111 protein-coding genes, 1 tRNA gene and 1 pseudogene (2 of these 113 cut by a window edge) are annotated in these 112,609 nt (G+C 68.6%); 71 read left to right on the top strand and 42 right to left on the bottom strand.

Features of this window, described 5'->3' with window-relative positions; translation table 11 throughout:
• A protein-coding gene (locus SBI80_RS17295) for an amino acid permease (RefSeq protein WP_318976033.1) crosses the window boundary here: on the bottom strand, window positions 1-945 show its 5' portion. The gene continues 558 nt to the left of window position 1, outside the view; the window shows 945 of its 1,503 coding nt (coding positions 1-945); it begins with the start codon at window positions 943-945; its stop codon lies beyond the left edge, outside the window.
• 28 nt (window positions 946-973) lie between these two features.
• Complete coding sequence (locus SBI80_RS17290; RefSeq protein WP_318976032.1) at window positions 974-2,218, bottom strand: aminotransferase class III-fold pyridoxal phosphate-dependent enzyme; 1,245 nt, start codon at window positions 2,216-2,218, stop codon at window positions 974-976.
• A 154-nt stretch (window positions 2,219-2,372) separates the two neighbouring features.
• Between SBI80_RS17290 and SBI80_RS17285 the strand changes: the two genes are divergently transcribed.
• Together SBI80_RS17285 and SBI80_RS17280 are read left to right on the top strand one after the other, a co-directional pair.
• The gene (locus SBI80_RS17285; RefSeq protein ID WP_318976031.1) at window positions 2,373-4,415 is read left to right on the top strand and encodes an NAD(+) synthase; all 2,043 of its coding nucleotides are present in this window, start codon (window positions 2,373-2,375) and stop codon (window positions 4,413-4,415) included.
• A gap of 37 nt (window positions 4,416-4,452) precedes the next feature.
• Complete coding sequence (locus SBI80_RS17280) at window positions 4,453-5,259, top strand: GntR family transcriptional regulator (protein WP_318976030.1); 807 nt, start codon at window positions 4,453-4,455, stop codon at window positions 5,257-5,259.
• A gap of 7 nt (window positions 5,260-5,266) precedes the next feature.
• Here SBI80_RS17280 and SBI80_RS17275 read toward each other — a convergent pair whose 3' ends face one another.
• Complete coding sequence (locus tag SBI80_RS17275; protein WP_413232749.1) at window positions 5,267-6,127, bottom strand: PfkB family carbohydrate kinase; 861 nt, start codon at window positions 6,125-6,127, stop codon at window positions 5,267-5,269.
• A gap of 51 nt (window positions 6,128-6,178) precedes the next feature.
• Between SBI80_RS17275 and SBI80_RS17270 the strand changes: the two genes are divergently transcribed.
• The 10 genes from SBI80_RS17270 to bla all read left to right on the top strand — a co-directional run bounded on the left by SBI80_RS17270 (window position 6,179) and on the right by bla (window position 14,421).
• The gene (locus SBI80_RS17270; RefSeq protein WP_318976028.1) at window positions 6,179-7,423 is read left to right on the top strand and encodes a glutamate-5-semialdehyde dehydrogenase; all 1,245 of its coding nucleotides are present in this window, start codon (window positions 6,179-6,181) and stop codon (window positions 7,421-7,423) included.
• Window positions 7,424-7,439: 16 nt separating this feature from the next.
• The gene (locus tag SBI80_RS17265; protein ID WP_318976027.1) at window positions 7,440-8,327 is read left to right on the top strand and encodes an AAA family ATPase; all 888 of its coding nucleotides are present in this window, start codon (window positions 7,440-7,442) and stop codon (window positions 8,325-8,327) included.
• Window positions 8,327-9,775: a vWA domain-containing protein gene (locus SBI80_RS17260; protein ID WP_318976026.1), complete on the top strand. Its 1,449-nt coding sequence runs from the start codon at window positions 8,327-8,329 to the stop codon at window positions 9,773-9,775. The genes SBI80_RS17265 and SBI80_RS17260 overlap by 1 nt, the downstream gene beginning before the upstream one ends.
• An 8-nt stretch (window positions 9,776-9,783) precedes the next feature.
• The gene (gene nadD, locus SBI80_RS17255) at window positions 9,784-10,425 is read left to right on the top strand and encodes a nicotinate-nucleotide adenylyltransferase (protein ID WP_318976241.1); all 642 of its coding nucleotides are present in this window, start codon (window positions 9,784-9,786) and stop codon (window positions 10,423-10,425) included.
• Window positions 10,422-10,790, top strand: a complete 369-nt coding sequence (gene rsfS, locus SBI80_RS17250) for a ribosome silencing factor (protein WP_318976025.1) — start codon at window positions 10,422-10,424, stop codon at window positions 10,788-10,790. The genes nadD and rsfS overlap by 4 nt, the downstream gene beginning before the upstream one ends.
• Window positions 10,787-11,467, top strand: coding sequence for a glucosyl-3-phosphoglycerate phosphatase (gpgP, locus tag SBI80_RS17245; RefSeq protein WP_318976024.1), 681 nt, complete (start codon window positions 10,787-10,789; stop codon window positions 11,465-11,467). Before rsfS ends, gpgP begins: the two co-directional genes overlap by 4 nt.
• On the top strand, window positions 11,457-12,200 hold the full coding sequence (gene octT, locus SBI80_RS17240) for a diglucosylglycerate octanoyltransferase (RefSeq protein WP_318976023.1): 744 nt from the start codon (window positions 11,457-11,459) through the stop codon (window positions 12,198-12,200). The genes gpgP and octT overlap by 11 nt, the downstream gene beginning before the upstream one ends.
• A gap of 2 nt (window positions 12,201-12,202) precedes the next feature.
• Window positions 12,203-13,039, top strand: coding sequence for a DegV family protein (locus tag SBI80_RS17235; protein WP_318976022.1), 837 nt, complete (start codon window positions 12,203-12,205; stop codon window positions 13,037-13,039).
• 53 nt (window positions 13,040-13,092) lie between these two features.
• On the top strand, window positions 13,093-13,515 hold the full coding sequence (locus SBI80_RS17230; RefSeq protein WP_318976021.1) for a nitroreductase family deazaflavin-dependent oxidoreductase: 423 nt from the start codon (window positions 13,093-13,095) through the stop codon (window positions 13,513-13,515).
• Between the two features lie 72 nt (window positions 13,516-13,587).
• Window positions 13,588-14,421 carry a class A beta-lactamase gene (gene bla / locus SBI80_RS17225; RefSeq protein WP_413232748.1) on the top strand — a complete coding sequence of 278 codons (834 nt, stop codon included), beginning with the start codon at window positions 13,588-13,590 and terminating at the stop codon, window positions 14,419-14,421.
• A gap of 10 nt (window positions 14,422-14,431) precedes the next feature.
• Here bla and SBI80_RS17220 read toward each other — a convergent pair whose 3' ends face one another.
• Window positions 14,432-15,481: an NAD(P)H-dependent amine dehydrogenase family protein gene (locus SBI80_RS17220; protein WP_318976019.1), complete on the bottom strand. Its 1,050-nt coding sequence runs from the start codon at window positions 15,479-15,481 to the stop codon at window positions 14,432-14,434.
• Window positions 15,482-15,573: 92 nt separating this feature from the next.
• On the opposite strand from SBI80_RS17220, the gene SBI80_RS17215 reads away from it, so the two are divergent.
• The 5 genes from SBI80_RS17215 (at window position 15,574) to holA (ending at window position 20,411) form a co-directional block, all read left to right on the top strand.
• Entirely contained in the window at window positions 15,574-16,614 is a 1,041-nt protein-coding gene (locus SBI80_RS17215) for an acetamidase/formamidase family protein (protein ID WP_318976018.1), read from the top strand.
• A complete protein-coding gene (locus tag SBI80_RS17210) occupies window positions 16,611-17,015 on the top strand; it encodes a RidA family protein (RefSeq protein WP_318976017.1) in 405 nt (134 codons plus the stop codon). The genes SBI80_RS17215 and SBI80_RS17210 overlap by 4 nt, the downstream gene beginning before the upstream one ends.
• Before the next feature lie 101 nt (window positions 17,016-17,116).
• The gene (locus SBI80_RS17205) at window positions 17,117-17,938 is read left to right on the top strand and encodes a ComEA family DNA-binding protein (protein ID WP_318976016.1); all 822 of its coding nucleotides are present in this window, start codon (window positions 17,117-17,119) and stop codon (window positions 17,936-17,938) included.
• Window positions 17,935-19,464 (top strand): ComEC/Rec2 family competence protein, encoded by a 1,530-nt coding sequence (locus SBI80_RS17200; protein WP_318976015.1) that lies wholly within the window; start codon window positions 17,935-17,937, stop codon window positions 19,462-19,464. Before SBI80_RS17205 ends, SBI80_RS17200 begins: the two co-directional genes overlap by 4 nt.
• On the top strand, window positions 19,461-20,411 hold the full coding sequence (gene holA, locus SBI80_RS17195; protein WP_318976014.1) for a DNA polymerase III subunit delta: 951 nt from the start codon (window positions 19,461-19,463) through the stop codon (window positions 20,409-20,411). The genes SBI80_RS17200 and holA overlap by 4 nt, the downstream gene beginning before the upstream one ends.
• A gap of 4 nt (window positions 20,412-20,415) precedes the next feature.
• Here the strand turns inward: holA and rpsT are convergent, their stop codons facing one another.
• On the bottom strand, window positions 20,416-20,676 hold the full coding sequence (rpsT, locus tag SBI80_RS17190) for a 30S ribosomal protein S20 (RefSeq protein ID WP_318976013.1): 261 nt from the start codon (window positions 20,674-20,676) through the stop codon (window positions 20,416-20,418).
• Between the two features lie 149 nt (window positions 20,677-20,825).
• Between rpsT and SBI80_RS17185 the strand changes: the two genes are divergently transcribed.
• The 3 genes from SBI80_RS17185 to SBI80_RS17175 are packed head-to-tail and all read left to right on the top strand — an operon-like array spanning window position 20,826 to window position 24,327.
• On the top strand, window positions 20,826-22,511 hold the full coding sequence (locus SBI80_RS17185; protein ID WP_318976012.1) for a circularly permuted type 2 ATP-grasp protein: 1,686 nt from the start codon (window positions 20,826-20,828) through the stop codon (window positions 22,509-22,511).
• Entirely contained in the window at window positions 22,511-23,488 is a 978-nt protein-coding gene (locus tag SBI80_RS17180; protein WP_318976011.1) for an alpha-E domain-containing protein, read from the top strand. The genes SBI80_RS17185 and SBI80_RS17180 overlap by 1 nt, the downstream gene beginning before the upstream one ends.
• On the top strand, window positions 23,488-24,327 hold the full coding sequence (locus SBI80_RS17175) for a transglutaminase family protein (protein ID WP_318976010.1): 840 nt from the start codon (window positions 23,488-23,490) through the stop codon (window positions 24,325-24,327). Before SBI80_RS17180 ends, SBI80_RS17175 begins: the two co-directional genes overlap by 1 nt.
• On the opposite strand, the gene SBI80_RS17170 is transcribed toward SBI80_RS17175, so the two are convergent.
• Both SBI80_RS17170 and SBI80_RS17165 read right to left on the bottom strand, forming a co-directional pair.
• Window positions 24,311-25,153: a ribonuclease Z gene (locus tag SBI80_RS17170; protein ID WP_318976009.1), complete on the bottom strand. Its 843-nt coding sequence runs from the start codon at window positions 25,151-25,153 to the stop codon at window positions 24,311-24,313. The two genes, SBI80_RS17175 and SBI80_RS17170, sit on opposite strands and share 17 nt — an antisense overlap.
• A gap of 52 nt (window positions 25,154-25,205) precedes the next feature.
• Window positions 25,206-26,213: an aldo/keto reductase gene (locus SBI80_RS17165; protein WP_318976008.1), complete on the bottom strand. Its 1,008-nt coding sequence runs from the start codon at window positions 26,211-26,213 to the stop codon at window positions 25,206-25,208.
• A gap of 134 nt (window positions 26,214-26,347) precedes the next feature.
• On the opposite strand from SBI80_RS17165, the gene SBI80_RS17160 reads away from it, so the two are divergent.
• Together SBI80_RS17160 and SBI80_RS17155 are read left to right on the top strand one after the other, a co-directional pair.
• Complete coding sequence (locus SBI80_RS17160; protein ID WP_318976007.1) at window positions 26,348-26,776, top strand: CBS domain-containing protein; 429 nt, start codon at window positions 26,348-26,350, stop codon at window positions 26,774-26,776.
• Window positions 26,777-26,817: 41 nt separating this feature from the next.
• On the top strand, window positions 26,818-27,417 hold the full coding sequence (locus SBI80_RS17155) for a GNAT family N-acetyltransferase (protein WP_413232740.1): 600 nt from the start codon (window positions 26,818-26,820) through the stop codon (window positions 27,415-27,417).
• Here the strand turns inward: SBI80_RS17155 and SBI80_RS17150 are convergent.
• Window positions 27,414-28,040 carry a type II toxin-antitoxin system PemK/MazF family toxin gene (locus tag SBI80_RS17150; protein ID WP_318976005.1) on the bottom strand — a complete coding sequence of 209 codons (627 nt, stop codon included), beginning with the start codon at window positions 28,038-28,040 and terminating at the stop codon, window positions 27,414-27,416. The two genes, SBI80_RS17155 and SBI80_RS17150, sit on opposite strands and share 4 nt — an antisense overlap.
• Window positions 28,041-28,075: 35 nt before the next feature.
• Here SBI80_RS17150 and lepA point away from each other — a divergent pair, with 35 nt between their 5' ends.
• From lepA to SBI80_RS17135, 3 genes are read left to right on the top strand one after another with little or no spacing between them, the layout of a single operon-like run.
• Window positions 28,076-30,004: a translation elongation factor 4 gene (lepA, locus tag SBI80_RS17145; protein WP_413232739.1), complete on the top strand. Its 1,929-nt coding sequence runs from the start codon at window positions 28,076-28,078 to the stop codon at window positions 30,002-30,004.
• A gap of 5 nt (window positions 30,005-30,009) precedes the next feature.
• Window positions 30,010-30,705: a sensor domain-containing protein gene (locus SBI80_RS17140; RefSeq protein WP_318976003.1), complete on the top strand. Its 696-nt coding sequence runs from the start codon at window positions 30,010-30,012 to the stop codon at window positions 30,703-30,705.
• A gap of 4 nt (window positions 30,706-30,709) precedes the next feature.
• Entirely contained in the window at window positions 30,710-31,411 is a 702-nt protein-coding gene (locus SBI80_RS17135; protein WP_318976002.1) for a sensor domain-containing protein, read from the top strand.
• Window positions 31,412-31,438: 27 nt separating this feature from the next.
• Here the strand turns inward: SBI80_RS17135 and SBI80_RS17130 are convergent, their stop codons facing one another.
• Window positions 31,439-32,710 (bottom strand): NtaA/DmoA family FMN-dependent monooxygenase, encoded by a 1,272-nt coding sequence (locus tag SBI80_RS17130; protein WP_318976240.1) that lies wholly within the window; start codon window positions 32,708-32,710, stop codon window positions 31,439-31,441.
• A gap of 80 nt (window positions 32,711-32,790) precedes the next feature.
• On the opposite strand from SBI80_RS17130, the gene SBI80_RS17125 reads away from it, so the two are divergent.
• From SBI80_RS17125 to SBI80_RS17085, 9 genes are all read left to right on the top strand, one after another.
• Window positions 32,791-34,143 carry a sugar ABC transporter substrate-binding protein gene (locus SBI80_RS17125; RefSeq protein ID WP_318976001.1) on the top strand — a complete coding sequence of 451 codons (1,353 nt, stop codon included), beginning with the start codon at window positions 32,791-32,793 and terminating at the stop codon, window positions 34,141-34,143.
• Between the two features lie 3 nt (window positions 34,144-34,146).
• Window positions 34,147-35,733, top strand: coding sequence for a sugar ABC transporter ATP-binding protein (locus SBI80_RS17120; RefSeq protein ID WP_318976000.1), 1,587 nt, complete (start codon window positions 34,147-34,149; stop codon window positions 35,731-35,733).
• Window positions 35,734-35,737: 4 nt separating this feature from the next.
• Window positions 35,738-36,763: an ABC transporter permease gene (locus SBI80_RS17115; protein WP_318975999.1), complete on the top strand. Its 1,026-nt coding sequence runs from the start codon at window positions 35,738-35,740 to the stop codon at window positions 36,761-36,763.
• Window positions 36,764-36,976: 213 nt separating this feature from the next.
• Entirely contained in the window at window positions 36,977-38,641 is a 1,665-nt protein-coding gene (locus SBI80_RS17110) for an ABC transporter substrate-binding protein (RefSeq protein ID WP_318975998.1), read from the top strand.
• A complete protein-coding gene (locus SBI80_RS17105) occupies window positions 38,638-39,573 on the top strand; it encodes an ABC transporter permease (RefSeq protein WP_318975997.1) in 936 nt (311 codons plus the stop codon). Before SBI80_RS17110 ends, SBI80_RS17105 begins: the two co-directional genes overlap by 4 nt.
• Complete coding sequence (locus tag SBI80_RS17100) at window positions 39,570-40,454, top strand: ABC transporter permease (RefSeq protein ID WP_318975996.1); 885 nt, start codon at window positions 39,570-39,572, stop codon at window positions 40,452-40,454. Before SBI80_RS17105 ends, SBI80_RS17100 begins: the two co-directional genes overlap by 4 nt.
• Complete coding sequence (locus SBI80_RS17095; protein ID WP_318975995.1) at window positions 40,451-42,103, top strand: dipeptide ABC transporter ATP-binding protein; 1,653 nt, start codon at window positions 40,451-40,453, stop codon at window positions 42,101-42,103. Before SBI80_RS17100 ends, SBI80_RS17095 begins: the two co-directional genes overlap by 4 nt.
• Window positions 42,100-43,470 (top strand): LLM class flavin-dependent oxidoreductase, encoded by a 1,371-nt coding sequence (locus tag SBI80_RS17090; RefSeq protein ID WP_318975994.1) that lies wholly within the window; start codon window positions 42,100-42,102, stop codon window positions 43,468-43,470. Before SBI80_RS17095 ends, SBI80_RS17090 begins: the two co-directional genes overlap by 4 nt.
• Window positions 43,467-44,690, top strand: coding sequence for an acyl-CoA dehydrogenase family protein (locus SBI80_RS17085; protein WP_318975993.1), 1,224 nt, complete (start codon window positions 43,467-43,469; stop codon window positions 44,688-44,690). The genes SBI80_RS17090 and SBI80_RS17085 overlap by 4 nt, the downstream gene beginning before the upstream one ends.
• Here SBI80_RS17085 and SBI80_RS17080 read toward each other — a convergent pair.
• The 14 genes from SBI80_RS17080 to SBI80_RS17015 form a co-directional block, all read right to left on the bottom strand.
• Window positions 44,681-45,184 (bottom strand): CAP domain-containing protein, encoded by a 504-nt coding sequence (locus SBI80_RS17080; RefSeq protein WP_413232747.1) that lies wholly within the window; start codon window positions 45,182-45,184, stop codon window positions 44,681-44,683. The genes SBI80_RS17085 and SBI80_RS17080 overlap by 10 nt on opposite strands.
• Window positions 45,181-45,693, bottom strand: coding sequence for an Rv1363c family protein (locus tag SBI80_RS17075; protein ID WP_318975992.1), 513 nt, complete (start codon window positions 45,691-45,693; stop codon window positions 45,181-45,183). The genes SBI80_RS17080 and SBI80_RS17075 overlap by 4 nt, the downstream gene beginning before the upstream one ends.
• The gene (locus tag SBI80_RS17070) at window positions 45,690-46,274 is read right to left on the bottom strand and encodes an Rv1363c family protein (protein WP_318975991.1); all 585 of its coding nucleotides are present in this window, start codon (window positions 46,272-46,274) and stop codon (window positions 45,690-45,692) included. Before SBI80_RS17070 ends, SBI80_RS17075 begins: the two co-directional genes overlap by 4 nt.
• Window positions 46,275-46,297: 23 nt before the next feature.
• Window positions 46,298-47,800, bottom strand: a complete 1,503-nt coding sequence (locus tag SBI80_RS17065; protein WP_318975990.1) for an MCE family protein — start codon at window positions 47,798-47,800, stop codon at window positions 46,298-46,300.
• Between the two features lies 1 nt (window position 47,801).
• Window positions 47,802-48,923 carry an MCE family protein gene (locus SBI80_RS17060; protein WP_318975989.1) on the bottom strand — a complete coding sequence of 374 codons (1,122 nt, stop codon included), beginning with the start codon at window positions 48,921-48,923 and terminating at the stop codon, window positions 47,802-47,804.
• Window positions 48,920-50,269 (bottom strand): MCE family protein, encoded by a 1,350-nt coding sequence (locus SBI80_RS17055; RefSeq protein WP_318975988.1) that lies wholly within the window; start codon window positions 50,267-50,269, stop codon window positions 48,920-48,922. The genes SBI80_RS17060 and SBI80_RS17055 overlap by 4 nt, the downstream gene beginning before the upstream one ends.
• Window positions 50,266-51,618, bottom strand: coding sequence for an MCE family protein (locus SBI80_RS17050; protein ID WP_318975987.1), 1,353 nt, complete (start codon window positions 51,616-51,618; stop codon window positions 50,266-50,268). Before SBI80_RS17050 ends, SBI80_RS17055 begins: the two co-directional genes overlap by 4 nt.
• The gene (locus SBI80_RS17045; protein ID WP_318975986.1) at window positions 51,615-52,646 is read right to left on the bottom strand and encodes an MCE family protein; all 1,032 of its coding nucleotides are present in this window, start codon (window positions 52,644-52,646) and stop codon (window positions 51,615-51,617) included. Before SBI80_RS17045 ends, SBI80_RS17050 begins: the two co-directional genes overlap by 4 nt.
• A 34-nt stretch (window positions 52,647-52,680) precedes the next feature.
• Window positions 52,681-54,024 (bottom strand): MCE family protein, encoded by a 1,344-nt coding sequence (locus SBI80_RS17040; protein WP_318975985.1) that lies wholly within the window; start codon window positions 54,022-54,024, stop codon window positions 52,681-52,683.
• A gap of 4 nt (window positions 54,025-54,028) precedes the next feature.
• Complete coding sequence (locus tag SBI80_RS17035) at window positions 54,029-54,850, bottom strand: ABC transporter permease (protein ID WP_318975984.1); 822 nt, start codon at window positions 54,848-54,850, stop codon at window positions 54,029-54,031.
• Window positions 54,847-55,620, bottom strand: coding sequence for an MlaE family ABC transporter permease (locus tag SBI80_RS17030; RefSeq protein ID WP_413232738.1), 774 nt, complete (start codon window positions 55,618-55,620; stop codon window positions 54,847-54,849). Before SBI80_RS17030 ends, SBI80_RS17035 begins: the two co-directional genes overlap by 4 nt.
• Window positions 55,621-55,784: 164 nt before the next feature.
• Window positions 55,785-55,982: a hypothetical protein gene (locus SBI80_RS17025; RefSeq protein WP_318975983.1), complete on the bottom strand. Its 198-nt coding sequence runs from the start codon at window positions 55,980-55,982 to the stop codon at window positions 55,785-55,787.
• Between the two features lie 9 nt (window positions 55,983-55,991).
• A complete protein-coding gene (locus SBI80_RS17020) occupies window positions 55,992-56,588 on the bottom strand; it encodes a winged helix-turn-helix domain-containing protein (RefSeq protein WP_318975982.1) in 597 nt (198 codons plus the stop codon).
• A 16-nt stretch (window positions 56,589-56,604) separates the two neighbouring features.
• On the bottom strand, window positions 56,605-57,363 hold the full coding sequence (locus SBI80_RS17015) for a MetQ/NlpA family ABC transporter substrate-binding protein (RefSeq protein WP_318975981.1): 759 nt from the start codon (window positions 57,361-57,363) through the stop codon (window positions 56,605-56,607).
• A gap of 168 nt (window positions 57,364-57,531) precedes the next feature.
• Here SBI80_RS17015 and SBI80_RS17010 point away from each other — a divergent pair, with 168 nt between their 5' ends.
• From SBI80_RS17010 to SBI80_RS16985, 6 genes are all read left to right on the top strand, one after another.
• A complete protein-coding gene (locus tag SBI80_RS17010) occupies window positions 57,532-58,962 on the top strand; it encodes an APC family permease (protein ID WP_318975980.1) in 1,431 nt (476 codons plus the stop codon).
• The gene (locus SBI80_RS17005; RefSeq protein WP_318975979.1) at window positions 58,959-60,302 is read left to right on the top strand and encodes a glutamine synthetase family protein; all 1,344 of its coding nucleotides are present in this window, start codon (window positions 58,959-58,961) and stop codon (window positions 60,300-60,302) included. Before SBI80_RS17010 ends, SBI80_RS17005 begins: the two co-directional genes overlap by 4 nt.
• An 84-nt stretch (window positions 60,303-60,386) precedes the next feature.
• Window positions 60,387-60,524: a hypothetical protein gene (locus SBI80_RS17000; RefSeq protein ID WP_318975978.1), complete on the top strand. Its 138-nt coding sequence runs from the start codon at window positions 60,387-60,389 to the stop codon at window positions 60,522-60,524.
• A 4-nt stretch (window positions 60,525-60,528) separates the two neighbouring features.
• The gene (locus SBI80_RS16995) at window positions 60,529-61,650 is read left to right on the top strand and encodes a YeiH family protein (protein ID WP_318975977.1); all 1,122 of its coding nucleotides are present in this window, start codon (window positions 60,529-60,531) and stop codon (window positions 61,648-61,650) included.
• A 5-nt stretch (window positions 61,651-61,655) separates the two neighbouring features.
• Window positions 61,656-61,868 (top strand): hypothetical protein, encoded by a 213-nt coding sequence (locus SBI80_RS16990; RefSeq protein WP_318975976.1) that lies wholly within the window; start codon window positions 61,656-61,658, stop codon window positions 61,866-61,868.
• A gap of 72 nt (window positions 61,869-61,940) precedes the next feature.
• On the top strand, window positions 61,941-63,323 hold the full coding sequence (locus tag SBI80_RS16985) for an NtaA/DmoA family FMN-dependent monooxygenase (RefSeq protein ID WP_318976237.1): 1,383 nt from the start codon (window positions 61,941-61,943) through the stop codon (window positions 63,321-63,323).
• A gap of 4 nt (window positions 63,324-63,327) precedes the next feature.
• Here the strand turns inward: SBI80_RS16985 and SBI80_RS16980 are convergent.
• A pseudogene (locus SBI80_RS16980) lies at window positions 63,328-63,603 on the bottom strand (GAF domain-containing protein); the annotation flags it as partial.
• Window positions 63,604-63,771: 168 nt separating this feature from the next.
• Here SBI80_RS16980 and SBI80_RS16975 point away from each other — a divergent pair.
• Together SBI80_RS16975 and SBI80_RS16970 are read left to right on the top strand one after the other, a co-directional pair.
• Complete coding sequence (locus tag SBI80_RS16975) at window positions 63,772-65,193, top strand: HNH endonuclease signature motif containing protein (RefSeq protein WP_318975975.1); 1,422 nt, start codon at window positions 63,772-63,774, stop codon at window positions 65,191-65,193.
• A gap of 131 nt (window positions 65,194-65,324) precedes the next feature.
• Window positions 65,325-65,960 (top strand): GPR1/FUN34/YaaH family transporter, encoded by a 636-nt coding sequence (locus tag SBI80_RS16970; RefSeq protein WP_318975974.1) that lies wholly within the window; start codon window positions 65,325-65,327, stop codon window positions 65,958-65,960.
• Between the two features lie 4 nt (window positions 65,961-65,964).
• Here SBI80_RS16970 and SBI80_RS16965 read toward each other — a convergent pair whose 3' ends face one another.
• Together SBI80_RS16965 and SBI80_RS16960 are read right to left on the bottom strand one after the other, a co-directional pair.
• The gene (locus tag SBI80_RS16965) at window positions 65,965-67,977 is read right to left on the bottom strand and encodes a glycoside hydrolase family 15 protein (protein ID WP_318975973.1); all 2,013 of its coding nucleotides are present in this window, start codon (window positions 67,975-67,977) and stop codon (window positions 65,965-65,967) included.
• Window positions 67,978-68,010: 33 nt separating this feature from the next.
• Window positions 68,011-69,267, bottom strand: a complete 1,257-nt coding sequence (locus tag SBI80_RS16960) for an FAD-dependent oxidoreductase (RefSeq protein WP_318975972.1) — start codon at window positions 69,265-69,267, stop codon at window positions 68,011-68,013.
• A gap of 23 nt (window positions 69,268-69,290) precedes the next feature.
• On the opposite strand from SBI80_RS16960, the gene SBI80_RS16955 reads away from it, so the two are divergent.
• The 6 genes from SBI80_RS16955 to SBI80_RS16935 all read left to right on the top strand — a co-directional run bounded on the left by SBI80_RS16955 (window position 69,291) and on the right by SBI80_RS16935 (window position 73,590).
• Window positions 69,291-69,485, top strand: coding sequence for a hypothetical protein (locus tag SBI80_RS16955; protein ID WP_318975971.1), 195 nt, complete (start codon window positions 69,291-69,293; stop codon window positions 69,483-69,485).
• Between the two features lie 117 nt (window positions 69,486-69,602).
• Complete coding sequence (locus SBI80_RS28250) at window positions 69,603-69,695, top strand: Ms4533A family Cys-rich leader peptide (RefSeq protein ID WP_413232737.1); 93 nt, start codon at window positions 69,603-69,605, stop codon at window positions 69,693-69,695.
• A 127-nt stretch (window positions 69,696-69,822) separates the two neighbouring features.
• Window positions 69,823-70,851: a sulfate ABC transporter substrate-binding protein gene (locus SBI80_RS16950; protein ID WP_318976235.1), complete on the top strand. Its 1,029-nt coding sequence runs from the start codon at window positions 69,823-69,825 to the stop codon at window positions 70,849-70,851.
• The gene (gene cysT / locus SBI80_RS16945; RefSeq protein WP_318975970.1) at window positions 70,848-71,702 is read left to right on the top strand and encodes a sulfate ABC transporter permease subunit CysT; all 855 of its coding nucleotides are present in this window, start codon (window positions 70,848-70,850) and stop codon (window positions 71,700-71,702) included. The genes SBI80_RS16950 and cysT overlap by 4 nt, the downstream gene beginning before the upstream one ends.
• Window positions 71,699-72,511, top strand: coding sequence for a sulfate ABC transporter permease subunit CysW (gene cysW, locus SBI80_RS16940; RefSeq protein WP_318975969.1), 813 nt, complete (start codon window positions 71,699-71,701; stop codon window positions 72,509-72,511). The genes cysT and cysW overlap by 4 nt, the downstream gene beginning before the upstream one ends.
• Before the next feature lie 26 nt (window positions 72,512-72,537).
• Window positions 72,538-73,590 carry a sulfate/molybdate ABC transporter ATP-binding protein gene (locus tag SBI80_RS16935; protein WP_318975968.1) on the top strand — a complete coding sequence of 351 codons (1,053 nt, stop codon included), beginning with the start codon at window positions 72,538-72,540 and terminating at the stop codon, window positions 73,588-73,590.
• On the opposite strand, the gene SBI80_RS16930 is transcribed toward SBI80_RS16935, so the two are convergent.
• From SBI80_RS16930 to SBI80_RS16905, 6 genes are all read right to left on the bottom strand, one after another.
• A complete protein-coding gene (locus tag SBI80_RS16930) occupies window positions 73,562-75,397 on the bottom strand; it encodes a zinc ribbon domain-containing protein (protein WP_318975967.1) in 1,836 nt (611 codons plus the stop codon). The two genes, SBI80_RS16935 and SBI80_RS16930, sit on opposite strands and share 29 nt — an antisense overlap.
• Window positions 75,394-77,031, bottom strand: a complete 1,638-nt coding sequence (locus SBI80_RS16925; RefSeq protein ID WP_318975966.1) for a S53 family peptidase — start codon at window positions 77,029-77,031, stop codon at window positions 75,394-75,396. Before SBI80_RS16925 ends, SBI80_RS16930 begins: the two co-directional genes overlap by 4 nt.
• Before the next feature lie 109 nt (window positions 77,032-77,140).
• On the bottom strand, window positions 77,141-77,401 hold the full coding sequence (locus tag SBI80_RS16920) for a hypothetical protein (RefSeq protein ID WP_318975965.1): 261 nt from the start codon (window positions 77,399-77,401) through the stop codon (window positions 77,141-77,143).
• Between the two features lie 167 nt (window positions 77,402-77,568).
• Entirely contained in the window at window positions 77,569-78,309 is a 741-nt protein-coding gene (locus SBI80_RS16915; RefSeq protein ID WP_318975964.1) for a sirohydrochlorin chelatase, read from the bottom strand.
• Window positions 78,288-78,971 (bottom strand): phosphoadenylyl-sulfate reductase, encoded by a 684-nt coding sequence (locus SBI80_RS16910; RefSeq protein ID WP_413232746.1) that lies wholly within the window; start codon window positions 78,969-78,971, stop codon window positions 78,288-78,290. The genes SBI80_RS16915 and SBI80_RS16910 overlap by 22 nt, the downstream gene beginning before the upstream one ends.
• A 52-nt stretch (window positions 78,972-79,023) precedes the next feature.
• Window positions 79,024-80,712, bottom strand: coding sequence for a nitrite/sulfite reductase (locus tag SBI80_RS16905; RefSeq protein WP_318975962.1), 1,689 nt, complete (start codon window positions 80,710-80,712; stop codon window positions 79,024-79,026).
• 303 nt (window positions 80,713-81,015) lie between these two features.
• On the opposite strand from SBI80_RS16905, the gene hemW reads away from it, so the two are divergent.
• Window positions 81,016-82,167: a radical SAM family heme chaperone HemW gene (gene hemW, locus SBI80_RS16900; RefSeq protein WP_318975961.1), complete on the top strand. Its 1,152-nt coding sequence runs from the start codon at window positions 81,016-81,018 to the stop codon at window positions 82,165-82,167.
• A 9-nt stretch (window positions 82,168-82,176) separates the two neighbouring features.
• Here the strand turns inward: hemW and SBI80_RS16895 are convergent, their stop codons facing one another.
• Window positions 82,177-82,491 carry a type II toxin-antitoxin system VapB family antitoxin gene (locus tag SBI80_RS16895; protein ID WP_318975960.1) on the bottom strand — a complete coding sequence of 105 codons (315 nt, stop codon included), beginning with the start codon at window positions 82,489-82,491 and terminating at the stop codon, window positions 82,177-82,179.
• 108 nt (window positions 82,492-82,599) lie between these two features.
• Here SBI80_RS16895 and hrcA point away from each other — a divergent pair, with 108 nt between their 5' ends.
• The 9 genes from hrcA to era all read left to right on the top strand — a co-directional run bounded on the left by hrcA (window position 82,600) and on the right by era (window position 90,161).
• Window positions 82,600-83,631 carry a heat-inducible transcriptional repressor HrcA gene (gene hrcA, locus SBI80_RS16890; protein ID WP_318975959.1) on the top strand — a complete coding sequence of 344 codons (1,032 nt, stop codon included), beginning with the start codon at window positions 82,600-82,602 and terminating at the stop codon, window positions 83,629-83,631.
• 29 nt (window positions 83,632-83,660) lie between these two features.
• Entirely contained in the window at window positions 83,661-84,818 is a 1,158-nt protein-coding gene (dnaJ, locus tag SBI80_RS16885) for a molecular chaperone DnaJ (RefSeq protein WP_318975958.1), read from the top strand.
• Window positions 84,819-84,834: 16 nt separating this feature from the next.
• Complete coding sequence (locus SBI80_RS16880; RefSeq protein WP_318975957.1) at window positions 84,835-85,584, top strand: 16S rRNA (uracil(1498)-N(3))-methyltransferase; 750 nt, start codon at window positions 84,835-84,837, stop codon at window positions 85,582-85,584.
• Between the two features lie 142 nt (window positions 85,585-85,726).
• Window positions 85,727-85,945 carry a hypothetical protein gene (locus SBI80_RS16875; RefSeq protein WP_318975956.1) on the top strand — a complete coding sequence of 73 codons (219 nt, stop codon included), beginning with the start codon at window positions 85,727-85,729 and terminating at the stop codon, window positions 85,943-85,945.
• 131 nt (window positions 85,946-86,076) lie between these two features.
• On the top strand, window positions 86,077-87,105 hold the full coding sequence (locus SBI80_RS16870; RefSeq protein ID WP_318975955.1) for a PhoH family protein: 1,029 nt from the start codon (window positions 86,077-86,079) through the stop codon (window positions 87,103-87,105).
• Window positions 87,102-87,638, top strand: a complete 537-nt coding sequence (gene ybeY / locus SBI80_RS16865; protein ID WP_318975954.1) for an rRNA maturation RNase YbeY — start codon at window positions 87,102-87,104, stop codon at window positions 87,636-87,638. Before SBI80_RS16870 ends, ybeY begins: the two co-directional genes overlap by 4 nt.
• Entirely contained in the window at window positions 87,635-88,939 is a 1,305-nt protein-coding gene (locus SBI80_RS16860) for a hemolysin family protein (protein WP_318975953.1), read from the top strand. The genes ybeY and SBI80_RS16860 overlap by 4 nt, the downstream gene beginning before the upstream one ends.
• Window positions 88,936-89,253: a cytidine deaminase-like protein gene (locus SBI80_RS16855; protein ID WP_318975952.1), complete on the top strand. Its 318-nt coding sequence runs from the start codon at window positions 88,936-88,938 to the stop codon at window positions 89,251-89,253. Before SBI80_RS16860 ends, SBI80_RS16855 begins: the two co-directional genes overlap by 4 nt.
• Entirely contained in the window at window positions 89,250-90,161 is a 912-nt protein-coding gene (gene era, locus SBI80_RS16850) for a GTPase Era (RefSeq protein WP_318975951.1), read from the top strand. Before SBI80_RS16855 ends, era begins: the two co-directional genes overlap by 4 nt.
• A gap of 3 nt (window positions 90,162-90,164) precedes the next feature.
• Here the strand turns inward: era and SBI80_RS16845 are convergent, their stop codons facing one another.
• Entirely contained in the window at window positions 90,165-91,613 is a 1,449-nt protein-coding gene (locus SBI80_RS16845; protein WP_318975950.1) for an amidase, read from the bottom strand.
• Between the two features lie 64 nt (window positions 91,614-91,677).
• On the opposite strand from SBI80_RS16845, the gene recO reads away from it, so the two are divergent.
• Genes recO through SBI80_RS16820 form a run of 5 tightly spaced genes read left to right on the top strand, consistent with a single transcriptional unit; the run spans window position 91,678 to window position 95,632 of the window.
• The gene (recO, locus tag SBI80_RS16840) at window positions 91,678-92,529 is read left to right on the top strand and encodes a DNA repair protein RecO (RefSeq protein WP_318975949.1); all 852 of its coding nucleotides are present in this window, start codon (window positions 91,678-91,680) and stop codon (window positions 92,527-92,529) included.
• On the top strand, window positions 92,468-93,361 hold the full coding sequence (locus tag SBI80_RS16835; RefSeq protein WP_318975948.1) for a decaprenyl diphosphate synthase: 894 nt from the start codon (window positions 92,468-92,470) through the stop codon (window positions 93,359-93,361). Before recO ends, SBI80_RS16835 begins: the two co-directional genes overlap by 62 nt.
• On the top strand, window positions 93,358-93,810 hold the full coding sequence (locus SBI80_RS16830) for a hypothetical protein (RefSeq protein WP_318975947.1): 453 nt from the start codon (window positions 93,358-93,360) through the stop codon (window positions 93,808-93,810). The genes SBI80_RS16835 and SBI80_RS16830 overlap by 4 nt, the downstream gene beginning before the upstream one ends.
• A gap of 5 nt (window positions 93,811-93,815) precedes the next feature.
• Window positions 93,816-94,223, top strand: coding sequence for an NUDIX hydrolase (locus tag SBI80_RS16825; protein WP_318975946.1), 408 nt, complete (start codon window positions 93,816-93,818; stop codon window positions 94,221-94,223).
• A 23-nt stretch (window positions 94,224-94,246) separates the two neighbouring features.
• Window positions 94,247-95,632, top strand: a complete 1,386-nt coding sequence (locus tag SBI80_RS16820; RefSeq protein ID WP_318975945.1) for a glycine--tRNA ligase — start codon at window positions 94,247-94,249, stop codon at window positions 95,630-95,632.
• 17 nt (window positions 95,633-95,649) lie between these two features.
• Here SBI80_RS16820 and SBI80_RS16815 read toward each other — a convergent pair whose 3' ends face one another.
• Entirely contained in the window at window positions 95,650-97,665 is a 2,016-nt protein-coding gene (locus tag SBI80_RS16815) for a TPM domain-containing protein (RefSeq protein ID WP_318975944.1), read from the bottom strand.
• Window positions 97,666-97,737: 72 nt separating this feature from the next.
• On the opposite strand from SBI80_RS16815, the gene SBI80_RS16810 reads away from it, so the two are divergent.
• From SBI80_RS16810 to SBI80_RS16800, 3 genes are read left to right on the top strand one after another with little or no spacing between them, the layout of a single operon-like run.
• Window positions 97,738-99,006 carry a deoxyguanosinetriphosphate triphosphohydrolase gene (locus SBI80_RS16810; protein ID WP_318975943.1) on the top strand — a complete coding sequence of 423 codons (1,269 nt, stop codon included), beginning with the start codon at window positions 97,738-97,740 and terminating at the stop codon, window positions 99,004-99,006.
• A 34-nt stretch (window positions 99,007-99,040) separates the two neighbouring features.
• Window positions 99,041-100,945: a DNA primase gene (gene dnaG / locus SBI80_RS16805; RefSeq protein WP_318976234.1), complete on the top strand. Its 1,905-nt coding sequence runs from the start codon at window positions 99,041-99,043 to the stop codon at window positions 100,943-100,945.
• A 53-nt stretch (window positions 100,946-100,998) separates the two neighbouring features.
• Window positions 100,999-101,283: a DUF7155 family protein gene (locus SBI80_RS16800; RefSeq protein WP_318975942.1), complete on the top strand. Its 285-nt coding sequence runs from the start codon at window positions 100,999-101,001 to the stop codon at window positions 101,281-101,283.
• Here the strand turns inward: SBI80_RS16800 and SBI80_RS16795 are convergent.
• Window positions 101,280-101,528, bottom strand: coding sequence for a hypothetical protein (locus tag SBI80_RS16795; protein ID WP_318975941.1), 249 nt, complete (start codon window positions 101,526-101,528; stop codon window positions 101,280-101,282). The two genes, SBI80_RS16800 and SBI80_RS16795, sit on opposite strands and share 4 nt — an antisense overlap.
• A 165-nt stretch (window positions 101,529-101,693) precedes the next feature.
• Between SBI80_RS16795 and SBI80_RS16790 the strand changes: the two genes are divergently transcribed.
• Window positions 101,694-101,769 (top strand) — tRNA-Asn (locus SBI80_RS16790).
• Between the two features lie 15 nt (window positions 101,770-101,784).
• Here SBI80_RS16790 and SBI80_RS16785 read toward each other — a convergent pair.
• Window positions 101,785-103,755, bottom strand: coding sequence for an acyl-CoA dehydrogenase family protein (locus SBI80_RS16785; RefSeq protein ID WP_318975940.1), 1,971 nt, complete (start codon window positions 103,753-103,755; stop codon window positions 101,785-101,787).
• A 102-nt stretch (window positions 103,756-103,857) separates the two neighbouring features.
• On the opposite strand from SBI80_RS16785, the gene SBI80_RS16780 reads away from it, so the two are divergent.
• Window positions 103,858-104,589, top strand: a complete 732-nt coding sequence (locus SBI80_RS16780; RefSeq protein ID WP_318975939.1) for a VIT1/CCC1 transporter family protein — start codon at window positions 103,858-103,860, stop codon at window positions 104,587-104,589.
• On the opposite strand, the gene SBI80_RS16775 is transcribed toward SBI80_RS16780, so the two are convergent.
• Window positions 104,586-105,821 carry an MFS transporter gene (locus SBI80_RS16775; protein ID WP_318975938.1) on the bottom strand — a complete coding sequence of 412 codons (1,236 nt, stop codon included), beginning with the start codon at window positions 105,819-105,821 and terminating at the stop codon, window positions 104,586-104,588. The two genes, SBI80_RS16780 and SBI80_RS16775, sit on opposite strands and share 4 nt — an antisense overlap.
• Before the next feature lie 7 nt (window positions 105,822-105,828).
• Window positions 105,829-106,299, bottom strand: coding sequence for a MarR family winged helix-turn-helix transcriptional regulator (locus SBI80_RS16770; RefSeq protein ID WP_318975937.1), 471 nt, complete (start codon window positions 106,297-106,299; stop codon window positions 105,829-105,831).
• A gap of 108 nt (window positions 106,300-106,407) precedes the next feature.
• Between SBI80_RS16770 and SBI80_RS16765 the strand changes: the two genes are divergently transcribed.
• Window positions 106,408-108,450: an ABC transporter ATP-binding protein gene (locus SBI80_RS16765; protein WP_318975936.1), complete on the top strand. Its 2,043-nt coding sequence runs from the start codon at window positions 106,408-106,410 to the stop codon at window positions 108,448-108,450.
• Window positions 108,447-109,280: a CbiQ family ECF transporter T component gene (locus SBI80_RS16760; RefSeq protein ID WP_318975935.1), complete on the top strand. Its 834-nt coding sequence runs from the start codon at window positions 108,447-108,449 to the stop codon at window positions 109,278-109,280. The genes SBI80_RS16765 and SBI80_RS16760 overlap by 4 nt, the downstream gene beginning before the upstream one ends.
• Here SBI80_RS16760 and SBI80_RS16755 read toward each other — a convergent pair.
• The 3 genes from SBI80_RS16755 to SBI80_RS16745 form a co-directional block, all read right to left on the bottom strand.
• Window positions 109,277-110,611, bottom strand: coding sequence for an ABC transporter substrate-binding protein (locus SBI80_RS16755; protein ID WP_318975934.1), 1,335 nt, complete (start codon window positions 110,609-110,611; stop codon window positions 109,277-109,279). The genes SBI80_RS16760 and SBI80_RS16755 overlap by 4 nt on opposite strands.
• Before the next feature lie 79 nt (window positions 110,612-110,690).
• Window positions 110,691-111,506 carry a carbohydrate ABC transporter permease gene (locus tag SBI80_RS16750; RefSeq protein WP_318975933.1) on the bottom strand — a complete coding sequence of 272 codons (816 nt, stop codon included), beginning with the start codon at window positions 111,504-111,506 and terminating at the stop codon, window positions 110,691-110,693.
• Entirely contained in the window at window positions 111,493-112,356 is an 864-nt protein-coding gene (locus SBI80_RS16745) for a carbohydrate ABC transporter permease (protein ID WP_318976233.1), read from the bottom strand. Before SBI80_RS16745 ends, SBI80_RS16750 begins: the two co-directional genes overlap by 14 nt.
• Window positions 112,357-112,432: 76 nt before the next feature.
• On the opposite strand from SBI80_RS16745, the gene SBI80_RS16740 reads away from it, so the two are divergent.
• Window positions 112,433-112,609, top strand: partial view of a TldD/PmbA family protein gene (locus SBI80_RS16740; protein ID WP_318975932.1) — the 5' portion only. It continues 1,344 nt past the right edge of the window; only the first 177 of its 1,521 coding nucleotides appear in the window; its start codon is at window positions 112,433-112,435; the stop codon falls past the right edge of the window.

Raw genomic sequence — 112,609 nt, 5'->3', positions numbered from 1 at the left:
TACCACCGGGGTCGGTAGGTAGAACTCGGCGATCGTCACGATCGGCGCCGAAGATGCCTGTGCCGCACTGAGATCGGGCATGGCCACGGTAAAGCAGATCAGGGCCAGCATGCCGAGCACCGCCGACCCGATCACGCCAACGAGGACTCCACGCGGAACGGCCCTCTGCGAGTCGACGGCCTCCTCGGTCAGATCGGCCGACAGCTCGAACCCAACCATCGTGTAGATGCCGAGCAGTCCGGCCAGGACGAAGTGACCGATGCCAGAACCCGCGGTTCCGGCACCATTGGTCAGGTTGGACACCGATCCACCCCCGGCCCCGGTGTACATGCCGAAGGCGACGATCACCGTCACCGCCAGCAGCACGGTCCCGATGATCTCGGCGATCACCGCGGTGTTGTTCACCCGCGCGGCCAACTGGACGCCCACGATGTTGATCAGGACCGTGAACAGCAGGATCGCGACCGCGACGGTGAGTACCACGCCGTTGGGCGGAGTGAGTCCCATCGCCTGGAACAGCAGTGGAGTGGCGCCCAGCAGGATGATCGCCCCACCGGTGATGCTCATGTACAGCAACCCGAAGAACCCGGTGTACCAGCCGTAGCCGGACCCGACCAGTCGGGCACCCCACTGGTACGCGTAGCCCGCAAGCGGGATCTTGGTGCTTAGCTCGGCAATCAGCAGCGCCATGACGATCTGGCCGGCTGCTGCGATGGGCCAGGTCCAAATCGAAGCGCCGCCAAATTGGTTGATGGCGAATCCATAGTTGAGGAAGATGCCCGTCGAGATGGAGACGATGGAGAAGGAGATGGCGAACAACGAGAAGAAGCGCAGAGTGCGTTTGAGTTCCTGCGTGTAGCCAAAGGACGCCAACGCGGCGTCGTTGGGATTGGCCGCTGTCTCGGGTGCTGCGGCGCGCTCGCGTGCAGGGCGGTCGATCGTCATGGAAGCTCTCCTCGGTTCGGTGACGAAATCAGTTGGGACCGAAATGTCTTCGCACCGTGGCGAAGGCGGCCTCGGTGCCGCGGAGGGCCCGGTCGATGACATCGTCGTCCATCGCACAGGACATGAACCAGTTGTGTTTGGGATGCAGATAGACGCCGAAGGCCAGTGCGGCCTCGGCGAAGCACGTCATGCGTCGACGGTCCAGGTCTCCCGTAAAGGTCACGTATGGCATGACGTCGGGGCCGGTGTAGGTGATGCCGAGCCCGCTGGCGGCGGCCTGTGCGGTGATGCCCTCCCGCAACCGCGCTCCGGCCCGCTGCATGAGGGCAACGCCGTCGATCTCGCGGAGCCGGCGGATCGTCGCGAGCGCAGCCGCCATGGGAGTCGAGTTCATCCAGAAGGAACCCGTGAGGAAGACCGTCTCCACCGCATCGCGCACGGCGTCGCAACCACTCACGGCCGCAAGCGGATAGCCGTTCGCGATCGCCTTGCTCCATGCGCTGAGGTCGGTTCGTACCCCGATCGGCTCCCAGCTGCCACCGTGTGCGAGGCGAAACCCGCATCGGACGTCGTCGACGATCAACAGCGCGCCGAGTGCGTCGCAACGACTGCGCACGTGCCTGGCGAAATCGACGTCGACCAGTTCCTGGTCTTCTCCCTCGACATGGCGAAAGGGAGTCAGCATGACGCCGGCGAGGTCGTCACCGGCCGCGTCGACGGCCCGGTCGAAGTCGTCGCGATCGTTGTAGTCGAAGTAGTCCATCGCGGACCGATCGCTCGCGAGCGTTCCGGTCGGCACGGGCGTGCACCATGGCGCCGCACCGTGATACACCCCGCGGGCCACCAGCACCACCGACCTGGACGTGTGTGCCCGCGCGATCGTCAGGCACGCGGTAGTGGCGTCGGTTCCGTTCTTGCCGAACAGGATCCAGTCCGCGTCTCGGATGGCATCCACCAGGGTCTCGGCAAGGTCGACCAGCACCGGCCCCGGCCCGTCGAGGCAGTCGCCCCTGTCCATCTGAGCGCGCACCGCCTCGTTGACGAAGGGATCGCGATGGCCGAGGACGATGGGCCCCCAGCTGCACATCAGGTCGACGTATTCCTTGCCGTCGACGTCGGTGATGAGCGCCCCCTCGCCGGCCCTGAAGAATTGCGGATAAGCGCTCGACATGTTCCTGACTGCCTGGTGCCCGTACATCCCGCCGGGCACGACCCTGGCTGCGCGTCGGGACAGTTCTACGTCGGAGCTCGTGACCGCGGCGGCTGCGTTCACGTGTCGCTCCTGGGGTGGGGTGGGGCCGAATTCACCATGTCGGCCAATGATCGAGCACTGCCGCGCGCAGGAGAAACACCTGTTCTGCTCGCATTCACAACACCGGTGGTGTTAGTGCAGCTCGACGCGACGACCTCGATGCGACAATGTCGGCGTGGACTTCTTCTCCGCCTACCGCCACGACTACGTGCGGGTGGCCGCATGCACCCATCACACGACGCTGGCCGATCCCGGGGCGAATGCCGAATCGGTGCTGCGGCTGGCTCGCGAATGCCATGACGAGGGCGTCGCGCTGGCGGTCTTCCCGGAGTTGACGCTGTCCGGGTACTCGATCGAGGACATCCTGCTGCAGGGCACGCTGCTCGACGCCGTCGAGACGGCGATCGACGACCTGGTCGCCGCCTCCGCGGACCTGCTTCCGGTGCTGGTGGTGGGTGCTCCGCTGCGCCACCGCAACCGCATCTACAACACCGCGGTCGTCATCCACCGCGGCGTGGTGCTCGGCGTCGTCCCCAAGTCCTATCTGCCGACCTACCGGGAGTTCTACGAGCGCCGGCAGGTCGCGCCGGGTGACGACCAGGGTGGCGTCGTGCGCCTCGGCGGGACCGAGGTGCCGTTCGGGCCGGACCTGTTGTTCACCGCCACCGATCTGCCCGGCTTCGTCCTGCACGTCGAGATCTGCGAGGACATGTGGGTTCCCGTGCCCCCCAGCGCCGAGGCCGCGCTGGCGGGTGCGACCGTGCTGGCGAACCTCTCCGGCAGCCCGATCACCATCGGCCGCGCCGACGACCGCAAGCTGCTGGCTCGTTCGGCGTCGTCGCGGTGTCTGGCGGCCTACGTGTACGCCGCCGCAGGCGAGGGCGAGTCGACCACCGACCTGGCCTGGGACGGCCAGACGATGATCTACGAGAACGGCGTGCTGCTCGCCGAGTCCGAGCGCTTCCCCAGGGGGGAGCGCAAATCGGTCGCCGACGTCGACACCGAGCTGCTCAGAGCCGAGCGGCTGCGTATGGGCACGTTCGACGACAACCGGCGCCATCATGGTGCTCTCACCTCGGGGTTCCGGCACGTGGAGTTCGTCGTCGATCCGCCCGCCGGTGACATCGGGTTGCGGCGCACCGTCGAGCGCTTCCCGTTCGTGCCGTCGGATCCTCAACGGCTGGAACAGGATTGCTACGAGGCGTACAACATCCAGGTGTCCGGGCTCGAGCAGCGACTGCGGGCGCTGAAGTATCCGAAGGTCGTGATCGGCGTCTCGGGTGGGCTCGACTCCACGCATGCGCTCATCGTCGCGGCTCGCGCCATGGACCGCGAGGACCGGCCGCGCAGTGACATCCTGGCGTTCACGCTGCCCGGCTTCGCGACAGGCGAGCACACCAAGGGCAACGCGATCGCCCTCGGCAAGGCGCTCGGAGTCACGTTCGCAGAGATCGACATTCGCGACACGGCGTCGCTGATGCTCGCCGAGATGGACCACCCGTTCGGCCGCGGCGAGAAGGTATACGACGTCACGTTCGAGAACGTTCAAGCCGGGCTGCGCACGGACTATCTGTTCCGGCTGGCCAACCAGCGCGGTGGCATCGTGTTGGGCACCGGTGACCTGTCCGAACTGGCCCTGGGATGGTCGACCTATGGCGTTGGTGACCAAATGTCGCACTACAACGTCAACGGCGGCGTCCCGAAGACGCTGATCCAGCATCTGATCCGATGGGTGATCGCCTCCGGGCAGTTCGGTGACGACGTCAACGTGGTCCTGCAGTCGGTGCTCGACACCGAGATCACCCCGGAGTTGGTACCCACCGGGGAGGACGAGGAGATCCAGAGCAGCGAGGCCACGGTGGGTCCGTACGTCCTGCAGGACTTCTCGCTCTACCAGGTGCTGCGCTACGGCTTCCGGCCGTCGAAGGTGGCGTTCCTCGCGTGGCACGCCTGGGGCGACGCCGAACGAGGGGTGTGGCCGCCCGGTCATCCGCCGGACGAACGACCGGCCTACCTGCTGAAGGACATTCGGCACTGGCTGCAGGTGTTCGTCCAGCGGTTCTACTCGTTTAGCCAGTTCAAGCGGTCGGCGCTGCCGAACGGGCCCAAGGTGTCCGCCGGTGGTGCCCTGTCACCGCGAGGTGACTGGCGCGCCCCGTCGGACATGTCGGCGCGGATCTGGCTCGACGAGATCGAGCGCGAGGTTCCCGAGTCTTGACGTGTCGGGGGCCTTTCGATGTGAAAGGCTCCTAGCCGTGGAGACTCACCGCGACGGCACCGCGCTGGTCAGTACGGACGCCGGGGTCCCGCTGCACCGGCAGCTCTATCTGGTGCTCCACGACGAGATCGCGCGCGGGGTGCTCGGCCCCGGGGACGCCCTGCCGACCGAGCAGTCGCTGTGCGAACAATTCGGCGTCTCGCGCATCACGGTGCGACGGGCGCTGGCCGACCTCGCCGAGGCCGGCCTGATCGACCGCCGCCACGGTGTCGGCTCGTTCGTCACCGAGCGCTCGGCGACCGGCCGTGGTGCCGCGGAGGGTTCCTACGTCGACACGATGCGACAGGTCGACTTCGAGACCGAGGTCGACGTGATCGAGCACGGCATCCGTTCGGTGCCGCCCGCGGTCGGGTCGCTGTGGGATGCCCGCCGGACGGCGCTGTACGTCCTGAGGGTGCGTCGCGAGCGCCGGACGAACGAGCCGCTGATGCTCACCGAGGCGTGGCTGCCCACCGACCTCGCCGACGTGATCACCGCTGCGGCCATGGCTCGGGCGCCGCTCTACCGCCTGCTCGCCGACGCGGGCGTGACCCTGGAGCACCTCGAGCACGAGATGACGGCCGAGATCGCCAGTCCCCGCACGGCGGCGCTGCTGGCCACGTCGATCGGTGCGCCGTTGATGCGCGTCAACCGCGTGGCCTTCGCCGCCGCGGTGCCGCACCACGTGCTGTCGATCACCATGTCGCCGAGCCGAAGCCGGATCGTGCTGACGCAGCGATCGATGGACATGGAGGCAGGAGCACGCCTGTCGATCGCCCACGACGTGCTGCGGCCCAACATCTGACCTTCGGTCAGCCGTTCAGCACGTCGTCGATGGCCTCGGCATACGGCGCGCAGTCGCCCGCGCCTCGGGTGAGCGTGGCCAGCGCACCCGCAGCGCACGCCCGTCGCAGTGCCCGTTCCGCCCCGGCCGGCCACTCCGCGGCAAGCACCCCGGCGAACACGTCACCCGCGCCGGTGGTGTCGATCGCCTCGACCGCGGGCGCCGGCACGTCGACGCTGCCGTCGGCGCTGCGGTGGGTGGCCCCGGCGGACCCGCGCGTAATGACGAGATGAGCCACCGGCCAACGCCATTCGTCGGCCTCGACGTCGTTGACGACGATGACGTCGGCCACCTCGGCGATGGCCGCGAGGTGGCGGGGCTGGGTCCCCGCCGGTGACGCGTTGACGATCACCACCGCACCAGCCTCGCGGCCGACGCGGGCGGCTGCCAGCACCGTCTCCACCGGGATCTCCAACTGCACGAGCACGACGTCGGCGTCGGCCACCACCCGCCGAGCCTGAGAGGAGGCCATCGACAGATGCGCGTTGGCCCCTGGTGCCACCACGATCGTGTTCTCGGCCGCCTCGTCCACCACGATGGCCGCGGCGCCACTCGGGCCGGGCACCACCACCATTCCGTCGAGGCCGACGCCGTTGCTGCGCAGGTGGTCGCGCAGCTGACCAGCCGCGGCGTCGTCACCGACCGCGGCGACGAGATGGGACGACGCGCCCGCCCGCGCGGCGGCGACGGCCTGATTGCCGCCCTTGCCGCCGGGACTCGTCGACGACGCCGACGCCAGTACCGTCTCGCCGGGCCGGGGCAACGCGCGTACCGCGAACGATTGATCGAGGTTCACGCTGCCGACCACGCACACCGTCGTCATGCGCATCACGGTAGCCCCAACCGGGCTGAATACGGGATACCTCGATAAGCTGGCCTAATGAGCGTCGAGGCTCCCCCCACGGATCTGTGCGAGCAGGTGCACGAAGCGGCGCGGCGGGCACGGGTCGCGGCCCGTGCCCTGGCGACCGCCAACACCGAGACCAAGAACCGGGCGTTGCACGCCGCCGCGGACGCCGTCCTCGCGCGCGTTCACGAGGTGCTCGCCGCCAACGCCGCCGACCTCGATGCCGCGCGCGCCGCTGGCACCCCTGAGGCCATGCTCGACAGGTTGGCGCTGAACCCGCAGCGGGTGGACGGCATCGCCGCGGGCCTGCGGCAGGTGGCCGGACTGCCCGACCCGGTCGGTGAGGTCTTGCGCGGCAGCACGCTGGCCAATGGTCTGCGGATCCGGCAGCAACGCGTCCCGCTTGGGGTCGTCGGCATGGTCTACGAGGGCCGGCCGAACGTCACCGTCGACGCCTTCGGGCTGACGCTGAAGTCCGGCAACGCGGCGTTGCTGCGGGGCAGCTCGTCGGCGGTGCGGTCCAACGAGGCACTGGTGGCGGCGCTGCGTTCCGCGCTGCGGGCCGAGCGGTTGCCCGAGGATGCGGTGCAACTGCTGCCGAGTGCGGACCGCGCCAGCGTCACCCATCTGATCCAGGCCCGCGGGCTGGTGGACGTCGTGATCCCCCGCGGGGGAGCGGGTCTCATCGAGGCCGTCGTGCGCGACGCCACGGTGCCCACCATCGAGACCGGCGTCGGCAACTGTCACGTTTTCGTGCACGCGGCCGCCGACCTCGACAGTGCCGAGCGAATCCTGTTGAACGCCAAGACTCGTCGCCCCAGCGTCTGCAATGCGGCCGAGACGCTGCTGGTCGACGCCGCGATCGCCGACCACGCGCTGCCCAGGCTGCTCGACGCCCTGAGTAGCGCGGGAGTGACGGTGCATCTCGACCCCTCCGAGGACGAGCTGCGCGCCGAGTTCCTCGCGATGGACATCGCGGTGGCCGTCGTCGACGGCGTCGACGGTGCCATCGACCACGTCAACGAATACGGCACCGGCCACACCGAAGCCATCGTCACCACCGATCTGGCTGCGGCGCAACGCTTCACCGAACGCGTCGATGCGGCGGCGGTGATGGTCAACGCGTCGACCTCATTCACCGACGGTGAGCAGTTCGGCTTCGGCGCAGAGATCGGCATCTCGACCCAGAAGCTGCACGCCCGGGGGCCCATGGGCCTGCCGGAATTGACCTCCACCAAGTGGATCGTGTGGGGCGACGGCCACACCCGGCCGTCCTGACCTAGGAGAACACCCCTTGAGCCTGCCCGCCCGTTCCGCCCCGCTGTTCACCGACATCGACGACGTCGCCAATCGACTGGCCGAAACCGGATACCTGCCCGACACGGCCACCGCCACGGCGGTGTTCCTGGCCGACCGCCTCGGCAAACCCCTGCTCGTCGAAGGCCCCGCCGGTGTCGGCAAGACCGAATTGGCAAGGGCCATTGCACAAACCACCGGTTCGGAGCTGGTGCGGCTGCAGTGCTACGAGGGCGTCGACGAGGCACGCGCGCTCTACGAGTGGAACCACGCCAAGCAGATCCTGCGCATCCAGACGGGTAGCCAGGGCGGCCAGGGTGACTGGGACCAGACCAAGACCGACGTCTTCAGCGAGGAATTCCTGCTGCAACGTCCGCTGCTGACCGCGATCCGGCGCACCGACCCCACGGTCCTGCTGATCGACGAGACCGACAAGGCCGACATCGAGATCGAGGGCCTGCTGCTCGAGGTGCTGTCCGACTTCGCGGTGACCGTGCCGGAGCTGGGCACCATCACCGCGACGCGGACCCCGTTCGTGCTGTTGACCTCGAATGCGACCCGCGAGCTGTCCGAGGCGCTCAAGCGGCGCTGCCTGTTCCTGCACATCGACTTTCCCGACCCCGAGCTGGAACGCCGCATCCTGCTCTCGCGCGTCCCCGAGCTGCCCGAGAAGCTGGCCGAGGAGTTGGTGCGGATCATCGGCGTGCTGCGCGGCATGCAGTTGAAGAAGGTGCCGTCGGTGGCCGAGACCATCGACTGGGGCCGCACGGTGCTGGCCCTCGGCATGGACACGATCGACGACGAGTTGATCGCCGCGACGCTCGGCGTGGTCCTCAAACACCAGTCTGATCAGGTGAAGGCCAGCGGAGAGCTGAGACTGAACTGATGGCCGTCCGCCGCACGCGCCCGCCGCAACCCCTTGCCCCGCATGGTATTCCAGGCCATCTGGTGGAGTTCGTCGAGGCGCTGCGCGGAGTCGGGATCGCGGTCGGACCCTCCGAGACGGTGGATGCGGGCCGGGTGATGACGGTGCTCGGGCTCGGCGACCGCGAGGTGCTGCGTGAAGGGCTGGCCTGCGCCGTGCTGCGGCGCCCCGATCACCGCGACACCTACGACGCCATGTTCGACCTGTGGTTCCCCGCCGCGCTCGGGTCGCGCACGGTGGTTTCCGACGACGAGAACGCCGCCGACGGTGATCCGGACCGGCCGCAGGCCGCGGATGCCGAGGCCATGCGCGCGGCGCTGATCGAGATGCTGTCGGGCAACGAGGACGCGGCCACCCTCGACGACCGGCTCGCCGCGATGATCGCCCAGATCGTCGAGGCGTTCGGCAAGTACAGCTCCAGCCGCGGGCCGTCGTACTCGTCGTATCAGGCGCTCAAGGCGATGGCCCTCGACGAGCTCGAAGGCAAGCTGCTCGCCGGCCTTCTGGCGCCCTACGGCGAGGAGCCCACGCCGACGCAGGAGCAGATCGCCAAGGCGATCGCCACCAAGCGCGTCGCACAGTTGCGCAAGATGGTCGAGGCCGAGACCAAGCGTCGCACCGCCGAGCAACTCGGCCGGGGCCACGTCCAGACCTACGGCATCCCGCAGCTCGCCGAGAACGTGGAGTTCCTGCGCGCCTCGGGGGAGCAGCTGCGTCAGATGCGCCGCGTCGTCGCTCCGCTGGCCCGCACGCTGGCGTCGCGCCTGGCGGCCCGGCGGCGGCGCTCCCGCGCGGGGGAGATCGATCTGCGCAAGACGCTGCGCAAGTCGATGTCCACCGGCGGCGTGCCGATCGACGTGGTGCTCAAGAAGCCGCACCCGGCTCGCCCGGAGCTCGTCGTGCTGTGCGACGTGTCGGGTTCGGTGGCCGGGTTCAGCCACTTCACGCTGCTGCTGGTGCACGCCCTGCGCCAGCAGTTCAGCCGCGTTCGCGTCTTCGCGTTCATCGACACCACCGACGAGGTCACCGACATGTTCGGACCCGACGCCGACCTGGCCGTCGCCGTGCAGCGCATCACCAGGGAAGCGGGCGTCTACACCCGCGACGGGCACTCCGACTACGGGCACGCGTTCGTATCGTTCCTTGACGCGTTCCCCAACGTGCTGTCGCCCCGCAGCTCGCTGCTTGTCCTCGGCGACGGACGCAACAACTACCGCAATCCCGAGGTCGAGCTGCTGACGCACATGGTCTCGGCCAGCCGGCACGCGCACTGGCTCAATCCCGAGCCCAAGCACCTATGGGGCAGCGGTGACTCGGCGGTACCGCGTTACGCCGACGTCATCGCCATGCACGAATGCCGGTCGGCCAAGCAACTCGCCGCGGTCATCGATCAGCTGCTCCCCGTCTAAGCTGCGTAATCGTGACTCGACGCAGGCTGGGGGTGATGGGCGGCACCTTCGATCCCATCCACCATGGCCACCTGGTTGCCGCCAGTGAGGTTGCCGACCTGTTCGACCTCGACGAGGTCGTGTTCGTGCCCACCGGTCAGCCCTGGCAGAAGCGTGACCGCGCGGTGACCGCGGCCGAGGATCGCTATCTGATGACCGTGATCGCGACCGCTGCCAACCCGCGCTTCTCGGTGAGCCGCGTGGACATCGACCGTGGCGGCCCCACCTACACCAAGGACACGTTGCGCGATCTCGGCGCCCTCAATCCCGACGCGGAGCTCTACTTCATCACCGGTGCGGACGCCCTCGGCTCGATCCTGTCTTGGCAGAACTGGGAGGACCTGTTCTCCATGGCGCGCTTCGTCGGGGTCAGTCGGCCGGGTTACGAACTCGACGGCGAGCACGTCGCAGCGGCGATGAAGGAGCTGCCGGACGACGCCCTGCACCTGGTCGAGGTGCCCGCGCTGGCGATCTCGTCGAGCGACTGCCGGCGGCGCGCCGTACAGGGCAGGCCGATCTGGTACCTGGTCCCCGACGGCGTCGTCCAGTACGTCTCCAAACGCGGGCTGTATCCCGCGTCCGTCCTTCAGACAGGGGAGCGCACACCATGAGCGCATCAACCGAGGCCATCGAGATGGCCACGATCGCCGCGCGGGCCGCGGCCGACAAGCTCGCCGACGACGTCGTGGTGATCGACGTGTCTGGGGAGCTGGTCATCACCGACTGCTTCGTCATCGCTTCGGCGTCCAACGACCGTCAGGTCAACGCCATCGTCGACGAGGTCGAGGAGAAGATGCGCCTGGGCGGCCACAAGCCCGCCCGCCGGGAGGGCACCCGGGAGGGCCGCTGGGTGCTGCTCGACTTCGTCGACATCGTCGTGCACGTCCAGCACCAGGACGAACGCAACTTCTACGCGCTTGACCGCCTGTGGCGCGACTGCCCGCTGGTGCCCGTCGACCTGGAGGGCCCACAGTGAGGATTCGCCGGCTGGTGCTGCTGCGGCACGGGCAGACGGAGTACAACGCGGGCAACCGCATGCAGGGCCAGCTCGACACCGACCTGAGCGAGCTGGGCCGCGAGCAGGCCGCCGCCGCGGCCGAGGTGCTCGCCAAGCGACAGCCACTGCTCATCGTGTCCTCGGACCTGCGGCGTGCCCTCGACACCGCGACGACGCTGGCCGAACGCAGCGGGGTTCCCATCGACGTCGATCCTCGGTTGCGGGAGACGCATCTCGGCGACTGGCAGGGCCTCACGCACCTCGAGGTCGACGCCGTCGCGCCCGGTGCCCGACTGGCCTGGCGCGACGATGCCCGCTGGGCGCCGCACGGTGGCGAGAGTCGCGTCGACGTCGCACAGCGGAGCGCGCCCCTGGTCTCGGAGTTGCTCACCCAGCTCGACGAGTGGGGTTCCGACGGTGCCGGGGACGCCTCCGACCGCCCCGTCGTGCTGGTCGCCCACGGCGGCCTGATTGCCGCCCTGACGGCCGCGCTGCTGGACCTGCCGGTGGACAACTGGCCCGTGCTCGGCGGCATGGGCAATGCGAGCTGGGTGCAGCTGTCCGGACACTCCGCCGACGATGCGGCGCCCGGGGACGTCCGATGGCGTCTCGACGTGTGGAACGCTTCGGCCCAGGTCGCCAACGATGTCCTCTAGCGACTCCCGCCGCCCGGTGCTCCTGGTCTTCTGCGACTCGCTGTCCTATTACGGCCCGACGGGCGGACTGCCCGCCGACGATTCCAGGATTTGGCCCAACATCGTTGCCTCGCAATTGAACTGGGACCTGGAACTGATTGGGCGAATCGGCTGGACCTGCCGAGACGTCTGGTGGGCGGCAATCGGCGATCCGCGGTCGTGGGCGGCGTTGCCCCGCGCCGGTGCCGTCGTCTTCGCGACCTCGGGGATGGACTCGCTGCCCTCACCGCTGCCAACGGCCCTGCGCGAACTCATCCGCTACCTGCGCCCGCCGACCGTGCGCCGATGGGCGCGCGACGGATACGGCTGGCTGCAGCCGCGGCTGTCGCCGATCGCCCGGCCCGCGCTGCCGCCGCACCTCAGCGTCGAATACCTCGAACAGACCCGGGCCGCAATCGACTTCAACCGGCCGGGCATTCCATTCGTCGCGTCGATCCCGTCGGTGCACATCGCCGAGACCTACGGACGCTCACACCGCTGGCGCGAGGCGACGGCGGCAGCGATCACCGAGTGGGGCCGGCGTCAGCACGTGCCGATCGTCGACCTGAAGGCGGCGGTGGGCGAGTACGTGATGAGCGGGCAGGGCAATCCCGACGGCATCCACTGGAACTTCGAGGCGCACGCCGCCGTGGCCGAGCTGATGATGAAGGGCCTCGCCGAGGCGGGCGTGATTCCCGTCGGGTCGGACGGCTGACGGTGACCGTCACCGTGGTGACCGACTCGTCGGCCTGGTTGGCTCCAAATGACATGCAGCGGTGGAACATACGCGCGGTCCCGCTGCACGTGCTCGTCGACGGCACCAATCTGCGCGATGGTGTCGACCCGGTACCCCACGACGTGCACGACCGCGCGCACGTCACCACCGCCGGTGCCACCCCCGCCGATCTCGTGGAGCTCTACCGCCGCGCGCTGGCCGACAGCGGGGGCGATGGCGTGGTGGCAGTGCACCTGTCGGCCGCCTTGTCGAGCACGTTCGGCTCGGCGGTGGCTGCGTCGCGTGAATTCGGGTCCGCCGTGCGCGTGGTGAATTCGCGCTCGGCTGCGGCCGGCGTCGGATTCGTGGCGATGGCTGCTGCTCGGGCCGCCGCCGACGGTGCCGACCTGGATACGGTCGAGGCTGCGGCGCGGGCTGCGGTGCCGCGCAGTCATGCGTTCATCGTCGTGCACCGGCTGGACAATCTGCGACGCAGCGGGCGCATCGGGACCGCCGCCTCCTGGCTCGGTACGGCGCTGTCACTCAAACCGCTGCTGTGTCTCGACGTCGACGGTCGCCTGGTGCTCTCGCAGCGCATCCGCACCGCGTCCAAGGCGCACGCGGCGCTGGTCGAGTCGGTGGCCCAGGTGGTGGGTGACGCCGGGGCGACTGCCATCGTGCATCACGTCGACAACCCCGACGGGGCGGCGGAGGTGGGCGCGGCCCTGGTCGCGCGGCTGCCGCAGCTCGATCCACCGGCGATCACCGACATGGGGCCCGTGCTGTCGATCCACGTCGGCGGCGGCGCGGTCGGAGTGTGCGTGACGGTGTCCGACTGACCGGCCTCGGCCCTCGCGGAATGGCCGGGGCGTTCGTGGTGTTCGATGGAGACATGAGTGACGAAGCGGAACTGAGTCCAACCGACTGGGTACGAGACCAGACCAAGCGCATCCTGGAACAGGGCACCACCGAAGGCGTCGAGGTCTACGACCGGCCGATCGTGCTGTTCACGACGACGGGCGCGCAGTCGGGCAAGAAGCGGTACGTGCCGCTGATGCGCGTGGAGGAGAACGGGCGCTACGCCATGGTGGCCTCCAAGGGCGGTGACCCCAAGCACCCCAGCTGGTACTTCAACGTGGTGGCCAACCCGGCGGTGTCGGTGCAGGACGGCGAGAAGGTCCTGGACGGGACTGCGCGTGAGATCTCCGGCGAGGAGCGCGAGCACTGGTGGAAGCTGGCCGTGGAGGCCTTTCCGCCCTACGCCGAGTACCAGACCAAGACCGACCGCCAGATCCCGGTCTTCGTCGTCGAATAGGTGACCGACGCGACGGGGCCCAACCGCCGCGCGGTGCTTCGTCTCGGCCTCGGACTCGCCGGTGCCGGGGCGATGGCGACGGCAGCGGCGGCGCCGGTCCTGGCAGAGGGTCCCCAGCTACGACGGACGTTGGCCCTGCTGGAGACTCGGGCCGCGGTGCGGTTGGGCGTGTCCGCACTCGACACCGGCAGCGGGGCGTCCGTCGGCTACCGCGCCGACGAGCGATTCCTGCTCTGCTCCACTGCAAAGGCGTTGGTCGTCGCCGCCGTTCTCCGGCGTAGTGAGACCGAGCCCGGCCTGCTCGATCACGTCATCGACTACGGCCCGTCGGACGTGCTGGCATATGCACCGGTGACCTCCCAGCACGTCGCCGACGGCATGACCGTCGCCGCGCTCTGCGACGCCGCGATCACCGTCAGCGACAACACCGCCGCCAACCTGCTCGTCGGGCTTCTCGGCGGCCCCGCCGCGGTGACCGCCTTCGCGCGCAGCCTCGGCGACGACCTCACGCGCATCGACCGGCTCGAGCCCGACCTCAACGTCACCTCCCCGGGTGACCAGCGCGACACCTCGACGCCGGCGCAGATGGCTGCCGACCTTCGGGCGCTGGTCCTCGGCGACGCACTGAACGAGGCATCGCGCCAACGCCTCACCGACCTGCTGGTCGCGAATACCACCGGCGGTCAGACCATCCGTGCGGGCGTGCCTGCCGATTGGACCGTCGGTGACAAGACCGGCAGCGGCGCGCAGGGCGAGAGCAACGATCTTGCCGTGGTGTGGCCACCACGTCGGGCCCCGCTGGTCATCGCGGTCTACGTGTCGCCTCGTGACCCGGCGATCGCGGTCGAGCAGGCGCACCGCGTCATCGCCGAGGCGACGCGGATCGTCACCGGCGCGCTGCCCTAGCTGAGTCGTCCTAGCGCCGGACCCGGCCCGTCACCGGCGGCAGATCCTTGAGCGTGACGATTCCCGGCGGTGCGGCGACGACGGCGGGCACCGCGTTCGTCACCGGCATCGCGGTGTAGATCATGCCGAGTCCCATGAAGCCGGGTTCGGCCCAGTCCCTCGGCGGCAGGCAGTGCAGCACCGTGCGCATGTTGGGCGTGCCGAACACCTGGATGACGTGGCCGTGTTCGAGGGGCTTGGGCGGGACGACGTGCTGGCCCATGGTCCAGTTGAAGCCGACGCTGACGACGTTGCGCTCACCGACCCAGCCGCGGTGGTAGCCGTACACGCCGCCGACGGTGCCGGCGGGGATCCGCATGAAGCCCAGATCGCTGTCGCCGGTGGCGGTGGTGAACTCGACGTCGAAGGTCAGCCGATCCAGCGTGGCGCCGATCGCGTCGGCCATCATCGCGGCCGACTCCGCGAACACCTCGCTCTCGCGCCGCACGCTCTCTGCCAGACCGGGAGTGGCCGGGTCCCGGCCGAAACCCATCGCGGCCTGCGTACCCGCCGACTCGTAGGTCGAGCAGTCCACCGACTCGGTGATGCGGATCTCGTCGACGTCCTCGCACGCCCCGGACAGCACCATGCCGACCATGTTGGTCATGCCGGGATGGGCTCCACTGCCGAAGATGGTGGAGTTCCCGGTGGCGCAAGCCTTCTCGATGCGTGCCCGGTCCTCGGGGGTCTGCTTGCCGCCGGTGATCCAGGCGGCGCTCGAGCAGACGTTGATGCCGGCCTCGAGCAGCCTGACCAGTTCCTCGACGTCCGGCCACAGCGGGTTGTAGCAGCAGGCGTCGGGTCGCAGGGAGAGCAGCGCGTCTACGTCGTTGGTCGCGAGCACGCCGGTGGGTTCGGCGACGCCGGCCAGCTGGGCGGCATCCACGCCCACCTTGTCCGCGCCGTGGGCGTAGACGCCGACGAGCTCCATGTCGGCGCGTCCGATGATGGCGTGCAGCGAACGTCTGCCGATGTTGCCGGTGGTCCACTGGATCACCCGGAGTGGAGTCGACGAGGTCATGGGTAGACACTATTCGCCAGTTGTGCACTAGCAGGCCGATATCGGCATGATCCGTCTCTGCGGTCGCCGCGCCGAGTGGACCGTCCGCTGGCATGATCGGCCGGATGCACCACTTCCTGCCCGCCACGCCGTCCACGGTGCACTGGGGGTTCTTCGATCCGCGACTGGCGCCGGCGGTGACCGTCGCCTCGGGCGACGTGGTTCAGATCGAGACGCTCACCCACCACGCGGGTGATGCCCCGGATCTGCTGATGGATCCTGGTGTCGCCGAGGTCTTCGCCTCGGTGACCGACCGCGGACCCGGGCCGCACGTGCTGACCGGACCCATCGCGGTCGAGGGCGCCAAGCCGGGGGACGTGCTGCAGGTAGACATCCTGTCGGCCGAACCGCGGTTGCCGTACGGATCCAATCTCGCCGCACACTGGGGGCACCTGTACGAGGAAGTGCCCGGCGAACGGGTGACCGTCTACGAACTCGACGTCGACGCCCTGCTCGGGCGTGCGCTCTTCGGCTACGACTGGACCGCGACCCCGCTGGCCGATCAACCAGGCACCATCGTCACGCCCGACGCCGCCGCGCGGGAGCCCGCACTGGCCGGCGTGGTGGTTCCGCTGCGACCGCACTTCGGCACCATGGGGGTCGCGCCGGCCGAACCGAAGCGGGTGTCCTCGGTGCCGCCGGGCGACCACGGTGGCAACGTCGACAACTGGCGCATCGGCAGCGGCGCCCGCATGTACTACCCCGTCCAGGTACCGGGAGCGTTGCTATCCGTCGGCGACCCACACGTCTCGCAGGGCGACGGCGAGATCAGTGGCACCGCGCTGGAGTCCTCGCTGAACGGCATGCTGCGCTTGACGATTCGGCGCGACCTGCCCTATGCGGTGCCCGTGCTCGAGACCGCGACGGAACTGCTGGTGCACGGGTTCGGCGACAACCTGGACGCCGCGATGAAGGCCGCTGCCCGCCGCGCGCTCGACGTACTGCAGCGCGGTTTCGGCCTGTCCGCCAAGGACGCCTACTCGTTCATGTCGGTGGCCGTCGACTTCACGATCACCCAGGTGGTCGACCAGCGCCAGGGTGTGCACGCTCGCATCGACAAGCGCTGCTTCCCGCGTTGGCCGGTTGTGGCGTGACCGGCATCCGGGCGTTCACCTTCACCCCGCGCGACGGCGTGCCACCCGGTGTGGCCCCGTTCGCGCACGCCACCGCGGCAGGACCGACGCTGTACGTGACCGGGCAGATGCCCACCGGGGTGGACGGCGCGGTCGTGGGATCGGACGTGGCCACCCAGACCGACCAGGTGCTGCGCAACCTGTCGCGCGTCACCGAACTCTGCGGCGGTGGACTCGCCGACGTGGTCTCGGTGCGGGCCTACCTGATCGACTGGGCCGACTACGACGCGTTCAACGTCGCGTACGCCCAATGGTTTCCGGACCGGCTGCCGTCGCGTACCTGCGTCGGGGTCACCGGGCTCGCCGTCGGTGCGCTCGTCGAGATCGACTGGGTGTGCTGGCGGGAGAGCGGCTGGGGCTAGGGGTCACCGCGGCCATCCACAGATCGGACTTCATCCACGAGCGGGGTGCGTGGGCGGCCTCTTGACCGGTCCGTGTCCGGCGGCGGGCCTACCGTCACGGCATGCGCACCGAGAGACCGGTCGACAGGTTGGAGCGCCGGCTGGCCGGGCCGTCGGCCGACGACGATGACGCCGAGGTGGGGACCGACGGCGAGGAGTCCGACACGTCGTTGTCGCGCTGGCTGCCCGAGGCCACCGCGGGTGGGGCGGGCGGGTGGCTCGCGACCGTCCGCGCCGATCCCGGCCGGGCGGGTGTCGTCGGCCTCGGCGTCGTCGGTGCCATCGCGGTGCTGGTGACGGTCTTCACGCTGATGCGTGACGACACCCCTCCGGTGACCTCGGCGAAATTGCCTCCGGTGCAGATGGTTTCATCGGCCGCGCCGTCGCCGGGGCCCGGGCCGCCGGAAGGCCCGGTGGTGGTCAGCGTGGTCGGGCTGGTGCACCGGCCGGGCCTGGTGACCCTCACGGCCGGGGCACGAATCGCCGACGCACTGAGCGCGGCGGGCGGGCCGCTGGACGGCGCGGACCTGGTCGGGCTCAACATGGCGCGACGGGTCGACGACGGGGAGCAGATCGTCGTGGGCATCTCCTCGCCGGCCGCCGGGGCGCCGGGGATGCGGAGCTCGGTCACGAGCCCAACCACCGCGTCGCCACCGGCCGCAGCGGCCGGTGGGAAGCCCTCGGCTCCAGCGGGTTTGGTCAACCTGAACACCGCGACAGTCGAGCAGCTCGACGCCCTGCCCGGCGTCGGACCCGTCACCGCGGCGGCGATCGTGGCATGGCGTGACGCCAATGGGCGGTTCGCGGGCGTGGATCAGCTAGGCGAGGTCGACGGCATCGGACCGGCCCGGTTGGAGAAGCTCCGTGCGCTGGTCGAGGTGTGACCACGCAGGACGTGCGCCTGGTGCCGGCGGCGCTGACCTGTTGGGCCGTCACGGCCGCAGGCATCGTGTGGGGCTCGTTGGTGGCGTCGTGTCTCGCGGCGGTGGCAACGCTGCTGACCGCGGTCGTCGGCTGGCGGATGCGGCGGCGGTCCGACTCGGCGACCTGGCCCGCGGTGCTGGCCGTGGCGGCCGTCGGCGTCGCCTTCGCGATCGCGGTCGGCCTGAGGGTGCACGACGTTCGCGGTCATCCCGTGGTGTCCCACTACGGTGCGACGGCGGCGGTCGTGGTGATGCCCAGCGAGTCGCCGCGATTCCTGCGCGGAGCGCGAATGATGTTCCGCGGCACGCTCGAAGCGCTCGACGACCAACCGTCGGGTGGCCGGGTGGTCGTCTTCGCCTCGGCCGCCGACTACCGCGACGTGACCGCGGGCCGTCCCGCCGCGTTCCGCGCCAGGATCTCCGAGCCCACCCGGCGGGATCTGTCCGTGGCGGTGTTGATGGCGACGGGCCCACCGAGGCTCGGCACGGCGAGCACGGTGCAGCGGGCCGCGGCTGCCGCCCGTGCCCAATTCGCCAGGGCGGCAACGGCGGTGCTGCCGCCCGATCAGGCAGCGATGCTGCCGGCGCTGGTGCTCGGCGACACTGCCGCCGTCGACGATCGCACCGTGGCGCAGTTCCGGGCGGCGGGGTTGACGCACCTGACGGCGGTGTCCGGCGCCAACGTCACCATCGTGTGTGGCGCGGTGCTGCTGACGGCGGGCTTGGTGGGCCCCCGAATCGCGGTGATGCTGGCGACGGTGGCCCTCGTCGCGTTCGTGGTGGTCGTGCAGCCCTCGGCCAGCGTGTTGCGTGCGGCCGTCATGGGTGCGATCGCGCTCTTCGCGGTGATCGCGCGGCGGCGACGCCAGGCCATCCCGGCCCTCTCGGCGTGCGTGCTGGTGCTCCTGGTGGTCGCGCCCGAGCTGGCCGTCGACGTCGGCTTCGCGTTGTCGGTGACGGCCACGGCCGCACTCGTCGTGATCGCGCCGGTGTGGGCGCGCCGGCTGGTCGGCCGCGGCTGGCCCGAGCCGCTGGCGGGTGCCGTCAGTGTCGCGGCGGCGGCTCAGCTGGTCACCGCTCCGCTCGTCGCGGGTCTCTCCGGCACCGTCAGCCTGGTCTCCGTCGTTGCGAATCTGGCCGTGGCGGCAGTGATTCCACCCATCACGGTGATCGGCACCGCTGCGGCGACGGTCGCGGTGTGGTGGCCCGGCGCCGCCGAGCTGATGATTCGCTTCACCGGCCCGGAGCTCTGGTGGGCGCTGCACGTCGCGCGGTGGGCGGCCGCGGTGCCGGGGGCGGTCGTGACGGTCCCGTCAGGCTGGCCAGGGGTGGCGAGCGTGGCGCTCGCGGGCCTCGCCGTCGTCCTGTCGTGGCCGTTCAGGTGGGCGCGGTTGGTGATGGCTGCCGCGGTGGTGTGTCTGGTGGCGTGGTCCCTGTCGGGGCATGGTGCGAACCAGTCGGTGGGGCGTGACACCATCGGAGCGTGAGCCAACTGCACCTCGTGCTGGGTGATGAGGAACTGCTCGTCGAACGGGCCATCGCCGACGTGCTCGGCGTGGCACGCCAGCAGGCCGGTACCCGCGACGTACCGGTAGACCGCATGCGCGCCGGAGAGGTCAGCACCAGCGAGCTGGCCGAACTGCTGAGCCCGTCGCTGTTCGCCGATGAGCGCGTGGTGGTGCTCGAAGCTGCCGCCGAAGCGGGCAAGGACGCCGTGGCGCTGATCGCCGAGACCGCCGCCGATCTGCAGCCGGGCACGGTGCTGGTGATCGTGCACTCCGGGGGTGGACGCGCCAAGGCGCTGGTCGACCAGTTGAAGGGTTTCGGTGCCGAAGTACACCCGTGCGCCAAGATCACCAAGGCCGGTGAGCGGGCGGACTTCGTGCGCCGGGAGTTCCGCGCGTTGAAGGTCAAGGTCGGCGACGACGTGGTGACGGCGGTGCTCGACGCGGTCGGATCCGACATCCGCGAACTGGCCGCTGCGTGTTCGCAGCTCGTCGCCGACACCGGCGGGGCCGTCGACGCCGTCGCGGTACGCCGCTACCACAGCGGCAAGGCGGAGGTGAAGGGCTTCGACATCGCGGACAAGGCGGTCGCGGGCGACGTCTCAGGAGCGGCCGAGGCGCTGCGCTGGGCGATGATCGGGGGCGAGCCGCACGTGGTGCTGGCCGACGCCCTGGCCGAGGCCGTGCACGCCATCGCGCGGGTAGGGCCACTGTCGGGTGATCCCTACCGACTGGCGGGGGAGCTGGGCATGCCGCCGTGGCGAGTGCAGAAGGCGCAGAAGCAGGCCCGGCGCTGGACACGTGACTCGGTGGCCGAGGCGATGCGCTTGGTCGCGGCGCTGAACGCCGACGTCAAGGGAGCCGCAGCAGATCCCGAATACGCTCTGGAATCGGCGGTGCGCAGGGTGGCCGAACTGGCCGGGGGTTAGCTGATCAGAGCTTGTTCAGCGCGCTGGCCAGTGCCGACTTCTTGTTGGCGGCCTGGTTCTTGTGGATGACACCCTTGCTGGCGGCCTTGTCCAGCTTGCGACTGGTCGCGGCCAGCAGCTCGGTGGCCTTGTCCTTTTCACCAGCGTCGATTGCCTCACGGAAGCCGCGGACGGCGGTGCGCAGTGCGGACTTCACCGACTGGTTGCGCAGGCGGGCGCGCTCGTTGGTGAGGATGCGCTTTTGCTGCGACTTGATGTTGGCCACGCGTCAGTTCCTTCTAGAAGTCAGCTTGGGTTTACCAAAGGCGTTCATGGGCGCCCGAGTCCGGGCAGCGAGAGTTCAGGTTACCAGCGAGCCGGGTAAATGCCCAAAGCGTGCCCGGTGGCCTGCCGAAATGGGGCGCGTGGTGCAGCATGTCATGGGTGAGCCTTCGAACCCTGCCCGCGGATGGTGCCCGATCTGGGCGAAAGACCGCTTCTTCGTCCAAACGTCACGACGGCATCTTCGGTGGGTACAACAACGTCGGAGACTATTCCAAGGCGTTCGACGAGATGTTCGACGCGCAAGGCAACGTCCGCGGTCCGTACAAGGGCATCTACGCCGAGCTCGCCCCCTCCGATGCCTCCGAGCTCGCGGCGCGGTCCGAGGCGCTGGGCCGCGCCTTCGTCGATCAGGGCATCACGTTCTCATTGTCGGGCCAGGAGCGGCCGTTCCCGTTGGACCTGGTGCCGCGGGTGATCTCCGCCGCCGAGTGGTCGCGGCTCGAGCGGGGGATCAAGCAGCGCGTCAAGGCACTGGAGATGTTCCTCGAAGACATCTATGGCGAACAGGAGATCCTGCGCGACGGGGTCATCCCGCGCCGGCTCGTCACGTCGTGTGAGCACTTCCACCGCGAGGCCGCCGGCATCGTCCCGCCCAACGGCGTGCGGATCCACGTCGCGGGCATCGACCTGGTCCGCGACGGACAGGGCACCTTCCGCGTGCTGGAGGACAACCTGCGCTCACCGTCGGGGGTGTCCTACGTGATGGAGAACCGCCGCTCGATGGCCCGGGTGTTCCCGAACCTCTTCGCGACCCATCGCGTTCGTGCGGTCGGCGACTACGCCTCGCATCTGCTGCGCGCGCTTCGCAACGCCGCCGCGTCCAATGAGGCCGATCCGACGGTGGTGGTGCTCACCCCCGGTGTCTACAACTCGGCGTACTTCGAGCACTCGCTGCTGGCCCGCCAGATGGGCGTCGAGCTCGTCGAGGGACGCGATCTGTTCTGCCGCGACAACACCGTCTACATGCGGACCACCGAGGGCGAGCGTCAGGTCGACGTCATCTACCGTCGCATCGACGACGAATTCCTCGATCCGATGCACTTCAAGCCCGACTCCGTGCTGGGCGTGGCCGGTCTCCTGAACGCCGCCCGCGCCGGGAACGTGGTGATCTCCAGCGCGGTCGGCAACGGTGTCGGCGACGACAAGCTCGTCTACTGCTACGTGCCGACGATCGTCGAGTACTACCTCGGCGAGAAGCTGTCGCTGGCCAACGTCGACACCTTCAGGTGCTGGCTCGACGACGAGCGCGAGGAGGTGCTCGACCGGATCGACGAGCTCGTCATCAAGCCCGTGGAGGGGTCAGGTGGCTACGGAATCGTGTTCGGTCCCAGTGCTTCCGAGAAGGAGCTCGCCGCGATCAGCAAGAAGGTCCGCAACGATCCGCGCGGGTGGATCGCCCAGCCCGTCGTGCAGCTCTCGACGGTGCCGACGCAGATCGGCGACAGTCTCGCCCCGCGCCACGTCGACCTGCGCCCGTTCGCCGTCAACGACGGCAACGACGTGTGGGTGCTGCCGGGCGGCCTGACCCGGGTGGCGCTGCCGGAGGGGTCTCTGGTGGTCAACTCCAGCCAGGGCGGCGGTTCGAAGGACACCTGGGTGCTTGCCTCCCGCGCCTCGGTCGCCGACCGCGAGCTCGCCGCTGCCGAGGTGGTGCGCGCGCTGCCCAAGGCGGCCAAGAACGGCAAGGGCGACAAGAACGGTGAAGCCACCCAGCAGCAATCCCAATCCATGCAGGAACAACAACAACAGCAGCAGCAGCAACAGGCGGTGATCTGATGCTGGCACGCAACGCCGAATCCCTGTACTGGATCGGACGTTACGTCGAGCGCGCCGACGACACGGCCCGCATCCTCGACGTCACCGTGCACCAGCTGCTGGAGGACTCCAGCGTGGATCCCGACCAGGCCTCGCGCACGCTGTTGCGGGTGCTCGGCATCGAACCACCCGACACCGAGCTGGATCTGTGGTCGCTCACCGACCTCGTCGCGTTCAGCCGCGACACCCAGGGCGGTTGCTCGATCGTGGACTCGATCTCGGCGGCTCGCGAGAATGCCCGTGGCGCACGGGAAGCTACCTCGACCGAGATCTGGGAGTGTCTCAACACCACCTACAACGCCCTGCCCGAACGCGAGCGTGCGGCCAGGCGCCTCGGGCCGCACGAGTTCCTGTCCTACATCGAGGGCCGGGCGGCGCAGTTCGCCGGGCTCGCCGACTCGACGTTGTCGCGTGACGACGGTTACCGGTTCATGGTGCTGGGACGCGCCATCGAACGCGTCGACATGATCGTGCGGCTGCTGCTGTCGCGCGTCGGGGACAGCGCGTCCTCGCCCGCCTGGGTGACGGTGCTGCGGTCGGCCGGCGCCCACGACACCTACCTGCGCACCTACCGCGGCGTGCTCGATGCCGGGCGGGTCGTCGAATTCATGATGCTGGACCGACTCTTTCCGCGATCGGTGATGTACTCGCTTCGGCTGGCCGAGCACAGCCTCGACGAACTGCACCACCGGCGGCTCAACCGCGTCGGTGCGACCGCCGAGGCGCAGCGGCTCCTGGGCCGGGCCCGCAGCGAGCTCGAATTCCTGCGGCCGGGCGTGCTGCTGGAGTCCCTCGAGGAAACCCTAGGCGCGTTGCAGACGACCTGTGCCGACGTCGGGGAGGCGCTAGCGGTGGAGTACTTCTACTCCGCGCCGTGGGTGGCCTGGACCGACGCTGGTCGCAATGGCTCGCTGGTCATCGAGGAAGGAGAGGTCTGATGTGGCGCATGCGGGTGATCCACGCAACCGGTTACGCGTACAAGTCGCCGGTGACGGCGTCGTTCAACGAGGCTCGGCTGACGCCACGATCGGACTCCCGGCAGAACGTGGTGCTCAACCGCGTCGAGACGGTGCCGGCGACGCGGTCCTACCGCTACGTCGACTACTGGGGTACGGCCGTCACGGCCTTCGATCTGCACGCTCCACACACCGAACTCGAGGTGACGGCGTCCTCGGTCGTCGAAACGGACGGTGACGAGGTACCTGCGGAGCAACTGACCTGGGACGAGCTGGCGTCCGAGGCGGTCAAGGACCAGTACGACGAGTATTTGGACGAGACCCGCTACACGCCGGCCAGCAAGCGCATGTCCCGCGTCGGCGAACGCATCGCGAAGTACTACGACCCGCAGCAGGCGATCGTTGAAGCCGCCCAATGGGTGCACACCGAACTGTCCTACGTGCCGGGGACCACCGGCGTGCACTCCTCGGGTCTGGACGCGCTGCGCGAGGGCAAGGGCGTCTGCCAGGACTTCGCGCACCTCACCCTGATCCTGCTGCGCAGCATGGGAATTCCCGCGCGGTACGTCTCGGGATACCTGCATCCCAACGCCAAGGCCAAGGTGGGTGACACCATCGACGGCCAAAGCCACGCGTGGATTCAGGCGTGGACCGGCGGGTGGTGGAACTACGACCCCACCAACGACAAGGAGATCAACGAGCAGTACGTCAGCGTTGGGGTGGGCCGCGACTATCACGACGTGACCCCGCTCAAGGGCATCTACTCGGGGGAGGGGTCCACCGACCTCGACGTCGTCGTGGAGATCACCCGCTTGGCGTAGCCCCCACCGCGACCCGCAGCAGGTCGTCGCCGAGTTCGATCCGGCCGCCGAAGTCCTTGGCGGCCAAGGCGCGCCACTCGTCCTCCTGACCGGGGACCAGTGGGGGTACGTAGTGTGTGAGCACCAGCATGTCGACGCCGGCTCGCGCCGCGGTGGCGGCGGCCTGCCCGACCGACGAGTGGTAGTCGAGGATGTCCCTGATCCGCTGCAGCGGAAGTGCGCTCACCAGATCGTCGCGAATCACGGTGTGCACCAAGGCGTCCGCACCCGCGGTGAGGGCATCGAGGCTCTCGCACGGCACGGAGTCGCCGGCCACCACGACTGCGGTCCCGTCGAATTCGATGCGGAAGCCGATCGTGGGTTCGACCGGACGGTGATCGGTCGGCGCGACCCGGATGACGACGCCGTCCGAGTCCCAGACGGGACCGTCGAGGTACTCGTGCACCTCGATCACTGGGGGCTCGGTGATGTCGGCGTGGTGGCCGATGCGGTAGGAGATGTCAGGGGCCAGCGCCGCCAGCGTCGCCTCGACGACGGCGGCCGTCCCCGGCGGGCCGAACACCGGCAGCGGAGTCCTGGTGAACGTCGTGATCCACCGCGACGTGATGATGTCGGTCAGGTCGGTGATGTGATCGCTGTGCAGATGCGTCAGCAGCAGCGCCGTCACGTCGGCCGCGCCGACACCGATGGCAGCAGCGCGCATCAGCACGCCGCGGCCGCAGTCGACCAGGAAGGTCTGCCCACCCGCTCGGAGCAGCGTCGACGGCCCCGCCCGGTTCGCGTCGACCATCGGACTACCGGTGCCCAGCAGGGTGACTTCGATCATGATCATGACGCTAGACCATGATCTTCGCGAAAATGACCTTCGCGTCAATCCGTCATTCGCGCCCGGCGGAGACCCAGGTCAGATCGGCGAAGCGGTTGCCCGAGACGGCGGCGGCCGCGGCGTCGAGCCTGGCGAGCTGATCATCGCTCAGCGCCACGTCCAACGATCCGAGGTTCTCCTGCACCCGAGCCGCCCGGCGGGTGCCCGGGATGGGGGCGGATGCCACGCCGAACTCGTCGGCCCGGTACCGCAGCCAGGCCAGCGCGACCTGCGCGGCGGTGGCCTCCCGTTCGTCGGCGACGGTGCGGATGACCTCGACTACTGCGAGGTTGTTCGCCAGCGCCTCGTCGGAGAACCGCGGCAGGTTCCGCCGGAAGTCCGACGACTCGGTCAGATCGGCCGCCGAGCTCACCGTGCCGGTGAGGAAGCCGCGCCCCAGCGGGGAGTACGGGACGAACCCGACGCCGAGCTCCGCGGCCGTCGGCACCACCTGGCGCTCGACGTCCCGGCTCCAGATCGACCACTCGCTCTGCACGGCGGCGATCGGGTGAACCGCGACCGCGGCGCGCAGCTCGTCGGCCGTCACCTCGGACAGCCCCAGGTGGCGGACCTTGCCCGCGGTGACGAGCTCGGCCATTGCGCCGACGGTCTCCTCGATCGGCACGCTCAGGTCGCGGCGGTGCATGTAGTAGAGGTCGACGACGTCGGTCTGCAACCGCTCGAGGCTCTCGTCGATGGACTGCCGGACGTACGCCGCGTCACCGCGCGCCGCCGGCTTGCCCGCCGCGCGATCGGCCGGATTGCCGACGATGCCGAACTTGGTCGCCAGCGTCACCTCGTCGCGCCGGTGCGCCAGCAGCTGGGAGATGAGTCGCTCGTTGGCCCCGCCACCGTAGACGTTGGCGGTGTCGATGAACGTGACGCCCAGGTCGACGGCCCGGTTCAGGGTCGCCAGCGACTCGGTGTCGTCCACGTCGCCGTACACCGGTGTCAACGCCATCGCCCCAAAGCCGACCGCGCTCACCGTCAGCTCGTCACCAAGCGTCACCGTCTCGATCATCTTCGTCCCCTCGCGTTCCGTCGGGCAGTTCACCGCCAACAACCGGCTCCCTCGGCGAAGTGTTCCTGGCGGGGGCTTTCGATCGGCGTCGATCCGACCTAGCCTGGTGTGATCCACGTCACCAAGGAGGCGTCGTGCGGATCGCGGACGTGTTGCGGAACAAGGGTGCCGGCGTACTGACCGTCGCCCCGGGCACCCTGGTCAGGGACCTGCTCAGCGGGTTGGTCACCCGCAATGTCGGCGCCATGGTGGTGATCGGTCCGGACGGGCTGGTCGGCATCGTCTCCGAGCGCGACGTCGTGCGCATGCTGCACGAACATGGCGTTCACGTGTTGAACCGTGCCGTTGCCGACATCATGACCAGCGAGGTGATCACCTGCTCGCCGGAGGACACCGTCGACAGCCTCAGCGAGCTGATGACCACCCATCGGGTGCGGCACGTCCCAGTCGTCGAGGACGGCCGGCTGGCGGGCATCGTGAGCATCGGCGACGTCGTGAAGACCCGGATGGAGGAGTTGCAGGCCGAGCGCGAACGGTTGCAGGCCTACATCACCCAGGGGTGACACCCAGGCCTACATCACCCAGGGGTGAGACGATGGGCCGCATGCAGGCCCGACCCGCCACCCGTGCCGACGTGACGGCCCTGTCCAGGACGCTTGGGCGGGCCTTCTTCGACGACCCCGTGATGGCCTGGATGCTGCCCGACGCGCAGGCGCGACGACGCAAGCTGCATCGGCTGTTCGAGGTGCTCGTGCGCTACCACCACCTGTCGCGCGGCGGTGTCGAGGTCGCGACCGACGGCGGTGGCGTTGGCGGTGCAGCGCTGTGGGACCCGCCCGGCCAGTGGCGGCATACCCGCGGCGAGGAGTTGCGGGCGATGCCCGGGCTGATCCGCGCCTTCGGCCGGTCGTTGCGGCGCGGTTTCGTGGCCGACGAGATGATGAAGGCCGCCCACCCCGAGGAGCCGCACTGGTATCTGGCGGTCATCGGCAGCGATCCCGACGTACGCGGCAAGGGGTTCGGTCAGGTGCTGATGCGCTCCCGGCTGGACCGCTGCGACGCCGAGCACGCCCCGGCCTACCTCGAGTCGAGCAATCCCGACAACGTCCCGTACTACCAGCGGTTCGGCTTCGAGATCACCGGCGAGCTACACCTGCCGGAGGATGGGCCCAGCCTGACGCAGATGTGGCGGCCCGCCCGCTAGCTCCAGGAGTACTCGGCACGCAGCCGGATCGCCACGCGCTCGAAGGTCTCGCGGTCGAGGATGGCGCCCTCCCGGCGGATGCCCTCCTCGGGAACGTCGAGCACGCGGTCGAGCCGTACCCAGCTGGCCCGGCCCTCGTAGTCCCAGCTGCCGGCACCGATTCCCACCCACGTGCGGTCGGCGCCGTGCCGCTCCTGACTCGACAGCATCAGCCCCAGCAAGGTGCGGTCGTCGCGGCCGACGACCAGCACCGGCCGGTCCTTGCCCCGGGACGCGTCCTCCTCGTAGGCCACCCACGTCCAGACGATCTCGCCCGGGTCGGCCCGGCCGTCGAGATCGGGTGCGTAGGACACCCGGCGGGCCCGGTGCGCGGTGGGGACGCTGCCCCTGGTGACCGGCCGGCCTGCGGTGATGGCGGGCCGCGGGTCGGGCGCGGTCGCCGCGCTCAGCACGCTGATGCCGACGTCGATGCCCATCCGGATGCCCTGTCCGATGGTGCGAGGCACGCCCTCGGGTCGTTGCAACTGGCGGATGAGCTTGGGGGCCTCACTGAACACCAACTTCTCGGTGCCCTTCAGGGCGTCCCTCACGAACCCCCGCCACGGACTCCTCTGCGGCGACATGTCACGAGCATAGGTGAGCCCGCGGGGGAGGGCGGATGCTCGATTGTGTCGACGCGACGCTGGGTCGATACCCTGTGTTGACGCCCGACGCGCCCGAGACCAACCCTCACCAGGAGATTCCCATCAGCAGCTTCGCCGACAAGACGTTCACTGCGCCGGCGCAGATTCGGAACTTCTGCATCATCGCGCACATCGATCACGGCAAGTCGACGCTCGCCGATCGCATGCTCGGCATCACCGGCGTCGTCGCGGACCGGGACATGCGCGCGCAGTACCTCGACCGGATGGACATCGAACGCGAACGCGGGATCACCATCAAGGCGCAGAACGTGCGGTTGCCGTGGGAGGTCGACGGGGAAGAGTTCGTCCTGCACCTGATCGACACGCCTGGGCACGTCGACTTCACCTACGAGGTGTCGCGGGCCCTCGAGGCGTGCGAGGGAGCCGTGCTGCTCGTCGACGCCGCGCAGGGCATCGAGGCGCAGACGCTGGCCAACCTGTACCTGGCGCTGGACCGCGGCCTGACCATCATCCCGGTGCTGAACAAGATCGACCTGCCCGCCGCCGACCCCGACCGCTACGCGGGCGAGCTGGCCCACATCATCGGATGCGAGCCCGAAGAAGTCCTGCGGGTGTCCGGCAAGACCGGGGTCGGCGTGCGCGAGTTGCTCGACGAAGTGGTGCGCCTGGTGCCCGCCCCCGTCGGTGACGCCGATGCGCCCGCCCGGGCGATGATCTTCGACTCGGTCTACGACATCTACCGCGGCGTGGTGACCTACGTCCGCGTCGTGGACGGCAAGCTCACCCCGCGCGAGAAGATCAAGATGATGTCCACCGGCACCACCCACGAGCTGCTGGAGGTCGGCATCGTCTCACCCGAGCCGAAGGCCACCGAGGGCCTCGGCGTCGGCGAGGTCGGCTACCTGATCACCGGCGTGAAGGACGTGCGCCAGTCCAAGGTCGGCGACACCGTGACCTCCGCGCGCAACGGTGCCACCCAGGCGCTGACCGGGTACCGCGAACCCAAGCCGATGGTCTACTCGGGTCTCTATCCCGTCGACGGTTCGGACTACCCCAACCTGCGGGACGCGCTGGAACGGCTCCAGCTCAACGACGCGGCGCTGACGTGGGAGCCCGAGACGTCGGTGGCGCTGGGCTTCGGGTTCCGCTGCGGCTTCCTCGGCTTGCTGCACATGGAGATCACCCGTGAGCGCCTGGAGCGTGAGTTCGACCTCGACCTCATCTCGACGTCGCCCAACGTGGTCTACCGGGTGATCAAGGATGACGGCACCGAGTTGATCGTGACCAATCCGTCGGACTGGCCGGATGGCAAGGTCAGCGCGGTCTACGAACCGGTGGTCAAGACGACGGTCATCGCGCCGAGCGAGTTCATCGGTACCATCATGGAACTCTGCCAGTCGCGGCGAGGCGAGCTCGGTGGCATGGACTACCTGTCGCCGGAGCGCGTCGAGCTGCGCTACACGATGCCGCTGGGCGAGATCATCTTCGACTTCTTCGACTCGCTGAAGTCCCGCACCCGCGGGTACGCCAGCCTCGACTACGAGGAGGCCGGCGAGCAGGAGGCCGATCTGGTCAAGGTCGACATCCTGTTGCAGGGGGAGGCGGTCGACGCGTTCTCGGCGATCGTGCACAAGGACGGCGCAGCAGCCTATGGCAACAAGATGACGACCAAGCTCAAGGAGCTCATTCCCCGTCAGCAGTTCGAGGTGCCGATCCAGGCGGCGATCGGATCGAGAATCATTGCGCGCGAGAACATCCGGGCCATCCGCAAGGACGTGCTGAGCAAGTGCTACGGCGGTGACATCACCCGCAAGCGCAAGCTGCTGGAGAAGCAGAAGGAAGGCAAGAAGCGGATGAAGACCATCGGCCGGGTCGAGGTCCCGCAGGAGGCCTTCGTCGCGGCGCTGTCCGCCGACGCCGCCAGCGACAAACCGAAGAAGTAATCGGCGTGCGCTGGCTGGCGGGGGCTCTGACGATCGTCCTGCTGGCCGGCTGCGCACACACGGTCGACGGCAGGGCCGAACCCGCCGCGTCGGCGCTGAGGACCTTGCTCACCGAGGATGAGATCTCGTCGGCGGGGGGAAATCCGCTGAGCACCTTCGGTTTCCAGCCATTCGTTGGTGGCCCCGAGATCCTGCCCGACGGCTTCCGCAGCGACTCCGATGCTTCGCCGATCGCCTGCGCCCCGGTCACCGATACGGCCCCGAGGATCACCTACGAGCCACTGCCGGTGCTCGAGGTGGCCCGGCAGAGCTACTTCGACTGGGACCAGCGGGTGAACACCTCGGGCGCCGACGCGGCGGTGGTGCGCCTGTCCTCGGCCGCGACGGCCGGAGCCGCGTTCGCCGAATTCGGTCGACGGTGGCAGCGGTGCGCGGGCACGACCGTGGTCAAGCACGTCGGCAATGCCGTGATCGACGCCGAGATCACCGACGTCACACTGCGGGGTCCGATGCTGTCGGCCACGGTGCGGACCCGGCTGCGCCCGAGTGGCCCGAGCACGCGCTACGAACGGGTGCTCGGGGTGCGCGGTGACACGTTGGTGGAGGTCTCGCTGGCCATCACGCCGGCCGGGGAGCGACGGACCAATCCGCGCGACGTTGCCGTGCGCATTGCGCAGGCGATGCTGGACAAGACACGATGAACCGGTGAACCGGGTTCGCTGGGGAGCCGCACTGGCCGGTGCCATCGTCGCCATCGTGACGGCATCCGGTTGCGCCACCACCGTTTCCGGCGTCGCGGTACGCGATGCCGGGGCGGGGCGGGTGGACGTCCCGCCCTTGACGGCCGCGCGGTTGGGTGACGTGCTGCTGAGCATCGGGCAGCTCAACGCGGCCGTCGGCGCAACCCGGATGGAGGTCGTGCTGGACGGGGAGAAGATGTCCGACAACTCCAAGGCGGTGTCCGACCCGGACTGTCTCGGTTCGATGTTCGGCGCCGAGCGGCTGGTCTACCGGTCCAGTGGCTGGACCGCCGTGCGCGATCAGGTCGCCCGTGAACCGGAGGACGACAACGACCACTGGGTCGAGCAGACCGTGGTGCTGCACCCCACCAGCGAGCAGGCCAAGGCCTTCGTCGACGGGGCGACGGGCGCCTGGCGCAAGTGCAGCGGGTTCTCCGTCGCCGTCGACGACGGCACGACGAGTTCGATCTGGGTGATCGACGACGTCGCCGTCGACGCCGACGTCGCGACGCAGGTGATCGCGCAGGAGGATTCCGACGGCTGGGAGTGCCAGCACGCCATGACCACGGTGTCCAACGTGGTGGTGGAGACCATCGCGTGTGCGTTCGGGATTCACGACGAGGCGGTGTCGATCGCCGAGGCGATCGTCGCGAAGGCGGCCAAGTAGGAGGTCGCGAAGGCGGCCGGGTAGGGCCTACGCCCGGACGGGGGTGAAGGCGCCCCGGTAGCGGGCGGCGGGATGCCTGGCGGGGAGCAGGTCGGAACCGAACAGCTTGGCGCGCGTGGTGCCAGGGGTGTACTCGCGTTGCGCCAGACCCCGCTGCTGCAGCACCGGGATGACGTGGTCGACGAACTCCTCGTAGCTTCCCGGGATCGTGGCGTTGACCACGTTGATGCCGTCGACACCGGCATCGCGCCAGCGCGTCAGCTGCTCGGCGATGCCCTCCGGCGTGCCGACGACACGCGAGTTGCGCCCCTGCAGCAGACCGAGATCGCGAACGGTGGCCTCGCGGCCCGACACGGACTCACGGACCCAGGCCACGATGCTGCGGGTCCCGTCGGTCTTGGCGATGGCGCCCAGCGGGGTGTCCAGCGAGTAGCCGCCGAAGTCGACGCCGACGGCGCCGGACAGATGCGCCACCATGGCCTCGAGATCGATGGACTCCTCGAGTTCGGCGGCCCTGCGCTGGGCTTCGGCCTCGGTGCTACCGACCACGAAGTGCAGGCCCTGGAAGAACTTCAAGTCGCCCGGTTCGCGCCCGGCGGCCACGACGCGGCGGCGGGTGTCGTCGATGAGCGCCCTGGCTTGCTCGGGGCCCGGGGTGATGATGAACTGTGCCTCGGCATTGCGAGCCGCGAAATCCCTTCCCGCAGTGGATGACCCGGCCTGAAATAGCACCGGAGTGCGCTGCGGGGACGGCGCCACGAGGTGCGGGCCTTCGACACGATACCGCTTGCCGACGTGATCGATCTCGTGGATCTTGGCGTAGTCGCCGTGCAGACCGCGCTCGCGATCCTGCAGGAGTGCACCGTCGTCCCAGGAGCCCTCCCACAGCTTGTAGGCGACGTCGACGTACTCGTCGGCCCAGCGGTAGCGCTCGTCGTGCTCCTCGAGCGCGTCGTAGCCAAAGTTGCGGGCGCCGTTGACCAGTGCGTTGGTGACGATGTTCCACGCGATCCGGCCGTTCGACGCGTGATCGAGGGTGGAGATCTTGCGGGCGAAGTTGAAAGGGTGCTCCTGGATCACCGAGCTGGTGATCGCGATGCCGAGATCGTTGGTGGCGTAGGCAATCGCCGAGGCGATGACGCTCGGATCATTGCTGGGGATCTGCAACCCGGATTGAACGTACTTCTCGTAGGAGCCCCCGAAGTCGCCGTAGAGGCCGATGACGTCGGCGAAGAAGATGCCACGGTTTCGATCACCGTGACCTCGATCTGTCGGTGGGTGCCCAACCCGGGTATTCATCAGCACGAGCGAGACGCTCGGACGATCGGTGACGCCGAATTACGGTCTTGCCGCATGGGAGTCAACGAAATGAGCCGGCGATGACGTCGGATGGCACTGGTGACGAGCGCCCGGTGGTCGACTCGTTGCTCGAGCGGCTGGACACCTACGGCCTGGGCCGACGGCAATTCGTCAAGCTCCTGGCGGGTGCCGGCGTCGCCGTGACCGCCGGTGGCACGTTGGCGGCCGTCGGGCGGCGCCGGCATGACGAGAGTGGGGCGGTCGCCTACACCGACGGTCAGTTCGCTCTGCTGAATTGGTCGTCGACCGGTGACTACCAGGTGCAGTGGGCCAAGGCCTACCAGGAGGCCGCGAGCCAACTCGGTTACAAGAGCGTGGTTCTCGACGGAAAGTCCGACGCCGCGGTGCAGTCGAACCAGTTCAATCAGTTGCTGACCCAGAAGACGACGGCCATCTTCGTCGGGCTCAACGACCCTGGTGCGCTGCCGACGCTCGCTCACGACTCGAACGACAACGGGGTGTTGTTCCAGGCGGCCTGGAATTCACCGGCCTGGTACACGCCGTGGCACAGCGACGTCGACGGGGACAAGTACAACACCTTCCTGATGCCCGACGAGTACGAGGCGGTGGGCAAGGCCGTCGACGTGCTGGCCAAGCAGATCGGCGAGGAGGGCACCGTCGTGCGGGTCGGCGGTTACTACCCGTCCATCGACGGGTGCGAGGTGCAGCGCCGGCTGGCGGTGCACCACACGCTGAAGAAGTACCCGAAGATCACCTTTGCCGGCGAACTACACGCCAAGTACGACACCGATCTGTCGCAGCGCGCGGCCGCGTCGCTGCTGGCCCGCTACCCGGACACCAGGGGGATCGTCGCCGTCAACGACGACGCCGCCACCGGCGTGATCGCGGGCATCGAGTCGGCGGGCAAGGTGCCGGGCAAGGACGTCTTCGTCGTGGGCGCCAATGGGTCGACGGCGGGCATCGAGCGGGTGCTCAACGGCAAGCAATTGGTGACGACCGGCAACGTGCCTGCCTACCCGTCGTTCGTGACGCTGGCCCAGTTCCACGACCGGCTGCGTGGGTGGAAGCCGGAACCCGCCGAGAGGTTCTATGGTTGGCACGCCGAGATCATCACCCGCGCCAACGTCGAGGCGTTCAAGGCCAGGTACGTCGACCAGCCGATCGGCCAGTCCTTCGACGTGAAGTTGTTGTCGCGCACCGAACATCCCGACGACTTCGACCTGCAGTTCGACGGCTACCCAGTCGAGAACCTCGACCTGATCTGGCCGGACGTCCCCAAGCCCAAGGGATTTCAGTATCCGCAGGCCTATCTCGATGCCCAGCGCAATGGGGACTTCGACCGAATTCGGGCGCTGTACGCCGAGCACTACCGCACGCCGGTACTCGCCCCCTCACCGTACGGAAGGGTGTAGGAGTTGAGCACTGGAACGCCAGAACCGCGCCTGCGGGCAGAGGGAATCGTGAAGACGTTCGGCAGCAACCGTGCGCTCAAGGGCGTCGACCTGACGGTCGGCGACGGTGAGGTCGTCGGTCTGATCGGCGAGAACGGGGCCGGCAAGAGCACCATCCTCAACATCGTGTCGGGGGTGCTTCCCCACGACGGCGGTTCACTGTGGCTGGACGGCCGCGAGATCGCGCCAAAGACCTATCAGGAGGCCAATCGGCTCGGCATCTTCCGGGTGTTCCAGCAGGCCGCCCTCGTCGACTCGCTTGCCGTCTACGAGAACGCGTTCTTCGGCTGGGAACACCTCTTCCGTTCGCGCAGCGGCGGTCTGGATCGCCGACGGCTCAAGCGAGTGACGGAGGAGGCGCTGCACGCCGCCGGCGTCGACGGCATCGACGTGTCACTGCCGACCGGATCGCTCACGCCGGGGCAGAAGCAGAGCGTCGACATCGCGAGGGTGACCGCACTGGCCGGCCTGCTCGAAGTCGAGCGACCGGTGGTGCTCTTCGACGAACCAACCACGGCGCTCGACCAGGAGCACGAGGACAACTTCCTGCGGTTGTTGCAGCGGCTGCGCGGCGTGGCGGCCGTGGTGTTCGTGTCACATCGGCTGCCGGAGATCCTGCAGACCACCGACAGCATCACCGTCTTCAAGGACGGCGAATCGGTGGCGCATCGACCCACCGAGGGCACCGACGAGAGCGAGCTGCACCGGCTGATGGTCGGCCGGGTCCGCACCGAGAACTACTACCGAGAGCAGGCTCAGCTCGAGGTCGCGGCAGGAACGCCACCCCGGTTGGTGGTGGAGTCGGTGGCCGGCGCCGGTGTGCTGCGCGACGCCTCGCTGGAGGTGGCACCGGGGGAGATCGTCGGACTGGCCGGCACGGAGGGCTCCGGCAAGCGCGTGCTCGGCGAGATCATCGCGGGCGTCGTGCGACCCACCGAGGGCAGGATCCGGGTGAACGGTGAGGTGGTGACGGGCACCGTCGGTGACCACGTCCGCGCGGGCATCGCCTACGTACCACCCGACCGCTCCGAGAAGGGTCTGATCACCACGGCATCGCTGGTCGACAATGTCCAATTGGCCTCGCTGCACGATCGATTCGCGACCAAGCGGGTGGGTCTCTGGGCGGTGGGCCTGGCCCGCAAGACCGCCGAGCGCTACGTCGAGGAACTCGGCATCGTGGCGGACGGCATCGACACGCCGGTGTCTTCGCTCTCGGGCGGCAATGCGCAGAAGGTGCTGATCGCCAAGTGGCTGCTGCGCCAGCCCGACGTACTGATCCTCGACGAGCCCACCCAGGGAGTGGACACCGGCGCCCGCGAGGGCATCTACGACCTGCTGCGCCAGGTGGCCGCGGCAGGCACGTCGGTGATCCTCGTCAGCGACGACCTGCCGGAGCTCATCGGATTGTCCAACCGCATCGTCGTCATCACCAATGGACGGATCTCCGCGACCGTCGATGCCCCACCCGGCGCCAAGCCTGACGAACACGACCTCGTCGCCAGGATGATCCCCGGCGCCGAATCCAGCCCAACCCCTACGACCGTCGGATGATGCCATGACCACCGAACTCAGTACCCCAGCCCCAAGCACCGACGCGCCGGTTCCCGACAGCGCCGGCCGACGGGTTCGAATCACGAAGCGCGTCAACGTGGTTCGCGACGTCCTGCCGCTGGCCGCCCTGCTCGCGCTCGTCGTGTACTTCTCACTGCGGGCCGAGGCGTTCCTCAGCGCGGCCAACCTCACCCTGATCAGCGGTCAGGCAGGGATCCTGCTGCTGGCCTCCCTCGGAGCGACGCTGGTCATCATCGCCGGCAGCGTGGACCTCTCCGTCGGATCCATTGCCCTGCTGACGGGGGCGGTGCTGGCCTCGCTCATCAACGCGGGGATCGGCAACCCCATCCTGGTGTTGCTCGTCGCGGTCGCGGTCGGTGCGGCCATCGGACTGCTCAACGGGTTGGTGTTCGCCTACGGGCGGGTGCCGTCCTTCATCGCGACCCTGGGCACGCTGTCGCTGTTCGCCGGCATCGGGCTCACCATCCTGCAGGGCAGCACCATCAACTTCACCAACCAGGGCATTCGGGACCTGGCCATCGGCCAGGTGATTCCGAACATCCAGAACGCGGCGCTGATCGCCATCGTGGCGTTCCTCGCGGTGTGGTTCTTCGCGCGCCGCACCAGGTTCGGGCTCTACGTCTACGCCGTGGGCGGCAACGAACGCGTCGTCGAGCTCGCCGGCGTCAACACCCGCCGGGTCAAGGTGCTCATCCTGGTGGTCTCTGGCATCACGGCCGGTCTGGCCGGCCTGCTGCTCACCGCACAGCTGGGCGCGGCCGGTCCGACCACGGGTTCGACCATCCTGCTCGACTCCGTCGCGGCGATCGTGATCGGTGGGACGGCGCTGTCGGGTGGCGTAGGCGGCGTCGGCCGAACGGTGCTCGGCGTGCTGATCCTCACCGTTCTGTCCAACGGCCTCAACCAGATCGGTGCAGCCGACTACACCCAGACGATCATCAAGGGTCTGGTCATCATCGTCGCCGCGGTGTTCACCATGGCTTCTCAGCGCAAGCTGATCGTGAAGTAGCGCCCGTCGGGCACTGGCTTCGTCATTGTGTCCAATTGTGACGTCCAAACAATCGTGCCGATCTGATTGCTGTCGTCACGGACCCCGTCCGGGCATGGTGTCGGAGCAGCCATTGCTGAGCCCCGTCGCGGTGCGATCCCGGCAACGACGTCTCGATCGTTCGGCGCGGGGCACAGCAGTGCGACAAGACATTTCACGAAGGATTAGCCATCGATGCCCGCTTCCCGCACCACCCGTACCCTGCTGGGTTCCGCCGCCCTCGTCGTCACCCTGGCCCTCGCGGGTTGTGGCGGAGGTGGCGGTGATTCCCGGTCGTCGGCGGCCGCCGGGCCGCCGGTCAAGGGCGGTACCGTCGTCTACGGCGCCGACCGGGAACCGGCCTGCCTCGATCCGCACAACAACGGCGACATGCCCCAGACCTACGTCGCGCGGCAGTTCCTCGACTCGCTGGTCTCCGAGCGACCCGACGGCACCGTGGTGCCGTGGCTGGCGGACTCCTGGACCATCTCGCCAGACGGCCTCACCTACACCTTCAAGATCAAGCAGGGGGTGAAGTTCCACGACGGCACGCCGCTGGACGCTGCCGCCGTGAAGGCGAACTTCGACCAGATGCTGGACCCGGCGACGCAGTCGCTCACCGACACCGGTTACCTGCGGCCGTACTACGCATCGTCGCGCGCGGTGGACCCCACGACGTTCGAGCTCGTGCTGAAGTCCCCATATTCGGCGCTGCTGCCGGTCCTGTCGCAGGCGTTCTTCGGCATCGAGTCGCCGAAGGCGATGGCGCGCGGGTTGGCTGCCAACTGCCAATCGCCAGTCGGCACCGGCCCCTTCGTCGTCAAGCAGTGGGTCCACGGCCAGAGCGTCGAACTGGATCGCAACGCCGACTACGACTCCGCGCCGGCCGATGCCAAGCATCAGGGACCCGCGTATCTGGACCACGTCAGCTGGAAGTTCCTCGAGGACGGTTCGGTCCGTTTCGGGGCCGTCCAGGGTGAGGGCGCCGACATCATCTTCAACCCGCCCGCCCAGCAGAACGCAACGCTGAAGGCGGATCCGAACCTCGCTCTGCAGGAGTTCACTCACACCGGCCTGCCGAACGGGTTCGCGTTGAACACCACCCGCTTTCCCTTCACCGATACCGCCGTACGGCAGGCGTTCATTCACGGCTCGAACGCCGAGGCCGCCGTCAAGAGCGCCTATCTAGGCGTCTTCGATTGGGAACCGGGCCCGCTCACGTCCACTACGCCCTTCCTGGACAAGGACCTGCGCGCCAATTACGAGAACGACCCCGCCAAGGCCAACCAGTTGCTCGACGCGGCCGGTTGGACGCAGCGCGATGCCGATGGCTTCCGCACCAAGGACGGCAAGCAGCTCACCGCGACGGTGATCTACTCCTCGGATCCCGGGGACACCCCTCCCGCCGACGTCACCCTCTACCAGGACGTCCAGGCGGCGGAGAAGGAGATCGGATTCAACCTCGTGCTCAAGCCGATCCCGCAGGATCAGTACTTCGCCGCCTTCACCGACATGAACGCCTACGACGCGCTCGCCGGTGCGTACTGGAACAGCCCGACACCGTTGGTGCTCACCCTGCTGTACTCGACCGATTCGATGAATCTGGCACCGGGCAACAACATGGCATGGGTGTCGAATCCTGCGATCGACGCCCCGCTGAAGGACATCGCCGCCGCGTCCGACGTCGAACAGCAGAAGCATCTCTACGACCAGGTTCAGACCCTCGTCGCGCAGAACGCCTACCACCTCGGGTTGTACCCGCAGACCACCAGGCTGGTCTCGAAGAAGCACCTGCAGGACGTTTGGATCGAGCCGTCGGAGGGTGAGCCGGTGTTGCACGACGCCTGGCTGGCACCGTGAACCCGAGGCAGATCGCGTGGCGTCTCGCCGGGGTGGTCGGAGTCCTCTGGGGCGCTGCGACGTTGACCTTCGTCATCGAGCAGCTGATGCCGACCGATCCCGCGCAGACGATCCTCGGCGGCGCGGGCGCCAAGCCCACACCTGATCAATTGGCCGCCGTCCGAACGCAGTACGGGTTCGACAAGCCGGTCGTCGTCCAGTACTTCGACTATCTCGGCGGCCTGCTCCGGGGTGACCTTGGCACGTCGTACGTTCGCAAGCAGCCGGTATCCGACATCATCGGTCAGCAGCTCGGTTCCACGTTGACCCTCACGATCACCGCGCTGGTCGCGTCGTGGCTGATCGCGGTCGTGGTCACCCTGTTGACCGCGCACCGCGGCCGCGCGCTGGCCGCGATCGGCTCCGGTCTGGAGACGCTGCTGGCTGCGCTGCCGCAGTACTGGTTGGGCATCGTGCTGCTGGTGGTGTTCGCGTTCTCGCTACACGTGCTGCCGGTCGTCGGTGACGGTGGTCCGGAGGGGCTGGTGCTCCCGACACTGACCCTCGCCCTGCCGCTGGCTGGGTTCCTCGGCCAGGTGACCCGTGACGAGTTCTCGTCGGCGATGGAGCAGCCGTTCGCGGTCTCGGCCCGGGCGCGGGGGATGAGCGACTTCGCCGTGCGCTGGCGACACGCGCTGCGTCACGCCGTGCTGCCCGGCCTTACGCTATCGGGCTGGGCCCTGGGGTCGCTGTTCTCGACGGCGGTGATCGTCGAGGCGGTCTTCGTCCGACCAGGGCTGGGGCGCGTCCTCGTCGACGCCGTCAAGAGTCAGGACATGCCCGTCGTGGTCGGGGTGACGCTGTTCGTCGCCGCGATCTACGTGGTGGCCAACCTGCTGGTCAATCTCGCGTTCGGGCGGATCGATCCCCGGCTGCGGAGGGCGGCGCGATGACCGTCAACGTCGCCGACGGTCTGACCGTCACCACGTCCGCCGCGACGGCGCCGGTCGCCCGCCGCCGGAACGGCCGGACGATCCGGCCCGCCGTTTGGCTGTCCGCCGCGATCCTGGTGCTCGTCGTGGCCTGGGCCGTGGCGCCATCGGTCTTCACCACCGGGACCCCCTTCGACACCAACATCGAAGCGGCGGTCCAGGCGCCGTCGCTGCACCACTGGTTCGGCACCGACGCATCGGGCCGCGACATCTACACCCGCGTCGTGTTCGGGGCCCGCAGCTCGCTGCTGATCGGTACCGGGGCCACTACGCTCGCGCTGGTGGCGGCGATCGCGTTCGGATTCGCCGCCGGTCTCGGCGGCCGGTTGACCGACGGCGCCATCAGTCGGTTCCTCGAAGTCCTGCTGGCCCTGCCGGGTCTGCTGTTGGCCTTGGTGTTCATTGCGGTGCTGGGCCCCGGTGTCGGCACCGAGATCGTGGCGGTGGCGCTAGGTTCGGCGGCCGGGTATGCCTGGATGGTGCGTGGGCAGGTGATCGCGGTGAGGGGTTCCGGCTACGTCAGCGCGGCAACGGCCCTGGGGCACAGCCGGTCCCGCATCATCGCCCAGCACGTATTTCCGAACGCCATGCGGCCACTGGTGGTGCTCGCCACCATGGGTGTCGGGCAGTCGATCGTCTGGTCGTCGTCGCTGAGCTTTCTCGGGCTCGGCGTTGCGCCGCCCGCCCCGGAGTGGGGCGCGATGCTCGACGCTGGACGGGACTTCGTCTCCACGGCGTGGTGGCTGGAACTGTTCCCCGGTCTGGCGATCGTCGGCTGCACTCTCGCCGTCACGGTGCTCGGCCGCCATGCTCAGCAGCGACTCGAAGGGCGGTTGGCATGACGGCACTGCTGGAGGTCACGGACCTCACCGTCGGGTTCGGCGACCGCGAACCGGTGGTCCGGGGTGTCTCCCTGGAGGTGGCGCCGGGTGAATGTCTGGCGATCGTCGGTGAATCCGGATCCGGGAAGAGCGTGACGGCACGCTCACTGCTGGGACTCGCGGGTCCCGGTGCACGGGTAACCGCGACGCGTCTTGAGCTGCAGGGAAAGATGTTGTTGCGCAATCGCGATCGTGATTGGCGGCGGCTGCGTGGCCGTCAGGTGGGATTCGTTCTGCAGGATGCGCTGGTCTCCCTGGACCCCTTGCGCACCGTCGGTCACGAGATCGGCGAGACCCTGCGACTGCATCGTTACGGCAACCGGACGCGCCGACGTGCCCGCGTAATCGACCTGCTGACCGCCGTCGGGGTGCCAGAGCCCGAACTGCGGGCCCGGCAACTGCCGCACGAACTGTCCGGCGGTCAGCGCCAGCGCGCGCTGATCGCGTCGGCGATCGCGCTGGACCCCCCGCTGGTGATCGCCGACGAACCCACCACGGCACTCGACGTGACCATCCAGGCGCAGATCCTCGACCTGCTGGCGGCGATGAAGGACCGCGGCACCGGCCTGATCCTGATCAGCCACGACCTGGCCGTCGTGAGCAGGCTCGCCGACCGGGTCGCGGTGATGCGAGACGGTCAAGTGGTGGAGCAGGGGCGCGTCGATGACGTACTGACGTCGCCGACTCATCCCTACACGCGGACGCTGCTCGACGCCGTGCCCGCCGCGCACCGCAAGGGCACGCGGCTGTCGAACGCGGCGCTGCGGCCGGCGTCGACGGATCACGATGTCCGCCAGCAGGAGTCGCCACCGGACGGCATCGTGCTCGCCGCCGACGGTCTGGTGAAGCGGTTCCGGGGACCCGACGGGGTGACGCGGACCGCCGTCGACGGAGTGTCGTTCACGATCGGGGTCGGCGAGACGCTCGGCATCGTCGGGGAGTCCGGGTCCGGCAAGACCACCACCGCGCAACTCGTGCTGGCCCTCCTTCCACCTGACCAGGGCACCGTCCAGTTGGCCGGTCATCGGTGGAGCGAGTCGACCGAGGCGCAGCGCCGCCCGCTGCGCCACCGCATCTCGGTGATCTACCAGGACCCCCTGGGATCGTTCGACCCGCGATGGACGGTGCGCAGGATCGTCGAGGACGCCGTGCCAGCGGCCCTGTACCCGGATGCGGCCGCCAGGCGCCAGCGCGGCGCCGAACTGCTCGCGGACGTCGGACTCTCCGAGGAGCATGCCGATCGGCGGCCACTGCTGTTGTCTGGCGGACAGCGCCAGCGCGTCGCGATCGCCCGCGCTCTGGCACCGGAGCCGTCACTCATCGTGTGTGACGAGCCGGTGTCGGCGCTCGACGTCACCATTCAGGCGCAGGTGCTCGACCTTCTCGCCGACCTGCAGCAGCGGCTGCGGCTGTCCTATCTGTTCATCTCTCACGATCTCGGAGTCATCCACCACGTCGCCGACCGGGTACTGGTGATGCGCGATGGCCGGGTCGTCGAATCGGGAACGGCTGCAGAGATCTTCGATGCACCTCGAGATCCCTACACCCGAACGCTGCTCGCGAGCCTGCCCGCCGTGCAACCGCAGATCAGCCCAGGAGCCCCGAGATGACCCGCCAGATCGTCCTCAACGCGTTCGACATGAACTGCGTGACCCACATCGTCGCCGGCACGTGGCGGCACCCCGAGTCTCAGGCCGCGAGGTACAAGGACCTCGAGTACTGGCTCGAGCTGGCCAAGCTGCTGGAACGTGGATTGTTCGATGGCTTGTTCATCGCCGACGTACTCGGCATCTACGACGTGTACGGCGGGGGCCCCGATGCGGCCATCCGGTCGGGAGCCCAAGTGCCGGTGAACGATCCGCTGCTGGTCGTTCCCGCCATGGCCACCGTCACCGAGCATCTCGGTTTCGGGATCACCGCGGCCACCTCGTTCGAGCACCCGTACTCGTTTGCCCGCCGGATGTCCACACTGGACCATCTGACCAAGGGGCGGGTCGGCTGGAACGTCGTCACCGGCTATCTGGAGAGCGCGGCTCGCAATCACGGCCTGGACACCATCACCCCGCATGCCGACCGCTACGACATCGCCGACGAGTACACCGAGGTGCTCTACAAGCTGTGGGAGGGGTCGTGGGACGACGATGCGGTGGGCACCGAACCGGGCCGCGCACACTACGCCGATCCGGGCAAAGTGCATCCAATCGAACACGACGGCAAGCACTTTCGCGTCCCTGGGATTCACCTGTCCGAACCGTCGCTGCAGCGAACCCCGGTGCTGTATCAGGCGGGGGCATCCAATCGCGGTCGTCAATTCGGCGCCGAGAACGCCGAGGTGATCTTCATCGGCGCACCGACCAAGGAGGTGCTCAAGGAGGCGGTCGCCGACATCCGGGCGCGCGCGGCGGCTGCCGGTCGCGATCCGCACGACGTGAAGATCGTCAACGGTCACGTGGTGGTCACCGGTGCCGATGAGGCGGCGGCTCGGGCGCGCTACGAGGACTTTCGGCGCTACACCGATCCCGAGGGCGCGCTCGCGCTGTGGTCGGGATGGCTCGGCACCGACCTGTCCCGGTTCGACCTCGACGACCCGGTTGCCGTCACCGACAACGAGTACCTCAAGTCTTCGGTGCAGATGTTCGGTCAGGGCCAGTGGACGCTGCGCGACTTCATCGACGCCCATGCGATCGACGCCGAGGGCGGCTTCAGCGTCGGCTCACCAACCCAGGTCGCCGACGATCTACAGGAGTGGGTCGAGGAGACCGACGTCGATGGGTTCAACCTCACCAACGTCATCACCCCGGGCTCGTTCGTCGACTTCATCGACCACGTCATTCCCGAGTTGCAGAGGCGCGGGGCGTACAAGACCGCCTATGCCGAGGGCACCCTGCGGAACAAGTTGTTCGGCAAGGGATCCCATCTACCCGATACCCACCGAGCGGCACGCTACCGCCGCGTCGACCAGGAGGTTACCCGATGACTGTCACCGACCAGCGCACCAACGCCACAACCTACGGTTCGGATCGATTGGCCGAACTGATCGCGGCGATTGGCGAAGGCGCCCTCGAACGTGAGCGGTCCGGTGAACGGCCTTTCGCCGCAATCGATCTCGCGCGCCAAGCGGGACTCGGTGCACTCCGCATTCCGCTCGAGGAGGGTGGTGGGGGTGCGACGCTGCGTGAATTGTTCGCCACGGTCATCGACCTGGCCGCCGCGGACGTGAACGTCGCACACATCCTGCGCGGCCACTTCGCCCATGTCGAGGAACGCCTTCGCCTCGGTGCCGACGAGCGGTCCCGGGTGATCGCGCTCGCACTCAGCGGCAAGATCGTCGGTAACGCGTCCACCGAACTGGGTTCGACTCCCGCTGGCGCGTTCACCTGGCAGACCAAGCTCACCGAGGATGGCGACGGGTTCCGGCTCAACGGCCGCAAGTACTTCACCACCGGTACCCTCTACGCCGACTACGCCGAGGTTCTCGCAAGCAACCCCGAAGGCGCGACGGTGATCGTGCTGGTGCCGACCGATCGGGCCGGTGTGACCGTGCTCGACGACTGGGACGGGATGGGGCAACGCGCCACCGGTACTGGGACCGCGATCTTCGACGACGTCGCGGTCTCAGCCGAGGAGACACTGCAATTCGCACCGCCCGATGCCGATGCCGAACCGCCCGCGCTGTACCACTCGGGAGCGTTCTTCCAGCTCTACGTCACCGCGTTGGAGGCGGGCGTGCTGGACGCGCTGCTCGTGGACGCCGTGGCCCACGTCCACCAGCGGTCGCGCAGTTTCGCTTGGGCGCCAACACCGTCCGCGCCCGATGATCCGCTGCTGCAGCGGGAGATCGGTGAGATCGCTGCGGCCGCGTTCGCCGCCCGGGCCACCGTCCTGGCTGCGGCAGATGCGCTGGCCGCCGCATTCGTCGCCGACGTCGAGGGAAGCGACCCCGACTTGGCCCTCGCGCACGAGGCCTCGCTGCAAGCCGCCAACGCCAAGGTCGTCGTCGACGCCCTCGCCCAGAAGGCGGCGTCGCAGATCTTCGACGTCGGCGGGGCGTCGGTGGTGCGGCAGGCGCATCTGCTGGACCGGCACTGGCGCAACATCCGAACGCTGGCGTCGCACAACCCCACCAGCTACAAGGCACAGGCGATCGGCGCGTACCACGTCCGCGGGACCCGGCTGCCCGGCAGCGGCTACTTCTGAGGCGCCGCGGGTTGTCCGTACATCGCCACCACGACGGTGCGGTCGAGGCTGTTCTCCGACCACACGCCCATCAGTGAGTAGCGGCAGTCCCGCATGATGGCGAGATAGTCGGGGTTGGCGAACCACTGGTTGATCAATTCGATGCCGCTGATCGCCAGCGCGGGATTGATCGCCACCGTCTCGGCCACGTTGGTCCCGGAGAAGCCCGCGGCGGCGGCCCGGCTCTGCGGGGTGGATCCGTCGGACCCGATGTCGCCGTCGAGACTTCGGTCGTTCAGGACGTCGAGCGCATGCCACTGGGCGGCCAGCTGCAGCGGTCCGTTGGCGACGACGTCGTTGGTGCACCCGGCGTGATGCTGAACGGTGTAGACGTCGGCGATCACGCTCTTGTTCAGCCGCGAGTTGTCGGCCTGGGCGGCCGGGGCTGCCATCACCGAGACGACCGCCAACCCGCCCAGCCATGCCGCGGCGGCGCGTCGCCGGCCCACCGTCACTTCGGCTCGAAGCCGGAGACGAGCCACCGGCCGCCCACCTTGTCGAGCGTGACCAGCACGGTCGACCGGGTCGCGGTCGGTGCGCCCTTCGCGTCCCCGACGGTGGCCGTCTGGTCGATGAACAGGAGTACCTGGGCGTGGTTCTCGGTGGCCGAGACCGAGGCGGCGGCGGGGACGGTCGCGACGGTGGAGACGTGCTGCTGCTTGGCCCCTGGGATCACCACGTCGCGCGTCAGCGACGAGTAGGAGTCGCGGAACGACCCGGTCAGCCGGTCCTGCGCGGCGTCCAGTTGACGCTCCACCGAATCCGGTTGGTAGGTCAGCAGCGCGACGGCCGCGTCCCTGGCCGCCGCGACCGACGCCGATCCCGCCGTCTGAGTGACACGGTCGGTCGCATCGGTGAACTTGAGGAAGCCGGCGGCCAGTGCGAGCACCAGGGCCAGGCCCGGCAGGACGCCGAAGAACACGATGCGCGACCAGGAGGTGCGCTGGACACTCGGCTCGGTCATGCGACGAACTCCACGCCCGATATCCGCGGTCCGTCACCGGTCTGCTCGACGGTCACCCGCATCCGCCACGACCGCGGTTCTTGCTGAGCTGCACCGGCATTCGACGTCTGAACCGTAACGGCGACGAGAACCTGCGCGCCGGTGTCGGTCGCCGACTCCAGACCGGCCTCGGTCACTGTGCCGACGGTCTTGGACCGCGCCTGCTTGACCGCATCGAGGAACGGCTGGCTGCGCTTGGCGAAGTCGTCGCGGAAGCCACCCGTGGACGAGTCGAGGATCCGCTGGACGTCGGCGTCTGCCTCGTTGAAGTCGATGGTGGTCAGATCGATGGCACCCTGGCGCCCGACTTGGAGGAACAGTTCGCGTTGGTCGAGGGCCCGGTGAGCTTCGTAGGCGCGGAATCCGAGCCATCCGGTCAACGCGGTCAGAACGAGGACGACCGCCACCACCACCGCGTAGGCGAGGCGCCGAGGCCACGCCGAAACGGCGTGTTCGGTGTCCTCGGCGTCTTCGTCGTCACCGACGTCGTCGGTGTCTTCGTCGGCCTCGACGGGTGGGTCGTCGACGATCACGTCGGTCATGGTGTCCCTCCTCGGGTTTTCGGTCACGGCTGGGTGGGCGGCAGCAGCATCGTCTGCCAGGTCTTGGAATCGGGATGAGCGAGATCGGCTTGCCGGTAGCGTCTTCCGTCCGGTCCGACGTAGTCGCCGGTGGCTGGGTCGTACGGGATGGCCGCCATGGGCGGCGGCAGCGGCGTGGGCCCGGCCGCGGGCAGCGTGGGTCCGGCGGGCGCGGGAAGCATCTCGGGTGGGGGAGTGACACCCGGCGGATACTGCGGCACGCCCTGACCCGACAGTGTGGCGTTGGGGTCGCCCTTCCAGTTGTAGCCGTCGTTGAGCGGCACGTAGTCTTCGTTGCTCTCGCAGAGCTCGACCGTGGGAGCCCGCTTGGCGGGATCGTTCTCGCACGGAATGTTGCGCACACCACGGACGTTGAGGTCCGAATCCTGGGGGACCCGGCAGTACAGCTCACCGACGGGCCGATCCGGGGCGTCCTGGTCCGACGCCGACCGCTGCTGGCGGACCGGCAGGAACCCGGTATTGCAGGGCGGTGGTGAATTCAGGTTGAGATTGAAGTCCAGATAGATCCCCTTGTAGGCCTGCTTGGTACCGGAATCCGCGACGGCGATCGCCGACATGACGGCGGTCCCCTGCGGATAGAGCACCAGCAGCTGCTCGAGATCGGGTCGGTACGTCACGGCGATGTCGCCGAGGCTGACCAGATTGGCCAGCAGCACCGGCAGCGCGGGAGCCACCCTGTCGAACAGTGCCTTGCCCTCGTTCAGCGCGGGCGCGCCCTTGGTGAGCAGGTCTCCGAACGCCTGGTCCCGAGCCTTGAGCTGGCCCGTGATCGCCGCGGTGTGCGCCGCCCACTGGGCGATCGAATCCGAGGTCTGCACCTGGGAGTTCAGCACCGGCGGTGCCTGGTCGATCAGCTGGGTCAGCGGGTCGACGGTCTTGCCCGCGTCCACGGCCAGCGCGGTGGACCCGTCGACGATGCGCGAGAGCTCGGGACCCAGCCCTCCGACGGCCGTTGCCGCCTCGTCGACGACGGTGCGCAGATCGTCGTGGGGGATGGCCTGCAGAGCCCGGTTCGTCGCGTCGAGCAGATTGCCGATGTCTGGTGGAATCTGCACTCTGCCAACGGGAATGACGTCGCCGTCGTGCAGCTTGCCGGCGTCGCCGGCCGTCGCGCCCGGAGCGGGCGTCAGCTCGACGAACTGCTCGCCGACCGCCGACCGGCTGTGCACGGCCGCGGACACGTCGGCCGGGATCGGGATTCCGCTGTCGAGGTTGAGATCGGCGTCCACGCCGTCCCTGGTCACCGCGATGGAGCCGACCCGGCCGATCTCGTCGCCGCGATAGGTCACCACCGACGACTGGTACAACCCGCCGGTGGCCGGCAGGCGAAGTGTGACGTGGTAGCGCCCGATTCCCAGCAGAGCCGGGACCTTGACGAAGCCGAATGCCATGATGCCGCAGGCGACCAGCGTGATGGTGGCCAGGATGGCCAGCTTGGTCCACACCGTGCGGGACAACCGGAGCATCTCAGTACCCTCCGAAGTGATAGGGGGCGATGAGCGGGTTGCCCGCGGTGTACGGGCTCGGCATCTGTCCGATCGTCCTGCCCCACTGCAGTTCCAGTTCGGTGAGGTTGCCCTCCCACCTGGTTCCGGTGAACAGGCTGCTGTCGATGCGGCTCAGCGTCAGGTCGATGACGAGGGTGATGTTCGCGAAGTCGCCGCGGAACCAGTTGGGAACCGTGCTCTTCACCCAGGGATAGGTCGACAGGAAGTCCAGGCCCTTGGTCAGCGCCGGTCCGGCGTCGGCCAGCGAGCGCAGCACCGGGGCGATGTTGCGCAGATTGGCCACCAGTGCCTCCTTGGACTGGGTGACCGTGGACGTGGCGATGGCACTGAACTTTCCGAGTGCGTCGATGGCGTCGGCGAGCTTGGTGCGCTCGTCGGCCAGCACGGCCAACGCCTGCGGAATGGTGGTCAGCGCCCTGTCCACGGTGGCGTCCTTCGCCGCCACCTGACCGGCCAGCGAGTTCAGCTTCTCGGTGGCGCTGATGATGTCGTCGGTCTGGTCGTTGAGCTGGGCGATGAACACATCCAGCTGGGTCAGCAGGCTGCGCATGTCGTTCTCGCGGCCTGCGAAGGCCTTCGCCAGTGACTGGTTGATCTCCTGCAGCTGGCCCAGCCCGCCGCCGTTGAGCAGGATCGACACCGACGCCAGAGTCTGCTCGGTGGTGGGATAGGTGCTCGCCGAGGACAGCGGAATCACCGAACCGTTCACCAGCTCGCCCTCTGGCGGGGCATCGGTCGGCGGGGCGAGCTCGATGTGCATCGAGCCGAGCAGGCTCGTCTGACCCACCTTGGCGGTGCTGTTGGCGGGCAGGTGGACGTTGCCGTCGATGCGCATCGTCACCAGGGCGTGCCAGTCCTGCACTTCGATCTTGGTGACGTTGCCGACGTTGACGTCGGCGACTCGGACCCGGGTGTTCTGCTGGATGACCACCACGTCGGGCAGCTGCGCCTGGATGGTGTACGAACCGTCACCGCTACCTTCGGTTCCCGGCAGGGTCAGCGAATTGAGGCCTCGCCATTCACAACCGGGGATCGTCGACAGGCACGCGATCGCCAGCGCGGTGGCCAGCAGGCGCCTCACGGCGTCCCCTGCTGAGGGGGCGTCGGCGGCGGCAGCATCAGGCCCTGCAGACCCTGGCTGGGGTCGGTGGGTACTGCGGCTTCGGCGGGAAGCGGCGCACCGGGGTCGGCGGGCGCGTCCGGCGCCGCGGACGGTGCCGGTGGTGTCTGTGGCGGCAGATGGGGGTTGAGCCACGGCTCGCTGTAGGTCAGTTCGTTGGGCCGGGCTGCGGCCCCCACGAAGGGATTCACGCCGAGTGGCGGAAAGTTGTACTGGCGGTTCTTGATGATCGGCGCCAGGTACTGGACGCAGAGCTTCGAGGACTGCTCGTAGTTCTCCCGCGAGGCGGCCTGGATGGAGCTGCAGATGAACTGGACGGTGTTGGCGAAGTTTCCCGCTGCCAGGATGCCGGTGACCGCGCTCTGGGCGGGCTGGTAGATGTTCATGAAGTTCTGGAACACCGTCGGTGCGATGTGCAGGACCTGTTTGACGTCACCGCGACTGTCGTTGAGCGCCTTGGTGATCGCGGCGAGGTGATCGACCGTGGTTCCGATGCTCTCCCGGTTGTCGGCGACGAAGCCGCGCAGATCGGACACCGCCCCGTCCAGTCCCTTGGTCGCGTCGGCGATCTCGTTGGGGGAGTTGGACAGTACGGTGGTCACGTCGGCCAGGTTGACGTTGAAAGCGGCGAGCAGGTCACTGCTGGAGGACAGCGCCGACACCAGCAGCTGCAGGTTCTTCACGGTGCTGAAGATGTCGGTGCTGTGATCACCGAGCGCCGAGACCGCCTGCGAGAGCTTGACTACCGTGTCGCGGGCGGTGCCTCCCTCACCGCGAAGGTTAGCCGCGGCGCTGCTGATGAACTCACCGACTGAGTTCGGCCCGCCGGGCGTGACGGGCTGCAGGGAGTCGGTGAGCTTCTCCAGCTGCTGGCGGAAGTCGTCCCACTCGACGGGCACGGCGGTGCGCTCCTGCGGAATGCTGGTGCCCGAGGCCATCTTGGGTCCACCGGAGTACGCGGGCACCAGCTGGATCGCCCGCGCGCTGACCAGTGACGGCGACAGGATGGCCGCCTTGGCGTCGGCCGGAACCGAGTACTTCGAGTCGATCGAGAACGTCACCTTCGTGTTGGCGGGCAAGGGTTGGATCGCATCGACCCGGCCCACCGCGACGCCGAGGATGCGGACCTCGTCGCCGGTGTAGAGCCCGTTCGCATTCGCGAAGTAGGCGGTGAAGGTGTCCTTGCCGACGTCGTTCCACCACGGTGTGGCGACCACGCTGATGGCCACCGCAAGGGTGACGATCAGGACGGACGCGATCGCGATGCGCGCCCTCCGCAGCGACGGTAGTCGGCCGGCCACGGTCACTGACCCCCACCCGATGACGGCGGAACCTCGTTCGGCGCAGGCAGATACACCGGACTGGGCGACGGTGCAGGGCTGGCCGGGCCTGCGATGCCGGGCGGTGGCAGGGCGGGCGGCCCCGGCGGCGGACCGCCGGGGGGCGGCGCGGGCAGCGGCTCCCGGTAGGGGTAGCGGCCGGGGAACTGGGCGGGGGCGTTGGGGTCCTCGTTGCCCGTGATCGCGTCGGGCAGGTTCAGTCTCGGATCCCCGCCCTGCCCGGTACGCGGGAAGGGCATCGGCGGTGGCGGGGTGGCGGGCTGCCCGGTGGCCGGGTCGACGAGTTCGGACGGGAGCTTGGTGTTGGGGTCCAGCCCGAGGTCGGAGAACGCGGCGTCGATGAACGGCTGGGAGAACTGACCGGGCACCAGATTGACCAGCGACGCCTTGAAGAACGGGCCCGAACCGAGCACTTCTCCGAAGGACATCGCGTACCGGCGCAACAGGAACAGGGTGCGCTGCAGCTCGGTCTTGTGATCGTCGAGGATCGACAGCACGCCGTTGAGCTTGTCCAGCGCGGGTTTGAGCTGGGTGCGATTGTCCCCGATGACGGCCGACAGCTGCCGTGACACCGCCGTCAGGTCGACCATCAGCGCATCGATCGAACGTCGTTGCGTCAGAAGCTCTCCCAGGAGCGCGTTGGCGTTGACCACCAGTTTGGCGATCTCGTCGCTGCGCTTGGCGAGGACGCCGGTCACCTGGTTGGCGTTGGCCAGCAGATTTCGCAGCTCGGCGTCGCGCCGGTCGAGGGTGCTGGAGAAGCGGGCGACGCCCTCGAGGGCGATCTTGAGGTCCGGCGGAGTGTCGCGGAACGTGTCGGCCAGGGTGGTCAGCGACGAGGACAGCTGCTGGGTGTCGAGCCCGCTGATGGCCGTGGTCAGATCACCGAGTGCGGACGGGAGATCGTAGGGCGACGTGGTGCGCTCCAGTGGGATCGTGCCCTGCAGGGTTCCGGTGCCGCGGGGGGTCACCTCGAGCATCTTGGTGCCCAGGACCGTCTCGGTCTTGATCGCCGCCTCGGTGCGGTCGCCGAGTGGCACCCCCTTGCGAACGGTGAAGTCCACCAGCACCTTGTCGCCCTGGAGTTCGACGTCGGAGACCTTGCCGACCTGTAGCCCGGACACCCGGACCTCGCTGCCGGGCTTGATGCCACCCGCTTCGGCGAAGTACGCGGAGTAGTCGGAGGTGCCCTTGATGAACGGCAGCTCGTCGTAGGAGAAGGCCGCGACGACGAGTGCGAGCAGGAGCAGTGTGCCGACGGTTCCGACGGCGGCCTTGTTGCGTTCGCCGAGGGGTTTGATGGTGGGTCGCTTCACTTCGGTGTGCACCGTCCCGAATCCTGGCCCGCCAGTTTGACGAAGACCGGTTGGCCCCCCTTGCCGTTGACCTTCAGGATGGCGTCGCAGAGATAGAACCCGAAGTAGTCGCCGTAGAGGCCCTGTCTGGCGAGGATCTGATAGGCGTCGGGAAGGGTCTTGACCAGATCGTCGACGTAGTCGTGATCGGCCTCGACCTGTCCGGCGAAGCGGTCGGTCTGCTGCACGGTGTCCTTGATCGGCTGACGGGCGTCGGCGAGCAGGTCTGCCACCGACCCGGCGGCGGCATTGATGTAGGCGAGGCCGGTGGTGATGTCGCCCTTGCGGTCGGCCAGCGCCTGGGTCAGTTGCGACAGCTTGTCGAGGCCGTCGGCGAACTGGTCGTTGCGTGCGGCGAACGTCGAGAGCACGGTGTTCAGGTTGTGGATCACTTGTCCGATCAGCTCGTCGCGTCCGGCGAGCGTGGTGGTCAGGGAGGACGTCTGGGCCAGTACCGACGAGATGGTGCCGCCCTGGCCCTGAAACACCTTGAGCAGCTCACCGGACAGGGCGTTTACCTGATCGGGGTCCAGGGCCCGGAACAGCGGCCGGAACCCGCCGATCAGGGCGTCGACGTCCAGCGCGGGCGAGGTCCTGGTCAGGGGAATGGTGGCCCCGGCGCGCAGCGGCCGCACCGACCCGGGCCCCTCTTCCAGCGCCAAGTACCGGTCGCCGATGAGGTTCTCGTAGCGGACCGCTGCCTCGGTGCCCTCGGTGAGCTTCAGGTTCCGGTCGATGGCGAAGTCCACCGTGACGGTGCCGTCCGCGTTCAGGGTCAGATCGCTGACCTTGCCGATCTCCACGCCCGCGATGCGAACGAAGTTGCCGCCCTTGAGGCCTGACACGTTGGCGAAGACCGCCCGGTAGGCGGTACGGGAGTCGAACCGGAACTGACCGAACACGGTCACCAGGGCAAACATGAAGACCAGGCAGATCGCGGTGAACAACCCGACCCGCGCCAACGTGCCGCCGATGCGCTTGCGCTTCATCGCGTCCTTCCCTCGGTGGTCGTCTGGTGGGTCGTCACGGCGGCGGTGACACCCCCGGGTACAGCGGGGCCCCGTCGGCCCCGTACTCCGGTGCGCCGTAGGGCGGCGCGCCCGGGTAGGCGGGCGCGGGCCCCGGCGCCGGGGGCCCCTCGTACCGAATCCGCGGTGGCTCGGGGGTGCCCTTGGTGACGGGGAGGTAGTTGGCGATGCCGGGGAATCCGATTCCCGGGTTCGGCCGGATGTCCAGCCCGGTACCCCACCCGGTGTCGGTCACCAGTGACTTCACCGGGAAGTTCGCGCTCACGTCGGGAAGCGAACCGCAGCTCGGCCGTCCACCCGGCCCGCCCGTGGCATTGACCTTGGGCAGGTTGTCCGGATACCGGTAGGCGTCGTCGCCAAACAGCAGCGCCGCGTCCATGATGACGGACTTTCCGTTGCCGCCCAGCGCATCTCGGCCACCGTGATCGAGGAACCACTGCGCGCCCTGGAAGAGGCACGTGTAGGTCGGGGAGTACTTGAACAACAGGTCGGTGGTGGGGACCAGGACGTTGGCGGTCCGCACGAATGCGGGTTCGTTGGTCGCCAGGACCGAGGTCGCCGACTGGGAGAATCCGACCGACGCGAGAAGCAGTTCGTCGAGCGCGCCCTGCTGGGTCACCAGGGTCGTGCTGGTGGTCGAGGCCGAATCGAGGATCGACAGGATGTCCTGCGCTGCATCCGAATACGCCTGGGTGGTCTGACCGAAGAGCTGCCAGTCCCGCTTGACCGTGGGCATCCGCGGATTGACCGCCAGCAGCACGTCGTTGGCGGCGGTGATGGCCTCGCCAATGCGTTCACCCTTGCCGCGCAGCGCCTCGGCGAAGGCCGACAGAATCGAGTTCAGCTTCGCCGGGTCGATGGCCTGAACCACCGCCTCGAGAGTCTGGAACACCGTGTTGACCTCGACGGTGACGTTGCGGGATTGGACCACCGCGCCAGACTTCAGCGGCTGTGGGCTGGGGTCCGGCGGCACGATGAGGTCGACGTACTTCGCGCCGAACGCGGTGCTGGACTTGATCTCCGCCTCGACGTTGGCCGGAAGGTACTGGAAGGGGCCGGGGTCCAGCTTCAGCTGGAGCGTGGACAGCGGAGTCCCGTGCGGATCGGTCTGGGTGCCCAGGGACCCGACGGTGCCGATCTGGACGCCGCGGAGCTTGACCTTCGCGCCGTTCTCCATCACGAGTCCGATGCGGTTGGAGACGATGGTGACGGGAACCGTCGTCCGGTAGGTGCCGGAGAACAGCACCGCGGTCATGACGACGAGAGCGATGATGACGAGCAGCAGGACCGGGGCATACCAGATCGGGTCGATTCCGCTGCGGCGCTTCGAGTTCTCCATGGTGTCAGCCGGCCAGGTTGAAGTTGCCGGACTGGCCGTAGACCGACAGCGTGATGGTCAGGAGCACGAAGACCGTTGCGGTGACCGACGTGCGGACCGCCCGGCCGACTGCCTCGCCCACACCCGCGGGGCCGCCGGTCGCGTTGAAGCCGTAGTAGGTGTGCACCACCATGACCGCCGCGGCCATGGACAGCGCGGCGACGAACGACCACACCAGATCGGTGGGTTGCAGGAACGTCGAGAAGTAGTGGTCGTAGACACCCCGTGACTGCCCGTAGACGACGGTGGTGCCGAACCTGGTGGCCAGGAAGGACATCAGCACCGCCACGGTGTACAGCGGAATGACGACCAGGACACCCGCGACGATGCGGGTGGCGACCAGGTAGGTCACCGCGCGGATGCCCATCACCTCGAGTGCGTCGATCTCCTCGTTGATGCGCATCGCGCCCAGTTGCGCGGTGGCACCGGCGCCGATGGTCGCGGCGAGGGCGACACCCGCGGTCGCAGGTGCGATGAACCGGACGTTGAGGAAGGCGCCGAGGAATCCGGTGAGGGCTTCGATGCCGACGTTGGACAGGGTGTTGTAGCCCTGTACCGCGATCAGCGCGCCCGTCGACAAAGTCAGGAAGCCGATGATGACGACGGTGCCGCCGATGACGGCCAGGGCCCCGGTGCCCAGGCCCATCTCGGCGATCAGGCGCAACACCTCGGCCGGGTAGCGCCGGACCGCGTCCGCCGTCGACACCAGCGCGTTGCCGTAGAACGCCGTCTGTTCGCCGAGCGAGCGCGTGGCATCGACGGCCTTGCGCAACGGGCCGTCACTCATTGCGTCGGGGCGATCTTGACGCCCATGGCGGTGGCCAGGATGTTGATGAAGAACAGGGCCATGAAGGCGAACACCACGGTCTCGTTGACCGCGTTGCCGACGCCGGTGGGGCCGCCGCCGACGGAGAGGCCCTTGTAGCAGGCGATCAAGCCGGCCGACAGCCCGAACAGCAGCGCCTTCACCAGCGAGACCACCACCTGCGGCAGTCCCGTCAACAGCGTCAGACCCGCGACGAAGGCACCGGGGGTGACGTGCTGGACGTACACCACGAAGACGTAGCTGCCCGTGAGTCCGACGATGGCGACCACCGAGTACAGCATCAGGGCGACGAACGTGGCGGCGATGACCCGCGGAACCACCAGGGCTTGGATCGGGTTGACGCCGATCACCTTCATGGCGTCGATCTCCTCGCGAATCGTGCGCGCTCCGAGGTCGGCGCACATCGCCGTCGAGCCCGCACCGGCCACCACGATCGCCGTGACGACGGGGCCCACCTGGGTGACCGAGGCGAGCGCCGCCCCGGCGCCGGACAGATCGCCGGCGCCGATCTCCAGCAGCACGATGTTGAGCGTGAACACGATCAGCACGGTGTAGGGGATGGACAGCATGATCGTGGGGAAGATGGAGACCCGCGCCACGAAGGCGATTTGTTCGAGTAGTTCTCGCCAGGCGAATGGACGTCTGATGCTGGCGGCGAATGTCTCACCGCTCAGGACGAAGAAGTCCCCGACGGCGTTCATGGGCTTGACCAGCGGAGACGTCGTCACCATCCGATCACCGCAAACCGCGAGAAGAGCTTCCGGTGGCGGTCTGAGGGCACTGCAGCAACGTAGACGCGGACAGCCGGAGAGTAGAGGTTTGCGATCAGCCCGAGGAAAACCCGCCCGGGACTCGGAGTCGACCCGGGCGCGCACACGCTGCCGTCACCTCTGGATTAGGAGTCACCGTCCTGCAACCGCGCGGGCAGGGTGAAATGAACTCGGCCGACGAGAGCTCGTCGGATCACCCTGAGCCTTTCGTCGAGCAGGCCGTCGACCTGCCAAGCCGACGCGTCACAACCGTCTGCGAGGAGCGCCAGCCGCACTTCCGCGGCCAACGCCAACTCACCGTCGATCGTCTCCACGTCGCGCACCGTCTCAAGCTAGGTATGCGCTGTGAGCGTCGCGATGGTTTTGGCCGCCGTGATTCTTACTCTCGTGTCGGTGCCTGGATCGAATCGGTAGCCGCGTCCCCGGATGGTGACCAGACGCTGCGCGTGCACGCCGAGTTTGGACCTTATCCGACGGATGTGGGTGTCGACGACCCGGCTCGAGATGGTCTGCTGCCCAGCGCGATCCGCCCACACCTCCTTGACGAGGACGGCTCTGGACACCGTTCGGTGTGGTCTCGCGGCGAGGTAGGCCAGCACTGCGAACTCGCGGTAGGCCAGTCGCACCGGGCGGCCGTCGATGCTCACCCGGCGGTCGACCAGATCGATGCTCAGACCGTTCGGCACCCGGCCGTCCACGGCGATCGCGGTGCGCACCCTGGCGCCGGGAATGAGCTGAGAGACCGTCCTTCCGAACTCGTCGGCAAGCCGGAGCACGTGGTCGGCCGAACCGGTGCCAGTGGGCACGTCGAGCACCACGACGACCCGGACGTCGTCGGTGGCCCGGTCGTCCTCCCGCTGTGGAACGGCTTGATACACGGCCACACTGTGTACCGCGGGGCACCCCCGGTACAGGATTTGCGTCGTCACGAGGACAACCGCGTGCTCAGAAGGCCGTGACCAATTGTCCGCGGTAGGTCGAATCGATGAATGCCCGCGTCGACGCCGACTGCAGGGCGTTGGCCAGCAGACCGACCGCGGGATCTCGGCAGGAAGCGGGACCGGCCACCAGGTATTCGGCATAGGCGGGGTTTGCCCGGTCGCAGTGCAGTGCCCGACCGGTGTCGATGCCCAATCCCATGGCCTGGTTTCCGAAGAGGAAGACGACGTCGAAGTCGTCCCGAACCAGGGCCAGTTCGTGGCTGCCGACCTCCTTGAGGACGAGGCCGTGTGGATTGGCCCGGACCGCGGCGGTCGTCACGACCGCGTCGCCGGTGACGGGACATTCGATGAGGCCAAGGTCGTCGAGGAGGGCTAGTGCCCTGGTGACGTTCACTGGATCGGAGGGCAGGGCGATCTCGGCGTAATCGGGAATGTCTTCGAGGGAATCGATCTGCCTGGCGTACAACCCGAACGGTTCGATGTGCACGGGTACCAGGGGCACCAGCTGCGCCTGGCTGCGCCGGTTGAATTCGTCGAGGAACGGTAGATACTGGAAGAAGTTCGCGTCGAGCCGGCCCTGCGCCAGCAGGAGATTGGGCGCGTCGAAGTCCTCGAAGATCTCGATCCGAAGATCGATTCCCCGAGCGGACAGGTCGTCTCGGACGTGATCGAGGATCTCCGCGTGCGGAACCGGCGTGGCGCCGACCCTCAGGGGAGCCTTCCCCCTGCCATCGAGGGACCGGAGCGTTCTTCTGGACGGCACGCCAGCAGACTACCGACGTTCGCTGGTGCCGCAACCGGCCAGGGCGCTCGGTATGTGTCCAATTGTGGCGTCCTAGGACTCGTGCTGAATCAAGGTGTGGTAGGTGTGCTCGCCCGCCGCCTACGGTGCCCTTGCCCGCACGTTGAATACTCCGAAAGACGGTCGCCGATGTCCGAAACCAGTACGCCCGCAGAGACATTGGGCGATCCCCAGCCCGATAGGAAACTTCGCGGCAATCTTGGTGTCGCCTCGATCGTATTCATGGTCGTCGCGGCGGCGGCGCCGCTCGGTGTGATCGGCGGCGTCGTGCCGCTGGGCATCGCCGGTGGAAACGGCGCCGGGTTCCCGGCGACGTTCATCGTCGCGACGATCGTATTGCTGTTGTTCGCCGTCGGTTTCACCGCGATGACACCCCACGTCGAGGAAGCGGGCGCGTTCTTCTCCTACGTCCGCAAGGCGCTCGGGTTCCCGACGGGTATCGGTATCGCGTTCGTCGCCATCGTCAGCTACCTCGCCATCGAAGCGGGCGTCTACGGTCTGCTCGGCCCGGCGGGTGCAAGCATCGTCGAATTGTTCGGCGGACCGACGCTGCCCTGGTGGCTGTTCGCGGCGGCGGCCTTCGCGGTGACCACGTACCTGGGGTATCGCAACATCGAGTTGTCCAGCAAGGTGCTCGCGGTGCTGCTCACCGCCGAGATCGCGATCGTCGCAGTGCTCGACCTCGTCATCGTCGTTCGCGGCGGCGATCACGGATTGTCCACCGGCATCGTCAGTCCGCATGCCATCCTGTCGGGCTCGGTGGGCATCGGACTGCTGTTCGCGATCATCAGCTACGTCGGCTTCGAGGCGACCGCCATCTTCCGCGACGAGGCCCACACCCCGGAGCGGACCATTCCGCGGGCGACGTACGTGTCCCTGCTCCTGATCGGAATCTTCTACGCCGTCACCAGCTGGGCATTGATCTCGGGCTGGGGGGACGAGGAGGCCGTCCGCCGGGCCACCGATTCCGGATCGTCGTTCCTCGGGGACACCGCGCAGCGCTACCTGGGGACCTTCGGCGCGGACGTCATCACGGTGCTGTACTTCACCAGCCTGTTCGCCTGCATCCTGTCGTTTCACAACGTGGTGTCGCGCTACCTGTTCGCGCTGTCGCAGCGGGACGTCCTGCCCGCCTCGCTTAGCCGCCCGCACGGCGCGCACGGTTCGCCGCATCTGGCGTCGCTGTGGATCTCGGGGGTCGTCGCGCTCGCCATCGTGTTGGCGGTGGTGTTCGGGCTGGACCCGGCGGCGCAGTTCTATACCTGGTTCGCGGGTGCGACGACCGTCGGCATCGTGGTGCTGCTGATCGCCACCAGTGTCGCCGTCCTGGTGTACTTCCGTGGCGACCGAAAGGGGTACTCGCCGTGGCGGGTTCGGATCGCACCCAGCCTCGGACTGCTCGGGCTGGTGGGTTCGCTGGTCCTGATCCTGGCCAATCTCAGCGATCTCGTCGGCGGATCGAGCGTGCTGGCCTGGGTCATCGTGGTGCTGCTGATCGTCGCGTTCGCCACCGGTCTGGCCGTCGGCACCCGGGTCGGTTCCTCGGTAACGACGTCATGACGCCGACGACCCCGGTGGTGGAGCAGGTGGCCGCACCTGCCCAGGAGTTGGTCGACGGGCTCGCCGACGGTTCGCTCACCGAGATCGAGGTGGCCTGGAGTGATCCGTTCGGTCACGCCGCGGGCAAGCGCATTCCCGCCGCCCAGTTCCTGGAGCGGGCACAGGGTAGCGGCTTCGCCTTCTGCGAGGCGGCGCTGGGGTGGAACACCGACGCCACCGTGATCGACGGGCTCCGGCTGACCAATTGGAACGGCGGCTATCCCGACGTCCATGCGGTGCCAGACCTCTCGACCTTCCGGCGGTTGCCGTGGCGGCCCGGGGTGGGACACGTGATCTCCGACGTGGTGACCCACGACCGCGCACCGTCGCTGCTCGACCCTCGAGCGGTGTTGCGGCGGGTGCTCGACCGACTGGCGACGCTGGGGTACACCGCCAAGATCGGCGTCGAATTCGAGTTCTACCTCCTGGAACCCGACGGTTCGCCGATCCAGCACGACATCCACGCCTACTCACTGGAGAACGCCAACGCCCTCGACCCGCTGATCGGCGATCTCAACGAGACCCTCGGTGCATTCGTCGACTTGGAGGGTGTCCAGACGGAGTACGGGCCCGGTCAGGTGGAGACGAACCTCGTCTACGCCGACGCGCTCGCGGCCGCCGATGATGGCTCGCGGCTGAAATACGCCGCCAAGGAGGTGGCGCGCAAACACGGCAAGATCGCCAGCTTCATGCCCAAGCCGTTCTCCGAACACTCGGGAAGCTCTGCCCACCTGCATATTTCGCTGTGGCGCGGGGACGAGGCGGCCTTCGCAGCAGTGGATGGCGCGGAGAGCGAGGTCGCGCTGTACGCCATCGCCGGACTACTGGACCACCTCCCGTCGATCACACTCTTCGGTGCCCACTCGGTGAACGCCTACCGGCGCTACGTGCCGGACTCCTTCGCCCCCGACACCGTGAACTGGAGCCGCGACAACCGCAGTGCGGCGGTGCGATCGCTGGTCGAAGACACCCCGAGCGGCAGCCGCATCGAGCTTCGCACCGGGGCGTCCGACGCCAATCCCTACTGGCTGGTGGCCTCGGCACTGGCGGCGGTGGTGGCCGGTCTGGAAGCGGGTCGACGGCCTTCCGCGCCGGCGTCGGGCAATCTCTACGGCAAGGGTTCTCCGCTGCCCGACTCACTTGGAACCGCCTTGGCGCTGGCCACGCAGGACGACACGATCCTGGAGATCCTCGGCCCGGACTCGGTGCTGGACTTCGCCGACATCGCCCGCAGTGAATGGCTGGCGTACCAGGGGCACGTCAGCGACTGGGAGCGCCGCCGCTACCTCGCCAGCTCCTGATCCACCGGATCACGGCGATTCGATGTCTTGTCCGCTGGTCACGCCGCGTCGAAGATCGCCGTGAGCCGTCTACGAGGAGATGCAGTGAGCGAACCGAGCCCCACGACCCCGGCCGAGGTGCCCTGGTATGCACGCGTGAGCGTCGACTGGTGGGCGACGATCGTCGCTGGCGTGATCACCGTGCTGGCGGTGGCCAACCTGCTACCCAAGATTCCGTGGTGACCCGATGAGTACGACGTCCGTCGCCTCCGAAGAGGACCGCTTCGAGGAAGACACCTTCACCTCGAGCAATCCGTTGGCCTACGTGCCCGGCGTGCTGCTGCTGATCGTGATCGGCCTGCTCGGCAAGTACGCCCAGATTGGCTGGAACGCACTGGCCAAGCACGAGCACTGGACCGTCCCCGACATCGAGTACGTGCTCTGGGCCATCCTGATCGGCCTGCTGATCACCAACACCGTCGGCGTGCACCGCATCTTCAAACCGGGCGTACAGACCTACGAGTTCTGGCTGAAGATCGGAATCGTCGCCCTCGGTTCGCGATTCGTCCTTGGCGACGTCCTCAAGCTGGGCGGTACCAGCCTGATACAGATTCTGGTCGACATGGCCGTGGCCGGCGCCATCATCATCTTCGCCGCCCGGTTGTTCGGCCTGTCGGGCAAGCTCGGGTCGCTCCTGGCGATCGGGACGTCGATCTGTGGGGTGTCGGCGATCATCGCATCGAAGGGGGCGATCAGAGCCCGCAACTCCGAAGCGAGTTACGCGATCGCCGCGATCCTGGCGCTCGGTGCGGTCGCCTTGTTCACGCTTCCCCCGCTGGGTCACCTGATCGGGCTCAGCGATCACGAGTTCGGGCTGTGGGCGGGCCTGGCGGTCGACAACACCGCCGAGACCACCGCCACCGGCTACCTGTTCTCCGAGGAGGCGGGCAAGATCGCGGTACTGGTGAAGTCGACGCGCAACGCGCTGATCGGGTTCGTGGTGCTCGGGTTCGCGCTGTACTGGGCCGCCCGCGGTGAGGCCGACCGCATCGCACCGGGTTTCGGGGCGAAGGCCGCGTTCGTGTGGCAGAAGTTCCCCAAGTTCGTCCTCGGGTTCCTCGCCGTGTCCGCCATCGCCACGGCCGGCTGGCTCAGCAAGGGACAGCTGACCAACCTCGCCAACGTCTCGAAGTGGGCGTTCCTGCTGACGTTCGCCGGGGTGGGCCTGAACACCAACTTCCGTGAGCTGGCTCGCACGGGCTGGCGGCCGCTGGTGGTCGCCATCATCGGGCTCCTCGTCGTCGCCACCGTCTCGCTGGGCCTGGTGTTGCTGACCTCGCGGGTGTTCGGGTGGGGCGTGCACACGTGAGCGGCGTGGCTTCGGAGCAGGATGATTTCAATCCGACGGGCCGAACATGGCAGCGGTTCGGCCCTCAACGGCGCTGGCCAGCAGGCGGTTCGGAGTCGGCGGGGGACACCTTGGAAGCCTGGGCGCTCGAGGCGCGGCCGCACGCGTGGTGGCCGTGGCTCGTACTGTCGATCGGGGTGCTGATCATCGCCGTCGGCGGAATGTACTTCGCGCCCTAACGCCCGCGCCGCAGAAGGAGTTTCGTGCCCAAGCCTGCCCAGGACCGTCCGCTGTACTTCTCGGCGTTCGTGATGAACACGCCGTCACACGTCATCCACGGGCTGTGGCGCGACCCGTCGGCCGCCAATCACGAGATCAACTCGCTCGAGCACTGGGTCGAGCTGGCCCGCTATCTCGACGGCGCCGGATACGACCTGATGTTCTTCGCCGACGTCAGCGGACTGCGCTCGCCCTGGAACGGGTCCTACGAACTGGTGGCCCGGCAGGGCATGCAGATCCCGACCAACGACCCGTCGGTGCTCATCTCGGCACTGGCGACCGCGACGAAGCATCTGGGCCTGGTCTACACCAGCTCGATCGCGCAGAGCCTGCCGTTCGACTTCGCTCGGCGCATCTCCACGCTGGATCACTACACCGGTGGACGGGTCGGCTGGAACATCGTCACCAGCTTCTCCGACAACACCTACCGCAACTACGGCCACGACGAACTGATCGAGCACGATCTGCGCTACGAGATCGCCGAGGAATACGTCGACGTGCTGTACAAGCTGTGGGAGGGCTCCTGGGATGAGGACGCGCTGCGCGCGGACAAGCAGGCCGGAATCCACGCCGACGCCACCAAGATCCACAAGATCAACCACGTCGGGCCGCACTTCTCGGTGGAGGGACCGCACTTCGTCACGCCGTCACCGCAGCGTGTTCCGGTGCTGTTCCAGGCGGGGGCTTCGCCCGTGGGACAACGGTTCTCGGCCCGCAACGCCGAGGGCGTGTTCATCTCCAGCCCCGATCCCGCGTCGGCCCGCGGGTTGATCGAGGAGACCCGCGAGCTGGCGGCCGGGTACGGGCGCGATCCCTTTGACGTCAAGTTCTTCCAAGGGCTCTCGCTGGTCGTGGGACGCACCTCCGAGGAGGCCGCCGAGCGCGAGGCTCAGATCGAGGAGCTGTCGAGCATCGAGGGCGTGCTGTGCCACATCCTCGGTGACGCCGGCATCGACGCGGGTGCCTTGCCGCTGGACACTCGACTGTCCGAGCTTGGCGAGTTTCGCGGCGTGCAGGGTTGGGCGCGCTGGGCGGCAGAGGCCGCCGGCACCTCCGAGCCCACCATCGCCGACCTCGGCCGCGCCTTCGAGCGCAGCAGCCGGATCGTGGGTTCTCCCACCGAGATCGCGGACCGACTCGAGGAGTGGCGAGACGCCGGCATCGACGGGGTCAACGTGTTCCACGCGGTCCGACCGGGCACCTTCTCCGAGATCGCCGAGCTGCTGTTCCCCGAGCTGCGCAAACGCGGGCTGCTGAGCACCGACAAGTCGGGCACGCTGCGGCACAAGCTCTCCGGGGGTGGCGCGGACCGCGTTCCCGCGACCCACCCGGCGGCCAAGTACCGCGGCGCGTTCGCGGACAACTCGCTGGCCGACAAGGTTGCCGAACCGCTGACGCTGCCGGCGCGGGTGTAGGGCGCTAGCCGAGGGCGCCGTCGTCGGTGCGCAGCGCGGCCTCGACGTCGGCGCGCAACGTCTCGAGCTCGCGGCGTTGCTCCTCGGTGTAGTCGCGTGCGGCGTCGTCGAGCACGCACACCGTGCCGACGACCCGACCGGCCGGGTCGTGGACGGCCAGGCCGAGGTAGTTGTGCAGGCCGAACTCGGTCTCGTCCTCGTTGCCCCGGAAAGTCTCGTCCTCGCGTGAGTCGCGCACGAACAGGTCTTCGTCGGTGTCGACGATGCGTTCGCAGTAGAGGGGGACCCGGCCGTCGTCGTCACCGGCCTTCTTGCCTGCGGCGCCGACGGTGTAGTGCTTGGTCGCCTCGCCGGCCGGTGCGGTGAGGTTCGGAGGTCATCGGACGATCTTCTCCCGCCGCCCGAGTTCGGTCGAGACTTGTCTGACGCGGCGACTACAATCGCACATGTGTTCGATCCAAGCCCAGCTCCCTTCGGTCTGGTGCAGCGAGTCTGCTCGGCGGCCCGTGCGGAGTCATGCGCCGCGGGGGAGAGGCTGGTCGCAATCGGGGAGTTGTTCGCGCTGCGCCGGAGTCAGTCCGAAGAGACTACGGACTGGGCCGTCGACGCCGAGGCGGCCGTGACCGCCGAAGTCGCTGCGGCACTGGGCATCAGCCAGGGATTGGCAGGCAGCCAGGTGCGCTACGCCCGCGCCATGCGTGAGCAGTTGCCCGCGCTCGGGCGCGCGTTTGTAGCCGGGGACATCACCGAAACGACGTTCCGCACCTGCGTCTTTCGCACCGGGCTGATCCTCGACGAGGAGGTCATGGCCAAGGTGGACGCACGCCTCGCGGTGCAAGCGCCGCGTTGGGGCCGGCTCAACCGTCATCAGGTCGCCGCGCGCATCGACCGGATCGTGGCCGACGTGGATCGCGACGCGGTGCGCCGCCGCAAGGATCGGATCGCCGGACGAGAGGTGGTGATCGGCGACGTCGACAGGGGGCTCGCGGAGATCAGTGGCACGCTGCTGGCCCCGGACGCTCACGCCTTGAACGCACGGCTGACGGCCCTCGCCATGACGGTGTGCGACGCGGACCCGCGATCGGTCGCCGAACGCCGTGCCGACGCCTGCGGGGTGCTCGCCGCCGGTGGTGATCGGCTCGGTTGCCGATGCGGGTCGACGGGCTGCCCCGCCGGCGGAAGGGCGGCCAGCCCGGTGGTGATCCACGTGGTCGCCGAGGCGGCGACGGTCGACGGCACCGGTCGGGCGCCGGCCGCGATGCTCGGGTTCGAGGGCCTGCTTCCGCCGGAGTTGATCGCCGAGCTCGCCAAGGCGGCGCGCGTTCGCCCGCTCGTCCACCCCCGGGAAGCGCCGCCCGAACCGCACTACGTCCCGTCGAGGGCGTTGGCCGACTTGGTCCGCTGCCGGGATCTCACGTGTCGCTTCCCCGGTTGCACGGTGCCCGCGACCCGTTGCGACGTCGACCACGTCGTACCGCGCAGTCGAGGCGGTCCTACCCAGGCGTCCAACCTGAGCTGCAGGTGCCGAACGCACCACTTGCTCAAGACGTTCTGGGGCTGGCGGGACGAGCAGCTCGTCGACGGCACCCTCATCTGGACCTCCCCGGTGGGCGATCGCTACGTCACCCATCCGGGTGGGGCGCTCCTGTTCCCCGGACTCGGCAGCCCCACGGTCGGGGTTCGGACCGTCGAGCGGTCCGCACCCTGCTGCGATCGGTACGTCATGATGCCGCGTCGGCGTCGCAGCCGGGACGGCGACCGCACTGCCGCGATCGTGGCGGAGCGGCGACGCAATCAACGCGTCCGGGTGACGCCGGTCCACGACGCACACGCCCTCCCCAGGCCGCCGGACCCGCTCCCTCCGTTCTAGCGCGGGCGATTTCCTCTGGGTGATCGCAAGGGTCCTGGCTCCGGGTGCCACGACCTATGTTGCAGATGTATTGCGCGGCCGTAACCACGTCTGCTGCAACGTGATTCGTCATGCACTCGGAAGGGGCGCTCATGACCAACCTTGCCGTCAAGGACCCGACCATCGCAGACTTCGGCGTCGAGCGACCCGCCGAGCCCAAGGAGGGAAAACCCGGCTTGCTGGCGTTGCCCCTGGTGGTCGCGGGGGGCTTTGGCCTGGGTCTGACGAACACCGGCATCGTCGACGTCGCGGCCGCTGCCGTGCCGATCCTGTTGTCGGCCACCGCGGTTGGACTGCTCCTGGCCACCATTTGGGCCGCGGCGCTGAGCCAGAACGTCAACGCGACGGTCTACGGCGTGTTCTTCGGCTTCTACGCCAGCTACGCGGCACTGTCGCTGGGGCTGACGCACGACTGGTTCGGCATCGCCGCCGCCGACGCGGGCCAGACGACTGCGCTGTGGCTGGCCAGCTGGCTGGTGACGATCGGTCTACTGACCATCCTGGTGCTGCGCCTGCCGTGGACCTACCCGGCGCTGCTGGCGATCGTCGACGTCGCTCTGGTCCTGCTCCTGATCGGAAACCTCACTGGCAGCACTGGCGCAACCCACGCCGGTGGGTGGCTGGTCTTCGCCTTCGTGGCGCTGGCCGGTTACTACTACGTCGCGGCGCTTTGGGAGGAGACCGGCGGACGGGCATTGCCGCTGGGCCGGCCCCTCATCGGAGGATGAGCTACTACATCGGCGCGTTGGCCGGCTGGAACACCCCGGTGCTGTCGGCTTCCTCCTCGGCGCGAATCACGTGCACCACGGCGTTGATCAGCGCCAGGTGGGTGAACGCCTGCGGGAAGTTGCCGAGATGCCGGCCGGTACGGGGCTCGATCTCCTCGGCGTAGAGGTGCAGCGGGCTGGCGAACGACAGCAACCGCTCGCACAGGTGCTTGGCGCGGCTGATCTCGCCGATCTCCACCAATGCCGACACCAGCCAGAACGAGCAGATGGTGAAGGAGCCCTCCTCGCCGGACAGCCCGTCGTCGGTCTCCTCGGTGCGGTAGCGCAGCACCAGACCGTCCTCGGTCAGCTCGTCGGCGATGGCCAGTACCGTCGCGCGCACCCGCGGATCGTCCGAGGGCAGGAACCGCACCAGCGGAACCAGGAGCAGGGAGGCGTCCAACGCGTCGTCGCCGTAGCGCTGCGTCAGCGCGCCGCGATGGTCGACGCCGTGGGCCAGGATGTCGGCCTTGATCTCCTCGGCGATCGCCCGCCACTGCTGGGCATAGCTCTTCTCGCCTTGCAGCTCCGCGAGTTTGGAACCGCGGTCCAGCGCCACCCAGCACATCACCTTGCTCGAGGTGAAGTGCTGCGGCTCGCCGCGCACCTCCCAGATGCCGCGGTCGGGCTCGCGCCAGTGCTTGATGGCCTCCTCGACCTGAAGCTTGAGCACCGGCCACAACATCTCCGGAATCTGCTCGCGCGACTTGGCGTGCAGGTAGACCGAGTCGAGCATGGTGCCCCAGATGTCGTGCTGCATCTGGTCGAACGCCCCGTTGCCGATGCGCACCGGCCGCGAATTGTCGTATCCGGAAAGGTGATTGAGCTCCTCCTCGGCCAGGTGGCGCTCGCCTCCGACCGCGTACATCACCTGCAGGGGGTGCCGCTCGCCGTTGTTGGCGCCGGACACGTCGGCGATGAATGAGAAGAAGTCGTCGGCCTCGCGGTCCAGGCCAAGGGTGTACAAACCCCATAGGGCGAACGTCGAGTCGCGTACCCACGCGTAGCGGTAGTCCCAGTTGCGTTCACCCTGAGGCGTTTCCGGCAGCGATGTCGTACTCGCGGCCAACAGGGCACCGGTCGGGGAGTAGGTCAGGCCCTTCAGCGTCAGGGCACTGCGCTGTAGATAGGACCGCCACGGGTGATCGGGGAAGTCGCCGATGTTGATCCATTGGCGCCACGACTCGCTGGTCTTCCACATCTTGTCGGAAGCCTCTTCGAACGTCTGCGGTGCCGGATGTCCCGACCAGCTCAAGGCCACGAAGACGTTGTCGCCTTCCTTGAGCCGGGTCCTGGCGCGGGCTTCGTGACCTTCCAGGCCGATGCGCAGGTTGGTGGTCAGCCGCAGCGTCGGATGTGCCTCCGGGTTCTTGCTCGCCCTGGCGATCGCCTCGCCGTACGCCGCCGCCGAGTACTCCCAGGTGGCCGACTCCCGGTGGTAGTCGAAGGACGGCTCGCAGCTCATCACCAGCTCGACGACGCCGCTGACGCAGCGCACGGTGCGCAACAGGATGTGCTCGGCGTCCCAGTCCATCGGGGTGCGGCGATGCGTTCGAGACCGGGTGTCCAGATCGTGCCACGGCCCCATCACCAGGGCGTCGCGCACGATCAGCCAACCGGTGTGGGTCTGCCAGGTGGTCTCCATGATCAGGCTGCCCGGCAGGTAGCGACGTGCCGACGGCACCGTCACCCCGTAGGGACCCAGCCGGAAGTGTCCGGCGCCGCGGTCCAGGATGGCACCGAACACGCTGGGCGAATCGGGGCGCGGTACGCACAACCACTCGATCGAGCCCGCCGACGAGATCAGGCAGGTGTTCTCGCAGTCGGAGAGGAAGCCGTAGTCCGCAATCGGAGGGAAGGGGTTCCGCAAGGCGCCGCCGGGGGCGTAGGGGACCGGCGCCGTGACGGTATACGGCGCCTCGGCGACGTGGTTGACCTTGCCGGTTTCGTCATCCGACTCGGTGTGCTGCAGGACCATCCCGTCATCATCGACTGCGCGGGTGCCCGGCGTCTACTCGTGGCGGTCGTTTCCAGGTGACGGGTTCGGCCGCCTCGCAAACGCCGGTGCGCGCTCGGGCAGTGGCCCGATCGCCACCGCGTATCCAGCGACCCTGCGCAGGAACGGCAACCGGTTGGCGATGCGCACGCCCAGCGGAGGCGCGCCGACGTCACCGGCGTCGACGGCGCGAGCGATGACACCGGTGTGGATCATCCGCTGCGCGGCCTGGATGAGCACCGTCGGCACCCACCTCCTGGCCTGGATGCGGGCCAGGTCACGGGTGGGGACCCGCCCGGACAGCAGAGGTTCGGCCAGTATGCGGGCCGTGGCGACGGCATCGGCGACTGCGAGGTTGATGCCGACACCGCCGACGGGCGACATGGCGTGCGCCGCGTCGCCGATCAGCAGCAGGCCGTCGGCGTACCAGCGATGCAGCCGGTTCAGCTGCACGTCGAGCAACTTGACGTCGTCGAAGGAGGTCAAGGCACCCACCCGGTCGGTCAGGCGCGGCACCAGCGCGGCGATGGTGCGCTGAAGCGACTCGATGCCCTCGGCCCGCAGTTGCGAGTCGGTGCCCTTGGGAATGATGTAGGCGCACTGGTAGTAGTCCCCGCGATCGATGACGATCACGGCGTGGCCCGCCGCCATCACCCCCTCCAGCCCCGGCGGATCGTCGGCCTCGCGGGGCAGCCGGAACCACCAGACGTCCATCGGCGTACCGAATGTCTTGGGCCGCAACCCCATTGCGTCGCGAAGTGTGGACCCTCGACCGTCGCAGGCCACCGTCAGCTCGGCGCGCATCTCGCCGATCAAGCCGTCCGCCGTCCGGTAGCGGACCCCCACCACGCCGTCGCGCCCGCGCAACGGCTCGAGCACCTCGGTGCTGCGCATCAACCTGAACGTCGGCTCCCGTTCGGCGGCCGTGGCGAGCAGCTCGAGGAAGTCCCACTGCGGTACCAGGGCGATGTGCTTGTGCCGGCCGGGCAGCCGCCGTAAATCGATGTCGATCGGCACGCCCTGAATCTGCATCCCGATGGTGTCGATCTCGCGGTGCGTCAGCCGCGCGAAGTCACCGCCCAGCCCGAGGTCGTCGAGCAGTCGCAACGTGCTGGCATGCACGGTGTCACCGCGAAAGTCGCGCAGGAAGTCGGCGTGCTTCTCCATCACGGTGACGTCGACGCCGGCGCGGGCGAGTAGCAGGCCCAGCATCATGCCGGCCGGGCCACCCCCTGCGACCAGGCATGTCGTTGACTCCGCGGGTGTGCTCACCCCTTGATCGTAGGGTGGAACCAATGAGCGGCATCCTGAGTTGGTGGGACGGCGTCGAACTGTGGCTTTCGGGCCTCGGGTTCGTCGCCCAGACGGTGATCGTGATGCCGGTGGTGCTGTTGCTGGCGTACGCCGTGGCCACGGTGCTGGACGGGGCGCTCGGCAACGGGGTCCGGCTGGTGCAACGGGCCAGGCACGCCGACGAGGACCCATCGTGACCGGAATGCCCCGGTCCCAGGTCACGCTGGCGCTGCTCGCGCTGTTCGCCCTCGTCGTCGTGATGTGGCTCTTCGCCCGATGATGCGGTGACACTCGGTTCTGCTACGCTTCGCGCCATGCACGCAGCGTCCACCGCGTTGGAGGGTCATGTTCTGGCCCTCATCGCCGTGGGTTCGTGCGCTGTTGCAGACGTCCACTGTTGTCGCTGACTCCAATCCGTTGCGCGGTTTGGTGTCGGTCGCGGCCGTCTTCGTGCCCTTGAACTGATACGCCTCCTCTCCGTCGTGACGGGTTCAATACCTCTTGTCACCCTCCGAGGAAAGGCTCATGACCCAAATGCCCATCTCGATCCGATCGTTGACCTCCTTCGGCGCTGTCGCCGTCACGGCCACCCTGCTTGCCGGTTGCGGTGGCGGCGCCAGCGACGTCGCCGGCGGTGGCGACCAGCCCAAGGCCGACACCACCCTCACCCTGGTCGCCTACGCGGTGCCCGAGCCGGGCTGGAGCAAGATCATCCCCGCCTTCGCCGCCACCCCCGAGGGCAAGGGCGTCGCCGTCACCGCGTCCTACGGCGCATCGGGTGACCAGTCCCGCGGCGTGGTCGACGGCAAGCCAGCCGACATCGTGAACTTCTCCGTCGAGCCCGACGTCACCCGTCTGGTCAAGGCCAACAAGGTGGCCAAGGACTGGAATGCCGACGCCACCAAGGGCATTCCGTTCGGCTCCGTGGTGACCTTCCTCGTCCGCAAGGGCAACCCCAAGGGCATCAAGGATTGGAACGACCTGCTCAAGCCGGGGGTCGAGGTCGTCACCCCCAGCCCGTTGAGCTCCGGTTCGGCGAAGTGGAACCTGTTGGCTCCGTACGCCTTCGCCAGCAACGGCGGGCAGAACGAGCAGGCCGGTCTCGACTTCGTCAACCAGCTGGTGACCCAGCACGTCAAGGCCCGCCCGGGTTCGGGCCGAGAGGCCACCGACCTGTTCGTCCAGGGCAGTGGTGACGTCCTGCTGGCCTACGAGGACGAGGCCATCAACGTCGAACGTCAGGGCAAGCCCGTCGAGCACGTGACTCCGCCGCAGACCTTCAAGATCGAGAACCCGGTCGCGGTCGTCACCAGCAGCGCCCACCTCCAGCAGGCCACCGCGCTGAAGAACTACCTGTACACCGCGGAGGGCCAGAAGATCTGGGCACAGGCCGGCTTCCGGCCCGTCGACCCGAAGGTCGCCGCGGACTTCGCCGCGGACTTCCCGGCGCCCGAGAAGCTCTGGACCATCGCCGATCTCGGTGGCTGGAGCCAGGTCGACCCGGCGCTCTTCGACAAGGACAACGGGTCCATCACGAAGATCTACAAGCAGGCCACCGGATGACCTCTGCGGTACTCCCGGCGCCACCCGGCACCGCTCGGCCACCGCAGCCGAGGCGAACCGCTCGGGGCACGACGTCGCTGCGCGTTGGCGCAGCGACGTTGTGGCTCAGCGTCATCGTGCTGCTACCGCTGGCCGCCATCCTGTGGCAGGCGGTCGGCGGCGGCTGGACCGCCTTTTGGAAGGCAGTCACCTCCAACGCCGCACGGGAGTCCTACAAGGTGACGCTCTCGGTGTCGATCAGCGTCACCGTGGTGAACCTGGTATTCGGCCTGCTCGTCGCCTGGGTGCTGACGCGTGACGACTTTCCCGGCAAACGACTGGTCGACGCCGTCATCGATCTGCCGTTCGCCCTGCCGACCATCGTCGCCAGCCTGGTGATGCTGGCTCTGTACGGCCCCAACAGTCCCGTGGGACTGCACCTGCAGCAGACCAGGTGGGGCATCGGCATCGCACTGCTGTTCGTCACGCTGCCGTTCGTGGTGCGGTCGGTGCAGCCGGTGCTACTGGAGCTCGACCAGGAGGTGGAGGAGGCCGCCGCCTCACTCGGGGCCAACAACTGGATCATCTTCACGCGCGTCGTCCTGCCCGCACTGCTCCCGGCACTGTTGTCGGGTGCGGGGCTGGCGTTCTCCCGCGCGATCGGCGAATTCGGCTCGGTCGTGCTCATCGGCGGTGCCATCCCCGGGGAGACCGAGGTGTCCTCCCAGTGGATTCGCACCCTGATCGAGAACGACGACCGCACCGGCGCCGCGGCCATCTCGATCGTGTTGCTGGTGGCGTCGTTCCTGGTGCTCCTGGTGCTGCGGGCGCTCGGCTCGCGGGCGGCGAAACGCGAGGAACAGGCCCGATGATCCTGTCGCGGCCGGTCCGCTACCTGCTCCGCTACGTCGCGCTCCTCTATGTCCTCATCCTGGTCATCGTCCCGGTGGGGCTCATCCTCTGGCGCACGTTCGCCCCGGGTCTCGGGACGTTCTTCGCCTCGATCAGCACACCCGCGGCGATCTCGGCGCTGCAGTTGTCCCTGCTCGTGGTGGCCATCGTGGTGCCGCTGAACGTCCTCTTCGGGGTGCCGACGGCTCTGGTCCTGGCGCGCAACCGGTTCCGCGGCAAGAGCGCGTTGCAGGCCGTCATCGACCTGCCGTTCGCCGTGTCGCCGGTCGTGGTCGGCGTCGCCCTGATCCTGCTGTGGGGTTCGGCCGGCGCCCTTGGCTTCGTCGAGAACGACCTCGGCTTCAAGATCATCTTCGGGCTGCCCGGCATCGTATTGGCCAGCATCTTCGTGACCGTGCCGTTCGTCATCCGCGAAGTCGAGCCGCTGCTGCACGAACTGGGCACCGATCAAGAGGAGGCCGCCTCCACCCTGGGGTCGCAGTGGTGGCAGACGTTCTGGCGCATCACGCTGCCCTCGATCAGGTGGGGGCTGACCTACGGCATCGTGTTGACGATCGCCCGTACCCTTGGTGAGTACGGCGCCGTCATCATGGTGTCGTCCAACCTTCCCGGCACCTCGCAGACCCTGACCCTGCTCGTCTCCGACCGCTACAGCCGCGGGCAGGAGTACGGCGCCTACGCCGTGTCGACGCTGCTGATGACCGTCGCAGTGTTGGTCCTGGTCATACAAGTGATCCTCGACGCCCGGCGCGCCCGGGCGGCAAAATAGGCTTCGACGAGAAGGACTTCCCTCACATGACGACCAACGCGATCACGGTGCGTGGCGCCAACAAACGCTACGGCGACTTCGTTGCCCTGGACGACATCGACTTCGACGTGCCAGAGGGTTCCCTGACGGCCCTGCTGGGGCCCAGCGGATCGGGCAAGTCGACGCTGCTGCGCGCCATCGCCGGGCTCGATCAGCCCGACACCGGCATCATCACGATCAAGGGTGCCGACGTCACCAACGTCCCGCCGCAGCGTCGCGGCATCGGCTTCGTCTTCCAGCACTACGCGGCCTTCAAGCACCTCACGGTGCGCGACAACGTCGCCTTCGGGCTGAAGATCCGCAAGCGGCCCAAGGCCGAGATCAAGGAGAAGGTCGACAGCCTCCTCGAGACCGTCGGACTGGCTGGCTTTCAGACGCGCTACCCCGCGCAGTTGTCCGGTGGCCAGCGCCAGCGCATGGCACTGGCCCGCGCGCTGGCCGTCGACCCCCAGGTGCTGTTGCTCGACGAGCCGTTCGGTGCGTTGGACGCCAAGGTGCGCGAGGATCTGCGCGCGTGGCTACGGCGGCTGCACGACGAGGTTCACGTCACCACGGTGCTGGTGACCCACGACCAGGCTGAGGCGCTCGACGTGGCGGACCGGATCGCGGTGCTCAACAAGGGCCGCATCGAGCAGGTGGGTTCTCCGACCGAGGTGTACGACAACCCGGCCAATGGCTTCGTGATGTCATTCCTCGGCGCGGTGTCCTCCTTGAACGGAACTCTGGTGCGCCCGCACGACATTCGCGTCGGTCGCAACCCCGACATGGCGATCGCGCAGACCGACGGCAGCGTGTCGGCGACGGGTGTCATCCGCGCGACCATCGACCGAATCGCCATGCTCGGCTTCGAGGTTCGCGTCGAGCTCACCGGCGCCACCGACAACGCGCCATTCACCGCGCAGATCACCCGCGGTGACGCCGAGGCGCTGGCGCTCAAGGAGGGCGACACCGTCTACGTGCGGGCCACCCGCGTGCCGCCGATCCCCGGCAGCGTCGAGGTCCCGAGCACGCTCACCGCGGCGGGTCTCCCCGCCAGCTGAAGCTGTTGACGTACTTGGCCATGTCGAGTGCGAGGAAGAAGTTGGCGCCCGACGGGTGCCCGGAGCCGAACTCGGGGCTGAACTCGTGAAACGGCCCGGTTCCCTCGGCGACCAGCGCGAGGCCGTTCTTGACGGCGACCATGACCAGCACCCGGTCCCGATCCGAATTGCCGGTCGCAGCAGTCCGGTAGACGTCGGCCACGACGCCGTATCCCGGCTGGTAGCCGACCTGCGCATGCGGGATCTCGTAGTCGATCTGCGCGTTCGGGAAGTCGCGTTCCAACACGTCTTCGGTGATCTGCTTGGGCGTGCGGTTCGCGGCGGGTTCCCCGAAGAGGTGCATCGTGCCACCGTCACCGGCCCGCAGTTCGACGACGACGCCGTCGGGCTCGACCGAGGCCTCGTAGGCCGTCATGGGCCCGGGGTAGGACACCGAGAACGAGCCATCGGCGGGGGTGAAGCGCGGGTTGGTGAGGACCGGTTCGCCGATCGGAGGACGTCCACAGTCGGGAGGGCAGGTGAACTGCGCGGGCGGGGGCGTCGAGTAGGCAACCACGGCGACGACGCACGCGGCCAAGACGACCCATGCGGTGCCCATCCCCAGCAGCAGGCGAACGATCGAGGTCTCGCGGATCGGTGAAGATCGATCTCCCCGTCGTGACGATCGAGATGCCGCGTTCGCGGCGACCCCGCAGTCCGGACAGTAGGCCAGGTCGGGTACCACGTGGTCGCACTGCGGACACCGGACCGGTTCGCCTCCTGGGGTGCCGTCGCGGGCCTCGCCCAGTAGACACCAGTGCAGGACGAGCCGTAGCGCCATCAGGGCGAGCACCGTGACGACGGCGTACAGAGCCACGATCTGCGCGTAGGAGATCCACGCGTAGTCGATGGCGTTCTCGGCAAGGGCTGCCGCCACGGCGATGATCATGGCCAGCGCCGGCGCCGACGGCGAGTACCAGTGCCGGGTGACCGGGGGATCGGCTCGCGGTCCGAACCAGAGGGTGGCACCGACGACACCACCGGCAGCGACGGCCGTCAGCGGGGCGGCAACGCCCCGGATCGCCGTAAGGGACAAGAGTGCGCTCACCGGAAAGTCCTGTTCGAACAGGCCACTGGCGAAGTTCGACGCTCCGCGGGTGAGGATCCCCGCCGCGGTGAAGCACAGGGCGGCGAGCGCTCCGATCGTGAACCCGTCCAACGACTCCGCGCCGCCGGACCACCACCGGCGCACCAGCGCCACGGGTGCGAGCATCAGCAGCACACCGCCCACGGGGATCGCCACCATGTTGATCAGCAGCTGTGGCGCCGTCATCGGCGTGGCCAGAACGTCGTCGTAGGTGTGCGCCCAGATCGCGTTGGTCGCGAACGCCCAACCCGTGCCCGCTCCCAGACCGAGCACGGCAGTCAGGGCCAACGAGCGACCGGGCAGATCGCCGAACGCACCGGTCGCCGTCAGGTAGCCGACGAACGACAGCGGCATCCCGAGCGCGCAGAAGGCAACCAGCAGCGGCGGCGCCTTCACCAGGCAGAAAGCCACCAACAGGGCGGCGAGCGCGAGCAGGCCGACGCGGAACGCGGCCCTGGACCGTCGGGGCAGACGCGGGAACGGCGTCGTCACCAGGGAGGGAAGCAGCAGGTGTTGGTCGGGCGCCGCGGCGTACGCCCGCAACCGCAGCCACGCGGGGCCGTCACCGCGCCTGGGTGTCGAGGTGGCGCCACACCGTCCGCAGTACGCCCCGGCGGGAACGTCGTGCCCGCAGCTGCGGCAGGGCGCCGTTGGCGAGGGTTCCCCAGCGCCGGTGGTCACCGCGGCGCCACCCCCCGTTGGATGTCGAGGAAGTCACGAACCAGGGCGTCGACGTTGGGCGTACCCAGCCCGGTGACCGTGTCGTACCCCGGTGCCGAGGCGTCGACCGCGTTGGCACCGAGGCTGACGTCGCGGAAACCGGGGGAGTTCGCACCTGCCGCGACGCGGTAGAGCAGCGGGTTGAGGTCACCGAGCGCGCGTCCGCCGTTGGCCAGTAGGTACTGATTCATCAGCGCGGTCAGCCCGGCCCAGATCGGTGCCGCCTGAGAGGTGCCCGCGCCGAGGAGGTCCTGCCCGTCGAACCGGATCCGCACCCCGGTGAACGGATCGGCGACCGCGGATACGTCGGGTGTCAGCCGGCTCTCGACCTCGGGATCGCGCGCCGAGGACACCCTCGTCTGCCACGCGGGTCTGGGAAAGAGGGTCGACACCCCGCCGCTGGTCCCCTGGGACAGCGGCGAGTCGAACCAGGCCTGCTCCGCCAGCCACATGCCGCGGCGATCGGTCGACAACGTGGTGCCCCCGACCGTGGTGATCGCGGGAAGTGAGGCGATGGCGTCCAATCCGATGTCATCTGGTCCCGGTGGCGACGACCAGTTGGGGCCACCCTTGCATTCGAGCCCGGCGGTGTCACCCGTCGCGTCGAACGCACTGGTGCCCTTTGCGTGCGCGCGGACCAAGGCGGCTTGTACGGGCTTGAGATCGGTTGCGGTGAGCAGCTTCTCGCAACCCCAGCCGATCGACAGACTCCACACGGCGCCCGGATACTGCGCGCTGGCCGAATCGAACATCTCCGCGATGCGTTCGTAGGTCCGCCCGCCCTCCAGCGTGGGGCGGGCATTGACCACCACCATCCTGGCATCGGGTGCGATCGCATGGGCGACCTCGAGATCCATCGTCGTCTCGGCTCCGGGTTCACCGGGTTGGCCGCCTACCAGGATTGGCTTCAGCGGGGGGAGCCCCGAGGTCGAGGCGAAGTCGTCGAGGTCGGCCTGGTCGTAACCGCTGAACGCGAAGAAGACGATGGTCTGGCCCTTGCCGGTATGTCCCTGTATCGCAAGGGTCTTCGCGTTGTACGCGGTGAGCAGGGCGTCGGGTGAGAGGCCGTGGGATGGCACGTCGAGGGGAATCAAGGCGGGCCTGGCCTCGTGGTGCGGGGTGAACCCCAGGATGCGCCCGAGATCGCTGACCGAGTCGACCACCGCCGCTGGAACGGCAGGCTGCTCGGAGGACGCGTAGAACACCTGGCCGCGCATGCCGCGGTAGTCGTGCACCGGGACGCCGAAGGCCTTGGCCACGTCCGGTGGGGCGCCCTCCACGATGGCCCATTGCTCGCCGCTACGCCATCGCACGTCGAGTTCGTGATCGGCCGCCCACCGCAGCAGCGTCTCGGGGCGGCGGGAGTCACGCAACCCCACGGTGAGCTGTGCGCGGTCGACGCGGGACGGCCCGAGGTCGGTCGAGCTGGTCAGCAGGTGTGAATACGGTCCGTCGATGGTCGCCGACGACGGCGCGGGCCGCGAGTGCGCGTCGTGAACGACGACCAATGCCGCGGCGGCCACCGACAGCGTGGTGCAGATACCGGCGAAGCGGAGGATGGCGCGGTGCCGTCGTACGTCGCACCGACCGAACATCAGGATTCCCGGGACATTTCGACACGCGAACGGATCAACCGATTCCGCAGGGGCGCCACTTCGGTGACGCCCCTGCGGATGTTCGGATCGATCGTCGGCAGTCGGAAACCTACGAACTGCTGCCGTTGCGGTGCGTGCCGGGCTCGCCGGTGGGCGCCGGCGGAGCCTTGACCGGCGGGGTGAAGCTGTTCGGCCCACCGGGGGTGAGGCTCTTCTCCGTCGGCGACACCGACGTCGTGGTGGTTGTGGTCGTGCTGGACGGGGCGGGTGTTTCCTTGCTGCTACAGGCCGCGGTCAGCGTGCCCATGGCGATGATCGCGCTGCCGCCTGCGACGAGTGCCAGGCGACGAACCCAACGATCTGACTTCATGGTGACTTCCATTCCAATCCCCGTTTACGACAACGACCGCATCTCGGTCACTGGTGGCCAATCGCCAACGTCAATAATGATGCCACAACGAGAGCAAAGTTTGGCGAAAGCGTTGTGCCTCGTCGAGGCGCGCGGATCCCTGCGCAGCTACTGGAAGGCCGGGCGGGTCACGCCGCGATGCGGGCCGACCGGACCTCGTCGAATCGATCGAGCAGCGCGGCGGCCACCAGGTTGTGGGCGCCCAGCGGGTCGACCATCGGGATATCAAGGGTTGCAGCGGAATTGGCGACGCGGTCGGTGAGGCGGCCGTGGGCCAGGAACCACGGCGCGACGACCAGCCGGCGGGCGCCGCGCTGCTGGAGCATGGCCGCGGCCTCCGGGACCGTCGGGTGCGGGCCGGTGGCGAAGGCGACCTCCACGGCCCAGCGCGATCTCGCTTCGAGCGCGGGCTTGAGCTCGGCGGTCCGCGCATTGGCGGCCGCGTTCGACGAACCAACGGCGACGACGATCACACCGACGTCAGGGTGGTCGGCCGAGAATCCTGCAGCGGCGACCCGACGGCCCAGCAACGAGATCAGGGTTGGATCCTCGCCGAGCACGTCGGACTGCAGTACGTCCACGCCCGACTCGGCGATCACCGACGGCAGATCCACCCGCGCGTGATGGGCTGCTGCCAGCAGCATCGGCACCACCACTGCCGAACCGCCGGCTCGACCGACGTCGGCCAGCACCTCACCCACGTGCGGGGCGGCCTTCTCCAGGAAGGCGGCGCGGACGTCGAGGCCGGGCCGCAACCGGCGCATCCGGCCGGCAAGCGCGCGAGCCACCGCCGGCGACCGGGGATCCACGCTGCCGTGGGCGGCGAGGATCAGGACCTCCGGTCCGGTCACGAGGCGTGCAGCCCGCATTCCGTCTTGGCCTGACCGGCCCAGCGACCACTGCGCGGATCGGCACCCTCGATGGGCTTGGCCGTGCACGGCGCGCAGCCAATCGACGGGTAGCCCTCGAAGACCAGCGGGTTGACCAAGACGTCGTTGTCGTCGATGTAGGCCTGCATCTCCTCGTCGGACCACGCCGCGATGGGATTGACCTTCACCAGACCAAACGCCTTGTCATAGCTGATCAGCGGGGCGTTGGCGCGGGTCGGCGCCTCGACGCGGCGGATGCCGGTGACCCACGCCGAGTAGCCCTTCAGTGCCTTGCCCAGCGGCTCGACCTTGCGCATCCGGCAGCACGCCGCAGCGTCGCGGGAGAACAGGTCCTTGCCGAGCAACTGATCCTGCTCGGCCACGCTGTGCTCCGGGGTCACGTTGACCACGTTCACGCCGTATACGGCCTCGACCGCGTCACGGGTGCCGATGGTCTCGGCGAAGTGGTAGCCGGTGTCGAGGAACAGCACGTCGACACCGGGGCGCACCTTGGCCGCCATCGAGACGAGCACCGCATCCTGCATGTTGGACGCCACTACGTACTGGTCGCCGAAGTGATCGTCGGTCCAGCGCAGCAGTTCCTCGGCATTGGCGCCCGCCAGCTCTGCGGCACCCCGCTCGGCCAGCGCGACCAGGTCCATCTCCGTCGTCGTCAAGTCAGTCACCCTTGTTCTCCGCTCTTCGCGCAAGCGCTCATCGAAGGTTCGCCTCGTCTGCTCTCAAGGCCCAGACAGCGAAACGCTCGCCGGGCTCGCGTTGTTTCACGAAGTTGCGAACGACCCTGTCGATGTAGTCGCCGAGCTCGGCGCTGGTCACCTTGTGCTGGCGCAGTTTGCGGCCGAATCCACTGTCCAGACCCAGGCTGCCGCCCAGGTGGACCTGGAACCCCTCGACCGGTCCGTCACCGTCGTCGACCATCTGACCCTTGAAGCCGATGTCGGCGACCTGGATGCGGGCGCACGAGTTGGGGCAACCGTTGATGTTGACCGTCACGGGCACGTCGAGTTGTGCGTTGACGTCCTCGAGACGCTGTTCCAGCTCGGGGACGAGGGTCTGACTGCGCTTGCGGGTCTCGGCGAACGACAGCTTGCAGAACTCGATGCCGGTGCAGGCCATCAGGTTGCGGCGCCAGTGCGACGGCCGCGACGGCAGGCCGAGCGCGTCGAGGCCGACGGTCAGCTCGCTGATCTTGTCGTCGGGCACGTCGAGGATGACCAGCTTCTGATAGGGCGTGAACCGGATGCGATCCGAACCGACCGACTCGGCCAGGTCGGCGACCTTGGACAGGATGGTCCCCGACACGCGGCCGGCGATGGGGGCGACCCCGACGGCGTTCAGCCCGTTCTTGAGCCTTTGCACGCCGACGTGATCGATCGGCCGCGTGACCGGCTCGGGTGCTGGGCCGTCGATCAGCGGGCGCTTGAGGTACTCCTGCTCGAGGACTTCACGGAATTTCTCCACGCCCCAGTCCTTGATCAGGAACTTCAGCCGGGCCTTGGCGCGCAGCCGGCGGTAGCCGTAGTCGCGGAAGATGCTGACCACGCCCTCCCAGACGTCGGGCACCTCGTCGAGTGGCACCCACGCCCCGACGCGCTGGCCCAGCATGGGGTTGGTGGACAACCCGCCGCCGACCCAGAGGTCGAAGCCGGGGCCGTGCTCGGGGTGGACGACGCCGATGAATGCCACGTCGTTGACCTCGTGGACGACGTCCTGCTGACCCGAGATCGCGGTCTTGAACTTGCGCGGCAGGTTGGAGTACTCGGGCTTGCCGATGTAGCGCTTGACGATCTCGTCGATGGCCGGGGTGCCGTCGATCACCTCGTCTAGCGACTCGCCCGCCAGCGGAGACCCCAGCACCACCCGGGGGCAGTCGCCGCAGGCCTCGGTGGTGTACAGGCCGACCTCGTCGAGCCGACGCCAGATCTCGGGCATGTCCTCGACGCGGATCCAGTGGTACTGGACGTTCTCGCGGTCGGAGATGTCGGCGGTGTCGCGGCCGAACTCGGTCGAGATGCCGCCGAGGGTGCGCAGCGCAGCTGCCGTGAGGGCACCGCCGTCGCAGCGGACGCGCAACATGAAGTACTCGTCTTCGAGCATGTCGGTGTTGTCGTCGCCGGTCCAGGTGCCGTCGTATCCGGGCTTGCGCTGGGTGTAGAGCCCCCACCAGCGGAATCGGCCCCGCAGGTCGCCCTTGTCGATGCTCTCGAACCCGCCCTTGGCGTAGATGTTCTCGATGCGGGTGCGCACGTTGAGCGGGTTGTCGTCCTTCTTGGCCTGCTCGTTGGCGTTGAGTGGTTCGCGGTAGCCCAGCGCCCACTGACCCTCGCCCTTGGGGCGCTTGACGGGCTTGGAGGCTGCGGGCTTGGGATCTGCCTGGGTCATGGAATGGCCCCTTCGTCAGGGAGCCAGCGTTCCGATCGCGCGTCGTCACCGGTGGCTGTCCGGCGGCGCAGATCCGGCGGCCAGCTGGAAGTACAGGTGGACAGGTCTACGGCGTCAAGGCAGACAGCGACAGCTGCAAACGCGCTTGAAGTCGACATGCCGACGGACCACCAGCGAGATGCGGGTGGTCGAGGTGCGGGCAGCGGTCACGCGGGCCATTCTGCCACGAACGCCCCAACCCACTCCAACCGGGCCGTTCTTTCGCTCGTGCTGAGCGGAAGTCCGCTCTGTCAGACTGGTGGGATGACCTCCGGACGTGCTGCCGCACCCTTCGGCATCTACGTTCACGTGCCGTTCTGTGCCACTCGCTGCGGGTACTGCGACTTCAACACCTACACGCCGGCCCAGCTCGGCGGCGCGAACCCCGACGGGTGGCTCGAGGCGATGCGGATCGAACTCGGTCTCGCGGCGGCCCAGCTAGCAGCCCGCGGACCGCTGCCCGAGGTTGCCACCGTCTTCGTTGGCGGCGGCACCCCGTCGATGTTGGGCGGTGAGCGGCTCGCCGCGCTGCTCGACGCCGTGCGAGCGAACTTCGCGCTGGCCGCCGGTGCCGAGGTGACCACCGAGGCCAACCCCGAGTCGACGACGCCCGAGTTGCTCGATCGGCTGCGCGGCGCCGGCTACACCCGGTTGTCCCTCGGCATGCAGTCGACGGCACCGCACGTGCTGGCGGCACTGGACCGGGTGCACTCCCCGGGGCGGGCGCTTGCCGCGGTCGCCGACGCGCGCGCCGCCGGCTTCGCGCACGTCAACCTCGACCTCATCTACGGAACGCCGGGCGAGACCGATGACGACCTGGCCCGTTCGGTCGACGCGGCGATCGGCTCGGGCGTCGACCACGTGTCGGCGTACGCGCTGGTGGTCGAGGACGGCACGGCGCTGGCCCGGCGGGTGCGCCGCGGCGAGCTGCCCGCGCCCGACGACGACGTGCTGGCCACCCGATACGAACTGCTCGACGAGCGGCTCTCGGCAGCGGGCTTCGGCTGGTACGAGGTGTCCAACTGGAGCCGACCCGGCGGTGAGTGCCGGCACAACCTCGGGTACTGGGATGGCGGCGAGTGGTGGGGCGCCGGCCCCGGCGCGCACGGTTACGTCGACGGGATGCGGTGGTGGAACGTCAAGCACCCCAAGGCGTATGCGGCATCGCTGGCCGAAGGGCGGTTGCCGATCGCGGACTCCGAGAGCCTCGACGGCTCGGCCCGCCACGTCGAGGACGTCATGCTGCGCCTGCGGTTGCGGCAGGGGTTGCCGGTGACGACGCTCAGTGCCGCCGAGCTGGGCCGGGCGGACGGGGCGATCGCCGGTGGCCTGGTGCGGCGGCTCGACGATCGGCTGGTGCTCACCGACCACGGCCGGCTGCTGGCCGACGCCGTGGTGCGCGACTTGCTCGACTGAGCGCCGCGCCTAGGTCTGCTGGTCCAGCGGTAGGTCCATGTCGTAGACCCGCGCATGAAGCACCGCGCGGTTGCGTAGCGCCGCGCGCACCGCCTGGTGCACGCCGTCCTCGAGGTAGATGACGCCCTCCCACCGCACGGCGTGGGGGAAGAGGTCGCCGTAGAAGGTGGAGTCCTCCGACAGCAGCCGGTCCAGGGCCAGCACCGTGGTGGTGGTCACCAACTCGTCGAGGCGAATCTGCCGCGGCGGGATCTGCGCCCACTGCTTGTAGGAGAGCCCGTGCTCGGGATACGGCTTGCCGTCGCGGACGCCCTTGAAGATCATCGATGGATCCCGTTGAGCATGCAAAGAGGTTATCCGCCCCGGCCGCCTGGCGGGTGGCGCGTCGGTGCTGCTCGTCAACGTAAAATGAATCGAATTAGGAGGTGAACCATGGGTACGGCCGATGATCGTCGCTTCGAGGTGCTGCGCGCCATCGTCGCCGACTTCGTATCGACCAAGGAACCGATCGGATCGAAGAGCCTCGTGGAGCGCCACAATTTAGGCGTCTCGAGTGCCACGGTCCGCAACGACATGGCGGTGCTGGAGGCGGAGGGCTACATCGCTCAGCCCCACACCAGCTCCGGTCGGGTGCCGACGGAGAAGGGCTATCGCGAGTTCGTCGACCGGCTCGACGACGTCAAGCCGATGACCTCGGCCGAGCGCCGGGCCATCCTGACGTTCCTGGAGTCCGGCGTCGATCTCGACGACGTGCTGCGCCGCGCGGTCAAGCTGCTGGCCCAGCTCACCCGGCAGGTCGCCATCGTCCAGTACCCGACGCTGTCCACCTCGACCGTGCGCCATCTGGAGGTCGTCGCCCTCACCCCGGCGCGCCTGTTGCTGGTGGTCATCACCGACTCCGGCCGGGTCGACCAGCGCATCGTCGAACTCGGTGACGCGATCGACGACGTACAGCTGAGTCAGCTGCGCGAGCGGCTGGGGCAGGCGCTCGAGGGCAAGCCGATCACCACCGCGTCCGTCGCGGTGTCGGATCTGGCATCGCAGCTGGTGGGACACGGCAGCCTCGGCGACGCCGTGGGTCGCGCCGCAACCGTGCTCGTCGAGACCCTCGTCGAGCACGGCGAGGAGCGGCTGTTGCTCGGTGGCACGGCCAACCTCACCCACAACACCGCCGACTTCGGCGGCTCCCTGCGTTCGGTCCTGGAGGCCCTCGAGGAGCAGGTGGTCGTGCTGCGATTGCTGGCCGCCCAGCAGGAGGCCGGTAAGGTGACCGTGCGCATCGGACACGAGACCGCAGCCGAGCAGATGGCGGGCACGTCGGTGGTGAGCACCGCGTACGGCAGCTCCGGCAAGGTCTTCGGCGGCATGGGTGTGGTGGGTCCCACTCGGATGGACTATCCGGGAACCATTGCCAACGTCGCCGCGGTTGCTCTGTACATAGGCGAAGTCCTTGGCGCCCGCTAGGGGCGTGAAAAGGCTAAGAAGGGTTTGGCGTGGCACGCGATTATTACGGCCTGCTCGGGGTGAGCAAGGGCGCGAGCGACTCGGAGATCAAGCGGGCGTACCGCAAGCTCGCCCGTGAACTGCACCCCGACGTCAACCCCGACGAGCACGCGCAGGCACAGTTCCGCGAGATCAGCGTCGCGTACGAGGTACTGAGCGATCCGGAGAAACGCCGGATCGTCGATCTCGGTGGCGATCCGATGGAGAGCGCGGGCGCCGGCAACGGCTTCGGTGGCGGGTTCGGGGGTGGCTTCGGCGGCCTCGGGGACGTCTTCGAGGCGTTCTTCGGTGGCGGCGGCGGTGGCCGGGGTCCCGTCGGCCGGGTCCGGCCGGGCTCGGATTCGCTGCTGCGAATGCGCCTCGACCTGGCCGAGTGCGCGACTGGCGTGACCAAGCACGTCACCGTCGACACCGCCATCCTGTGCGACGTGTGCCAGGGCAAGGGCACCCACGGCAACTCGACGCCGGTCACCTGCGACACCTGCCACGGGCAGGGCGAGGTCCAGTCCGTGCAGCGTTCCCTGCTGGGACAGGTCATGACGTCGCGACCGTGCCCGGTCTGCGCCGGCGTGGGCGAGGTCATCCCCGATCCCTGCCACCGCTGTGGCGGCGACGGACGGGTACGGGCCCGTCGCGAGATCAGCGTCAAGATCCCGCCGGGAGTGGGCGACGGCATGCGGGTACGGCTGGCCGCGCAGGGCGAGGTCGGCCCCGGCGGCGGACCTGCCGGTGACCTGCACGTCGAGGTGCACGAACAGCCCCACGACATCTTCGTTCGCGACGGCGACGACCTGCACTTCAGCGTGTCCGTCCCGATGGTCGACGCGGCCCTCGGCACGTCGGTCTCGGTCGACGCGATCCTCGACGGCCCGACCGACATCGCCGTCGAGCCGGGCACCCAGCCAGGCGCGGTGACCACCCTGCGCGGCCACGGCATGCCGAACGTGCGGACGGGGGTGCGCGGCAACCTGCACGCCCACATCGAGGTCGTGGTGCCGTCGCGGCTGGACAATCGAGACACCGAACTGCTGCAGAAGCTCAAGGAACACCGCGTCCGCGACGTCGCCGAGGTCAAGTCGACCCATGCCGCGGCGTCCAACGGTGGCGGGCTGTTCAACCGGCTTCGCGAGACGTTCAGCGGCAGGTAGGCGGCATCCGCAGGCGATGAGTCGCGCGCTGTTCTACGTCGACACCGTTCCCGGGGTGGGCGAGCTGGCCGTCGTCGACGGCGACGAGGGATTCCACGCCGCGAACGTCCGACGGATCCGGGTTGGCGAGGAACTCGACCTCGGTGACGGTGCGGGCACCGTCGCGCACGTGGTCGTCGAAGGCGTCGCGAAGGGCAGTCTGACCGCACGGGTGCTGAGCCGGCAGGCCGTCGCCTCGCCTCGGCCCGAGGTCACCGTCGTGCAGGCACTGCCGAAGTCCGACCGCTCCGAGCTGGCCATCGAGCTGGCCACCGAAGCCGGCGCCGACGCGTTCATCGCGTGGCAGGCCGACCGCTGCGTGGCGCGCTGGGATGGAGCCGCGAAGGTGGAGAAGGGGCTGCGCCGGTGGCAGGCAGTCGCCCGATCGGGGGCCAGGCAGTCGCGCCGGCCGTACGTCCCGCCGGTCAGTGCGCTGGTGTCGACGAGGGAACTGGCGTCGCTGGTGGCGTCTCGCGCGGATGATGCCAGGGTGCTCGTGCTGCACGAGTCGGCGACCGTGCCGCTGACCGCCGCCGGGGTTGCCGAAACGGGTTCGCTGACGTTGATCATCGGGCCCGAGGGCGGCATCGGCGACGACGAACTGAAGGTGCTCACCGACGCGGGTGCGACCGCCGTGCGCCTTGGCCCAAGTGTGCTGCGAACCACATCTGCGGCCGCCGTGGGACTTGGCGCACTCGGGGTCTTGACGTCCCGATGGGACTTCTGAGCACGTTCACTGCCAACCGGCAATAAATTCCTGCCAATGGAATCAAACCCCTGAGCACGGTGTTTGATCCAGTGACCGGTTGCGAGGCTCTGTCAGCCGGTCGCACATCACCACAGAGGGCACGAAAGAAGAATCGCACCACATGAAGAAGTTTGGACTTGCCGCCATCGTTGCTAGCGGGCTCACCGCTGGGATCCTTGGAGTGGCGTCTCCGATCCTGGCGACCGCATCCGCGGAAGCCCTCCCCGTCGTCGAACTGCCCAGCTATTCGACCGGCGTGGACCACCACCAGTGGATCGACACGATCCACCCGAACGTGACCGTGCCGCAGGTCGACACGACCGTGCAGCAGAGTCGCTGATCCACCACCCTCGAGGAGGGGCACCCGCCGCCGGGTGCCCCTCCTTCGCGTCTACGTGGCGGTGACCAGCGGTAAGGTGGTCGCAGTCCACACCAACTACCTGAGCACGGAAGGCAGGCTCTGAACCCCACGTGACACCCCGCGAGACGACAGCCGCCTCGGACGACAACGTACGAAGCAGCATCGACGTGCCGCCCGAACTCGTGGTGGGCCTGCTCGGCTCCGCCGACGAGAACCTCCGTGAGCTCGAACGCCTGCTGACCGCCGACGTCCACGTGCGCGGCAACGCCGTGACGCTGTCCGGTCCGCCGGCCGACGTGGCCCTCGCCGAGCGCGTGACCACCGAGCTGATCGCCGTCGTCGCCGACGGCCAGACGCTGACGCCGGAAGCGGTGCGCCGCAGCATCGGCATGCTCACCGGCGGCGGCAATGAATCCCCGGCCGAGGTACTGACCCTGGACATTCTCTCCAGGCGGGGCAAGACCATTCGCCCCAAGACGCTCAACCAGAAGCGCTACGTCGACGCCATCGACGGGCACACCATCGTCTTCGGCATTGGGCCCGCCGGTACAGGCAAGACCTACCTCGCGATGGCCAAGGCAGTCAATGCCCTTCAGACCAAGCAGGTTTCGCGCATCATCCTGACCCGCCCCGCGGTGGAGGCCGGCGAACGCCTCGGCTTCCTGCCCGGCACGCTCAGCGAGAAGATCGACCCGTACCTGCGGCCGCTGTACGACGCGCTGCACGACATGATGGATCCCGAACTGATCCCAAAGCTGATGAGCGCCGGGGTAATCGAAGTCGCGCCGTTGGCGTACATGCGCGGCCGGTCGCTCAACGACGCGTTCATCATCCTCGACGAGGCCCAGAACACCACGCCCGAGCAGATGAAGATGTTCCTGACGCGACTGGGGTTCGGATCGAAGATCGTGGTCACCGGTGACTCCACACAGGTCGACCTGCACGGCGCCAAGTCCGGGCTGAGTGCTGCGATGGACGTCCTCGACGGCATCGAGGACATCTACTTCTCCGAGCTGACCAGCGCCGACGTCGTTCGCCACCGACTGGTGTCCGAGATCGTCGACGCCTACGCCAGATCCGAGGCGCCCGCCCTGAACCGGGCCGAACGCCGATCGGGCACCGGAAGGTCGCGCCGGTGAGCATCGAGGTCTCCAACGAGTCGGGCATCGACGTCTCCGAGGACGAACTGATCAGCGTGGCGCGCTTCACGCTGGCGAAGATGGACGTCAATCCCGGCGCCGAACTGTCGATGGTGCTGCTGGACACCCCCGCGATGGCCGACCTGCACATGCGCTGGATGGACCTGCCGGGCCCGACAGACGTGATGAGCTTCCCGATGGACGAGCTCGAGCCCGGTGGCCGGCCCGATGCGCCGGAACCCGGGCCGTCGATGCTCGGAGACATCGTGCTGTGTCCGGAGTTCGCCGCCCAGCAGGCTGAGAAGGCCGGACATTCACTCGCCCAGGAACTCGCACTGCTGACCGTGCACGGCGTGCTGCACCTGTTGGGCTACGACCACGCCGAGCCCGACGAGGAGAGGGAGATGTTCGCCCTTCAGCGCGAGCTGCTCGAGGAGTGGGTGGCCGACCAGGTTGCCGCCTACCACCAGGATCGGCAGAGCGAGAAGGACCGCAGACTGCTCGACAAATCCCAGTTCTTCGACCAACCGTGACCGCATTCGGCTCCCTCGTCGGCGCGTTGGCGCTGATCGCCCTCGGCGGCGTGTTCGCGGCAGTCGACGCCGCGATCAGCACCGTCTCCATCGCCAGGGTCGACGAGATGGTGCGCGACGAGCGCCCCGGCGCTGCCCGGCTGGCCCGCATGATCGAGGACCGGCCGCGTTACATCAACCTGATCGTGTTGCTGCGCATCACGTGCGAGACCGCGGCGACGGTGCTGCTGGTGGCGTTCCTCTACGAGGATCTGGGTCTGACCTGGGGTCTGCTGGCGGCGGCAGCCATAATGGTGGTCGTCAGCTTCGTTGCCATCGGCGTCGGACCCCGCACCCTCGGGCGGCAGCACGCCTACAGCATCGCGTTGGCGGCCGTGCTTCCGCTACAGGCAATCTCGGTGCTGCTGACGCCGATCAGCCGGCTGCTGGTCCTGATCGGCAACGCGCTGACGCCGGGGCGCGGCTTCCGCAACGGCCCGTTCGCCTCGGAGATCGAGCTGCGCGAGGTCGTCGACCTGGCCCAGCAGCGTGGCATCGTCGCCGACGACGAGCGAAGGATGATCCAGTCGGTCTTCGAGCTCGGTGACACGGTGGCCCGCGAGGTGATGGTGCCGCGCACCGAAATGGTGTGGATCGAGAGCGACAAGACCGCTGGTCAGGCCACCTCCTTGGCGGTGCGCAGCGGGCATTCCCGGTTGCCGGTCGTTGGGGAGAACGTCGACGACATCGTCGGCGTGGTCTTCCTCAAGGACCTGGTGCAGCAGACCTACTACAGCAACGGCGGCATCGACACCAGGGTCGGCGAGGTGATGCGGCCGCCGGTGTTCGTGCCCGACTCCAAGCCGCTGGATGCGTTGCTGCGCGAGATGCAGCGCGACCGCAACCACATGGCGCTGCTGGTGGACGAATACGGCGCGATCGCTGGCCTGGTCACCATCGAGGACGTGCTGGAGGAGATCGTCGGCGAGATCGCCGACGAGTACGACACCGACGAGGTTGCACCGGTGGAAGAACTGGGCGACAAGAGTTTTCGAGTCTCGGCCCGGTTGCCGCTCGAAGACCTCGCCGAACTCTACGAGATGGAGCTCGACGCGGACCTCGACGTCGACACCGTCGGCGGTCTGCTGGCCCACGAGTTGGGGCGGGTCCCGCTGCCGGGAGCCGAGGTGACGTGGGATGCGCTGCAGTTGCGCGCCGAGGGCGGTCGCGATCACCGCGGCCGCGTGCGGATCGGCACCGTACTGGTCAAGCCCACCGAGCAAGGCGACGAGGCCGACGAGGCAGGGGAAGGCGACGAATGAGTCTGGATGGGGAGGACGCGAAGTTGGTCACCCTCGCCCGCGGGGCGATGGCCCGCGCGGAGGCGGACAGCGGTGCCGCGGTGCGCGACCTGGACGGGCGTACCTATGCGGGTGCTCCCGTCGCCCTGGCGGCGTTGCCGCTGACGGCGCTGCAGGCCGCGGTGGCCGCGGCGGTGTCCAGCGGTGCGGCAGGGCTGGAGGCTGCCGTACTGGTCGGCGGCTCCGCCGATGACGCGGGGGTGGCCGCGGTGCGAGAGCTGACGGCCGATGCGGTCGTCATCGTCACCGACCGTGCCGGGAACCCCGCCCCGTGAGCGCCGGGGACGCCGAGTTCCGCTCGGGCTTCGTCTGCTTCGTCGGCCGCCCCAACACCGGGAAGTCGACGCTGACCAACGCGCTCGTCGGGACCAAGGTGGCGATCACCTCGAACCGGCCGCAGACCACCCGTCACACCATCCGCGGCATCGTGCACCGCGACGACTTCCAGATCATCCTCGTCGACACCCCGGGCCTGCACCGGCCCCGCACCCTGCTCGGGGAGCGGCTCAACGAGCTGGTGAAGGCCACGTATTCGCAGGTCGACGTCATTGGTCTGTGCATCCCCGCCGACGAGGGCATCGGTCCCGGCGACCGGTGGATCTACGAGCAGATCCGCGCCGTGGCGCCGCACACCACGCTCGTCGTCATCGTCACCAAGATCGACAAGGTGTCCAAGGAGAAGGTCGCCGCGCAGTTGATGGCCGCCAGCGAGCTCACCGGCGGCACCGCCGAGATCGTGCCGGTGTCGGCGACCACCGGTGAGCAGGTGGATCTGCTGACCGACGTGCTGGCGGCGCAGCTGCCCCCCGGACCGGCGTTCTATCCCGACGGGGAGCTCACCGACGAGCCCGAGGAAGTCCTGATGGCCGAGCTGATCCGCGAGGCCGCACTCGAAGGCGTGCGCGACGAGTTGCCGCACTCGCTGGCCGTGGTGATCGACGAGGTCGAGCCCCGCGAGGGCCGTGACGACCTGATCGACGTGCACGCCATCCTCTACGTCGAACGCGATTCGCAGAAGGGCATCGTGATCGGCAAGGGCGGGGCCCGGCTCCGGGAGGTCGGCACCGCCGCGCGTCATCAGATCGAGACGCTGCTGGGTACCAAGGTGTACTTGGACTTGCGGGTGAAGATCGCCAAGAATTGGCAGCGCGACCCCAAACAGCTTGGCCGCCTAGGCTTCTGAGAGCTAAGACTGCCACCAGGGCGTCGGCTGGTCGTGGGTCCAGGCCCCGATCGCCTCGAGCGCGGCGGCCAGCGAGATCAACAGCGGCTCGCTGTTGGCGGGACCCATCAGCTGCACGCCGATCGGCAGCCCGTCGGACGTGAAACCCGCTGGCACGTTGATCGAGGGCCAGCCGAGGACGTTCCACGGCCAGGTCGCCGGACAGGCGCGAATCATCGCCCGGTCGGTGGCCAATCCGCCGCGGCCGTCGAACGCGTCGATCCGGGGCGGTGGTAGCGCCGTCGTCGGAGCCAGGACCACGTCGGCGAGGTTGAAGATCCATCCGATCCGCCGCTGTGACTCGGCCTCCCTGGCGCGGGCGTCGCGCAGGACGTTCTCCGACAGCAGTCGCCCGATCCGCATGTTGCTCGTCGTGCGCTGGTCGAACGTCACCGCCGGCCCGAGCCGGTCGGCCCAGTCGAGCAGTCCCGAGGTCGAGCGGGACAGGAAGTTCCAGGACAGCCGAAGGCCGTAGTCGGGGTCGGCGGTGCGGACCGTGTGGCCGAGCGCCTCGAGCTGGCCGGCCATCCGCTGCATCGCGGCCAGGATCTCGGGGTGCAGCTTGGCCCCGAACCCGGTGAAGGGAAACTTCGTGGACATTGCCACGGTCAACGGCCCCGGTGCCTGTCCGACGTACTGCGCGGCCTGCACGGGCGGTGGTCGGTGAAGGTCGCCGGCGGCGTTGCCCGAGGCGGCGTCGAGCACCACGGCGGCATCGGTGACGGTCCGGGCCAGTACGCCGTTGACGGTGATCCCGTTGAACGCCTCGGGCAGCGGCCACGTCGAGATGCGCCCGCGCTGGGGTTTGATGCCGATCAGATGCGTCCACGCCGCGGGGATGCGGACGCTGCCGGCGCCGTCGGACCCGATCGCCGCGGCCACCAGCCCCGCGGCGACCGCGGCGGCGCTGCCGCCCGACGAACCGCCCGGGGTGTGATCGGCCGACCAGGGGTTTCGGGTGTACCCGAAGGCAGGTCCGCTGGTGAACGGCCACTGACCCAGTTCGCACGTGTTGGTCTTGCCGACGATCACGGCGCCCGCCGCGCGCAGCCGGCGCACCACCTCGGCGTCGGTGGCGGCCGGTGCGACGACGGCCGAGGTGCCGAACCTGGTCGGCGCGCCGGCGACGTCGACGTCGTCCTTCACTGCGATCGGAATGCCCAGCAAGGGAAGATGTTGTCCGGCAGCACGTTTGCGATCTGCTTCGGCGGCGTCGGCCATGGCCTGGGCATGCAGCACGACGCGGAAGGCGTTGAGGGTGGACTGGCTGGCGTCGATCGCGCGCAGCGACTGCGTGGTCAGTTCGGTGGCGGTCACCCTGCCGCTGGCCAGACGGTACTGCAGCTGGGTCAGGGTGGGTATCGAGGTGCCGGAGGCCCGCTTGCTCGGCCCGTTGAACGTCGTCTCTGCCATTTGAATCGAGAATATCCGGCCCGGCCTTCGGGGCGTCGTCGGTGGGAAGTGGAACACTGTGCCGATGCGGTTGTACCGGGATCGAGCTGTCGTGCTGCGTCAGCACAAGCTCGGTGAGGCCGATCGCATCGTGACCCTGCTGACCCTGGAACACGGGCTGGTTCGGGCCGTGGCCAAGGGTGTGCGCCGGACCAGGAGCAAGTTTGGGGCCCGGCTCGAGCCGTTCGCCCACATCGACGTCCAGCTGTATCCGGGCCGCAATCTCGACGTCGTCACCCAGGTGCAAGCCATCGATTCGTTCGCCAGCGACATCGTCAGCGAATACGGCCGCTACACCTGCGGGTGCGCGATATTGGAGACGGCAGAACGGCTGGCCGGTGAGGAGCATGCCCCGTCACCGGCCCTGCACCGGCTCACCGTCGCGGCGCTGCGGGCCGTCGCCGACGCCGTCCGGCCACGCGAGCTGGTGTTGGATGCGTACCTGTTGCGGGCCATGGGGATCGCGGGCTGGGCGCCCGCGCTGACCGAATGCGCCCGCTGCGCGGCACCGGGACCGCACCGGGCGTTCCACGTGGCCGCCGGTGGCAGCGTGTGCATGCACTGCCGGCCGTCCGGTTCGGCGACGCCGCCCCAGGCCGTGGTGGACCTGATGTCCGCGCTGCACGACGGTGACTGGGCCGCCGCCGAGGCGTCCTCCTCGTCGCACCGCAGTCAGGCCAGCGGCTTGGTGGCGGCGCATCTGCAGTGGCATCTGGAACGCCAGCTGCGCACGTTGCCGCTGGTCGAGCGCGCCTATCGAATCGATCGCACGGTCGCTGACCGACGAGTTGCCCTGTTCGGGCAGGATGTGGGCCATGGCTACGACAAGGGGCAGGAGCAAGAGGGCGACCTTCCCGCAGTTGCCCCCGGCGCCTGAGGACTATCCGAGCTTCCCGGACAAGTCGACCTGGCCGGTGCCCTTCCCGGAACTGCCGCCCGGGACCAACGGACGCTTCTCCCGTCCGCCGCAGCACACGTCGAAGGCCGCCGCGCCGCAGATCCCGACGGGACAGGTACCCAACCACGTCGCCGTGGTGATGGACGGCAATGGTCGCTGGGCCACTCAGCGCGGCCTCGGCCGGACCGAGGGGCACAAGATGGGCGAGGCGGTGCTCATCGACATCACCTGCGGCGCGATCGAACTCGGCATCAAGCACCTGACGGTGTATGCGTTCTCCACCGAGAACTGGAAGCGCAGCGCCGAGGAGGTGCGCTTCCTGATGGGGTTCAACCGCGAAGTGGTGCGCCGGCGCCGCGAGAACCTCAACGCCATGGGCGTGCGGATGCGGTGGGTCGGCTCGCGGCCGCGGATGTGGAGCTCGGTCATCAAGGAGTTCGACATCGCCGAAAAGATGACGGTGGGCAACGACGTCATCACCATCAACTACTGCGTCAACTACGGCGGCCGCACCGAGATCGTCGAGGCCGCGCAGGAGCTGGCGCAGCTGGCGATCGAGGGCAAGGTCAACCCCAAGAAGATCACCGAGGCCACCTTCGCCAAGCACCTGCACCGCGACGACATCCCCGACGTCGACCTGTTCATCCGGACCTCGGGAGAACAGCGGGCGAGCAACTTCCTGCTCTGGCAGGCCGCCTACGCGGAATACGTCTTCCAGGACAAGCTGTGGCCGGACTACGACCGGCGTGACCTCTGGGCGGCCTGCGAGGAGTACGTCAGCCGCAACCGAAGGTTCGGCCGAGCCGAATGAGCACGCTGCTCGAGCGGCTGAGCACCGCCTTGGCCGAGGTGTCGACGTCGGTCGAGGAGGCCGACGACGCGCTGACGGTCACCGTGGACGGCCTGGTGGCGTCGCTGCGGGTGGTGACCATCGCCGAGGGTCTCGAGATGGTGTCCCTGACTCAGCCGTTGGCGTGGGACCTGGCGCTGACCAACAAGATTCGCGAGCGGGTCGCCGTCTTGGCGGGACGGACGATGCTGGGCACCGTGGCGCTGGTCGAGAAGGCCGTCGAGGCGCCGACGGCGCCGGCCAACGGTGCGTCGGCCAAGGCGACGCGCAGGCCGGCGTCCAAGAAGCTGGCCGACGTGATGCTGCGCTACAACTTTCCCGCCGCGGGCCTGACCGAGGAGGCGCTGCGCACGCTGATCATGTTGGTGCTCACCACCGGCGCCGACGTGCGCCGCAGCTTGCTGGCGTGATGCCCGTGTCCGACAGGGTGATTCGCATAGTCGCCGGTGTCGTGTTCGACGACCGCCGGCACGTGCTGGTGGTGCGCAAGCGGGGCACGTCGGCGTTCATGCAGCCCGGTGGCAAGATCGAGCCGGGGGAGCAGCCGCTGCAGGCCCTGGTCCGGGAGATCCGCGAGGAACTCGGGGTCGGCGTCAGTAGCGCTGGGTCGCGGTCGCTCGGCCGGCACGTCGCGGTGGCGGCCAACGAACCGGGTCACGTCGTGGATGCCGATCTGTTCGAGATCGTCCTCGACGGCCAGCCGCGGCCGGCCGCCGAGATCGAGGAGCTGGCCTGGGTCGATCCCCATGCGCCGGGCCCCGTGGAGCTGGCTCCGCTGACCGCGCAGACGGTCCTCGCGCTGGCGCGCGACGGCGTCGGCTGACCCTGGCGCTACGCTGTCACCCCGTGGTCTCCATCATCGATACCGTTGCGAACCTGGCCAAACGACGTGGCCTCGTCTATCAGTCCGGCGAGATCTACGGCGGGACGAAGTCGGCGTGGGATTACGGCCCGCTGGGCGTCGAGCTCAAGGAGAACATCAAGCGTCAGTGGTGGCGGTCCGTGGTCACCGGCCGCGATGACGTGGTGGGCCTCGACAGCGCGATCATCCTGCCGCGCGAGGTCTGGATCGCCTCCGGGCACGTCGCGGTGTTCAACGACCCGCTCGTCGAGTGCCTGAACTGTCACAAGCGCCACCGCCAGGATCACCTGCAGGAGGCGTACGCGGCGAAGAAGGGTCTCGAGGACCCGGATACGGTGCCGATGACCGAGATCGTCTGCCCAGACTGCGGCACCAAGGGGCAGTGGACCGAGCCGCGTGACTTCAACATGATGCTCAAGACCTACCTCGGTCCCATCGAGAGCGAGGAGGGCATGCACTACCTGCGGCCCGAGACCGCCCAGGGCATCTTCGTCAACTTCGCCAACGTGGTCACCACGTCGCGGCGCAAGCCGCCGTTCGGCATCGGCCAGATCGGCAAGAGCTTCCGCAACGAGATCACCCCCGGCAACTTCATCTTCCGCACCCGTGAGTTCGAGCAGATGGAGATGGAGTTCTTCGTCGAGCCGTCGACCGCCGCGGAATGGCACCAGTACTGGATCGACACGCGGCTGCAGTGGTACGTCGACCTCGGCATCGACCCGGAGAACCTGCGGCTCTACGAGCACCCCAAGGAGAAGCTGTCGCACTACAGCACCCGCACGGTCGACATCGAGTACAAGTTCGGCTTCTCCGGCAACCCGTGGGGTGAGCTCGAGGGCGTGGCCAACCGCACCGACCACGACCTGTCCAACCACTCCAAGGCGTCCGGAACCGACCTGTCGTACTACGACCAGGCCAGCGAAACCCGTTACGTGCCATACGTCATCGAGCCGGCAGCGGGGTTGACACGGTCGCTGATGGCGTTCCTGGTCGACGCCTACCGAGAGGACGAGGCGCCCAACGCCAAGGGCGGCATCGACAAGCGCACCGTGCTCAAGCTGGATCCGCGGCTGGCCCCGGTGAAGGCCGCGGTGCTGCCGCTGTCGCGCAACGCCGACCTTTCGCCGAAGGCCAAGGATCTGGCCGCCGAGCTACGCCGGTCGTGGAACGTCGAGTTCGACGACGCCGGTGCCATCGGTCGCCGCTACCGCCGGCAGGACGAGATCGGCACGCCGTTCTGCGTGACGCTGGACTTCGACTCGCTCACCGATCACGCGGTGACGATCCGCGAGCGTGACGCCATGACCCAGGAGCGCGTGGCGATCGACGCGGTCTCCGACTACCTCGCCGTCCGCCTCAAGGGCTGCTAACCGCCAGGGGCAGCGAGTCAGAACCGGCCGCCGCCACCGCCCCAATCGCCGCCGGAGCCGCCGAACGAGCCTGGGCTCCAACCACCGCCGCCGGCACTTCCGCCGATGCCACCGCGCAGCGCGCCGGACAACAGGTTGCCGATGAGGATGCCGCCGAGCACCGCGCCGGTGTTGCCGCCGCCGAAACCTCCTGGCCCGCCGCGGCCGGTGAACTGCCGCTGGGCTGCGGCGACGTCGGCGTTGGCCATCGACTGCGCCTGGGTGGCAAGCATGGCAGCCCCGTTGGCGTGCTGGATGGCCTCCGACGGGTTGGTGGCCTTGAGCGCCTGCGCGGCCTCCAGCTGCCGAACCGCCTCCGCGAGTCGGGTGCGCGCCTCGGGGCCGACGCTGCCGCGCCGGGTGTCGATGAAGTCCGATACCGCCCGCACCTGGGACTGCGCGCCGAACAGTGCCTGGTCGAACGCGCGGTTCAGCCGGGCGAGTGCCTCGAGTTCGTCACTGACGGCGGCGAGCAACCGGTCCAGCTGGGCATCGGCCTGGGTCAGCTGGGTGAATGCCCCCAGCGGGTCGGCGGCGCCCTCGCTTCGCGCGTGGGCGACCGCCGCCGCCGCGGCGTCGCGGGCACTGGTCAGCTCGGCGGCGCGCGGCACGTTGCCCTTGGCCAGTTGCACGCCCGCCGCGTCGATGCCGTTCTGGACGTCGGCGATCGCCTCCGGCAGCGCCGTCACCGCGCGGTTGATGTCGGTCGCGGCGCTGTCGACCGCGTCGAGCAGGGTGCGCGCCTGGCCCATCGCGGACTCCGCCGCGCGCACCGCGTCGACCAGCCCGGCCTGGCTGCCCGCGGGTTTGGCGACCAGGGCCCGGCCCTGCGAGATGTTCTGGTCGGCGAAGGCCAGCCGCTGCTTGGCGGTGTCGACGTTGCCCGCGATCGACACCAGCGCGGTGTCGGCGAACTGCGAGTGCAAGGCCGCCAGCCGCTGGCCCGACGGTTCGATGCGCGCCGTCAGGTCCACCATCTGCTGGGTGAGTAGGTCCAGCCGGTCGGGGGCGTTGATGACGAGGTCGCGCAGCTTGCCGAATGCCTCGCGCTGCGCTTCGAGTTCGTCGTCGGCGCGCGCGGCGGCCACGATCACCCGGGTCAGCAGGTCGCGGCGTTGCGCGGGGGTCTCGGGCACGCTGTCGTCGAGGATCTGCCGGACGTTGAAAGCTTGCGTCAAGGCCGTCTTCGCGTTCGCCACGGCCTGAGTGAACGGCGCGGTGTCCCGGTCGCCGAATTCCTCCACCGCCAGGGTCAACTCGCTGTCGCTGGTGCGCACCGCGTTGTCCACCTGCACCACGATCGACTTCGAGAGGTCCTCGAGCGCGTCGACGGACAGCGACGACAGCGCGTTCGGGTCGGCGGGATCGACCCGCTGCGCGACCGCGAACTCCGCCTTCCTGCGCTGGGCACGCCGGTGTCTGCGCCACAGCAGCAGACCCGCCACGGCGAGGGCCAGCACCGCCAGCACGGCGACGGTGCCCACCCAGGACACACCGGCCCCAGCGGTGCCATGGTTCTGGAGCCCGGTGGCGGCGGCCGTCGCCGCGCCGGCCCAATCGCCCTTGCGCAGCGCGGGTTCGACCTGGTTGCGGCGCAGGTCGGCCTGATCGGAGTCGCTCAGGATCGCGGTTCCGGCCAGCAGCGCGTAGTCGCGGTCCTGCGTAGCGACCGCCAGGAGCGCGTCCTGGTCGGGCTGGAAGTCGTTGAGACGCATGGTCCGTTGCGCCCACTGCACGCCCGTCTGACCAGAGAAGCTGTCGACGTAGACCACCCAGAGCCGGACGCGACGCGCGTCGTACAGGTCGTCGACTGCCTTCTTCACCGTCTGCAGACCGGCGGCATCCAGGACGCCGGCGTCGTCGGTGACGTACTCCGTCAGCCGTGACGGGGGCTCGGCCGTGGCCGTCGGGAGGCTCGGGGACGAGAGTGCACCCACCGTCAGGGCCGCGAGGATCATCCCGAGAAGACGGGCCGGCAGGCGTTTCCTGTGCATGTCCGACAATGTAGTGCGCCAGGGGAGACGGCAACCCGGGTCCGACGGACAGCCCTGGCAGACTATGCGTCGGTGGCGCATTCAGGTGATGGTTACGACGACTTCGACCGACGACGCATGGTGGTCGAGGTGGCGAAGGGTGCCGCCCTGCCAGGAACCGACAGCGAACACCGCACCGATTTCGCCAGGGATCGCGCGCGGGTGCTTCACAGCGCCGCCTTCCGCAGGCTGGCCGACAAGACCCAGGTCGTCGGTCCCCGCGAGGGGGACACCCCGCGCACCCGGCTGACGCATTCGCTGGAGGTGGCCCAGATCGGCCGCGGGATGGCCGTCGGCCTCGGCTGCGATCCGGACCTGGTGGACCTGGCCGGGCTGGCCCACGACATCGGCCATCCGCCCTACGGGCACAACGGCGAACGCGCGCTCAACGAGATCGCCCAGCCCTTCGGCGGCTTCGAGGGCAATGCGCAGAACTTCCGCATCCTCACCAGGCTGGAGCCCAAAGTCCTTGACGCGGAAGGGCGGTCGGCAGGCCTAAACCTTACGAGGGCCTCGCTCGACGCGGTGACCAAGTACCCGTGGCCGCGCGGTGACCGCACCAAGTTCGGGTTCTACGACGACGACGTCGCCGGGGCCGACTGGGTCAGGGACGGCGCGCCGGCCGGCCGGCCGTGCCTGGAGGCCCAGGTGATGGACTGGGCCGACGACGTGGCCTACTCCGTACACGACGTCGAGGACGGAGTGGTCTCTGGCCGCATCGACCTGCGCGTGCTGGCCGACCCCGACGCCGCCGCCTCGCTGGCCCGGCTCGGCGCCGCATCGTTCCCTGCGGCGAACTGCGACGATCTGCTGGCCGCCGCGCAGCGGCTGTCGCAGCTTCCGGTGGTTGCGGCGGTGGGGAAGTACGACGGGTCGATCCCGGCGTCGGTCGCCCTCAAGCGGTTGACGAGCGAACTGGTCGGACGATTCGCCAACGCCGCGATCACCGCGACCAGGGCCGAGGCCGGCGACGGCCCGCTCACGCGCTTCGACACCGAGCTCGCGGTGCCCGCGCTGGTGCGCGCCGAGGTGGCGGTGCTGAAGATGCTGGCGCTGCAGTTCATCATGTCCGACCACCAGCATCTGCAGATCCAGGCCGACCAGCGGACCCTCATCCAGGAGGTCGCCCTGGCGCTGTGGGCGCAGGCGCCCAGCAGCCTGGACCCCCAGTTCGCGCCGGAGTTCGTCGCCGCCGAGGACGACGGCGCGCGGTTGCGCGTGGTGATCGATCAGATCGCGTCCTACACCGAGGGACGGCTGGAACGCGTGCACGAGGCGCGCTCGCCACGGCCCCTAGACTGAGCCCGTGGCGGGAGCGGTTGGCAGGAGCGACGGGATGCGCGGTGGGCGCATCCCCGATCGCGACATCGCCGCCATCCGCGAGAGCACCCGCATCGAGGACGTCGTCGGCGACTACGTCCAGCTGCGCCGGGCAGGGGCCGACTCGCTCAAGGGACTGTGCCCGTTCCACGACGAGAAGTCGCCGTCGTTCCACGTCAGGCCCAATCACGGGCACTTTCACTGCTTCGGCTGCGGTGAGGGCGGTGACGTCTATGCCTTCCTGCAGAAGATCGAACACGTGAGCTTCGTCGAGTCGGTCGAGATGCTCGCCGACCGCATCGGCTACACGGTCACCTACACCGGTGCCTCGGCCACCAACGTCCAGCGCGACCGTGGCAGTCGCAGCAGGCTGATCGCCGCCAACGCCGCCGCACAGGAGTTCTACGCCGAGGCGCTGCAGTCAGCGGAGGCCGCGCCCGCGCGGCAGTACCTGATGGAACGCAACTTCGACGCCGAGGCGGCTGCCCGCTTCGGCTGCGGGTTCGCGCCGTCGGGCTGGGATACGTTGACGAAACACCTGCTGCGCAAGGGTTTCGAGTTCAAGGAGCTGGAGGCGGCGGGGCTGTCGCTGGAGGGCCGCCGCGGGCCGCGGGACCGGTTCAACCGGCGACTGCTGTGGCCGATCCGCGCCAGTAGCAACGAGGTGATCGGCTTCGGTGCGCGCCGAATCTTCGACGACGACACGATGACGGCCAAGTACCTCAACACACCGGAGACGGTGCTGTACAAGAAGTCCAACGTGCTGTTCGGACTCGACCTGGCCAAGCGCGACATCGCCAAGGGTCACCAGGCCGTGGTCGTGGAGGGTTACACCGACGTGATGGCCATGCACCTCGCTGGCGTCACGACGGCGGTGGCGTCGTGCGGCACCGCGTTCGGCGAGGAGCATCTGTCGATGCTGCGGCGACTCATGATGGACGACAACTTCTTTCGCGGCGAGCTGATCTACGTCTTCGACGGCGACGCAGCTGGCCGGGCCGCGGCCGTCAAGGCCTTCGAGGGCGAGCAGAACTTGTCGGGGCAGTCCTTCGTGGCCGTCGCCGACGACGGCATGGATCCGTGCGATCTGCGGCTCAAGTCCGGCGACGGTGCGCTGCGTGACCTGGTGGCTCGTCGAACGCCGTTGTTCGAGTTCGTCATTCGCACCGCGCTCGGGGATCATGACCTCGACAGCGCCGAGGGGCGGGTGGCCGCGCTGCGGCGCTGCGTGCCGATGGCCGCCAGGATCAAGGACCCGACGCTGCGCGACGAGTACGCCCGTCAGCTCGCCGGCTGGGTCGGGTGGGACGACGTCGCCCAGGTCATCGCGAGGGTTCGCGAGACGGCGAAGGCGGGTGGCGGTGCGACGCGCCGGGACTCGCAGCGGGCCACGCGCCCGGCCCAGACGGGCGCCGTGGTGGCGCGGCCCGATCCCCGCGACCCGACCCTGTGGCCGCAGCGCGAGGCGCTCAAGGCCGCCCTGCAGTACCCGGCGATCGCCGGTCCGGTCTTCGACAGTCTGGCCGTCGAGAGCTTCACCCATCCCGGTTATGCGGCGGTGCGTGCGGCGATCGTCGCCGCGGGCGGGATGTCGGCGGGTGGCACCGGGGGGCAGTGGATCGACGCGGTCCGCGAGCAGACGTCGTCACCGGAGGCGGCCAACCTGGTCAATGAACTGGGGGTCGAGGCGTTCCAGGTCGAGGACGACGAGCGCCTGACCCGCTACATCGGTGGGGTGCTGGCCCGGCTGCAGGAGGTGTGGGTCGGCAGGCAGATCGCCGAGATGAAGTCCAAGCTGCAGCGGATGTCGCCGGTCGACAACGACGAGGAGTACAACGCCCTGTTCGGCGACCTGGTTGCCATGGAGACCTACCGGCGCAGCCTTCTGGAGCGCGCGAGCGGCGACGACGTTACTGCGTGAACGGGCGCACCGCGCTATGGTGAGTTCGCCGTCAGTCCTACGGAAGGGTCCTCATGACCAGCCGAGCTCGCCGATATGCCACCGCCGGAGCCCTCGCGGTGGCCGCGGTCGCCGCGCCACTGACCATCGCCCTGACCGGCTCGGGCCAGGCCTCCACCAACGCGGCCTGCCTGGCCTGGTACGGCAACAAGGAGGACGGCGTTTGCCTGTCCTACTCCAACGGCCAGGGCTACAACATCGGCACGCCGAACTACGGCAGCTACGGCCCCAACGGGCAGTTCGGCGTCAGCACCAGCCCACTGCTTCCAGGTCAGACCTGGTCGCAGGGAATGGGCTAGCGGCCGTCTTCGCGGACCTCGGGATGTAGCACCGAGGTCTGCGCATCGATCGACGTCAGTCGCACCATCGCCGGATCGGGGGAGACCCGGTCGGCGATTCGTCGTCTCCCAGCGTCCAGGAGCGCCTTGGTGGCCGGACTGCCGGTGACCGCCCGGTACGTGCCGGCAATCTGCTCATAGCGGCGTCTGCCGGCCTTCGCGCCGAACACGTAGCCGACGGCGAGAACGGCGGCGATCCGGATCACGGGGCTCCCTCCACATCACGGTGCATTGCCTCCATCCTGCCTCGTGCGCGCGCGGCGTGACGCCTCAGACCCAACCTGCCGGCGACCAGCCCGATAGCTGGTTTTCGAGAGGCATGCGCTAGAGTCAACGCTCGGTCCGAGGGGATGCCCGGGACCGACGAGCATTCCCCTGTAGCTCAATTGGCAGAGCAGCCGACTGTTAATCGGCAGGTTCGTGGTTCGAGTCCACGCGGGGGAGCCAACACACCGGACGGATCTATCTCGGTTCGATCGTGCCCGAGCTGATCGCGTCCTGTTCCTCGTGCTCGGCGGCATCCGCGATGTGCTCCGGGTGCAACATCTCGGCGTAGCGCAGCTTCTCGGGAATGCCGAAACCGTCGACCAGGAGCTTCGCGTACGGTCGCAGAACCTGGCAGCGGTCGTTGATGCCGCGGGTGACCGCCTTGGCGCGCTCCGTGGACAGGAAGCGGTGTTCGATGAACCACGCCTTGTCCTCTTCGATGATCGACAGCGCGTAGAGGTCGCACACCACGCCGAGGATCTTGCGGGCCTCCTCGTCCTCACAGGTGTCGATGCCCGCCACGAACGCCTCGAGGATGATCCGGTCGATGTGTGCCTGCGCGGTGTGCAGCACGTGGTCCTGCACGGAGTTGAAGGCGTCGAACGCGCTCATCTCCTTGGACTTGGCCTGCAGCCGCCGCGCCACCGAGGCGAGCATGTACTCCTCGCGATCCTCGAACATCTTGACCTGGGTACCGCGGTTGAACAGGCTGCCCTCTTCCTCGTTGTCCTGCCGGGAGTCGAGGATGGTCTGCATGATCGTCTGCGCCGCGGTGCGCTTGGCCACGCGCTCGCCGGCGAAGTTGGCGGCGAACCGCACCCACTCGACGGGGCTCATGCCCTTGATGTCGTCGGCGTAGGCGGTCAGCAGCTCCTTGGCCACCAGCTGGGTCAGCACGTGGTTGTCACCCTCGAAGGTGGTGAACACGTCGGTGTCGGCCTTCAAGGCGATCAGCCGGTTCTCGGCCAGATAGCCGGCGCCGCCGCACGCCTCGCGCGCCTCCTGGATGGCGCGGGTGGCATGCCAGGTGTTGGCGGCCTTCAGACCCGCTGCCCGCGATTCCAGCTCGCGCTGCTCCTCGGGGTCGGGGTCGTCGGAGGTCTGCAGCTCGTGACACTTCGCGACCAGCTCGTTCTGGGCGAACTGCAGGGCATACGACCTCGCGATCAGCGGCAGCAGGCGACGCTGGTGCACCAGGTAGTCCATGATGACGATCTCACCCTCGCCGTCGGGCGCGCTGAACTGCTTGCGTTCCAAGGCATATCGGGTCGCGATGTCGAGGGCCACCCGGGCTGCGGCGCCCGCGCTGCCGCCGACGGTGACCCGGCCGCGGATGAGCGTGCCGAGCATGGTGAAGAACCGGCGGTTGGGGTTCTCGATCGGCGAGGTGTACGTGCCGTCGGGGGCGACGTCGGCGTACTTGTTGAGCAGGTTCTCCCGTGGAACGCGGACGTGGTCGAACATGATGCGGCCGTTGTCGACGCCAGGCAGGCCACCCTTGTAGTGACAGTCCGACGTGGTGACACCGGGCAGGTCGTTGCCCTCGTCGTCACGGATCGGAACGATGAAGCAGTGCACGCCGTGGCTCTTGCCGCCGGTGATCAACTGCGCGAAAACGGCTGCCACCCTTGCAGTCTGGGCTGCGCCGCCGATGTAGTCCTTGCGCGAGGTCGGGGTGGGGGAGTTGATGACGAACTCCTCGGTGCCCGGGTCGTAGCTCGCGGTGGTCTCCAGTGACTGCACGTCGCTGCCGTGACCGGTCTCGGTCATCGCGAAGCAGCCCAACAGGTCGAGGTCGATGATGCGGCGTACGTAGGCCTGGTGGTGACGTTCGGTGCCGAGGTTCTCGACGGCCCCGCCGAACAGTCCCCACTGGACGCCGGCCTTGACCATCAGCGACAGGTCCGACATCGCCAGCATCTCGATCATGGTGACGGCTGCGCCGACGTCACCGTTGCCGCCGTGCTCCTTGGCGAACCCATCCTCGGCGGCACCCTGGGCGGCCATGATCCGCATCTGCTCGGCGACCTTGGTGCGGGCGATGACGGTGTTGGGCGTGTAATGCGGTCGGAAGACGTCTCCAGCAAGGGTTTTGCGTGCGACGTTCTTCACGTCGCGCCAGCGTCCGTCGAGTGCGTTGCGCAGATGGTCTGCCGTGGTCGTCATGATGTGACGTTATCCCCTGATCGCGTTCGAGAAACTGTGATGTGGCAAACCCAGGCCATCCTCATTGAATCGGCGTCGCGCGGGTGGCGTTGAATCAGCGCCATGACCGAATCGGACGCCCTGCAGCCATCCAGCGGGTTGCCCCATCAGATCGACCACCGGCATGCCGACGTGACGGGCGGCTGGCTGCGCGCCGCCACGTTCGGGGCGATGGACGGCCTGGTCAGCAACACGGCCCTGATCGCGGGCGTGGCCGCCGCGGGAAGTGCCAGCGCCGTGGTGCTCTCGGGCGTGGCGGGGTTGCTCGCCGGGGCCTTCTCGATGGCGCTCGGCGAGTACACCTCCGTGACGACGGCCAACGAACAGATCGCGTCCGAGGTGCGCGTCGAGCGGCGCAGCTTCCGCAAGTACCCGGCCGAGGAGCAGGCCGAACTGGTCGACTTGCTGGTGGAGATGGGCATGAGCGTCGACACGGCGACCAAGGCCACCGCGGAGATCCACCGCGACGAGAAGCGGGCGCTCAACTTTCACCTCGTCCAGGAACTGGGCATCGACCCGAGCGACACGCCCTCGCCCTGGGTGGCCGCCGGTTCGTCGTTCGTGATGTTCGCGACCGGCGCGGTGATCCCGCTGATCCCGTACCTGCTGGGCTACTCGCTGCTGTGGCTGGGCCTGGTGTGCGGCGGCATCGGCCTGCTGGTCGCGGGCGGGGTGGCCGCCTACTTCACCCGCAAGTCGGTGTGGCTGGGGTCGTTGCGGCAGTTGACCTTCGGCGCGATTGCCATCGCGGCGACCTTCGTCGTCGGCACCCTGATCGGCACGACGGTGAGCTAGTCGCTGCCGACGGTGATAGCGGTGGCCTCGTCGGTGAGTTCGTCGAGCGCGTCGTCGACGTGGGCCAGGTGCGGGCGCGACAGCATCAGCACCCCCGCGCCGGCCAACACGGCTGCCGCGCCGACCCAGAACGGCAGGTGGGCGTTGAACGTCTCACCAAGGACCCCGGCCAGCCAGGGTGCGACGGCAGCGCCGCCGAACCGCAGGAAGCTGTAGGACGCCGAGGCCACCCCGCGCTCGACTCCGGTGGACTCCCCGGTCGCTGCGCTCCTGCCCACCGGCACGGCCTTCATCACCGTCTCGGTGATCAGCGTGTTGTTGACGCCGATGAACAGTCCCGCCACCACCACGCACGTCGCGAGTACGGCCTTGACGTCGGTGCCGACGGCCATCACCGCGAGCAGCAGCGAGAACGCCAGCAGGTTCAGGATCAGCACCCGCACGGTGCCAAAGCGGTGCTGCAGGCGCGGCGCCACCACCACCGAGGTGAACGCCAGCGCCAGGCCCCAGCCGAAGAAGATGAGGCCGATCTGGTGGGCGTTCATGTCGAGCGGGAACGGGGTGAACGCCAGCAGGGTGAAGAAGCCGAAGTTGTACAGCAGCGCGGTGATTCCGACGCCGAGCAGCCCGCGGTGCCGCAGGGCGCGCAGTGGGTCGGCCAGGCTGGTCGCCCTTGCGGCGCGCGGCGTCGGGGGCAGCAGGAGCGCCGTCACGACGAGCGCGATGGCCATCAGTGCGGAGACGCCGAAGAACGGTCCGCGCCAGGAGATCGAACCGAGCGCGCCGCCGACGAGTGGCCCGACGGCGATGCCCAGCCCGAGCGCCGCCTCGTAGAGAATGATCGCCTGGGCCACCGAGCCGCGGGCGGAGCTGACGATCGTGGCCAGCGCCGTCGCGATGAACAGGGCGTTGCCCAGCCCCCAGAGCGCGCGCCAGCCGACGATGCCCATCACCGAATCCGACATGCCGGCCAGGCCGGCGCCGGCGATGATGATCACCAGACCGATCAGCAGGGTGCGCTTGGGGCCGATGCGGCTGGACACCACGCCGGTGACGAGCATTGCGACGCCCATGACGGCCATGTAGCTGGTGAATAGCAGCGACACCTGCGACGGGGTGGCGTTCAGGTTGTCGGCGATCGGCTTGAGGATCGGGTCCACCAGGCCGATGCCCATGAAGGCGACGACGGAGGCGAACGCGACGGCCCAGACGGCCTTGGGTTGGCGCCACATGGGCGGGTTACTCCTGTTCGTCGGGGGATTGGGTGTAGTCGTGCTGGGCGTCCGCGAGGATGTCGCGCATGACGCGCACCGCCTCGGCGAGGCAGTCCCGGTCGGCCTGCGGCAGGCGTTCCAGGTAGGGGTCGACGATGGCGCCGCGGTCGGCGCGGACCCGGGCCAGCACCTGCCTACCGCGTTCGGTGATGCTGATCAGTACGGCGCGGGCGTCGGCCGGATCGGTCACCCGCGACACCAGTGCGTTCTCCTCCAGCCTTCGGACCTGGGTGGTCATGGTCGGTTGCGAGCAGTGATCGAAGGCCGCGAGATCGGAGATCCGGGCGGCGCCCTGATCCTCGATCGTGGACAGCAGGCGTGCTTGGGCGAAGGGCAGTTCCAACTTCACCCGCTGGGTGGCCAGCCGGTTGAGCCTGGCGACCACGGACAACAGATTCGCAGCGAGTGCCGTGTCGGTCGCCGATGCTGAGGACATGCTGTCAGTTTTACATAGAATCTCTATGTAGACCACCCGCTGGCCGATCGTGGCGATGGTCACACGGGGCCGTCATGGAGTGCGGCCCACAGCTGGCAGAATCGTGAAATGACCCAGACCGGCGGCACTGCTCGACGGGCTGGCTCCATGAAACCCGACGAAGTCGCCCACGCCGCGGTCATGGCGGCGCTCAGCGCGGCGATCGCCATCCTCGCCGTGATCGTCCCCTTCGCTGCGGGACTGTCGGTGCTCGGCACCGTGCCCATGGGTCTGCTTGCCTACCGGCACCGGTTCCGGGTGCTGGTCGCGGCCACGATCGCCGGCGGCACCATTGCCTTCCTGATCGCCGGGTTCGGTGGCCTGATGACGGTCGTAAACTGCGCCTACATCGGCGGCCTCACCGGAACCATCAAGCGCCGGGGCCGGGGACTCCCGACGGTCTCGGCCGCAGCGGTGGTCGCGGGTGCGCTGTTCGGGGTGGTCGGGGTCGGGTTCCTGGTGGTGTTCCATCGCATTCGCGAGCTGATCTTCGCCTCGATCACGGCCAACGTGCACGGCATCGCCGCGGTCCTCGAACGCATCTCCGGGCTCGAGCCGGCGGCCGCGCGGCTGCGCGAGGACTTCGGCACGGTGCTGACCTACTGGCCCGTGCTGATCATCGGCTCGAGCGTCCTCAGCATCGGCTCGGTGACGCTGATCGGCTGGTGGGCGCTCTCTCGGGTGCTCGTCCGGCTCTCCGGTGTGCCCGACGTCCACAAACTCGACTACGCCGAGCCCACCAAGCCGGTCGGCCCCGTGCCGGTGCGCTTCGACGACGTCCGCTTCCGCTACGAGGGCGCCGGCCGCGACGCGCTCGAACCGGTGTCGCTGACGATCGGGGAAGGCGAGCACGTCGCCGTCACCGGACCCAACGGCTCGGGCAAGACCACGCTGATGCTGCTGCTCTCCGGACGGCAGCCCACCGGCGGCACCATCGAACGGCCCGGCGCGGTCGGTCTCGGCCGGGCCGGTGGCACCGCGGTCGTGATGCAGCACCCCGAGAGTCAGGTCCTGGGCACCAGGGTGGCCGACGACGTCGTCTTCGGGTTGCCGCCCGGCACCGCCACCGACGTCGAACGGCTGCTCGCCGAGGTCGGCCTTGACGGGCTCGCCGAGCGCGACACCGGTGGCCTGTCCGGCGGCGAGCTGCAGCGCCTGGCGGTGGCGGCCGCACTCGCGCGCGAGCCCGCGCTGCTGATCGCCGACGAGGTCACCAGCATGGTCGACCAGCAGGGCCGCGAGGCGCTGATCTCGGTGCTGTCGGGGCTGACCAAGCGTCACCGGATGTCGCTGGTGCACATCACGCACTACGACGCCGAGGCCGCCTCTGCCGACCGGATCGTCGACCTTGCCGGCAACCGTGGCAGCGCCGACAACGTCGAGATGGTCAGCACCGCACCCGCACCGGCGCCGACCAGCGCCCAACCGCGGCGGGGCGGTTCGCCGCTGCTGGAGCTGACCGGCGTCGGGCACGAATACGGGCTCGGGACGCCGTGGGCGTCCACCGCGTTGCGCGACGTGGACCTCGTCGTCAACGAGGGCGACGGCGTGCTCATCCACGGCCTCAACGGCTCTGGGAAGTCGACGCTGGCGTGGATCATGGCCGGACTGCTGACGCCGACCTCGGGAACGTGCCTGCTCGACGGTAGGCCCGTCACCGAACAGGTTGGCGCCGTGGCCATCTCGTTCCAGGCGGCCCGGCTGCAGCTGATGCGCGGGCGCGTCGACATGGAGATCGCCTCGGCCGCAGGGCTCGACTACTACGACCACTCGCAGATCGTCGCCGCGCTGGCGATGGTGGGCTTGGACCCCGCGATCGGACTGCGGCGCATCGATCAGCTCAGTGGTGGCCAGATGCGCCGGGTGGTGCTGGCCGGGCTGCTGGCCCGCAAGCCGCGGGTGCTGATCCTCGACGAGCCGCTGGCCGGGCTGGACGCGGCGAGTCAGCGCGGTCTGCTCGGGTTGCTGGCGGCGCTGCGACGCGACGCCGGGCTCACCGTCATCGTGATCTCGCACGACTTCTCCGGGCTCGAGGAGCTCTGCCCTCGCACGCTACGGCTGCGCGACGGCGCGGTGCTGCCCGCTCCCACGACCGCAGGAGGTGTCGGATGACCGCGCCGGCCCGTCAGCCCCGGCCCGTCGTCTTGCTGCGACCGGTGCCGGGCCGCAGCGTCGTTCACGAATTGTGGGCCGGCACCAAGCTGGTCGCCGTCGCGGGCATCGGCGTCTTGCTCACGCTCTATCCCGGCTGGGTCCCCATCGCGCTGGTCGGTCTGTTGGTCCTGGTGACCGCGCGGATCGCCCACATCCCCTTCGGCGTGCTGCCGTCGGTGCCGCGCTTCCTGTGGATCCTGCTCTTCATCGGCGCACTGACCGCCTCGTTCGCTGGCGGTAGTCCGCACCTGACCGTTGCATCGGTCGACTTCGGCCTCGGCGGGCTGCTCAAGTTCCTGCAGGTGACATTGCTGTCGATCGTCCTGCTCGGGCTCGGTGGCCTGGTGTCGTGGACCACCAACGTCGCCGAGATCGCGCCCGCCGTGTCCAAGCTCGGCAGGCCGCTGCGCCTGTTCGGACTGCCCGTCGACGATTGGGCGATCACGCTTGCGCTTGCGCTGCGGGCGTTTCCGATGCTGATCGACGAATTCCGGGTGCTCGTCGCCGCGCGCAAGCTGCGCCCGCGGGAACCCGCCGGCACCGCGCGGGAGCGTCGGCAGCGGCTGTCGCGTGAGCTGATCGACCTGCTCGCGGCCGCCGTCACCGTGGCGCTGCGGCGGGCCGACGAGATGGGTGACGCCATCACCGCCCGGGGCGGTCCCGGTCAGATCTCGGCGCTGCCGTCCCGGCCGAGGTGGGCCGACGCGGTGGCGGTCGCCGTCGTCCTCGCGGTGTGTGCGCTCGCGGTGTACGTCGAACTCGGCACCCCGCTGGCGACCAGTACCTAGCGGTCGGCGGCGGCATTGGCGGCCGACTGCGCCAGCGCCAGACTGCTCGGGACGTCGCGGCGACCGAGGAACATCTCGTCGAAGTACGGCTTGAACGCCTGATATCCCGCGGCGAAGCCGGCGCCACCCGGCGCCGGGATTCGTGGCCCGTCGAGCACCCGGAAGAACGGCGTCACGTCGACGCCCCGGTCGGCCCAGTGGCGGAAGTACGCGCCCTGGGCGGCCGTCACCGCGGGGATCGCCGCGCCGTCGGCCCCGAGGAACTCGTTGCCACGGGCGCTGCCCATCCAGGCGAGCACCTGACGCACTGCCTCCGGATGCGGGGAGGCCGCATTGCCCGCGGCGGCAATGCCATTGGTGACGCTGACCCGTCCGGCCGGCCCTGCCGGCAGCATGGCGACTCCCCACCGGAACGGTGCCTGGTCGGCGATCGCCGAGAGGTTGTAGGTGCCCGACTGGAACAGGGCCATCCGCCCCTGCAGGAACTGGTTGCGGGAGAAGTCGCCGTTGTCGTTGGTGGCCGCGGCGGGTGGCGCGACGTGGTCGCCGTCGATCAATGCGACCAGGTACTCGAACGCCTGGATCGCGGCGGGATTGTCGAAGGCGAACCGGTCGCCGTCCTGGAAGACGCCACCCGCGGACCCCACGTAGTTCAGGTAGATGCCCTGCAGGTCGTTGCCGGCGTTGTATCCCCATTGCACGATCCGGGACGGGTCGAATCGCGGTGTACCGGCCGGGTTTCCGTCGGCGTCGACCGTCAGGCGGGCGAGCAGGGGGCGCAGCGTGTCCCCGACGCCGTCGGGTGACCAGTGCAGGTCCTGCAGCTGCGCGGGCGTGACGCCGGCGCGGTCCAGCAGGTCCGCGTCGTAGTACACCGCGATGCCGGCGTCGGTGAGCTGCGGCACGCCCCACAGCACGCCGTTGCGGGTGAACTGCCGTACCACCTGCGCCTCCCAGGCCGCGGAAGCATCCGGGCCCAGCGTGGTGCCGACGTCGAGCAGCCGGCCGTTGTCGGCGTAGCCGGCGAGGTAGGCGTTGGACAGCCAGAACACGTCGTCCGCGCCGCCGCCCGCCACGTCGGTGCGCAGGGTGTCGAAGTAGGACCGGTAGGCGACCACGTCGACGCGGACCTCGATGTCGGGGTGCTGGCGACTGAACTCGGTGAACGACCGCCGGTAGGCCGCTGCCGCCTGCTCGTCCCACAGCCGGACCGTGATGACCGTCCGGCCGCTGCGTTCGCCGGCTCCGCCGAGCCACACCGCCGAGCCAAGCAAGAGCACCAGCACCATGGCCGTGGCAGCCACGAACAGCGTGGAGAACTTGAGCCTCATGGGTCGACCCTGCCGTCGACTCTGCGCCCAGTGCGAGGGCTACTCGCACGTTCGCGCAGTGGACGCAGACTCGGCGCCATCACTTGATCCCCGTGACGACGATCGACCGGACGACGTGGCGCCCGAAGGCGACGAACACCGCGATCAGGGGCACGATCGCCACCGTCGTCGCCGCCATCACCAGCGTCCACTGCGCGTCGTAGCGCGACTGCAGACCCGCGGTGGCCACCGTCAGCACCTGCCACGTGCCGCCGCTTGTGATCACCAACGGCCACATGAAGTCGTTCCACTGCGTCACCACCGTGATCAGCGCCAGCGTCACCAGGATCGGACGGCTGGTCGGCAGCACCACGTGCACGATGACGTCGAGGGTCGAGGCGCCGTCGACGCGCGCGGCCCTTATCAGGTCGGCGGGGATGGTGCGGAAGTACTCCCGCAGCAGGAAGATCGCATACGGCGAGCCGAACACGAAGGGCAACACCAAGGCCCAGAACGTGTTTCGCAGACCGGCCTCGGCCATCATCAGATACAGCGGCACCACGGTGACGGTCGCGGGCACCATGAGCGTGGCGACGTACACCCAGAACAGCGCGTCACGGCCGGGGAAGTCCATCCGCGCGAAGGCGTATGCGGCCATGACCGAGAAGCTCAGCTGGGCGATCAGGATGACGGCGGTCATGAGCGCGGTCACCACGATCGCGCGCCCGAAGCCGACGTCGGCCAGGTCGAGGTAGTTCGCCAAGGTCGGGGGCGAGGGCAGCGAGAGCGGCGAGTCGGTGTTGAACTGGCGCGCCGAGGTGAACGACGTCAGCAGGCCAAGCCCGAACGGCAGCAGGGTGAGCACCGCCAGGATGGCCAGGGCCAGATAGATCACCGCGTTCCTAGACCAGGTCATGGCTGATCCTGCGGCGAAAGTAGACGTGCTGCAGCAGCGTCGCGCCCAGCAACAGCGCGAAGAGCACGAGCGCCATCACCGCCGCGCGACCGACGGCCGCCGCTCCGAAGGCTTCGGCGTAGATGCGGTGCGCGACGAGGTCGGTGCGGCCCTCCGGGCCACCGCCGGTGAGCGCATAGACGGTATCGAAGACCTGTGCCGCACTGACGATTCCAGTGACCAGGACGAAGAACATCGTCGGCCGCAGCATGGGCAGGGTGATGTAGCGGAACCGCTGCCAGGAGTTGGCCCCGTCGGTGCGCGCGGCGTTCTGCACGTCGCGGGGGATGGCCAGGATGCCGGCCAGGAAGAACAGCGTCACGTAGCCGACGTTGGTCCACACCGTGACGGCCGAGACGATGGGCAAGGCAAGCGACGGGTCGGTGAGCCACTCGACGGGGTGGCCCAGCACGGTGCTGAACGCGCCGTCGGTGGGCGCGAGGATCCACTTCCACAGCACGCCGATGGCCAACGGGGAGCAGATCCACGGCAGCACGTACAGCGTGCGGAGCAAGCCGCTGCCCGGCAGATCGACGCCCAGCAGGCTCGCCGCGAACAGCCCGAGCACCGTCTGCACCGGCACGACCAGCAGGATGAACAGCGCCGTCGCCACGAGTGAGGTGCCGAACGAGGCGTCGGTCAACACCGACCGCCAATTGCGCAGCCCCACATACTCGATCGGGCCGAGCAGATCCCAGCGGTGCAGGGTCAGCCACGCCACGACCAGCATGGGCAACAGCAGGAAGGTCACCACGCCGAACAGGCTGGGTGCGAGCAGCGCGTAACCGACCCGGGTGTCGGGTGAGGCAATCCGAGTGCGGCGGTGGCCCACTCAGCCATTAAAGGTCATCGCTGCCCGTCCGACGCGGTGCCACTACGGTGGAGGCGTGATCGTGCGTCGACGGGTGGATCAGGACTTCCTCGAATTGCCGCGGCATCAGCTCGCCGACGCGGCCTTGTCGGCGGCCACGGCTGCCGGCGCCGGGTACGCCGACCTGCGGATCCAGCGCATCACCTCCGAGATCGTGCAGTTGCGCGACGGTGAGTTGGAGACGTCGGTGGTC

It is taken from the genome of Mycolicibacterium sichuanense (assembly GCF_033741125.1).
Taxonomy (GTDB): Bacteria; Actinomycetota; Actinomycetes; order Mycobacteriales; family Mycobacteriaceae; genus Mycobacterium.
Note: the sequence above shows the minus strand (reverse complement) of the source record. Positions and strands in the feature narration are given on the sequence as shown.

Bases quoted from the DNA above. Each gene is read 5' to 3' on its own strand.
- SBI80_RS16935 (WP_318975968.1), top strand. From the start codon at position 72,538: ATGACGACCAACGCGATCACGGTGCGTGGCGCCAACAAACGCTACGGC.
- SBI80_RS17085 (WP_318975993.1), top strand. From the start codon at position 43,467: ATGACTGTCACCGACCAGCGCACCAACGCCACAACCTACGGTTCGGAT.
- SBI80_RS16775 (WP_318975938.1), bottom strand. From the start codon at position 105,821: ATGTGGCGCCAACCCAAGGCCGTCTGGGCCGTCGCGTTCGCCTCCGTC.
- SBI80_RS17045 (WP_318975986.1), bottom strand. From the start codon at position 52,646: ATGAAGCGCAAGCGCATCGGCGGCACGTTGGCGCGGGTCGGGTTGTTC.
- SBI80_RS16785 (WP_318975940.1), bottom strand. From the start codon at position 103,755: ATGACGACCACGGCAGACCATCTGCGCAACGCACTCGACGGACGCTGG.
- SBI80_RS16985 (WP_318976237.1), top strand. From the start codon at position 61,941: ATGAACACGCCGTCACACGTCATCCACGGGCTGTGGCGCGACCCGTCG.
- SBI80_RS17010 (WP_318975980.1), top strand. From the start codon at position 57,532: ATGTCCGAAACCAGTACGCCCGCAGAGACATTGGGCGATCCCCAGCCC.
- SBI80_RS17130 (WP_318976240.1), bottom strand. From the start codon at position 32,710: ATGAATACCCGGGTTGGGCACCCACCGACAGATCGAGGTCACGGTGAT.
- rsfS (WP_318976025.1), top strand. From the start codon at position 10,422: ATGAGCGCATCAACCGAGGCCATCGAGATGGCCACGATCGCCGCGCGG.
- SBI80_RS16750 (WP_318975933.1), bottom strand. From the start codon at position 111,506: ATGACCTGGTCTAGGAACGCGGTGATCTATCTGGCCCTGGCCATCCTG.
- octT (WP_318976023.1), top strand. From the start codon at position 11,457: ATGTCCTCTAGCGACTCCCGCCGCCCGGTGCTCCTGGTCTTCTGCGAC.
- SBI80_RS16880 (WP_318975957.1), top strand. From the start codon at position 84,835: ATGAGTCGCGCGCTGTTCTACGTCGACACCGTTCCCGGGGTGGGCGAG.
- SBI80_RS16830 (WP_318975947.1), top strand. From the start codon at position 93,358: ATGAGCACGCTGCTCGAGCGGCTGAGCACCGCCTTGGCCGAGGTGTCG.
- SBI80_RS17070 (WP_318975991.1), bottom strand. From the start codon at position 46,274: ATGACCGACGTGATCGTCGACGACCCACCCGTCGAGGCCGACGAAGAC.
- SBI80_RS17270 (WP_318976028.1), top strand. From the start codon at position 6,179: ATGAGCGTCGAGGCTCCCCCCACGGATCTGTGCGAGCAGGTGCACGAA.
- SBI80_RS17175 (WP_318976010.1), top strand. From the start codon at position 23,488: ATGTGGCGCATGCGGGTGATCCACGCAACCGGTTACGCGTACAAGTCG.
- SBI80_RS17205 (WP_318976016.1), top strand. From the start codon at position 17,117: ATGCGCACCGAGAGACCGGTCGACAGGTTGGAGCGCCGGCTGGCCGGG.
- SBI80_RS16910 (WP_413232746.1), bottom strand. From the start codon at position 78,971: ATGGACCTGGTCGCGCTGGCCGAGCGGGGTGCCGCAGAGCTGGCGGGC.
- SBI80_RS17230 (WP_318976021.1), top strand. From the start codon at position 13,093: ATGAGTGACGAAGCGGAACTGAGTCCAACCGACTGGGTACGAGACCAG.
- SBI80_RS16760 (WP_318975935.1), top strand. From the start codon at position 108,447: ATGACCGCGCCGGCCCGTCAGCCCCGGCCCGTCGTCTTGCTGCGACCG.
- dnaG (WP_318976234.1), top strand. From the start codon at position 99,041: ATGCGCGGTGGGCGCATCCCCGATCGCGACATCGCCGCCATCCGCGAG.
- SBI80_RS17220 (WP_318976019.1), bottom strand. From the start codon at position 15,481: ATGACCTCGTCGACTCCACTCCGGGTGATCCAGTGGACCACCGGCAAC.
- SBI80_RS17155 (WP_413232740.1), top strand. From the start codon at position 26,818: ATGCAGGCCCGACCCGCCACCCGTGCCGACGTGACGGCCCTGTCCAGG.
- SBI80_RS17165 (WP_318976008.1), bottom strand. From the start codon at position 26,213: ATGATCGAGACGGTGACGCTTGGTGACGAGCTGACGGTGAGCGCGGTC.
- SBI80_RS17260 (WP_318976026.1), top strand. From the start codon at position 8,327: ATGGCCGTCCGCCGCACGCGCCCGCCGCAACCCCTTGCCCCGCATGGT.
- SBI80_RS16815 (WP_318975944.1), bottom strand. From the start codon at position 97,665: ATGCACAGGAAACGCCTGCCGGCCCGTCTTCTCGGGATGATCCTCGCG.
- SBI80_RS17150 (WP_318976005.1), bottom strand. From the start codon at position 28,040: ATGTCGCCGCAGAGGAGTCCGTGGCGGGGGTTCGTGAGGGACGCCCTG.
- SBI80_RS17040 (WP_318975985.1), bottom strand. From the start codon at position 54,024: ATGGAGAACTCGAAGCGCCGCAGCGGAATCGACCCGATCTGGTATGCC.
- SBI80_RS16855 (WP_318975952.1), top strand. From the start codon at position 88,936: ATGAGTCTGGATGGGGAGGACGCGAAGTTGGTCACCCTCGCCCGCGGG.
- SBI80_RS17180 (WP_318976011.1), top strand. From the start codon at position 22,511: ATGCTGGCACGCAACGCCGAATCCCTGTACTGGATCGGACGTTACGTC.
- hemW (WP_318975961.1), top strand. From the start codon at position 81,016: ATGACCTCCGGACGTGCTGCCGCACCCTTCGGCATCTACGTTCACGTG.
- SBI80_RS17110 (WP_318975998.1), top strand. From the start codon at position 36,977: ATGCCCGCTTCCCGCACCACCCGTACCCTGCTGGGTTCCGCCGCCCTC.
- SBI80_RS17170 (WP_318976009.1), bottom strand. From the start codon at position 25,153: ATGATCGAAGTCACCCTGCTGGGCACCGGTAGTCCGATGGTCGACGCG.
- SBI80_RS16755 (WP_318975934.1), bottom strand. From the start codon at position 110,611: ATGAGGCTCAAGTTCTCCACGCTGTTCGTGGCTGCCACGGCCATGGTG.
- SBI80_RS17030 (WP_413232738.1), bottom strand. From the start codon at position 55,620: ATGGTGACGACGTCTCCGCTGGTCAAGCCCATGAACGCCGTCGGGGAC.
- SBI80_RS16895 (WP_318975960.1), bottom strand. From the start codon at position 82,491: ATGATCTTCAAGGGCGTCCGCGACGGCAAGCCGTATCCCGAGCACGGG.
- SBI80_RS16920 (WP_318975965.1), bottom strand. From the start codon at position 77,401: ATGAAGTCAGATCGTTGGGTTCGTCGCCTGGCACTCGTCGCAGGCGGC.
- SBI80_RS16925 (WP_318975966.1), bottom strand. From the start codon at position 77,031: ATGTTCGGTCGGTGCGACGTACGACGGCACCGCGCCATCCTCCGCTTC.
- SBI80_RS17005 (WP_318975979.1), top strand. From the start codon at position 58,959: ATGACGCCGACGACCCCGGTGGTGGAGCAGGTGGCCGCACCTGCCCAG.
- SBI80_RS17090 (WP_318975994.1), top strand. From the start codon at position 42,100: ATGACCCGCCAGATCGTCCTCAACGCGTTCGACATGAACTGCGTGACC.
- SBI80_RS16950 (WP_318976235.1), top strand. From the start codon at position 69,823: ATGCCCATCTCGATCCGATCGTTGACCTCCTTCGGCGCTGTCGCCGTC.
- SBI80_RS16875 (WP_318975956.1), top strand. From the start codon at position 85,727: ATGAAGAAGTTTGGACTTGCCGCCATCGTTGCTAGCGGGCTCACCGCT.
- SBI80_RS16965 (WP_318975973.1), bottom strand. From the start codon at position 67,977: ATGGTCCTGCAGCACACCGAGTCGGATGACGAAACCGGCAAGGTCAAC.
- SBI80_RS16970 (WP_318975974.1), top strand. From the start codon at position 65,325: ATGACCAACCTTGCCGTCAAGGACCCGACCATCGCAGACTTCGGCGTC.
- SBI80_RS16800 (WP_318975942.1), top strand. From the start codon at position 100,999: ATGACCAGCCGAGCTCGCCGATATGCCACCGCCGGAGCCCTCGCGGTG.
- SBI80_RS16955 (WP_318975971.1), top strand. From the start codon at position 69,291: ATGAGCGGCATCCTGAGTTGGTGGGACGGCGTCGAACTGTGGCTTTCG.
- SBI80_RS17125 (WP_318976001.1), top strand. From the start codon at position 32,791: ATGACGTCGGATGGCACTGGTGACGAGCGCCCGGTGGTCGACTCGTTG.
- lepA (WP_413232739.1), top strand. From the start codon at position 28,076: ATGCTCGATTGTGTCGACGCGACGCTGGGTCGATACCCTGTGTTGACG.
- bla (WP_413232748.1), top strand. From the start codon at position 13,588: ATGGCGACGGCAGCGGCGGCGCCGGTCCTGGCAGAGGGTCCCCAGCTA.
- SBI80_RS16845 (WP_318975950.1), bottom strand. From the start codon at position 91,613: ATGGCAGAGACGACGTTCAACGGGCCGAGCAAGCGGGCCTCCGGCACC.
- hrcA (WP_318975959.1), top strand. From the start codon at position 82,600: ATGGGTACGGCCGATGATCGTCGCTTCGAGGTGCTGCGCGCCATCGTC.
- cysT (WP_318975970.1), top strand. From the start codon at position 70,848: ATGACCTCTGCGGTACTCCCGGCGCCACCCGGCACCGCTCGGCCACCG.
- SBI80_RS16905 (WP_318975962.1), bottom strand. From the start codon at position 80,712: ATGACCCAGGCAGATCCCAAGCCCGCAGCCTCCAAGCCCGTCAAGCGC.
- SBI80_RS17100 (WP_318975996.1), top strand. From the start codon at position 39,570: ATGACCGTCAACGTCGCCGACGGTCTGACCGTCACCACGTCCGCCGCG.
- SBI80_RS17185 (WP_318976012.1), top strand. From the start codon at position 20,826: ATGTCATGGGTGAGCCTTCGAACCCTGCCCGCGGATGGTGCCCGATCT.
- SBI80_RS28250 (WP_413232737.1), top strand. From the start codon at position 69,603: ATGCACGCAGCGTCCACCGCGTTGGAGGGTCATGTTCTGGCCCTCATC.
- SBI80_RS17075 (WP_318975992.1), bottom strand. From the start codon at position 45,693: ATGACCGAGCCGAGTGTCCAGCGCACCTCCTGGTCGCGCATCGTGTTC.
- SBI80_RS16995 (WP_318975977.1), top strand. From the start codon at position 60,529: ATGAGTACGACGTCCGTCGCCTCCGAAGAGGACCGCTTCGAGGAAGAC.
- SBI80_RS17115 (WP_318975999.1), top strand. From the start codon at position 35,738: ATGACCACCGAACTCAGTACCCCAGCCCCAAGCACCGACGCGCCGGTT.
- SBI80_RS17095 (WP_318975995.1), top strand. From the start codon at position 40,451: ATGACGGCACTGCTGGAGGTCACGGACCTCACCGTCGGGTTCGGCGAC.
- SBI80_RS16765 (WP_318975936.1), top strand. From the start codon at position 106,408: ATGACCCAGACCGGCGGCACTGCTCGACGGGCTGGCTCCATGAAACCC.
- SBI80_RS17065 (WP_318975990.1), bottom strand. From the start codon at position 47,800: ATGCTCCGGTTGTCCCGCACGGTGTGGACCAAGCTGGCCATCCTGGCC.
- recO (WP_318975949.1), top strand. From the start codon at position 91,678: ATGCGGTTGTACCGGGATCGAGCTGTCGTGCTGCGTCAGCACAAGCTC.
- SBI80_RS16780 (WP_318975939.1), top strand. From the start codon at position 103,858: ATGACCGAATCGGACGCCCTGCAGCCATCCAGCGGGTTGCCCCATCAG.
- SBI80_RS16835 (WP_318975948.1), top strand. From the start codon at position 92,468: ATGGCTACGACAAGGGGCAGGAGCAAGAGGGCGACCTTCCCGCAGTTG.
- SBI80_RS17275 (WP_413232749.1), bottom strand. From the start codon at position 6,127: ATGCGCATGACGACGGTGTGCGTGGTCGGCAGCGTGAACCTCGATCAA.
- SBI80_RS16770 (WP_318975937.1), bottom strand. From the start codon at position 106,299: ATGTCCTCAGCATCGGCGACCGACACGGCACTCGCTGCGAATCTGTTG.
- SBI80_RS16915 (WP_318975964.1), bottom strand. From the start codon at position 78,309: ATGCGGGCTGCACGCCTCGTGACCGGACCGGAGGTCCTGATCCTCGCC.
- SBI80_RS17215 (WP_318976018.1), top strand. From the start codon at position 15,574: ATGATCGGCCGGATGCACCACTTCCTGCCCGCCACGCCGTCCACGGTG.
- SBI80_RS17035 (WP_318975984.1), bottom strand. From the start codon at position 54,850: ATGAGTGACGGCCCGTTGCGCAAGGCCGTCGATGCCACGCGCTCGCTC.
- cysW (WP_318975969.1), top strand. From the start codon at position 71,699: ATGATCCTGTCGCGGCCGGTCCGCTACCTGCTCCGCTACGTCGCGCTC.